Source organism: Pontibacter mucosus (assembly GCF_003054055.1).
Taxonomy (GTDB): domain Bacteria; phylum Bacteroidota; class Bacteroidia; order Cytophagales; family Hymenobacteraceae; genus Pontibacter; species Pontibacter mucosus.
Genome location: NZ_QBKI01000003.1, coordinates 115,343 through 230,685 on the forward strand (window position 1 = coordinate 115,343; position 115,343 = coordinate 230,685).

Below are 115,343 nucleotides of genomic sequence, written 5' to 3' on the forward strand. Positions count from 1 at the left end.
CTTTTTGATGTGCTCTCGGTCCACGGCCTTCTGCAGGAACCAGCCGCGCGCTGTTTCGGCGTTGGTGATGGTTTCCTTCGTAGTGAAGGTCTTGGAGGCGATGATGAACAACGTCGTTTCCGGGTCCAGTTTGCGCAGTACCTCAGCGGCGTCGGTGCCATCCACGTTGGAGATAAAGTATACTTCCAGGTCTGGCTTCTGGTATTTCTTCAGCGCCTCTACCACCATTTTGGGTCCTAAGTCAGAGCCGCCGATGCCGATGTTCACGATGCTCTGGATGCGCTTGCCGGTGTAGCCGGTCCACACGCCGGAGTGCAGCTTGTCGCAGAACGTACGCATCTGCTCCTGCACCTGGCGCACTTCCTCAAGGGCGTTCTCGCCCTCCACCTCCAGGCTTTCTTCGGAGAAATTGCGCAGGGCCGTGTGCAGCACGGCGCGGTTTTCAGTGGCGTTTATCTTTTCCCCGCTAAACATACTTTCTATCGCTCCGGGCACATCCATTTCCCCGGCCAGTTGCACCAGCAGCTGCAGCGTTTCCTCGGTTACGCGGTTTTTGGAGAGGTCGTAGATGGTATTGTTCAGGCGGAAAGTATACTTGTTGAAACGGTCCGGATCCTGGGCAAACAACTCGCGCAGGTGCAGGGGCTGCACGGCCTTAAAGTGTTCCTCCAGTTTTTTCCAGGCCTGGGTAGTGGTTGGTGCTTGGTTTTTCAGCATAGTTCTCAGCGTTGTGCGGTTTATACCCCGGCGGCACAGGCCAGGTTACAGTTGCTTTGGTTTGTAGGTTACGTATAAGTAGGGCAGGCAACATGCCTCCGTTCCAAAGTTAGAAAATCCTGCAGATAATACTTGCTTTTGCTATATAATGGTTGCCGGGGCGCTCAAATCAAAATGCCTGCCGCTGCGTAGGTATAACATTAGGTCTGCCATACTTTAAACAGAACTGACTATGGAAGAGAGAAGAAACAATATGCCGGAGAAAGCCGGCAAAAAGAAACCTATCCTGAATGAAGATGAGGGCAAGCGTACCCCGCCCGGGCCAACAGGCTATATAACCGGCGGAAAAACACAGGCTACCCGTCCTGAGCAGGGGCCAGACGTACCGCCGCAGGATCGCACCACGGGTATTCCGTAGGCTGAAAACACGATAGTATCCCCGCTGAACCGGCCCCGTCATGGTAATAGATCAGAAGTTTCCGTACCACAGCATCAGTGTGCAGCAAACGCTGGAAAAGATGCAGTCGGGGCAGGAAGGCCTGACGGAGGAGGAAGCCAGGAGCAGGCACAAGCAGTATGGAGCCAATGAACTGACGGACAAGGAAGGTATCAACCCGTTTATACTTTTCCTAAACCAATTCAAGGATTTCCTGATCCTGGTGCTGGTGCTGGCTGCTGCGGTGGCCTGGTATGCCGGGCACATGGTGGATGTGTACGTGATACTGGCTGTTATACTTTTCAACGCTATCCTGGGCTTTTTGCAGGGCTACAGAGCCGAGAAAGCGATACAGGCGCTGAAAAGTATGCTGAAGCAGGAGGCGAAGGTGCTGCGCGACGGAAAACCCCGGACTGTGGAGGCGCGCCAGCTTGTGCCAGGCGATGTTATTTTGCTGGAGGAGGGCGACAGCATTCCGGCCGATTCGCGCCTGCTGCGGGCCCGGAACCTGCAAACCATCGAGGCCTCCCTTACCGGCGAATCGCTGCCGATTGAGAAGCATACAAAGCCGCTGGAGGAAAAAGCAAACCTTGGCGACAGGGCAAACATGCTCTGGAAAGGCACCCACGTAGCTCGCGGCTCTGCCCATGCAATGGTCACCGCTATCGGCGCGGATACGGAACTGGGCAAAATCTCCCATTCACTTGGCTCCATCAAGGCCACCGCTACCAATTTCCGGAAGAAAACCGAACGGCTGGCCAAGCAGATGGCACTGATCGCAATTGCCACCTCCCTGTTAGTTTTTATACTTGGCTACTTCCTGCGCGGCTATGCCTTCGAAGAGGTCTTGCTGATTACCGTGGCCACGCTTGTCGCCTCTATACCGGAGGGCCTGCCAGCCGTTATTACCATAGTGCTGGCCATTGGGGCTAGCCGCATGGCCCGGCAGAATGCTATTACGCGCGAGTTCTCGGCCACCGAAATGCTCGGTTCCGTTTCCGTCATACTTACTGATAAGACCGGTACGATCACCAAAAGTATACTCACGGTAGGCAAAGTATACCTGGGAGACGGCTCGGAGCTGGAGGTTACCGGCAGCGGCTATTCGCCACAGGGGGAGCTGCTGCAACAGGGCCAACCTATAAATCCGGCGGAAAATGAAGTGCTGCGGAAACTGCTGCTCATCGCCAAAGTATGCAACAACGCCCACCTCGGAGAACCTGAGCAGCAGCAAGAGGGCCCATCGCCAGATCCCGAAGTGACCGGCGATCCGACCGAGGTGGCGCTGCTGGTGCTGGCCAGAAAAGCGGAGGCTGGGCTGCAGGGTGTGTTGCCGGAGGCGCATGTGATCGACGATTTGCCGTTTAACTCCGAGCATAAGTTTAGGGCTACGCTGGCTGAGGTGGAAGGGCAGCGGGAGCTGCTGGTGGTAGGAGCCCCCGAAAAGATCCTGAAGCTGAGCTCGCATATTCTTACGTCCGATGGTCCGCAGGAACTGACGCAGGAGCTGCGGCAACGTATCCAGGATAAAAACGACGAGTGGGCCGACAACGCCATGCGGGTGCTGGCCCTGGCTTACCGCGACGGGAGCTCCATAGGTGATAGCGCCAGATCAGAGGATGTGCGGGAGCTGACCTGGGTCGGCATCACCGGCATCATCGATCCGCCACGCAGCGGTGTGCAGGAGGCGGTGGCCGACTGTAAAAGCGCTGGTATCCGCGTGATGATGGTGACAGGCGACCATAAGAAAACAGGAGCCGCCATTGCCAAAGAAGTCGGTATCCTGGAGCCAGAAGCAGAGGAAACGGACTACCCCCTGGCGCTGCAGGAGGATGAACTGGAGTCGCCGGAGTATGTTTTTGAGGATCTGGTGGATAATGTATCGGTATTCACCCGCGTGAGCCCCAACACCAAGCTGCGCATTGCCGAGCACCTCCAGCACAAGGGGCACCTGATTGCCATGACGGGCGACGGGGTAAACGATGCCCCGGCACTCAAGCGCGCGGATGTGGGCATAGCCATGGGTATCCGGGGCACGGATGTGGCCAAGGATGCCTCCCAGATTGTGCTGTCGGACGATAATTTTGCAACCATCGTGCGGGCGGTGCGGGAGGGGCGCATCGTGTTCCAGAACGTCAGGCAGACGAGCTTTTTTCTGCTTACCACCAACTTTGCCTTCGTTTTTGTATTCATCGTCACCTTGCTGCTCGACTGGCCTTTTCCCCTCACGGCTACACAGATTCTGTGGGTCAACCTGGTCACAGACGGGGTCATGGAGCTGGGGCTCGCCACGGAGCGCGGCCACGGCGATATTATGAAGCGCAAGCCTGTTCCGCGCGACGCCAACATCCTGGACAAAAGCGTGGTGCCCTACATTCTGCTGATGAGTATCATCATGCTGGGACTGACTCTGGCGGTTTTTTCCTATTACCTGCCCATGGGGGAGGAAACGGCGCGCACGGCGGTGTTTCTTGTCATCTCCATGACGCAGGTGTTTAACACGTTTAACATGCGGTCGCTGGAGCACTCCATCTTCCGGATAGGAATGTTCAGCAACAGGTATGTCAACATTGCCTTTGTTGTGTCGGTGGCCCTGCAACTGCTGGTGATTTATACGCCGTTCCTCAGCGGTGTTTTCCGGTTCGAGAAGTTGCCTGTCCTTGATTTGCTGCTCATTTTCCTGCTTTCCAGCTCGGTTATCTGGGCAGCGGAGGCCTATAAATTGTTTGCACGCAAAAAGAGGCAACCGGAATTTATTCTCGTATAAATTAAGGCCTGGTCCGTTTAAGATGCGGTTGGCCCTTAGCAGCTTAATGCCAACGTATGGCTGCAGCGTGGTGCCAACTTATACAATTTAATGACCGTAGATGCAGAAACAATGAAGTCAGCTGCCTATATTTGGAGAGCTGAAGGGGGCTGATGCCTCGCACACCGGCAGCAATTTTATACTTTGGGAGCAAGTATAAACCAGGCTCTCAACCGGGGCACAAAGTACTGGAAACCTATCACAAACCTATACTTTATGAGTAATCTGAGTAATCTTATAAAAGAGAGAAATATAAAAGCGCTGATTCTGGACATGGATGGCGTGATTACGAACACAGCGGGGCTGCATGCCGAAGCATGGAAGAAGCTTTGTGATTCGTATCTGCGCCAGCGCAGTGAGCAGGACGGAAAAGACTACAAACCTTTTAACCTGAAGGATGATTACCAGACCTACGTGCACGATGTGCCCCGCCTGGACGCGATGCGCAACTTCATGGCCTCCCGCGGCATCGAACTGCCGGAGGGCAGCCCTTCGGACAGCGCCGGAACCAACACCCTCATCGGCCTGGGCGAGCGCAAGGACTACTACTTCCATGAGCTGCTCAAGCAAAATGGTGTGGTGGTGTTCGATGATGCCGTGAAATTCGTGCGGGAGCAGCAGAAAGCAGGCATGAAGACAGCCATCGTATCAGGAAGCCGCAGCTGCCTGACCATCCTTCGCCGCGCCGGTCTGGACAAGCTGTTTGAGGTACGGGTAGATAAGGTGGTAGCCAATGAGCTGAAAATGCGCAGCAAGCCCGCCCCGGATATTTATTTGGAGGCAGCCCGCCGCCTGGGGGCATCTCCCGCGGAAACAGCCGTTTTTGAGGACACTGTGGGTGGCATCGAAGGGGCAAAAGCCGGAGGTTTTGGCCTGGTGGTTGGCGTGGACCGCAGCTACGTTCAGGAGAGGCTGGAGGAAAAAGGAGCCGACATTGTTATCAAAAGCTTTGAGCCGGAACTGAAAGAAAAACCTGTTTCAACGTTTAACTAACGTTTTATACTTGCAGAATTAAGAAAGCGCCGCTGTCAGCCAGCCGGCGCTTTTTTCTTTTGTGCCATGCGCGGCCTGCCGTATCTGTAACAACTTAATGCAGCAAAACGCAGTATTCCTTTACTGGAACTTCCCGTAACGCATAACCTCTGCACCCGTCATGCCATACCCCAGCTTGTACCGGTTACTGGAGCGCAAACGTATAAAAGCGCTCATCTTCGACCTGGACGGCGTGATTACCCAAACGGCCTGGGTGCATGCCCAAGCCTGGAAACGCATGTTTGATGCCTACTTGCAGGAGAGAGGGCAGCGCGAGGGCAACGTATACGAACCGCTAAGTATAAAAACCGATTACCGCCGCCACATTGACGGAATGCCGCGCTACGATGGCGTACGCAATTTCCTTAGTTCAAGAGGTATTATCTTGTCTGAAGGGACGCCGGAAGATGAGCCCGGCACGGAAACAGTGGCAGGGCTGGGAAATCTCAAAAACGTATACTTTCAGGAGCTGCTGCAGGAGGGAGGGTTGGAAGTATACCCCGACACGGTTGCCTTTATAAGGCAGATGCGGCAGCAAGGTTACCGCACCGCTGTTATCTCGGCCAGCAAAAACTGCAAAGCCATACTGGAGGCGGCAGGTATAGCAAGCCTGTTCGAGGTGCGGGTGGATGGCCTGCTGTCGGTGGAGCTGGGGCTAAAGGGCAAGCCCGCCCCGGACATTTTTTTGGAGGCGGCCCGAAGGCTGGAGGTAAAGCCGGATCAGGCGGCCGTTTTTGAAGATGCCCTGGCAGGTGTGGAGGCCGGTAAAGCCGGTGGCTTTGCCCTGGTGGTGGGCATAGACCGCACGAACGAGGCAGACGAACTAAAAGCACATGGCGCCGATTTGGTGCTGCAAAGAATACCAATCCAACATCATACTATGAAGCACACAACTACAAACCAGCCTGCCAGACAGCAGGGCAACGCACTACCTTCCGCCCTGAACAAAACAAGCGAGCTGCTACAGGGCAAAACCCCGGCTGTTTTCCTGGACTACGACGGCTGCCTGACCCCGATTGTGAAGGACCCCGACAAAGCCATACTTTCGGAAAGTATGCGCAGTACCTTGCAGGAGCTGGCAGATGTTTGTCCGGTAGCCGTTGTAAGCGGCCGAGACCGCGCGAACGTGGCGAAGCTGGTGCAGCTGGATAACCTGTACTATGCGGGCTCCCACGGCTTTGACATCTCCGGCCCAAACAACATGCACACCGAGCCCGGAGGAGCTGCCGCCGCTGTCCCTGCCCTGGACAAGGCGCAGGAGGAGCTGAAGGAGCGCCTGCAGCAGGTGGAAGGGGTGCTGGTAGAGCGAAAGCGCTATGCCATCGCGGTACACTACCGCAACGTGCCCGAAGATCAGGTAGGCAAGGTGCTTGACGTGGCCAATGATGTCCTCTCCAAGTATAGCGAGCTAAAGCCGGGGCCGGGCAAAAAGGTGCTGGAGCTCAAGCCCAACCTCGACTGGCACAAGGGAAAAGCGGTTCACTGGCTGCTGGAGGAGCTGGGGCTTAACAAGTCGGGTATCATGCCTTTATATATTGGCGACGACCTGACGGATGAAGACGCCTTTGCGGCGCTGAAAGGGCAGGGCGTCAGCATACTGGTGGGCGAGCACGGGGAGGAAACCGCGGCAGACTACCGGCTCGAAGATGTGGAGGAAGTACAGGAGTTTTTAAAGGCGCTCACAAGGGAAGTAAAGGGATGAGCCCATGCAGGAATGGAAGTTAACGTATGAAACCTGGCAGCCGGAGCAGCAGATGCTTCGCGAGGCGCTCTGCACCCTGGGCAACGGTTACTTTGCCACGCGCGGCGCTTTCGAAGAGCTGCCTGCCGTGGACAACGAGTTTTACCCAGGCACTTACCTGGCCGGTGGCTTCAACCGCCTCACCTCCGAGGTTGCCGGTGAGAACATCGAAAATGAGGACCTGGTAAACTGGCCAGACTGGCTCCCGCTTACCTTCTGCCACCCCGACGGGGAGTGGCTCGATATCCGAAAGGTGGAGCTGCTCGATTTCCGGCAGGAGCTGGATATGAAGCAGGGGCTACTGCTGCGCCGGCTGCACTTCCGCGACAAGCAGGGCCGGGAAACCTCGCTGATGAGCCGGCGCCTGGTAAGTATGGCCAACAAGCATGTGGCAGCCCTGCAATGGGAACTGACGCCGCTGAACTGGTCTGGTGAGATTATCGTGAAGTCCTCCCTGGACGGGCGGGTAACCAATAGTGGCGTGGCCCGCTACAGGCAGCTGGCAAGCCAGCACCTGCAACCGCTGGGGCAGGGACAGCACGACCCTGAAACGGTGTACCTGGAGGTGCAAACCGTGCAGTCGCGGTTACTGATGGCGCAGGCGGCGCGGGTGCGGGTGTACCGGGAAGGGGTGCAGGAAAGTATAAATTTTGAGGTGCAGCAGGAGGAGGGCCATGTGGCACAACAGTTCAGGCTGCATTGCGAGCAAAACAAACCGGTGCAGCTAGAGAAAGTGGTGCAGCTCCATACTTCCCGCGACCAGGCCATCACAGAGCCGCTCCAGGAAGCCTGCAAAAACATCGTGCGCCAAGGCAATTTCGAGCACCTGCTCGGCAAGCACGTGCAGGCCTGGCTGCGCCTCTGGAACCGCTGTGATTTGGAGATCTCCTGTAACGCCAAAACCCAGGGCATCCTGCGCCTGCACATCTTCCACTTGCTGCAAACAGTATCGGCCAATACCGTGGGGCTGGACGTGGGCGTGCCGGCCAGGGGACTGCACGGGGAGGCCTATCGTGGGCATATTTTCTGGGATGAGCTTTTCATTTTTCCTTTCCTGAACCTGCGCCTGCCCGAGCTTACCCGTGAGCTGCTGTTCTACCGTTTCCGCCGCTTGCCTGAGGCACGCTTTGCGGCGGCACAGGCTGGTTACCGTGGCGCGATGTTTCCGTGGCAAAGCGGCAGCAACGGCCGCGAAGAAAGCCAGGTGATTCACCTCAATCCCCAGTCCGGCCGCTGGCTTCCGGATAACACCTTCCTGCAGCGCCATATCAGCGCGGCCATCGCCTACAACGTGTGGCAGTATTACCAGGCTACGGAGGACATGAGCTTTCTGACCTTTATGGGCGCCGAGCTGATTTTCGACATAGCCCTGTTCTGGTCCTCCATTGCCACCAACAACCCAAGCCTTGGCCGTTATGAGATCCGCAATGTGGTGGGACCCGACGAGTATCACACTGAGTACCCGGACTCCGTTGAGCCTGGGCTGAACAACAACGCCTATACCAATGTGATGGCGGTGTGGGTGATACAGACAGCTCTCAAGCTGTTCGATATCCTGGACGACTCCAGGGTGGAGGAGTTGAGCCAGAAGCTAGGTATGAGCCAGGAGGATGTGGCGCGCTGGCGCGAGATTGCGGTGAAAATGTACGTCCCGTTCATCGAAAACAGCCGCATCATTGCCCAGTTCGAGGGCTATGAGAAGCTGGCGGAATTTCCGTGGGAGACGTACCGGGCAAAGTATGGGGAGGCCATGCGCCTGGACCGCATTCTGGAGAGCGAGGGCGACAGCGTGAACAAGTATAAAGCGAGCAAGCAGGCGGATGTGCTCATGCTGTTTTACCTTTTCTCCACCACCGAGCTAATAGAAATTTTCAGCCAGCTGCAGTATGACTTCACCAAGGAAGACAAGGCTGCCAACATCAGCTATTACGAAGAGCGCACCTCACACGGCTCCACGCTGAGTAAAATTGTGCACTCCTGGGTGCTCGCCCGCTCCGACCGCAAACGCTCCTGGAGTAACTTCCAGGTAGCGCTGGTTAGCGATGTGGAGGACATACAGGGTGGCACCACAGCTGAAGGCATACACCTGGGGGCCATGGCAGGAACCGTGGACCTGGTGCAGCGCGGCTTTATGGGCCTGGAGATACGGGAGGATGTGCTTTGGCTGAACCCGGTGTTACCGGATGAGCTTGGCTGCCTGAATTTTAGCATCCGCTACCGAAACCACTGGATCACCATAAACCTCACGCAGGACACCATGCATATCTCCTTCGACAGAGGCTGGTCGAAGGAAGTGCAGATAGGGGTGAAGGGGCAGGTGTATACCTTCACGACAGGCGAGCAACGCAAGTTTGACATCACCCGGTAAGTTTCATGCTTTCAGTTTGTATCCATGAGCGACATCATCACCATAACCCTGAACCCGGCGCTGGACATGAGTACCCATGTGGCACAGGTGCTGCCTGAGCGCAAGCTGCGTTGCCAGCAACCGGTTTATGAACCCGGTGGAGGTGGCGTTAATGTGTCCAGGGCGCTGAAAAAGCTCGGCGGCGACTCTTGCGCCTGGCTACTGGCAGGCGGCCCTTCGGGAGAGCGTCTTTGCAGCCTGCTGAAGGAGGAGGGAGTCAGTGTCAAGCCGCTCATCATTAAAAACTGGACGCGGGAGAACCTGATGGTGGTGGAAGATAGCTCCGGAAACCAGTACCGCTTTGGTATGCCCGGCCCGGAAGTATACGAGGCTGAGTGGCGCCAGTGCCTGGAAGAACTGGAGCGGCTGCCCAAAGCTAAGCTTCCAAAGTATGTGGTGGCCAGTGGCAGCCTGCCGCCCGGCGTACCGGATGATTTCTATGCACAGCTGGCTGCTTTGGCCTGGCAGCGCCACTTCAGGCTGGTAGTGGATACGTCGGGGGCAGCACTGGCGAAAGCCGCCGGCAAGGGCGTATACTTGCTAAAACCCAACCTGGGCGAGCTGGCGGCACTGGCTGGCAAAGAGAACATCACGGTTTTAGAGCAGGAAGAGATTGCCCGGCAGGTGCTGGCCGAAGGAAAGTGTCAGGTGCTGGTGGTGTCGCTGGGAGCACGGGGAGCCATGTTAGCCACCCCGGAAAGTATAAAGTACGCTGTACCCCCCACGGTGCCCCAGAAAAGCACGGTAGGCGCCGGCGACAGTATGGTAGCCGGTATGGTGCTGCGGTTGATGCAGGGAGGAAGTATGGAGGAGATGCTGCACTACGGTGTGGCCGCAGGTACTGCCGCCACCATGACCGCTGGCTCCGGGCTTTGCCGCAAAGACGACACCGACCGGATTTATCAGTGGCTGCAGGCGCAGCAGTAAGTAAGCACAGGCTTAAAAGCAAAATGGCGAAGCACTTGCTTCGCCATTATACTTTATACTTTAGTTGCGGTTAATCGCGTTCAAATCCTCGAAAGCCTCTTTCAGACGGGCGATAAAGGTTTTCTCTCCCTCACGCAGCCATACACGCGGGTCGTAGTACTTCTTGTTCGGAGAGTCTGCACCTTCGGGGTTGCCCAGCTGTCCTTGCAGGTATGCCTTCTTGTCCTCGTAGTAGTTGCGCACACCATCCCAGAAAGCCCACTGCATGTCTGTGTCGATGTTCATTTTAATGGCGCCATACTCGATAGCCTCTGTGATCTTCGCCTTCTCGGAGCCGGAGCCACCATGGAACACGAAGTTAACCGGGTTAGGGCCTGTGCCGAACTTCTGCTGGATGTGGTTCTGAGAGTTTTTCAGAATTTCCGGGCGAAGCTCCACATTGCCTGGTTTGTATACGCCGTGCACGTTGCCAAAGGCGGCCGCAATGGTAAAGCGGGAGCTCACTTTGTTCAGTTCCTCGTAGGCATAGGCCACTTCGTCTGGCTGGGTATAGAGCCTGGAGCTGTCCACGTCCGAATTGTCCACGCCGTCTTCCTCGCCACCGGTTACGCCCAGCTCAATCTCCACGGTCATGCCCAGGCGGTCCATGCGCTTGAAGTAGCTGGCGCAGGTCTCAATGTTTTCTTTGATTTCTTCTTCAGACAGATCGAGCATGTGCGAACTGTAAAGCGGTTTGCCGTGCTGCTCGTAATATTTCTCACCCGCATCCAGCAGGCCGTCTATCCAGGGAAGAAGCTTTTTGGCGGCATGGTCGGTATGCAGCACCACCGGAACGCCGTAGGCCTCGGCCATCAGGTGCACGTGCTGGGCACCGGAAATAGCGCCGGCAATAGCGGCTTTCTGGGCATCATTGCTCAGGCCCTTGCCAGCATAAAACTGCGCACCGCCGTGCGAGAACTGGATGATCACAGGAGAGTTTACAGCCTTGGCCGTTTCCAGCACCGCATTGATGGAGTTGGTGCCGATCACGTTTACCGCTGGCAGCGCAAAGTTATTTTCGTTGGCATACTTAAACAGCTCTGTTACCTCGTCGCCGTAAAGCACCCCTGCTCTGAATCTTGTTTTTGTTTCGTTCACAGAATTATTCGTTATAAAATGATGAATTTACCTGGTATGAGAAAGTATAACTTCCCTATACTTTAACGTCCTGAATTTAGGAGGCTTTTGCTGTAAATCCAAACTCATAAAGGCTGTATCGCCAACTTAATCAAATATCAGCACTTTGTCTTTGTGCTTGCCGCGCATGTGGTTGCGTATAATTTGCTGCACATCCTTGTTGTCGTTATAGCGCTGTATGGCCCCCTTAAAATCCCCCAGACTGCTGGCCGAGAAGGTATCGTCCACAAAGCCTAGGCCCAGGTAAGTGCCGTGCTCCACCACCACCACGGAGCGTTCGCCCGGCTCGCGCCCTTTCCCAAGTATAACGAAGCTGTTATGCTCGTAGGTAAACGAGTCGATGGCCTCATCCACGCGCCTGTTATACTCCTCGGGGCTTTCCTTGCCGATGCAGGCGCCGCTGCACTGGTGCACCTGGTAATCGAAGCAGGCGCCGTTGGTCTTGTAGAGGTCGCAGAGCTTCTGGCACAGGTTATACTTGGCCACTTTATGAAACAGGAAGCCTTTGGCCTTGTAGTGGTTGGAGAGCGCAATGATGGGCGTCATGCTGATGTTCTCGGCCTTGTCTATAGTTCCGAAAGTCAGGCGCTTGTAGCCGTCGCTGTCGGTATAGGAGAAAATGCCGGTGTTAAACACGCTGCGGCGCTGCTGCCGGTTGTACTGCGGCTTCAGGCGTTTTATCTCTGCCGACTCGTACAGCAAAGCCGCCAGTTCGTTGCCCAACAGCTCGTAGGTGATATCGGCGATGCTGTTCTTGAAGTTAAGCGATTTGCGGCTCTTGTAGTCGATGTTGAAGTGCTGGATGATGCGCTTCCTGATGTTTATACTTTTGCCCACGTAAATTACCTCGCCCTGCTCGTTATGGAAGTAGTATACGCCCGGCACCATGGGCAGCGCGTCCACTTTTTCCTTCGTGATGGCTGGCGGCAGCAAGGAGGTCTTGATTTCCTGCTTCAGTACCTGGGTGGTATGCTCGGCGGCCATGTTCATGTTGCCGTCCACCACCGGGCGGTTAATTTTGATAAGCCTGTCGAAAAGTATGGCCGTGGCCTCGGCATCGCCGATGGCGCGGTGGCGCTGGCTGAGCGGGATGTCTATACTTTGGCAGAGCTTGCCTAAACTATAGGAGGGCAGGCCCGGCATCAGCGAGCGGCTCAGGCGCACGGTGCAGAGCGTTTTCCGCTGGAAAGTAAACCCGAGGTCGGCAAACTCCTTCTTGATAAAGGAATAGTCGAAGCGGACGTTGTGGGCCACAAACACCTTTCCCTCGGTAAACTCCACGATGTCTTTGGCCACCTCGTAGAACTTGGGCGCGTCCTGCACCATGTCGTCCTTTATACCGGTGAGCTGCGTGATGAAGAAGGGGATGGGACGCTCCGGGTTAATGAGCGTGTGGTACTTGTCTACTACTTTCTCCCCGTCGTGTATGAAAATGGCAATCTCGGTGATCTTGTCCTGGTGCGGCTGGCCACCGGTTGTCTCAATATCTACTATGGCGTACAAGTTGCTTTGGTTTAGGTCGTGTTCATCCGGACCTGAAGCGTTAGCCAAAGGTCCCTGTTCTAAACCAATATTTTTAGTAATCCGTTTCAAATGGCGCTCCGTCCTTTTTCGCTGCAAAAATAATTAGCACCTCTATTTGTTCGGGTTTTTCTTGCCGCGCACAATGCCGTTCACCAGCTCGTCGAGCCAGCCCCGCATGCGCCCCCGCCGTTTGGGCTTCACCTCGTCAATGTCAGCCAGCAGGAAACCGAAAGGCTGGAGCGGCTCATACACGTCGAAGATCACCTTCATCATGGCAATAATCGGGATGGAGAGAATCATGCCGGCCGCGCCCCATACCTCGCCGCCTACGAGCAGGGCAAGTATGGCCGCAAAGGGGTTCAGGCTTACCTTGGAGCCCACGACAAACGGCGTGATAAAATTGCCCTCCAGGAACTGCACAAACATAAACACGAGCACCACCAGCACCGCGTCCAGCAGCTCACCGGTAGTGGCCAGGGTAAACAGGGCCGGAATGGAGGCGCCGATAAGTATCCCGATATAAGGGATGATCGTCAGGATAGAGGCAAACACGCCGAAGAACACGGCATATTTCACGCCAAGTATAAGCAGGCCGGCCGAGTTCAGCAGCGCCACCACCACAATCACGATCATCAGCCCCGAGATATAGCTCTGCACCACATGCTGTATGTCGATGATCGTCTGTATAACCCCGCTGCGCCTATCCTTGGCCACAAACTTGAACATGAACTGCTCCAGGTGGTCGCGGTAGTAGAGCAGCAGGAACACAAAAATAGGCACCAGGGTAAGGATGGTCAGGGCGCCTGTGGTGATGGAAATGGTGCTCCCCAGGAAGGTGGTGGTCAGCTCCTGCAGCCCTCCAATGGTGTTCTGGATGAGCTGCGACTTATCAGGTGGCACGATGCCGAAGTTCTCATAAACAAAATCCTGCCCCTTGGTAATCAGCTTCTGCATGTTCTTGCTGATGGACTCCAGCTCCGAGGTAAGGCTGACCAGCTGCATCGACAGGAACCACACAATCAGGCCAAGTATGAGTATGACCATGGTGATGCTGGCAAGTATGGCCAGCGGCCTCGGGAAGCGCAGCTTGTTTTCCAGGTCGCGATTGAGGGGCAGCAGCAGCAGGGCGAAGAGCAGCCCGAAAGCCAGCGGCATGAGCACAGCCTTAAACTGCTGCAGGGTATAGATAAGCAGGGCCAGGCCCAGAAGTATAACCGTGTATTTAAAGTATCCGGGTAGTTTGATTTCCATTTAAAACTTCTCCAATTTCATTATAATTTCCCTTGCCAGCGTCTGCTCATGCCACACCAAAAATAAGCAATTGTTCGGCCATAAAGTATACAAATATAAATATATAACATTGCTAAAAAAATTGGCTATTACCAAGTATAAATTTATCTAATTTAGCTGAACTACACCTTGTTTTTTGCTGTTGAGATAAAGTGTGAGGCTTTTTGAGGACTTAGTATTAGCTAAGGTAATTAGCATCGCTCGGAAAAACTCCTTAATTTAGCGTGGGGTAGGAACTTATCAGTTGCGGCATGTCTTCTATATTTTCCTATCTTTCGCATCGATTTTACCAACCAACTACACTTACGCTTTCAGAATGGCAGAGTTAGAGCACAATTACGACGAAGACAGCATACGCTCCCTTGAACCCCGTGAGCACATCCGGCTGCGCCCTGGTATGTACATCGGCAAACTCGGCGACGGCTCCTCGGCAGACGACGGTATTTACATTTTGGTGAAGGAGGTTATCGACAACTCCATCGACGAGCACGTGATGGGATTCGGCAAGACCATTGAGGTGAAAATCTCCGACCACAAGGTGCAGGTACGCGACTACGGCCGTGGCATTCCGCTGGGCAAGGTGATCGACTGCGTGAGCAAGATCAATACCGGCGGTAAGTACGACAGCAAGGCCTTCCAGAAGTCAGTTGGTCTGAACGGTGTGGGTACCAAGGCGGTGAACGCCCTCTCCAGCTACTTCCGCATCCAGTCGGTGCGCGACGGTAAGATGAAGGCAGCGGAGTTTGAGCGCGGTGTGCTGGTAGAGGACCTGGAAGTGCAGGAGACCACGCAGCGCAACGGCACGCTCACCACATTTACCCCGGACGACACTATTTTCAAGAACTTCCAGTTCAACCCTGACTACCTGGAGAACCAGATCTGGAACTATGTATACCTGAACGCGGGGTTAACCATCAACTTCAACGGCAAGAAATTCTACTCCGAGAACGGTTTGCTGGACCTGCTCCGCAACAAGGCCGATGAGGAGAGCATGCGCTACCCGATCATCCACCTGAAAGGAGAGGACATCGAACTGGCCATGACCCACGGCAACGAGTATGGCGAGGAGTACTACTCTTTTGTGAACGGCCAGTACACCACCATGGGCGGTACGCACCTGGCGGCTTTCCGAGAGGCGGTGGTGCGCACGGTGCGCGATTTCTACAAGAAAGACTATGATGCGACCGATATCCGCGGTTCCATCATCGGGGCCATCTCGATACGGGTGCAGGAGCCGGTGTTTGAGTCGCAGACCAAGACAAAGCTGGGCTCTATCGAAATGGGGCCTGACGGACCTGCCGTGCGTGCTTATATCAATGATTTTGTAAAGGAGCACCTCGACAACTACCTGCACAAAAACCCTGAGACAGCCGAGGCGCTGCGCAAGCGCATCGAGCAGAGCGAGCGCGAGCGCAAGGACATGGCCGGCGTGAAAAAACTTGCTAACCAGCGCGCCAAAAAAGCCAACCTGCACAACCGCAAACTACGCGACTGCCGCCTGCACTTCAACGAGGACAAGCATGAGAATGCCGCTGTTTCCACCCTGTTCATCACGGAGGGTGACTCGGCCAGCGGTTCCATCACCAAGTCGCGCAATGTGGATACGGAGGCCGTTTTCAGTTTGCGTGGTAAGCCGCTCAACTGCTTTGGCCTGAAAAAGAAAGTGGTGTATGAAAATGAGGAGTTTAACCTGCTGCAGCACGCCCTGAATATAGAGGAAGGGCTGGAAGGCCTGCGCTACAACCGCGTTGTCATAGCGACTGACGCCGACGTGGACGGCATGCACATCCGCCTGCTGATGCTGACCTTCTTTCTGCAGTTCTTCCCGGACCTGGTACGGAATGGCCACGTGTACATTCTGGAAACGCCGCTTTTCCGGGTGCGCAACAAGAAGGAGACCATCTATTGCTATAACGAAACCGAGAAGCAGGAAGCGATACAGAAACTGGGCAGAAACCCTGAAATTACCCGCTTCAAAGGCCTGGGTGAGATTTCCCCTGACGAGTTTGGCAAGTTTATTGGCGAGAATATCAAGCTCAAGCCGGTCATCCTGCAAAAGGACACCACCATACAGAAGATGCTGAGCTACTACATGGGCAAGAACACGCCCGACCGTCAGCAGTTCATCATCGATAACCTGAAGATAGAAAAAGATATAGTAGAGGAAGTTTATGCATAACGACGAGTTGAACAACGAAGAGCTGAACGAAAACGAAGCACTGGAGGTAGAGTTTACAGACGGAGGGGACGAGATTATCCATAACGTAACCCCTGTGTCCGGCCTCTATGAAAACTGGTTCCTCGACTATGCTTCTTATGTAATTCTGGAGCGTGCGGTGCCAGCCATTGAGGACGGCCTCAAGCCGGTACAGCGCCGCATCCTGCATGCCATGCGCGAGATGGACGACGGCCGCTTTAACAAAGTAGCCAATGTTATCGGGCAGACCATGCAGTACCACCCGCACGGCGATGCCTCTATCGGCGACGCCATCGTGAACCTGGGCCAGAAAGACCTGCTGATAGAGACGCAGGGTAACTGGGGCGATGTGCGCACGGGCGACAGCGCGGCGGCGGCACGATACATTGAGGCGCGCCTCTCCAAGTTTGCGCTGGATGTGGTGTTTAACCCGCAGACGACGCAGTGGCAGCTGAGCTACGACGGCCGTAAAAATGAGCCGGTAACTTTGCCGGTGAAGTTCCCGCTGCTGCTGGCGCAGGGTGTGGAAGGTATTGCCGTAGGTTTGTCCACGAAGATAATGCCGCACAACTTCAAGGAGCTCATTAAAGGCTCTATTGATGTGCTGAAGGGGCGCAGCACCACGCTGTTGCCAGACTTCCCGACCGGCGGGCAGGTGGACGTGACCAACTACAACGGCGGCCAGCGCGGCGGAAGAATCCGTGTGCGCGCCACCATCGAGAAGGTTGACAAGACGATGCTCATCATCCGCGACGTGCCGTATGGCACTACGACCACCGGGCTGATGGAGTCGATCGTGAAGGCAAGCGAGAACAACAAGATCAAGATAAAGAAGGTGGTGGACAACACCGCCGCCGAGGTGGAGATACAGGTGCACCTGCCAACAGGGGTTTCGCCGGACCTGACGATGGATGCCCTCTACGCCTTTACCGACTGTGAGGTGTCTATCTCTCCGAATGCCTGCGTGATCATCGATGATAAACCGCACTTCCTGGATGTAAACGAGCTGCTGCGCATTTCTACCTTTAAAACAGTAGACCTGCTGAAGCGTGAGCTGGAGATACGCAAAGGGGAGCTGGAGGACAAGTGGCACTACTCTTCGCTGGAGAAGATTTTCATTGAGAACCGCATTTACCGCGACATTGAGGAGTGCGAGACCTGGGAGGCAGTGCTGAATGCCATTGATACCGGACTCGATCCGTTTAAGCACCTGTTGCGACGCGAGGTATCGGAAGAGGACATTATCCGCCTGACCGAGATCAAGATCAAGCGTATCTCCAAGTATGACTCCTTCAAAGCAGATGAGTACATCAGGAAGCTGGAGGAGGAGATGGCTGAGGTGGATGATAACCTGGCGAACCTGATCCGCTACGCTATTTCATACTTTGAAGGGCTGCTGAAAAAGTATGGCCAGGGCAAAGATCGCCGTACGCAGGTAAAAACCTTCGATGTGATCAATGCCCAGAACGTGGCCATTGCCAACCAGAAGCTGTACATGAACGCCAAGGACGGCTTTATCGGAACAGGCCTGCGCAAGGACGAGTTCGTGTGCGACTGCTCCGACATGGATGACATCATCGTGTTCCGCAAGGATGGTAAGTTTACGGTGACCAGGGTGGCTGAGAAAACCTTCGTGGGCAAGGACATTATATTTGCCGGGGTGTACAACAAGAACGACGAGCACATGGTGTATAATATGATTTACCTCGATGGTAAGTCGGGCGTGTCTTATGCCAAGCGTTTCTCCGTGAAGTCTGTAACACGCGACAAAGAGTATGACCTCACCAAAGGTAACAAGGGCTCTAAAGTACATTACCTCACTGCCAACCCTAACTCAGAGTCGGAGGTGGTAACCGTTACCTTGTCTCCGAGCGCCACAGCCCGCAACAAGGTGTTCGACTTTGACTTTGCGGAGCTGATGATTAAAGGCAAGGGCTCGAACGGCAATATCGTGACGAAGTACCCGGTGAAGAAGGTGGTGCAGAAGAGCCTGGGCGAATCTACCCTGGGTGGACGCGAGATATACTACGATGAGGTAATCGGGCGTTTAAACACCGAAGGGCGCGGACGCTACCTGGGCTCATTCAATACCGACGATTCTATACTTGCTGTATATGAAGATGGCACGTATGAGCTGACCTCCTTTGACCTGGCCAACCACTACACGGTGGAGAAGCTGAAGGTGCTGCAGAAGTTTGATCCGGAGCTGGTTATTTCAACCATTTATTACGAGGGCGAGAACAAAATCTATTACGTGAAGCGTTTCAAGATTGAGACCACCACGATAGGTAAGCGCTTTGCCTTTATTCCGGAGACGAAAAATACCAGGCTGGAGGCTGTGTCCACGCATCCGCAGCCACTGGCTACGATTAAGTTCAAGCGATCCATCCGTGGCGAGCGCGAAACCGAGAAGCTGCTGCTGAACGAGTTTATTGATGTGAAGGGCTGGAAAGCGCTTGGCAATAAGCTCAACTACTACAAGATTTTTGAGGTAGAGGTGCCCAAGATGCAGGAGGTAGAGCAGCCGGACGAGGATAAGCCAAAAGCCAAAAAGGCAGCCAGAAAGGAGCCGGTAACGTTGCCGGCTGAGCTTAAAGAACTGGCGGCAGAAGCTGCGAAGGTGAGCGGTGCTCAACCTCTGGAATCTGAAACCGTAGAAATCGATATAGAGGCCAACGAAGCGAAAAAGGCACTGAAGGAGAAAAAGCAGCTGGATCTTTTCTAGATTTTCTCTCCCAGGCCTTGCTTAAGTCGCTCGTGCTTGGTAGTTTACAGGAGAGAAATTGCTTTATGAAGATTGTTTTAAAGGCTGTTATACTTTGTTGCGCACTGGGAGTCGCCTGTTCTGAGCCCGTTTGGGCTGAGGGAGGTGCATCCGGCAACAACGAGCTTTTGAAGAAGGCGGAGCAGCTTTTAAGCGATTATAAAGAGTCCGAGGCACTGCAGATTTACGAGCAGGTGTTGGCAGAGTCTCCCGACAATGTGGAGGTTCTGTGCAAGGCCAGTGTGTTGCATAGCCGCATCGGCGAGCGGTTTCTGGACGAGACGCATAAGCAGGAGCACTTTCTGAAGGCAAAGCAGTATGCCCTAAAGGCTTACGAACTTCAGCCGGAGGACGCTGAGCCGAACTACGCGATGGCTTTGGCCATAGGATCGAAGGCTATGGCTTCAGGCCCGAAGGAGCGCCTGCAAAACTTTCATCAGATGAAGTCGTTCGTGGATGCCGCGCTGGCTGACAACAGCCAGCATGCCGGATCCTGGCATTTGCTGGGCCGCTGGTACTTCAAAATGGCGAACCTTAACTTTGCCGAGAAAACCGCTTCGAAGGTGTTTTTCGGAGGCGTGTGCGGCGAGGCGACGAATGAATTAGCGGCTGATGCCATCGAGAAGGCGATTACGTACGACCCGGACAACATAGCGTATTACTATGATCTGGCCAATATTTACAAAGAGATGAAAAACACAACTTCCTGCATCAACACCTTGCAACGCGCCCTTACGCTCACCCTCGCCACGAAGGAGGAGCTGGAGCTTAGCAGGCGGTGCAGTATGTTGTTACAGGAGCAGCAGCAAAAGCAGAAGCTGTAAAGTATAAAGACACACAAAAAGCCTGCACCTATCCGGTAGCAGGCTTTTTGTTTTACGGCAACACCTTTGCTTCCTGCGTTAGTTGTGTTTCTATTTAGGTAAAATGTCTTAATTTAGCGCAGGCAAAGTATAAGGGCGCTTTTGCCAGATTTAACGTTAGCCGGTAATAGATGCGGATTTGGAGTTTGGTGCTAGTAGTGCTGTCGGTTGGCCTGGCCTCCTGTGCTACAGAAGAAGGTAGCCGGGAGCGGATGGTGGATCTGCAGCAGGTAAAGGACGACCCGGAAGCGCAGCTTCAAAACCTGAACATAGCCATAGAGAACTCCAGGCGCGACGGAAGCTTGTATGCCCGCCGCGCGGTGGTGTTGTTGCAGAAAGGGGAGCTGGAGAAAGCGCTTGAGGATGCGGAAGAGGCCGTAAGGCTAACTAAAAACGAGCCGGCCAGCCTGTTTGTGAAAGCGCAGGTGCTGCGTGCCATGGGCAAACCGCAAGAGGCCCTGCCGCTGGCTTTAACGGCGGAACGCAACTCGTACCAAAGCGCCTCCCTGTATGTGCTGCTCAGTGAGTTATACTTGCAGCGCAAAGAGTATGATAAGGCTATGGAGTATATCCTGAAGGCCCAGGAACTCTCGCCTGTGGATGAGTTCGTCTTTTATTACAAAGGCCGTGTGCAGGAAGCGTCCGGAGACTCTGCCGAAGCGGTGCGCAACTACAAACTTGCCCTGGAGCAGGCGCCGGGCTTTATGCAGCCGCAGCGGGAATTGGCAGCGATCCTGATTGACAAAGGAGCGTATGCTGAGGCCAAGCCGTACTTGATGCACGCACTCTCCTCGGCTCCTGGCGATGCCAAGCTCTGGTATAACCGCGGGCTAGTTTACCAGCAGGAGCAGCGACAGGACAGTGCCGTGCTTGCTTACAACAAGGCCGTAAGTATAAACGATACCTTATCGGCGGCCCATTACCGACTGGGTGTTCACCAACTGGCCCAGGGGTATGATTTTGAGGCGATGGAGCACCTGGAGAAGGTGTACAAAGTATACCGCAACAACCCGGAGTACCTGGTAAAACTGGCTACTGCCTTTGAGCGCAACGGCCTGTACACCAAGGCTCTTTCGATGTACCAGCGGCTGCTGCGGGTAGACCCCAAGGCAACGTATGCCAACCGGTCCATCGCCAGATTAAAGTATAGAATTGCAAGACCAATGCCTGATAGTGCAGCTGTACGCCTACAGGAACAGATAGAAAGATAAACCACTATGATCAACATCACACTGCCGGATGGTTCGGTGCGCCAGTTTGAAAGCGGCGTAACCAGCCTTGAGATCGCACAGAGCATTAGCGAAGGCTTGGCTCGTAACGTGCTTGCTGCCAAAGTAAACGGAGCTGTCTGGGATGCCACGCGCCCCATCAGCGAGGATGCGACGGTGCAGCTGCTCACCTGGAACGATGACGAAGGCAAAAACACCTTCTGGCACTCCTCTGCCCACTTGCTGGCCGAGGCTTTGGAGGACATGTACCCGGACGTTAAATTCGGTATCGGTCCTCCGGTAGAGAATGGCTTTTATTATGACGTGGACCTGGGCGAGCACCACCTGTCGCCGGAGGATATTACCAGGCTGGAGCAGAAGATGCTGGAACTGGCCCGTCAGAAAAATGAGTACAAGCGCAGCGAAGTATCCAAGGCGGACGCAATTGAATATTTCACTAAGAAGGGCGACGAGTATAAGCTGGATCTGATAAAGGACCTGGAGGACGGAAGCATCACCTTTTATGAGCAGGGCAACTTCGTTGACCTTTGCCGTGGACCGCACATCCCGAATACCGGTTTTATTAAAGCGGCCAAGGTGATGAACATTGCCGGCGCGTACTGGCGCGGGGATGAGAAGAACAAGCAGCTGACCCGCATCTACGGCGTAACTTTCCCGAAGCAGAAGGAGCTGACCGAGTACCTGGAGCGATTGGAAGAGGCCAAAAAGCGTGACCACCGCAAGCTGGGCAAGGAACTGGAGCTGTTCGCCTTCTCCGAGAAGGTGGGCATGGGCTTGCCACTGTGGTTGCCGAAAGGCACGTTGCTGCGCGAGCGCCTGGAGCAGTTCATGCGCAAGGCGCAGGTAAAAGCCGGTTATCAGCCGGTAGTTACCCCGCACATCGGCAGCAAAGAACTCTATGTGACGTCCGGGCACTACGAGAAGTATGGCGCCGACTCGTTCCAGCCCATCAAGACGCCCAACGAGAACGAGGAGTTCCTGCTGAAGCCGATGAACTGCCCGCACCACTGCGAGATCTATAAAACACGTCCGCGCTCTTACAAAGAACTGCCGGTGCGTCTGGCGGAGTTTGGTACCGTATACCGTTATGAACAAAGCGGCGAGTTGCACGGTTTAACCCGTGTAAGAGGCTTTACGCAGGACGATGCCCACATCTTCTGCCGCCCGGACCAGGTGAAGGAGGAGTTTATCAAGGTAATTGACCTGGTGCTTTACGTGTTCAAGGCCCTCGGCTTCGATGACTATACGGCTCAGATTTCGCTGCGCGATCCGGAGAACAAAGCAAAGTACATCGGTACCGACGAAGTATGGGAGAAGGCCGAAAGCGCCATCATAGAGGCCGCTGCCGAGAAAGGGCTGCGCACTGTAACCGAACTGGGGGAGGCTGCGTTCTACGGACCTAAACTCGACTTTATGGTGAAGGATGCCCTTGGCCGTAAGTGGCAGCTGGGAACTATTCAGGTGGATTATAACTTACCAGAAAGGTTCCAGCTGGAGTACATCGGTGCTGATAACCAGAAACATCGCCCGGTAATGATCCACCGTGCACCATTTGGTTCGCTGGAGCGCTTCGTGGCCGTGCTGATAGAGCACTGTGGGGGTAATTTCCCGCTGTGGCTGAGCCCGGAGCAGATTGCCATACTTCCAATTTCGGAGAAGTACCACGAGTATGCCCAGCAGGTGTACGACCAGCTGCAGCAGGACGACATCAGAGGTTACGTGGACAACCGCGACGAGAAGATTGGCCGCAAAATTCGCGATGCCGAGGTGCGCAAGGTGCCGTACATGCTGATAGTAGGGGAGAAGGAGCAGGAGAACGGCGCCGTCTCTGTCAGAAGGCACGGCGAAGGCGATTTGGGCTCCATGTCAGTGGAGGAGTTCGGCACGCTGTTTCAGCGTAAAATCGCTGAAATGCTGAACAATTAAGAAAAGTATTTTCATTTTGATAGATAATTTGCGATATTCGCAACCTAATTGTAGAATTTAAATTAAGGAGGTACAACTATAGCTACTACGCAGAACAGGCGCAACATCCCACGCGGGAAGGTGGAGGAGCCATACAAAGTCAATGAAAGAATAACTGCCAGAGAAATAAGACTGGTGGGCGACAATGTTGAGCAAGGAGTATACTCGGTGAGAGATGCTCAAAGAATGGCCAATGAGCAGAATCTTGACCTGGTTGAGATTTCGCCGACCGCCAACCCACCCGTATGCCGCATCATCGATTATTCTAAGTTCAAGTACGAACAGAAGAAGAAAACGAGGGAGATGAAGGCCAAGCAGCAGAAGGTGGTGATCAAGGAGATCCGTTTTGGTCCGAACACCGATGAGCACGACTTCGAGTTCAAGCTCAAGCATGCGAAAGGCTTCCTGGAGAGTGGCTATAAAATCAAGTCCTACGTGCACTTTGTGGGTAGAACCATCGTGTTTAAGGAGCGTGGTGAGATTCTGCTTCTGAAGTTTGCGCAGGCCCTGGAGGATTTAGCGAAAGTTGAGCAGTTGCCGAAACTGGAAGGGAAGCGTATGTTCCTGATTCTGGCACCGAAGAATGCTCCTGCGAAAAAGTAATTTTTTCAATTAATTATACACTCATGCCAAAAGTAAAAACCAAATCTGGTGCAAAGAAGCGTTTTTCTTTGACAGGTACTGGCAAAATTAAGCGTAAGCACGCTTACAAGAGCCACATCCTGACGAAGAAGACGACGAAGCAGAAGCGTAATTTGACGCACATCGGCCTTGTTAGCAAAGCCGACGAAGCAAACGTTAAATTCATGCTGAAAATCTAATTCTGCGACAGAATTAGGAAACGGTTAATTATTAGTACGAACCCGGTATCTGGTCCTAAGAAAGATTTAAGTATAAATCACCAGCCGCCAAAACTTTAAACAAAATGCCAAGATCGGTAAACGTCGTAGCAGCACGACACAGAAGAAAAAAAATAATGAAAATGGCCAAAGGTTACTTTGGCCGTCGCAAGAACGTTTGGACAGTTGCGAAAAACGCGGTAGAAAAAGGTTTGCTGTATGCTTACCGCGATAGAAAAGCGAAGAAGAGAGACTTCAGAGCGCTTTGGATCCAGCGTATCAACGCCGGTGCCCGTGAGCATGGCTTGTCTTACTCTACGCTGATGGGAGGCCTGAAGAAGGCTAACATCGACCTGAACCGCAAAGTACTTGCTGACCTGGCGATGAACCATCCGGAGGCTTTCAAAGCTATCGTTGACAAAGTAAAGTAATTTACTTTCAGATATATTACAGAAGGGCTTAGCTGCATGCTAAGCCCTTTTTGTTTTTATACTTTGCTGGATGGGGCTATGGTGAAAGTATAGAGATAGTATGCACAGGCCCAAGTATAGCACCTGTACGATTTGAATAAGCAAGTATAATTTGGCCTTATTTTTTCTTTATGCGGTGGCGCAAGTAGATGCTTGTAGCTTTTCCCTTGCTTTCCGGTAGGTCGTTTGTATAGCTGTTAATACCTGTTCCTGCAAGTATAAGCACCAGGCATTTATAGCAGTGGCGAGCTTCTGCATGCCAGGTCAAACCACCCCTGCCCCTCCTTATCCAAGGAGGGGAGTTCTTTAGTTACTGCTGCTGAAGTATAAATTCCATAAGCAGCAGCTCTTGTGCGGACATAGCGCGACCTGTCCCTACATTGTATAAACCCACCCCCTCCCAAGAGGGGAATTGTCCGCTGGTGATTATCATCCCCCAACCTCCTTCGAAGGAGGACTTGACTGAAGCTCCGTGGCCAGTAGCTATCGAGCTTGTTCCCAGTTTTTCCGGTGCCCGGAGGGCATTGCGACGTAGGAGCAAAGGAAGCGAAAGCAGCGCGATACCCGAAGGCGAGGCCTCCCGGCCTGAGAGGGCACCAAAGTATAGATGGAACTATAGGTATGTTAGTCTAGAGGATAAGCGGCAGCTAGTAAGGATAGCTTGGTTCAAATAGAAGGAAGCAGGGGCTAGGGAAGTGTAAATTAGCAGTATAGAAGAATGGCTGACAAGTATAATAGTACAGCCAAAGTATAAAGTATGACTTATGACTTTTCTAGCCAGTCAAGTTGCAAACTTGACATCATGGTAAGACACAAGTCTGAAGACTTGCGCCAGAAAGAGCAAGTACAAAAGTATGGCTTACGCGGATTTGGAAATCCGGACCAGCAATGGTTCCGGACAAGAATGTCCGGTACAGCTCAAGTCCGAAGCAGCTATTGAAAGTATAAATCCCCTGGCGCATAGGACAACCTCTATTCCAGGGGATTTATACTTTATACTTATACTTTGCGGGTTATACTTACCTTGTCCTGTTTCTTCTCCAGTTTGACGTGTGGGTTTCTGAAGTTGCTGTAGCAGGGGAAGCAGGCTTTTGCCTTTGCAGCAACACGGCGGCCAGGGCTGCGGCTATTTCATCGACACCTTCGTCTGGTTTTCTCTCCAATACATCCGGGTTGAAGTAACGCTCAATGAATTTCGTGTCGAAGTTGCCGCTCACAAATGCCTCGTGCTGCAGGACATAGGTGCCGAAGGGAAGTGTTGTTTCAATTCCAGTAATCTGATACTCCTCGATGGCACGCAGCATCTTGGCAATGGCTTCCTGGCGGTCCTTCCCGAAGGTAACAAGCTTGGCAATCATCGGGTCATAATAGATCGGTATCTCCATACCCTGCTCAAAACCATCATCCACCCGCACACCCAGGCCTTGTGGCCTTCTATAGGTTTCCAGCCTGCCGATATCGGGCAGGAAATTATTGGCCGGATCCTCGGCGTACACCCGTAGCTCGAGCGAGTGCCCGTTTATTTGCAGATCTTCCTGACGAAAGCTTAACGGGTTGCCTTCCGCAATCATGATTTGCTCCTTCACCAGGTCCAGCCCGGTTATCTGCTCGGTTACCGGGTGCTCTACCTGCAGGCGGGTGTTCATCTCCAGGAAGTAGAAGTTCATGTTCTCATCCAGCAAAAACTCCACGGTACCGGCGCCAACATAATCACAGGCCTTTGCCACATTTACGGCACTGCGGCCCATTTCCTCGCGCAAGGCAGGAGTGAGGATAGCTGAAGGTGCTTCTTCAATAACTTTCTGGTGGCGGCGCTGGATAGAGCACTCCCGCTCGAACAAATGCACGATGTTGCCGTGCGTATCGCCCAGCACCTGAATTTCGATGTGACGCGGGGAGCCAATATACTTCTCTATAAATACAGAACCGTCTCCGAAGGCAGAAGTGGCCTCACTAACAGCCAGCTGCATCTGCTCCTCAAACACCTCAGCGCTATCCACCACGCGCATGCCCTTGCCACCGCCGCCTGCGCTCGCCTTGATCAGGATGGGAAAGCCAACCTGGCGGGCAATTTCCTTGGCCTCCTCTACATCCGTGATGGCGTGCTCCGTGCCGGGCACCATGGGGATGTTATACTTTGCCACAGCTGCCTTGGCCGCCAGCTTGCTGCCCATCAACTCAATCGCCTCCGGAGTAGGGCCGATGAAAGTGATGCCGGCTTCCTGCACCGCCTTGGCAAAAGCCGCATTCTCTGATAAGAAACCATAACCCGGATGAACAGCGTCAACACCAAGGTCTTTGCAAACCTGAATGATAACGTCGCCGCGCAGGTAAGATTCGCTGGATTTGGGACCTCCCACGCATACAGCCTCATCGGCAAAGCGCACGTGCAGGGCATTGCGGTCGGCCTCGCTGTAGACGGCTACGGTTTTAATTCCCATCTCTTTGGCCGTACGCATCACGCGCAGCGCTATTTCACCCCGGTTGGCAACCAGTATCTTGTTGATTTTTCTCATGCAGACGTTATGGTTTATTCTACTTCAAAGAAACAGCTTTGAAGTCAAAGTTAAAAATGGCGAATTAAAATTGACGGTGGTAGTATAGGGTAATAATTGTATATGAGCCGAATAAAGCATAACTTTGCGCTGCGTTATACTTCATTAATTAATGTAAGGAGTAATAGCATTTGGTACAGAATTTATCCCAATAACCTAATTATTACACAAGTGGATTTATTTGAAAAGTTGTTGACCAACCGAGGTCCGTTAGGCAGCCACTCACATTACGCACATGGCTATTTTACATTCCCTAAACTGGAGGGCGAGATTGCCCCGAGGATGAAGTTCAGGGGGAAAGATGTGCTGACGTGGAGCCTGAACAACTACCTAGGTTTGGCTAACCACCCTGAGGTGCGCAAGGCTGATGCCGAGGCAGCTGCAGAGTGGGGCATGGCGACACCTATGGGTGCCCGTATTATGTCTGGCAATACAAACCTGCACGAGCAGTTGGAGGCGGAGCTTGCTGACTTTGTGAAGAAGGAGGATGCGATGCTGCTGAACTTCGGCTACCAGGGTGTGCTGTCTATCATCGACGCGCTGGTTGACCGCCACGACGTGATTGTATACGACGCTGAATCCCACGCTTGTATAATCGACGGGGTGCGCCTGCACCAGGGCAAACGCTTTGTGTATTCACACAACGACATGGAGAGCCTGGAGAAGCAACTGGTACGTGCCACGAAGTGGGCCGAGAATACCGGCGGTGCTATCCTGGTGATCACGGAGGGTGTGTTCGGCATGTCCGGCAACCTGGGCAAGCTGGCTGAAGTTGTGGCGCTGAAGGAGAAATTCAACTTCCGCCTGTTTGTAGACGATGCACACGGTTTCGGTACCATGGGTGCCACCGGTGCCGGTACAGGAGAGCACCTGGGCGTGCAGGATGGTATCGACGTATACTTCTCTACCTTCGCCAAGTCCATGGCCAGCATCGGCGCCTTCGTGGCTTCTAACGAGCAGGTGATCGAGTACCTGCGCTATAACATGCGTTCTCAGATCTTCGCTAAGTCGTTGCCAATGCCGTTGGTAGTTGGTGCCATTAAGCGCCTGGAGCTGCTGCGCACCAAGCCTGAGCTGAAGGATAAACTGTGGGAGGTGGTACACGCCCTGCAGAGCGGCCTGCGTGAGAAAGGCTTCAACATCGGCACAACAGAGTCACCGGTAACGCCGGTGTTCCTGAACGGCCAGATTCCGGATGCGACACAATTGACGCTTGACCTGCGCGAGAACTACAGCATTTTCTGCTCTATCGTAGTATATCCGGTGGTGCCTAAAGATGTTATCATGCTTCGCCTTATCCCGACTGCCGCGCACACGCTGGCCGATGTGGAGGAGACGATTGCTGCATTTGAGAAAATTGCACAAAAGCTAGATAAGGGACTTTACTCTACGCCTGCAGTTACGGCCTAAGAGCTCCCAGAGGCTTATATTAAAATTCCCTAATCTTTGCTTGTTTGTAACAAATGTGTATATTAGAGCTATAAAATTAAATGTTTCACTATAACAATTGCTCTAATGAACAACAACTTTAGCAAACTGAAGGACTTGGTAATGTCTCTGGAAGGTGACTTCGAAAAGTTCTACGATAAGGGAAATGCTGCCGCTGGTACTCGTGTACGTAAAGGTATGCAGGATCTGAAAAACATGGCTCAGGACATCCGTAAGGAAGTTCAGGACATTAAGAACAGCACAGCTGAGAAGAAATAAGCTTCCAACAGACTGGATAAAATAAAAAGGTGACCTGCAAAGGCCACCTTTTTATTTTATTATACTTCTGATTATCAGTTAGTTAACCGAAATCAGGTAGTAGTTCTTCTTACCCTTCTGCACCACCAGGTATTTGCCCTGCAGCAACTCGAAGTTAACACTGTCTTCGGCACTCTGAACCTTCTGGCGGTTTACACTTACGCCTCCGTTCTTAATCATGCGCTTTGCCTCACCTTTCGACTCGAAAACCTGTCCGCCTGTCACCTCCGAAAGCAGGTCGGTTACAGTGGCGGCATTGGCATAGTCAGCCTGGCTAACTTCTATCTGTGGCACCCCTTCGAAAACAGAGAGCAAAACATCCTCTTTTAGGCCCTTCAACGTCTCCAAATCGCCTTTTCCAAATAAAATTTCTGAAGCATCTACAGCGGCATTGTAGTCTTCTTCGGAATGAACGCGAATTGTAACATCCTTAGCAAGGGCTTTCTGCAGCAAGCGTAGGTGAGGGGCCTGTTTGTGCTCCTCTGTAATCTGTGCAATCTCTTCTTGTGGAATCAATGTATAAACCTTGATTAGCTTCTCAGCCTCCTCATCCGACAGGTTGAGCCAGAACTGGTAGAACTTGTAAGGAGTCGTCAGGTTCGGGTCGAGCCAAACGTTGCCGCCCTCCGACTTGCCGAATTTAGTGCCGTCAGACTTGGTAACCAGCTTGCCCACCATGGCATAAGCCTTACCGCCGTCCATACGACGGATCAGCTCGGTGCCTGTGGTGATGTTACCCCACTGGTCGGAGGCGCCCATCTGTATCTTTACTCCTTTGGTTTTGTAGAGATGGTAGAAGTCATAACCTTGGATGAGCTGGTACGCAAACTCAGTGTAGGAGAGGCCCTCCACACGGTCGCCTTCCTCGGCGGTAATGCGTTTCTTCACCGAGTCCTTGGCCATCATATAGTTCACGGTGATATGTTTGCCCACGTCGCGCAGGAAGCCCAGGAAACTGAATTCCTTAAACCAGTCGTAGTTGTTAACGATTTCGGCGGAGTTGGCGCCGCAGTCAAAGTCCAGAAACTTCTCCAGCTGCTTGCGGATGCCTTCCTGGTTTTCGCGCAGCGTCGTTTCGTCCAGCAGGTTACGCTCAGCTGATTTTCCCGATGGGTCGCCGATCATGCCGGTAGCGCCGCCAACAAGGGCAAGCGGCTTATGGCCGGCGCGCTGCAGGTGCACCAGCAGCATAATGGTGGCCAGGTTGCCGATGTGCAGCGACTTGGCCGTAGGGTCGAAGCCAATGTAGCCGGAGGTCATCTCGGAGGCCAGTTGTTCTTCGGTGCCCGGCATGAAATCATGGAGCATGCCTCTCCAGCGCAGTTCTTCAATAAGATTCATCTATACCTTCATTCGTCTGTTCCCGGCAAAGATAAAAAAGAGTTAGCAGATTGGGGTGGGGTAGAAGGAATGATTAAGTTTATACTATATTGTTTAGAGAATAGGACACCCTGTTTTGGGGGGTGATTATGATTTATATATAGTACAGATAAACGTATGTTCACGTTTATACATTAGTTGGAGGAAATTGAAATTACGCAAATAAACTTATTCGCAATTCTCACACTCCTGGTGCTGGTTAGTTGTGACAATGTAGATACAAAACGAAAAGAAGTAATTTCTGAAAAAGCTGAAGATAGAAATGCTCAGTTAAAACTAACAGGAGAATTAAATGTCTCGGAAATTAAGAACCTAATTATAAGTAGTGATAGCATTCATCTACTAATTGGAGAAACAAGACCACATAAAACACCACTACATATCAAAGAAAGGTTGACTAAAAAGGATGATATTAAGCGTTTAGCCGCTTTCATACCTAATGATACAACGACAACATTAATTATTTATCCAACGGACACAGCGAAAGGAGAGCTTCCACCGCCTCCGCCGCCACGTTTTGGTAGACCGATTGGAGCTATTAAAATATATAATGGAGCAACTGTTACAAAATACATTGACTTTGATATAGATTCAGTAAACACCTTTATTTACATGAAAGATGGCAGAAGGCAAATGGCTTTTACTAAAGAAGGCCATACATACCTGAGAAGAATGTATAATGAATACAAATCCCTCCAACAAGACCTATAAATTAGCTACGCCACTTTATAGGCAAGTCCGTTAGGCTAAGCATTTTAAGTTATAAGCTCATCAAACCTGAAAGCAAATACTAAAAAACCGATGGGAGCGCATAAGGTATGCTTAAATGGCGGAAAGTCGTAGGAGATAAAATACTAAACACCACTTACCTGTATGCTCTCTGTACACTCCTGAAGTATAAAGTATAGGAAGCATAACTCTTTCTGACACCAATAGCTATGGAAAACGTCGTCATACTTGAATTTCCCTCCAACCTGGGCCTGCGGGAGCCGATTCCGGGGCAGGAGCCTGGTGTTAAGAAGTTGCCAAACTGGTTGCGGCGGCACGGCTTTCACCAATTGATAGCCCCGGCAGACATCTTGTCGCTTGAAGCGCCGCCTTATCGCATGGAGCGTGACGAGGAATCGAACGTCCTGAATGCAGACGTGATTATTCAGTACGCGAAAGAGCAAGCTTCCGTGCTGAGGCGTGTTTTATCAGAAAGGCAATTTGCCCTTATACTTGGAGGTGACTGCAGTATACAGCTTGGGGCTGCTCTGGCTTTGAAAAGCCGCGGTAACTATGCCTTGTTCTACCTGGATGGGCATACAGACTTTATGGGCCCCGAGCTTTCCGAGACAGGAGGTTTGGGAGGTATGGCGGCGGCAGTCGCTGCCGGAATTGGCCACGAGAAACTGGTCAACATCAACGGACAGAAGCCATATTTACAGGAAAAGTATGTGTGGTGCGTTGGCAACCGGGAGTATGATGAGGCGTATGAGCGTGCTATTATAGACTCAGAGGCAAAGTATGTTAGCCTTGCCTTGCTCCGGAAAGAAGGAATCAGCAGCTGCGTGAATTCTTTTCTTGAAATGGTTGAAGCAGAAAACCTGGACGGATTCTGGCTCCATGTGGATGTAGATGTTTTAGACGATGCTGTTATGCCTGCTGTGGATAGCAGGACACCCGGCGGTCTGCATTATGAGGAGTTCAATCAACTAGTGACCATGCTCTTGGCCAGCCCTAAGGCAGCGGGAGCTGAAATCACCATCCTGGACCCGGACTTAGACCCTTCAGGAAAGTATACAGCTGCATTCGTGCAGAACTTTACCCAAAGCTTTAAAGAGGCGAGGAAGAGGCTGCATGCTAGCGGCAGTTGATACTATCTACAATCTCCCTAGTTCCTCCGCTATCTTCTTATTCCATCTCTCCTGCGCCGCCTGGTCCAGCCCGTGGCGGGTTTCGGCGTCATATTGGTCCTGTAGCTGGTTCATCTCCCTATACGACTCAATAAAATGGTATTGGATGATGCTGTTATAGTCCACCACCGATAGTATCTCCGGCGTTATTTTTTTCTTAAAGCGCTCAGCCACCAGTTTTACCAGGTCAAAGTGTCTTTGTTCGTGGTTCAGGCTGTAGTCGTTGCGCGCGTCGGGCTTTACCCAGGAGGAGCTTTGCAGCACGTATACTTTCAAGTCGAGGTATAGCTGCAGCTCCCCGTTTACAACCTCGCTGCGGCCTTCGTAGGCAAAGCTGGGGAAAACGGCGGCTGCAAATTTGCTCGGTTTGGAGGGGCTGCCGGTAAAGTCGCTCCAGTTAAGCGGGCGACTGGGGGAATAAAAGACCGTATCAGAGGGAGTGCTGGCCGCGTAATCCGAAAAAATAACTTTTATACTTGTGGCAAGCCGGGGATTAGAGCTGGCATTTTCGTCCATCCACTTGTTAAAGTATGCCAGCGCTCCCGTCAGTGATTGGCGAAGGGCAGGTTCTATGGCCTCCTCCTGGCTGGCCGGTCTGTTGTAGCGCACGCCTCCTTTATACTCTGTTAAGGGGATAATTTCGCCATCGCCCTGCATCTCAAACTTCATGGCCGTGACCGCCTGTCCCTGCACACGACCGTTTTCGGCTGGCGACTCCTTTAGCTCGAACTCTTTGAGGGTTATGATGATGGGGCGCAGCTTTTTATTAGCCGGAATGCCTTTGCCTATGAACTGCTGCACTCCCTGTAAGCCGCCACCCTGCAGGTCTACCGGTACAGCGGCGGTAGCTATTGCCTTGCCCGGGGCAGGCGCAGGTATGATATGGGCCACAGCAGCCTTATTTGGGCGCTCATCCACCACACGGGCCACATAAAACTCCTTTGGCGTAAATCCCAGCGCTTCTGTCTTCAGCACAATAGGGCTAATACCGGTATTCGTTGGCGAAATGGCAGAAATCATACTAACCAGCAGCAGCACGAAAAGACCCCAAAGGGCCATCTGCTTTACAAACCTGTAGCTGCGGTGCGCCTTGCGGCCATTTTTATTAAAGAAAGTCATGGAAGTACAAACTAAACCAGCCAATGGCTACACTTTAAAAACGGTTGGCCCGGCTGTGTGGTATAAAACACCCCTGAAGGCAATAGAGTTCTGCTTTTCTGCTACCATAATGACAGGTTTATACTTTATGTTTAAGACAGAGGCCTTAAATTTGTAGAAGCGGCCCTGCAAGTTTAAATTGCCTGTTTACCCGCTATACTTACACGACCATGTCCCATACACCCGAAGGCATTATAGAGCAGCTCAAGCAACGGCAGTTTGCCCCTGTATACTTTCTGCAGGGCGAAGAGGCGTATTACATCGATACCATTGCCGCTTACATTGAGGCACATGCCTTGCAGGAGCACGAGAAGGGCTTTAACCAGGTGGTGCTTTACGGTAAGGACGTAGACGTGTCGCAGGTGCTGTTGCAGGCCAAGCGCTTCCCGATGATGTCGGAGCGGTCGGTGGTGATTGTAAAAGAGGCCCAAAGTATACTTGATATTGAGAAAGAGGAGGGGATGAAGCAGCTGGAAGCTTACCTGCAAAACCCGCTGCCCTCTACCATACTGGTGTTCTGCTACAAGCATAAGTCGCTGGACGGGCGTAAGTCGCTGGCAAAGGCGGTGCAGAAGCACGCCGTGCTGCTTACCACCAAAAAGCTCTACGAAAACCAGGTGCCCGCCTGGATCAACAGCTACCTCCGGAGCAAGGGCATGAAGGCCACGCAGCAGGCCGTACAGCTTCTGGCCGAGTATATCGGATCTGACCTGTCCAGGCTGGCGAATGAAATCGACAAACTGCTGATAAACCTCAGGCCGGGCGCCACCGTGGATGAAGGCTTGGTGCAGGAGAACGTAGGTATCAGCAAGGAATACAACATCTTCGAGCTGCAGGCGGCCCTCATCGCGCGCGATGCGCTCAAGGCCAACCGCATCATCCATTATTTTGAGGCCAACCCGAAGAACAACCCGCTCATCCCAAACCTGACGATGCTGTTTAACTTCTTCACCAAAATTCTGGTGCTGCATGCCCAGGCCGATAAGTCGGAGGGAGGCTTGAAGAAAAGCCTGGGCAACCAGGCCTGGAAGGTGAAGGACTACATGCAGGCCATGCGGGTGTATCCCCTGCCACGCTGCGTGGATATCATCCACTTTATCCGGGTGGCCGACCTGCAGGTGAAGGGTATAACCGGGGGCGATGTGAGCGAGGCCGATATCCTGCGCGAGCTGGTTTTCAAGATCCTGCACCCGGTTCCGCGGGCGATGGCCTCCTAGAGGTTATTTTTCCACAAATACAATAAAAGGTACATGCCTGCCATTCTTAAAGAGATCTGGCTAATCCTGAGCGGTTATACTTTTAAAAAATACAAAGGCCGTTGTGGCTTTCTAAAAATTACTAACTTTGAGTGAGGTAGTATGGGCGGCGGCAATCCATCGCTTTTTTATACTTTCTTTTCAATCAGACATTAACGAGCTGCCCTTCGGGGCGAATGAGCAAAAATGAAGATAGGTTACAAAATAGCACTTGCATCGGTACTGGCTGGCGGTTCCCATGTGGTGGTGGCGCAGCACACGCAGGCCTTCACCTCCGAGGAGCGGTTCTTTCATGAAGGCGTAGAACTTTTTGACAGGGCCAAGTATGGCGCGGCACAGGAGGCGTTTAAAAAGTATATCGAGCTGATTGGGGATGATGCCAAATCGGCCGATGCGCAGTATTACTACGCCTTGAGTGGTCTGTACCTGTTGCACCCTGACGCCGAGCAGCTGGTGCTAAATTTTGTACGCAAGTACCCGACCCACCCGAAAACAGCGTTGGCCAACTACGAGCTGGGCCTGTACTACTTTGAGCAGAAAAACTATAAGCAGGCCGTGGAGCTGCTGAAGGATGCGCCTCTGCACCTGCTCAGCATCAAGCAGACTAAAGAGCTAGAGTTTAAGCTGGGTTATTCCTACTTCGCCACCAAAGACTTCGACAACGCCAAGATCTGGTTCGACAAGAACAAGACAACCGGTTTCCGGGAGGACGAGCACCGCTTTGCCTTTGCGTCCAACTACTATGCCGGCTACATCTCGTACCGCAAAGGCGACTATGCCGCGGCCAAAGAGGACCTGAAGATTGCCGAGAAGAACGAGGCCTATGCCCGCATCGTCCCTTACATGATCACCGAGATCCTCTACAAGGAGAATGATGTGTACGAGGTGATACGCTATGGCGAGGCGGCACTGGCTCAAAAGCCGGAAGTGCAGCAGCGCGATGAGATTGCCCTGTTGGTGGGGGATGCTTACTACCAGCGCGCCGAGTATAAAACAGCGGAAAAGTACTTCAGCGAGTATGCCAAGGGCAAGCGTTCCCTGGACCCGGTGATACAGTATAAAATCGCCTATACCGACTACAAAAACAATAACTACAAAAACGCCATTGCCAACTTCAAAACAGTGGCGCTTAAGAAAGACTCGCTGGGGCAGAACGCAGCCTACTACCTGGGCCTGAGCTACCTGCGCGACAACAACAAGCAGTTTGCCCTTACCGCTTTTGACCAGGCCCGCAAAAACGACCAGGATAAGGCGGTTACGGAGGCAGCCACACTCAAATATGCACAGGTAAACTTCGATCTGGGTAATTTCCGTGAGGTAATCAACTCACTTTCTGATTTTTCTGCCAAGTATCCTAAGTCGGAAGAGGCCGAGGAAGCCGACCGACTGCTGAGCGAATCATACTTTGGTTCCAACGATTACGCCGCCGCCATCCGCCACATCGAGGCGATGGACAAGAAGAGCTGGCGCATACTACAGACCTACCAGCGCGTGACGTACTATCACGGCGTTAACCTGTTCAACGACAGCAAATTCCCGCAGGCGGTAGCCATGCTCGATAAGTCGCTCCAGTATCCGTATGACAAGGAGGTAACTGCGGCCAGCCATTTTGTGAAGGGCGAGGCCTTTTCCATCGGGCAGCGCTACAACGATGCTATCAACAGCTATGCCGCCGTATTCCGCACAGCCCCCAACGCTAAAGAGGATTATTACATAAAGTCCCGCTACGGTATAGGCTATGCCTACTTTAACACGAAGGAGTATGATAAGGCCCTGACGCATTTTAAGGCCTTCCTGGATAATGTGCAGCCAAGCAACCCGAACTACAACGACGCGACGGTGCGCCTGGCCGACACCTACTATGTAAACAAGAATTACAACGAGGCGCTGCGCCTGTACGAGCGCGTTATCTCCAGCAGCTCCCCTGATCGTGACTATGCCCTCTTCCAGAAAGGCGTGGTGCTCAGCATCCAGAACCAGAACGGGCGTGCCAAGGACGCGTTGCTGGAGCTGATGAACTCCTACAAGACTTCACGCTACCGCGACGATGCCATGTATCAGTACGCCATCATCGACTTTGAGTCGGGCAACTACCAGGCAGCAGTGCAGGGCTTTTCAAGAGTGATAAACGAGATGCCGGACAGCAGACTGGTACCAAACGCCCTGCAGAAGCGTGGCCTTGCCTACTCTAACCTGCGCCGCAACGACCTGGCCATTGCCGACCAGCAGCGCGTACTGGACGAGTTCCCGGATTCGAGGGTAGCCAGTGGAGCGCTTTATAGTTTGCAGGAAGTGCTGGGGCAGGAGAACCGCAGCAGCGAGTTCGACAAGTATGTGGAGCGCTATAAGTCTGCTAACCCGGAAAGCAATGCGCTGGAAAGTATAGAATTTGAGGCTGCTAAGACGTTATACTTCAACCAGAACTATAAGGAAGCCGCTGCCAAATTAGAGAACTACATCAACACATATCCGAAGAGCAGCTTTATACCGGACGCACGTTATTACCTGGCCGATTCCTACCTGCGCAGCGAGAGAAAGCAGGAGGGTGTGAAGGTGATGAAGCAGGTGGTGCAGGAGAACCGCTCCGAGTTCACGAACCGCGCCATCCAGCGCGTGGCTGACATGGAGTTTGAGGTAGGCAACTATCCGGAGGCTATCAAATACTATAGCCGCCTGCGCGATGTGGCCACCAACCGCCGCGAGCAGCAGACCGCTCTTCTTGGCCTGATGCAGAGCTACTACAATACGAAGGACTTTGCTGCAACCAAGCGTGTGGCCGGTGAGCTGATCAGCCAGGGCAATGCCTCGCTGAACGCCTACAACTCGGCGTTGCTGCACCGGGCGAAAGCCACGTTGGCACAAGGCAACATGAGCCAGGCCCTCACAGAGCTGCGCGAAACGACTGCTTCGGCTACTGACATACACGGCGCGGAGGCACATTACCTCATCTCGGAGACCATGTACAAGCAGAAGCAGTATCAGCCAGCCCTGGATCATGCTTTTGAGTTCAGCAACAAGTTTGGCAACTACGACTTCTGGCTGGGCAAGACCTTCCTGCTGATTGCCGACATTTACACGGTTCAGAAGGAGATGTTCCAGGCGCGTGCCACGCTCAACTCTATCATTGAGAATGCACCAAACCAGGAAATTGTGGCAGAGGCGAAGCAGAAGCTAGCCAAGCTTGAAGGCAACGGCAGCCAGGGCGTGCAGCCGCAGAATCTGCAGCAAAATAAAAAGGACACTATTATCCTGGAGCCGGTAGATACGAGCAGCGAACCAGTAGACACGACCGGTTGGCAGAACTAAGCAGCGTTTTATTTAGAAGAGAAAGATCACCATGAGAAATAAATTAAGATTAGCATCACTTGCCATTGTGCTGAGCGTAGGGTACAGCTACCTGAACACAGCGCAGGCGCAGAACCAGCAAGGATGGTCGGAGGGAGGCAAGCTTCAGGACGCCGAAGTGGTTGTGGAGAAGGACCGCGTGATTGAACTGCCCCAGGCTGCCCGTAATTACGAGAAGTTCCGCATTAACCCGCCACAGGTTGGCGAGCGCAATGTGCGCTACCGCTTTTCCGATTACCGCCTGCCAGACCAGAATGTTGATCTGCAGATGAAGGTGCTGACCATTAAACAGGATGAGCTAAACAAGCTGTATGGCAACTACCTGAAGGCTGGTATCGGAAATTACGGTACCCTTTACCTGAAAGGTTACTTCCACAACAAACGCAGCAAGGACGCCAGCATCGGAGCAAATTTCAGCCACGTAGCTTCAGCAAAAGGTCCGGTGGATAAGTCTAACTCTGCTGCCAGTCAGTCGGATATCAGTCTGCACGGGGAGCGCTACCTGCAGGGGCTTACCATTGGGGGCGACCTGAAGTATGGCCGCGAGAAGCGCCATTTCTACGGCTACGAGCCGGTGGAAGGCGTGGAGGTGGACAAAGATACCATCAAACAGGTGTTTAACCGCATCCATGCGCAGGGCTTCTTCCACAACCAGAATTCTAACGCACCTTTCCTTTACAGAACCAACGCCCGCTTCCGCTACATCAACGACAGGTATGACATGAGCGAGAGCAATTTTGCCGTTGACTTCAGAAGCGAGTATGGCATTGACGATGTGTCGGCCTTTAAGGTGGATGCAGATCTGTCCCTGCTCTCGCACAAGGATTCGACGGACGTGAGCCGTGGCTTGTTTAAGCTGAACGCGGCTTATGAGCGCCAGTTTGATGTGGTGCGCCTGACCATTGGCGCCAAGGTGGCCTACACCGGCGACGAGGTGAACGATGCGCGTCAGTTTAATGTGTATCCAATGGTGCGCGTTGGCCTGGAGCCGATAAAGGGTAACTTGTTGTTATATGCGGGGATAGGGGGCGACCTTGAAAGAACTACTTTATATGACCTGACGCAGGAAAACCCGTTCCTGGCTCCGAACGTGCAGGTGGCCGACGTGAACAAAGGGCTGGAGATTTATGGTGGTTTGCAGGCCAACATTGCCAACTATGTGCATATTAATGGCCGCGTAGCCTACCAGAACTACCGCAACCTATACTTCTACAACAACTCTGCGGTAGACCCGTCTAAGTTTGAACTGGTGTATGACGACGGCGTGACAAATGTTTTGAATATTTTTGCAGAGGCTTCCTTTAATTATTCGGATGAAGTTAGGCTTGGATTAAAAGCTGATTATAATAGCTATAACACAGCCAGCCTGGAGCAACCCTTCCACCGTCCGGAGCTGATAACAAGTGTTTACGGCACCTACAACTTCTACGACAAGATTCTCTTTAATACAGAACTTTATTATATTGGTGATTCGTTTGGCCGTATCACCCGTGCGGACGGGACTACTGAATTGAGAAAATCGGACTCGATCGTGGACCTGAACCTGAAGGGTGACTACAAGTTTACCAATAACTTCACGGTGTTCCTGATGGCCAACAATTTGTTTGGGAAAAAGTATGAGCGCTTTGTAAATTACCCGAACAAAAGTATAAACCTGATAGGAGGCATTACATACTCATTCTAAACATAGCGTATGGTTGAGAAGCACATCAAGTCACTGCTCTATGAGCACGACTGCGTCATCATTCCGGATTTTGGCGGACTGATTACCCGGTACGTGCCTGCCCGAATTAATTCGACAAAGCACACGCTCTCACCGCCTTCTAAAAAAATAGCCTTCAACGAGAAGCTTGTGCTCAACGATGGCTTGCTCATCAGCACCATTGCGTACCACAACCGGATCTCCAAGGAGGAGGCGCAGCAGCGTGTGGCTGCTTTTGTGCATCAGGCCAAAGATAACCTGCAAGCCCAAAACAGATTTGAGCTCAGCGATATCGGGATTTTCCGATATAACCCGGAGCGCCGGCTGGTTTTTGAGCACACGGAGACTGATAACATGCTGGAGGACAGCTTTGGTTTGCCGGAGATCTCCGCCAGGCCTGTTAGAAAGTCAGAAGAGCCTGCCGTGCTTCGCACTTTAATTAAAGAGCGCCAAAAGGAACTCGAAGAGGAGAAACAACCGTTACGCAGACGCATCAAGCGGGCTTATAATGTTGCAGCGGGACTGGCGCTGGTGGGGCTGTGTGCCTCTGCCGTATACTTCCTCTCGCTGCAGGCCGACTACAATCTGAGCAGCCTAAATCCGGTCTCCTTCTTAAAATCGACGGAGCACACGGCCCGTGAGATCGATGAACAGGAATTCTTCGCTGCCGAAATGGCCGGTGCAGAAGCCGAACAATCGACGCAGGAAGCGCCTGAAACTGTATCTGCTGATGCCGAAAGTATGGCTTTAAGCAATGAGTCAGAAGGTGTTGTAGCTGAGCCTGTTGATGAAGTTATAGAGGAGCCAGCAGTGGAGGCAGAAGAGGCGGCCCCGGCACATATAATTTATACAACAGACGGACGTTCTTATATCATCTCCGGGGGCTATGCCCGTCTGGAGAATGCAGAGCAATACCGTAATACGCTGCTGCAGCAAGGGCATGAGGAGGTGTTTATACTTCTGCCTCAGCCTGGCAGCAGGCTTTTCCGTGTGTCGCTGGCAGACTTTGACACGGCGGATGAGGCACAGAATGCACTGAATACTTACAGAAAACAATTCGGAGAAACACTTTGGGTACTTAACAATTAACATGACATCACTCTTATTACAAATCACGACCACGGCTGATGCCGACACTACAGTAGCACTGGCAGAGGGGGCTGAAGCTGCTGCAGAAACATCCGTTTCTCTACTGGATTTGGCAATGAACGGCGGATGGGCCATGATCCCGCTCGCGCTCCTGTCTCTGGCAGGCATTTACATTTTTGTGGAGCGTTATCTGACGCTTAAGAAGGCCGCCAAAAACCCGGAAGGCTTTAACGATCGCATTAAAAGTATGGTGTTGGCCGGCGACATCAATGGCGCAAAAATGCTGTGTGCCCAGACCAACACCCCTGTTTCCAGAATGATCTCCAAGGGAATTACCCGTATCGGGCATCCGCTGAAAAACATCGAGACATCAATCGAAAACCAGGGAAAGATTGAAATCAGTCTCCTGGAGAAAAACCTGGCCGCCTTGGCGACAGTAGCTGGTGCTGCTCCTATGCTGGGCTTCCTGGGCACGGTAACCGGTATGATCGGTGCCTTTATCGCTATCGCACAGGCAGAAGGCTCCGTTAGCCCAAAGCTGCTCTCCAGCGGTATCTATGAGGCCATGGTAACGACAGCAACTGGCTTGATTATTGGTCTGCCAGCCTATGTGGGGTATAACTACCTGGTGTCTAAGATCGACAGCATTGTTCACTCCATGGAATACTCCTCCATCGAGTTCCTTGATCTATTACAAGAACCACAGCTTTAAGAATGAATATACGTTCTAAAAACAGGATAAATGCCGAGTTCAGCATGTCGTCTATGACCGACATCATCTTCCTGTTGCTGATTTTTTTCATGCTGACATCTAACTTCGTGACACCTTCGGGCTTGCCGGTTAGCTTACCAAGCAGCAAGACTTCCGATATTGTGATGCAGAAAATCAGCATTACCATCTCTGAGGACCTGAGATACTACCTGAACGACAAAGAGATTTCGCCGGAAGAGGTAGAGCCCCAGCTGACGGCCTTGTTGCGGGATGCAGGAACAGACCAGGGAGCTGTGGTGTTGCACGTAGACAAGAGCGTACCGGTGGAGCACCTGGCAAGGGTGGCTGGTATCGCTAAAAACCTTAATGCAAGTGTAACGCTGGCCACTGTGCCAAACGAATAAGGAACCAGACTATGTCAATTGCCCTTTCGAAGGAAGAAGAAAAGAATAAGCGCATTGCAGCCGGTGTCAGCATCGGGGTGCATGTGCTTATCCTGCTTTTTCTGATTTACATGCTGGCCTGGCGTGCGCCAGACCCACCCGCCCCGGAGCATGGCATTGAGCTGAACTTTGGTACGGATGCAGTGGGCAGCGGCGACATCCAGACCAAGGCCACTCCAAATGAGTCGAAGAATGTGGAGGACAGCAAGCCTGCCCCAACGCAGCCTGATCCGGAGCCAGAGCCACAACCGGAGCCTGTATCGAAGCCTACACCTCCGGCAGCGCCCGTAGAAACCCCGAAGGTAGTAACCACGACGGCACCGGAGCCGGTTGCTGTGAAGGAAGAGGCAAAGCCAGTTCCTAAGCCGCAGCCTAAAAAGGAGGAGGTGAAAAAGCCGGATCCGAAGCCCGAGCAGCCGAAGGAGGAGCCCAAGAAAGAACCAGAAAAGCCACGTTCCCTTTATCCGGGACAGCCAACCACAAGCACTGGCACCGGTAAAAGCGGTAGTTCCGATGCTGCCACCGGCAACAACAACGGCGATGACACCGGAAAAGTGGGCGACAAAGGTAGCCCGGATGGCGATGTAAACGCGAAGGCGCTTTACGGCAAGGCCGGAGGCGGCGCAGGTGGATCCCTGGATATGCCTGGCTGGCGCTACGACATAGAGCCCAAGCGCGACCCATACAGCAACGAAACCGGTATTATCCGTTTCAGAATCAAAATTGATGCTGACGGAAACCTGGTGAACGTGGAGCGTGTTGAAAGTACGGTTTCGCCGCAGGTAGAGCGTTGGTACCGGGATCAGCTATACAAGACCACCTTTAGCCGAACCGGTTCGGGCGTTGCCACATCGGGAGCAACCGGCATTGTAACCTTCAGAATTACAGCGCGCTAATTTTATACTTTGTTATTGATGACGTATCAAGAGTGTCTTGATTATCTATACCAGCAATTGCCGATGTACCAACGCATCGGCAATGCTGCTTTTAAGAAGAGCCTCGACAATATCATTGCCCTGTGCGAGGCGATGGGGCAGCCGCAGCACCAGTTTAAAAGTATCCACGTGGCCGGCACCAACGGCAAGGGCAGCAGCTCGCACATGCTGGCTGCGGTGCTGCAAGAGGCCGGCTACAAGATCGGGCTTTATACTTCGCCGCATCTGAAATCCTTTACCGAGCGCGTACGCGTCAACGGGCAGGAACTTCCGCAGGCTTACCTCATCAGTTTTGTAGAACAGCACAAGGCGCTTTTTGAAAGTATAAAACCTTCGTTTTTTGAGATGACGGTGGCTCTGGCATTTAAATACTTTGCTGAGGAGCAGGTGGAGGTGGCCGTGATTGAGGTGGGCTTAGGCGGCCGCTTGGACTCCACCAACATCATCACCCCGGAAGTATCGCTTATCACCAACATCAGTTTTGACCACCAAAGTATGCTGGGTTATACCATTGGCGCCATTGCCGCTGAGAAAGCCGGTATCATCAAACCCCAGGTGCCTGCCGTGATAAGCATGCGACAGCCGGAGGCGGAAGAGGTCTTTATAGCCAAAGCCGCTGAGGTGGGGGCTCCCTTATACTTTGCCCAAGACCAGTATACTTTGGAAGTGACGGAAGGCACGCTGCAGCGGCAGGTGTTCCAGGTGTTCCGCCATGGCAGTTTATACTTGCAAAACCTGGAGCTGGACCTGGCCGGAGGCTATCAGAAGTATAACCTGCCGGGGGTATTACAGGTGCTGGAGGTGCTGCGGGAGCAGAAAGGTTATACCATATCGGAGACTGCCATACGCAATGGCCTTGCCCATGCCAAAAGTATAACCGGCCTGAAAGGGCGCTGGCAGGTGCTGCAGCAATCCCCACTCACCATCTGCGACACGGGCCACAACGAAGACGGTATCCGGCAGATACTGCTGGGGCTGGAGCAACTGCTGCCAAAGCAGGTGCACCTGGTTTTCGGGGCTGTGAACGATAAAGATGTGACGAAGATCCTGCAAATGCTGCCTCCAAAGTATAACTACTACTTTTGCCAGGCCAACATCCCGCGCGCCTTACCGGTGCAGGAGCTCGTGCAAAAGGCTGAAACAGTGGGTTTAACAGGGGAGGCTTACCAGACAGTGGCCGAGGCCATTGCGGCAGCAAAGGCAAATGCGGCGCCGGATGAGGTTATTTTTATCGGAGGTAGTACCTTTGTGGTCGCTGAAATTGACGAACTATAGGAATGGGAAGATCTAAACTGGCAAAATTTGCCGCTATTGCTGAGCGTGAGAATGTTATTGAACCGGGAGATGAACGCTATGGGCAACTGATCGGGAAGTGGCGTGAGCAGCATTTTGAGAATGAAAATCCGCTTGTGCTGGAGATTGGCTGCGGTCGCGGAGAATACACGGTAGGGATGGCGCGCCTGTTCCCGGAGAAAAACTTTATCGGCTTAGATATAAAAGGAGCCCGCCTCTGGAAAGGCAGTACCCTGGCTGAAGAGGAGGAACTGGAAAACGTGACCTTCCTACGTACTTTCATTGAGAATTTAGCGGATAACTTTGAGGAGAATGAGGTAGACGAAGTATGGATTACCTTCCCCGACCCGCGTCCCCGCGACCGAGACGAGAAGAAACGCCTTACCTCGCCCCGTTTCCTGGACCTGTATGAGCGTATCATCATGCCAGGCGGCATTATCCACCTCAAAACAGATAACCTGGGCCTGTACGAGTATACGTTGGAGGTACTGCAGGAACGCAAAGTAAAGGATCTGATTCATACTTCAGATCTCTACAATTCAGACCTGCAGGAGCATACCATGGGCATCTACACCACCTACGAGAAACGCTACCTGGCTGACGGCATTCCTATCAAATACCTGCAGTATAAGGTGAGGTAAGAGTTGGGGAGTTGGGGAATTAGAGAGTTTAGGAGTTAGAGAGTTTGGGAGTTTGGGAGTTAGAGGGTTAAATACTCTTGAAAGTATAAATCAGCTAAGTCAAAAGTTTGGCTGGCTCCTTTGAATATAAACCGAAACGGCCTGACGAATTTATACTTCGTCAGGCCGTTTCGGCTTATCTGTCCTGAAGGGAAAGAAAGTATAATAATCTCTAACTCTTTAACTCCTCAACTCCCAAACTCCCCCTACGCTTCCTCTATTTCCTCGAAGATCTCAGCTAGTTCGTCATAGTCTTTCAAGCCGGGCTTGATCTCGTGGCCGCCGATAAGGACGATGCCTGTTGGTTTGATGATTTTCAATACCTGATGAACGTTGGACTTGTCTACTCCAAACCCAAGGTAGATCTTGAACTTCTTGGCAAGCGACGCCAGAAAACGCGTGTTTGTCTCGTCAATCGCTTCAAAGTCGTCGGAGCAGATGATGAAGGAGTGCACGTAGGGGCTGTAAAGTTCCATCGTCTCATGCAGCTCGCTCTCCACGGTATCTTTATTGATAACCACCTTCTGTATCACCGGGCGGTTGATTTCCTCTATCTCATCGATAAGGTAAGGCAGGTTTAGCTGTATCAGGTCCAGGTTAAACTCATCGGCCAGCTCGTTTATCACGTCCGGTCTGGCGCGGAGGAATTCCCCGGCGGTCTGCACACCGGCCACCCAACCCATGATCTCCTTCAGCGTTTGCGGCTGCACTTGGTTCGGGTCGTCGAGTTTAAGGTTGAAGCCGATAATATCTACACCCATGCCAGCGCAGTATCTTGCGTCGCTTAGGTTGTTTACGCCGTTCACTATCACAGAAGTACGTAGGGCCATGGTAATTTTGCTTTAAGTTATATATTCAGTTTATGCACAAATATCTGTAGCCCAAAGTAAATCCGATTTTCCTTTACAGCCAACCTTTTTCCAGTATTTATACTTATTGCCCCGGCTGCCCCTAGAAAATAGAACCTGAAACTTTATAACTGTGTTGTTGTTGCTATATTTGTATCAAAATGCTAAATTTTAAATCGAAAGTTACTAAATAAATGAGTACAAAAGGAAGGGTTCTTGTGGCCATGAGCGGCGGCATCGATAGTTCGGTGGCCGCTGTTATGCTGCATGAGCAAGGCTATGAGGTGGTGGGGATGACCATGAAGACCTGGGATTATGCCTCCAGCGGAGCCAGCAAGAAAGAAACTGGCTGCTGCTCGCTCGACTCCATCAACGATGCCCGAAATATTGCCGTTCAACTTGGTTTTCCGCACTATATCATCGATATCCGCGAAGAGTTTGGCGACTATGTGATCAATCATTTTACGGATGAGTACCTGGCCGGGCGAACGCCAAACCCGTGCGTGCTTTGCAATACGCACATTAAATGGGATGCCCTGCTGCGCCGTGCTGACCAACTGGGTTGTGATTTTATAGCTACTGGCCACTACGCCAACCTGCGTCAGGAGAATGGCCGCTACATCATCTCCAAAGGCCTGGACGAAAGCAAAGACCAGTCGTATGCCTTGTGGGGTATCTCGCAGGAGAGCCTGAGCCGCACGATTTTCCCGCTGGGAAACCTGCATAAAACCGAGATCCGGGAGATGGCCCGTGAGCGCGGTTTCACTGAGCTGGTGAACAAGCCGGAGTCTTATGAGATCTGCTTTATCCCGGATAACGACTACCGTGGCTTCCTGAAGCGCCGCGTAGAGGGGCTGGAGGAGCGCGTGGCCGGTGGTGAGTTTGTGCTCGAAGACGGTACGGTTGTTGGCAAGCACGAGGGCTATCCGTTCTATACGATTGGGCAGCGCAAGGGCTTAGGCATTGCTTTAGGTTTCCCGGCCTATGTAACTCGCATCGAGAAAGATACGAACCGCGTAGTGTTGGGTAATTATGAGGAGCTGGCTAAAAATGCCATGACGGTTGGCAAGCTGAACATGCTCAAGTATGAAAACCTGATCGGGCAACCAATTCCAACCGTTACGAAAGTGCGTTACAACGACCCGGGTACAGAGGCCATTATCGAGCAGGAGGGGGATAAGATGAAAGTACACTTCCTGCACGGGGTACACGCCATAGCGCCGGGGCAGGCTGCCGTTTTCTACGAAGGCAATGACGTAGTGGGCGGCGGCTGGATTGAGACGAATTACAACTCAGCATATAACCTGAACGTGTTGCAATAATGAGAAGAGCCCTGCTGCTTTTGGTGGTTGCTGTAGCTGGCCTGGTGGCCGCCTGCGAGGACAAGTACAAGGATCCCGATCCGAAGGTGATGGGCTATGACTATTATCCGCTGGAAGTGGGGCAGTACCGTGTCTATGACGTCATGGATATCCGTTTTATGAGCGATGTGGGGGACACCAGCCGTTTCCAGCTTCGTGAACGAATAGACACCACTTTTGTAGACCAAACCGGCAAGCTCAACTATAAGATCATCCGTTCTGTTCGTGCAAACGAAAACATGAACTGGATAGATGATTCTGTGATGGTGGTAACTAAGTCTGACGCTATGGTTATGCTGACTAAGAACAACACCAAGTTTGTAAAGATGGTGTTTCCGGTAAAGGAAGGGCAGACCTGGCTGGGAGATGCTTATAACAACAATACAGGCGAAGACTATAAACCTGATCCAAATACCAACAAAAGAGCCGAGTATTACCTGACGAAGGAGGATTACACCTTTGAGAACGTAGGTAAGCCTTACACAGTGAATGGTAACACTTTTAACAACACAGCAACCGTTATTCAGGGTACACCTATCGAAACCTGGATTGGACTCAACGACCGAAAAGAAGTTTATGCCGAAGGGGTGGGGATGGTGTACAGGCTGTTCACGAGGATTGTTTACTGTAACAGAGACGATGTTAGCGAATGTGACTACGGCGTTGGCTATAGACTCCACGGCCATGAGCGGCACGAGAAACTAATCGACTACGGAAAGGAATAAGGTATGCGTTTGCTGCTCCTCTTTACCTGCCTGCTGCTGTACCTGCCTGTAATGGCGCAGGACACGGGCAACGCAGCCAAAGAGGAGCAGAAACGTTTAATATACTTCGCCGACAAGGCAAACACCCCCTTTACTACTTCAGAACCACTGCAATTCCTGTCACCAAAAGCAGTGGAGCGGCGCAAGCGCCAAAAAATCTCTGTCACGCCACGCGATCTTCCTGTAAACCCTGCCTATGTAGCGGCGCTTCAAGAGGCAGGCGCTACTGTATGGTATACTTCCCGGTGGTTTAACGCGGCTGTGGTGCAGTGCACTGACGAGCAGTTGCAGGCATTGGAAGAGCTCCCGTTTGTGCTCCGTACACAATCCCTGAACCGTGTGGCGTCTCCGGCCGGTTCATTAACCCAAAGCACCGCACTTCAAAGTATAGCAGCGGCAAGCGCTACCTCTAACTTTGCTTACTGGCCCGCCCTTAACCCGGCAGACTATGGCCCTGCATTCCATCAGGCTGATATGCTTGGTGCTGACGAGCTGCATGCCGATGGCTACACAGGGGCCGGAATGACCATTGCCGTGCTGGATGCCGGTTTCCCGGGAGTGCCAACGATAGCGGCTTTTGCCCATCTTTTTGAGCGGAACCAGCTGGCAGGGACTTTTGACTTTGTGAGGAAGCAGGAGGATGTGTTTACTGCCGATGCACATGGCACTTCTGTACTCTCTACGATGGCTGCTTATGCCCCTGGAAGTATGGTGGGCACAGCCTATGGCGCTAATTACCTTTTGCTTCGCACCGAAGATGCCGCTACAGAGCATAACATAGAGGAAATCAACTGGCTGCTGGCCGCAGAATTTGCAGACAGTGCCGGGGCTGATATTATTAACTCTTCGCTAGGTTATACTTTGTTTGATGCCCCTTCCCAAAGCTATACGTACCAGGACATGGACGGCAACACTTCCCTTATTAGCAGGGCAGCTGACTTTGCTGCCGCTACGGGGATGCTGGTAGTGACAAGCGCTGGCAATGAAGGAAACAAAAGCTGGCAGTATGTTTCCGCACCCGCCGATGCCGATTCGGTGCTGGCTGTGGGCGCTGTAGATTCGCTGGGCGTAAAGGCCTCTTTTAGCTCCTTCGGGCCAACGGCGGATGGCCGCACAAAACCGGATGTGGCGGCCATGGGGCAGGCAGTGTATTTTATACTTCCCAACGGATCGCTTGCGCGTGGCAACGGCACTTCTTTTTCAGGCCCTATTGTGGCTGGCTTTGCCGCGACGTTGTGGCAAGCTAACCCTTTCAGAACCAACATGGAGCTGATTGAGCTGCTAAGGCAGAGCGGGAGCAATGCTACTAACCCGGACAACAGCATCGGCTATGGCATCCCGAATTACAGGCGCACCCTTACCGCCTCTCCCGGAGCAGCTACAGGAGGGGAGTTATACATCACAAACCCGGTACGACAGGAGCCGGTTATACTTTACCTGGGCCAGGATTGGCTGCAGCAAACCATAGAAGTGCAGGTGTTGGATGCCACTGGGAAGCAGGTATTCCGCCAAAGTATAATGCTGGCGCAGAAGGAGCAGCCTCTGAAACTAGAGCCGCAGCGCCTGGGAAACGGGCTGTACCTGTGCCGCATCCGGTCGGGTAATAAAGTAGCCACGCTGAGGTTTGTGAAACTGTAGAAGACCTGATGCCAACTCAAAACCCAACTATGAGAGCAAGCGCTACCCACTTCACCCTTGTCCTAGGATTTATACTTTTTACCACCGTACCAGGCCTTTGCCAGGTCAAGCCCTATCTCACCGCCCGGGTTGATACTACGAAACAGGAGGTAAAGGCCGTGTACGAACTCATCGGGAATTACATGAACGCACAACCTGACAGCCTCTACCACAACCCCTATTGGAACAAGGAAGAAGTAGACTTTTACTACAGCCAACATCAGGAACATTTTGATCAGGCTGCTCCCTACCTGTTCTTTGGCCTGGATAGCAAACAACTTCTCAGCTACTTTAAGCCTACTGTTTTAAGTATAGAGCCTGTGGGGGAGAAGTATGTTGCCAGGATCCTGCTGGCGGCCGACAAGCTGGAACCGTGGATGGTAGCGAATAAAATGAACCCGCCTTTTATACTTCGCTACTATGCGGCTAAAGATGAATCAGGGGATTGGAAACTGGAGAACACCTGGGCTAACGAGCTAAAGAAGTGGAAACAGCAACAAACGAAATGGATCACCTTCCATTTTCCACCGACTTTTGAGTTTAATAAGGAGCGGGCTGAGAAGGCAAATGCGTTTGTGGAGTCTTTTGTCAGGACACTGAACATTCCCGACGCCAAGCCATTTGATTTTTATGTGATGAACTCGGAAGAGGAGCTAGGCAGGCTTTTCAACCTGGAATATTGGCTGGCATACCAAACAGGCTTTGCCAGAGCAAAGTATAACCGCATCTTTTCCACTCATGGAGCCGAGGACAACCTGCATGAGTTCGTACATATCCTGTATCACCCCGTTAAAAACCACTTTCTGGGAGAGGGCATCGCCACATTCTTCGGAGGGGTTGACGGACATACCCCTTACCAGGAAACATTAAGAGAAGTATCCAGGGATATCTACATGAACCATCCGGAGGTCACTTTCAGGAACCTTTATGACGGCAGCTTCCGATATACTGGCAACCAGAATCCGCGCTATGTTGCCGGTGCCGTAGTTTACCAGTTGGTGCACGAAAAAAAAGGAGTAAAAGGCTTCAAAGAAGTAGAGGAGAGCGACAACACCTACGAGTCGCTTATCAAAACTTTAGCGAAGGTGATGCGGATGAAAGAATCCAAAGTGGAACCGTATTTAACGGATTACATCCGGACGTATCATCTGAAGGAAGCCTCTGCGCTTTAACATCATGCTTCGGTGAACGTATGCACTTGCTGCGACTGATCCACAATAAGAATGAAGTAAAAAAGGAGGCCGCGGCCGGCGAAGATTTGCGTAAGTACCGGCGATGCTCCCAAATGTCAATTATAAATTTACCTTTGCAGGTATGAGACCACTAATTGCCCCTTCTGTACTAGCCTCTGATTTTGCCAACCTGCAGTCGGAGGTGGAGATGCTCAATAACAGCCAGGCCGATTGGCTGCACATCGACATCATGGACGGCCGTTTTGTGCCCAATATATCCTTTGGTTTTCCGGTTTTAGAGGCCATCAAACGCTATGCGCAGAAACCGCTGGATGTGCACCTGATGATTGTGGAGCCGGAGCAGTATATTGAGCGCTTCCGGGAGGCTGGCGCGGACACTATTTCGGTGCACGTAGAGGCCTCTACACACCTGCATCGCACCCTGCAGCAGATTAAAGCCACCGGGGCAAAGGCAGGTATCGCCGTGAACCCCCATACTTCCGTGCACTTGCTGGAAGATGTTATAGCCGATGCCGACCTGGTGTGTCTGATGTCGGTGAACCCGGGCTTTGGTGGGCAGAAGTTTATTGAAAACACGTACCGGAAAATCGAAGCGCTCAAAAACCTGATCATCCAGCGTAACTCGCAGGCATTGATTGAGATTGACGGTGGCGTGAACCAGCACAATGCGCCGCTGTTGCTGGAGAAGGGGGCCGATGTACTGGTGGCCGGTAGCTTTGTCTTCTCTGCCGACGACCCTGCCCAAACCATCGCCGATCTGAAATCATCTAAATAATAAACCGCTGCAGATGCTAAAATATCTACTGGGATGGTTGTGTATACTTTTGCCCTTTGGTGTTTTGGCGCAGCAGGCTACCTTGTCCGGCAGGGTGCTGAACCAGCAGCAGGAGCCGCTGGAGTCGGCTACGGTAGCGCTGAAAGGAACAGCAACCGGCACCCGGACGGATGCCGCAGGAGCGTTTAAGCTGACAGTGCCGGCAGGATCAGAGTGGACGCTTGTTGTGCGCCACCTGGGGTATAAAGCGCTGGAACAAAAGCTTATACTTGAGCCTGGTGAAAGTCGTGATGTATACTTCATACTGGAGCCAGATCCGCAGCAGTTGCAAACGGTGGATGTGCACGGCAAAACCGACGAGAGCCGCGAGCAGGTGAGCGTCATTACCCTGGACCCGCGCGATGTGGAGCACCTGCCGTCCGCCTTCGGTGACTTCAGCAAAGTACTGGTCACGCTGCCGGGCGTGTCGAGCAACAACGAGCTTTCCAGCACCTATTCGGTACGCGGGGGCAACTACGACGAGAATCTGGTCTACGTCAATAACATCGAGATTTACAGGCCCTTTCTCATTTCCTCGGCGCAGCAGGAGGGACTCTCCTTTGTAAACCCTGACCTGGTAGACAACATCGAGTTTTCCTCGGGTGGCTGGCAACCAAAGTATGGCGACAAGCTTTCTTCTGTGCTGAATATCAAGTATAAACAGCCCTCAGAATTTGGTGCTACGGTTAGCGGTGGCCTTACCGGCGGGGCGCTGCACCTGGAGTCGGCTTCCAGGAATAAAAAAGTTTCCTACCTGTTTGGCGCCCGCCACAAGAACGGGCAATACATTCTGAAGGGGTTGCAGACAGAGGGAAAGTATAACCCCATCTTTACAGACGCCCAGGCCTATGTGCACCTCGACCTGACCAAGGACACGCTAAACCGTGGTCGCACTACCCTGGGTATACTTACCAGCTACGCCAACAACGACTTCCGGGTAGAGCCCGAAACGCAGGTAACTACTTTTGGCACCCGAAACACGCCGCTGCGCCTGCTCATTGCCTTCGACGGGCAGGAGCGGATGGAGTACGCCACCTACCAGGCCGGCCTGAACCTGACGCACCGGTTCACAGCGTTTTATACTTCGGAGCTTATACTTTCGGGGGTGCACTCACGGGAGAGGGAGTTCCGGGATGTGGAGGCCGGCTACCGCCTGTGCGACGTGGACACTAACGGCGACGGCATAGGCGACTGCCTGCAGGAGCGCGGGGTAGGGAGCTCCTTCAACCATGCGCGCAACACCCTGCTGGCCCGAATACTGGCTGCGGAACTTCGTAATACCTGGCAGGCCAGTCCGCGCAGCAATGTGCAGTTCGGCCTCAAGCTAGGAGCTGAGAACATAGAGGACCAGCTGCAGGAGTATGGCTTCACAGATTCTGCCGATTACGTGACCCAGGATTATTACCTGCGTTCCCAACTGGACCTAAACACCCTGCGCTATAGCGGCTACCTGCAGCATACCCTCGCCCTGGACTCACTGAGGACGTTTACGTATGGAATGCGCGCCACGTACTGGGATTTCACAGGGGAGTTAAATATCTCCCCACGGGTGCAGTATTCCTTTATTACCCGCCGCAACCCCAACCTTTCTTTTAAAACAGCGCTGGGATTATACTATCAGCCACCGTTTTACCGCGAGGTGCGTGACTTTAGCGGAGTCATAAACCCGGATTTAAAGGCACAGCGATCGGTACACGCCATTGTGGGCAGCGATTACCTTTTCCAGGCCTGGGGGCGCGACTTTAAACTTGCCACAGAGGCATATTACAAGTGGATGACGAACGTCATTCCGTATGACCTGGATAACGTGCGGCTGCGCTACTATGCCCGCAACAACGCCAAGGCCTATGCCGCCGGCCTCGACGTGCGGGTGAACGGGGAGTTTATACCGGGGGCTGAGTCGTGGCTGAGCCTGGGGCTGCTGACAACGAAGGAGAACGTGGAGGGTGACTCTATTTCGGTTTATAATGCGCAGGGCGAGAAAATAGGCATGCGGGAGCAGGGCTTCCTCCGCCGTCCCACCGATCAGTTAGTGAACTTCTCCTTGTTTTTCCAGGACCACCTGCCCGACAACCCCACGGTGCGCATGTACCTGAACCTGGTTTACGGCAGTGGCTTGCCATTTGGCCCGCCGCGCCAACCAGAGTATAGGAATGCCTTTGATGGCCGCTCTTATAAGCGCATCGACATTGGCTTTTCGAAAGTACTCGTGGTAGAAGGCGATGTGGTGAAGCGGAAGAAATTGGGGCTGGAGAGCCTCTGGATAGGTTTCGAGGTGCTAAATCTAATTGATGCCAAAAACTGGATGTCGTACAACTACGTGAGCGATGTGAACAACATAACATATGCTGTGCCTAACTACCTCACCGGTCGCCGCCTGAACATCAGGTTTGTGGCTAAGCTCTAAGTATAAAAAGTGAGGGGAGACTAATTTTTAGTCTCCCCTCACTTTTCAAAGTATAAATTTCTAGCGTCTTTTCTTCCACTCGCTGTACGCGGTTTCTATTTGCTTGGCGTACGTCTGGTAGCTCTCCGGTTCTGCCCCTCCAAGTTCCATCGCCTTAGCCGAGAGCGTGGCCGCCATCTGATACTCGTTGTTATAAGCATAGAGCTTTGCCTTGATCCAGTTGTTGTAGAAGTTCTCCTTAATCGCAATGGACTTGTTAATCCACTCCAGGGCCTTTTGATGATGCTCTTTGCGTGGCAGCATGTACTCTGCACATTGCGCCCAGGTATACCAGTCGTCGCTGGCGGCGGTGGCAAGGGCGTAATTAATGTTTTCCAGCGCCTTTTTCTCTACATCTGTCTCTATGCTCAGGCTGATTTTGGTGTTCTCCCAGGCCAGGTTCAGCTTCGCTTTGTTGGTGTTGATGTCGGAGAAGGAGAAGTGCATGGTCTCCACAAACTCACTGGTTTTGGACGGCTTCACCTCTAAGTATGCCACATCATCCAGCTCATTATAGCCTTCCAGACCCCACAGCGTGGTATCACGGTTTAGTACCACGTGCCATACAGAGTCGTTTTGCGGGATGATGAAGAAGGAGTAGGTGCCTGCCGGTACGCGCTCGTTGTTCAGGAACAGCTCATCCTCAAAGCTTATCAAGGTAGCCTCATTGGCACCGGCCCGCCACATTTGCCCATAAGGTACAAGTCCTCCAAACACCTGCCTGCCCCGCACGCTCGGCGCATGGTAGCTCACCGTAACATCGGTTAGCCCGATTGTCTGGCGCAGATAGGCTGCAGGGCTGGCCTGAGGCAGTTTTACCTGCGCAAAGGCGCTGCTCTCTGCAAGCAGGAAAGCTATCGTTAAGAAGAAAAAGTAGAGTATGGGTCTCTTCATGGTAGTCTAAGAATGAGTTGCACGTATTTCCCTTAACCGAAAAAACTATGCCAATACAGTCGGCCTGTACCTATAAATTCGGATGCAAAGCTAGTAAAGTTTACAGGATCAGCTTCTACTTTTTGCTTCTAACACGAAGTACGGCCCCTTGCCCAAAGCGGATACCTATTTTCAATGATGTTATAACTTTATAAAGTTAAAAATAATGTTCGATAAAGGCAACTTTATTTAGATTACAAATGTATAGGATTGTGGGTTATTGAGTTCAGTTATATGAAAACTATAAAAGATTCAATATCCTCCTCGCATAGCAAAGGCCTTAGCAAATAAACTTATAAGTAATAGCATTTCTGAACACGCTCATACGAATAAGGAGCATGCAGGCAAATTTGCATACTAGGTAGAAACCTAACAACCCTTTATATGAATCTGAAACCTTTACACCTGTACTTTTTTATGGGGCAAAGTATGATGAGGCGCATGTTCCTGATCATGTCGCTCCTTTTTCTGGCGCTGTCACCCTTATTGGCGCAGACGGTAACCTCTGATAAGGATGATTATGCACCTGGCGAGGTCGCAATCATTACCGGTTCAGGATGGATAAATGATGAATATGTAGATGTTCATTTTGAAGAAGAACCTGAATATGATCATTCCCATGAACATCATGGGACATCAGTGGATGCAGATGGGAATTGGAAAATAGAATTTGAGATATTAGAAAGACACCTAGGTGTAACTTTTAATGTAATTGCAGTCGGTCAACAGAGCGGGGCGAGGGCTGAAACGTCCTTTACAGATGCGCAGCCTACGCAAGTTGTTTTATCTTCGAGTAATAACCCTTCTTTAGCCGGTGAGAATGTTAACATCACAGCTATTGTTAGAAGAGCTCCGGATGGTAATAACAATGTCTCCGGGCAGTTACAATTTTACTTAAACGGAATTGCACATGGAGATGCGCTAGCAATCTCGAATAACAATAATATTAAATCTTTAACTTTTAATGCTCTATCTGCAGGTGAGCATCAGATCAGGGCAGAGTTTAAAGGTACAAATAATGACAGGCCCAATGGTTATATGAATAGTGAATCAACCATTTCCCAAACTGTCAATAAAAGATCTGCTACCATAAAACTGCAAGATTTAGAATACATTTACAACGGCCAGCCAAAAGCTGCATCCGCAACGACAAATCCGGCGAATCTTTACGGGCTGAGTATTAGTTATAAACCTGTGGGAACTAGCTCAGACGCTTATACAGCTGCTGCTCCTGTTAACGCTGGCAGCTATGATGTGAGAGCAATCCTGGAGAATGCTAATTATGAGGCAACAGAGGTAACAGGTTTACTCGTTATAAACAAAGCGAATCAAGTTATTAGCTGGACAAACCCTCAGGGCATCGTCTATGGCACAGCCTTGTCAGCAACACAGCTTAATGCAGCCCTAACTGCCGGAGAAGGAAGTCTAACTTATAGCCCGGTTTCAGGAAGTATACTAGGGTATGGCTCCCATACTTTGACAGTAAAAGCAGCCGAAACTACAAACTACAATGCTGCCGAAGCTACTGTTATACTTCAGGTAGAAAAGGCCACGCCTACGCTCACCTTAGCTATAGGAGAACCACATACCTATGACGGAACGCCGAAACATATCGCTGGCGTAGAACTGGAGGGTGTGCTGGAAAATGATGACTTGGGAGCTGCCACCGTTACATATAGTAAAGATGGTGCCACGGTAGCTTCTCCGGTTGATGCTGGTGCGTATATAATTACAGCTTCCTTTGCGGGGAATGATAACTACCTTCCAGGTCAGGCCACTGGCACCCTCACCATCACTCCTCGTCCTGTTACGGTGGCTGCCAATGCCCTCTCGAAAGTATATGGCGAGGCTGATCCTAACCTTACTTACACTGTTAATGTTGGCTCTGTCGTGAATGGCGACAGTTTCTCAGGAAGCCTTGAAAGGGAGCCAGGTGAAAATGTACGCGGGTATGCGATTAACAAAGGAACACTTAGCCTTGGCAACAACTATAACTTGTCATTCGAAGGTGCTCAGTTCACGATTAATCCCAAACAGGTTACAGCCCGGATCTTAGCAGAAGACAAAGTATACGACGGTTCAGAACAGGCCACTGCGAGCGGCTTCATTGCAGCAAACGAACTAGTTGGAAGCGACCAGGTGGAAGTTACGGTCCGAAACGCCGCTTTCTCCGACAAAAACGTGGGCACTGCAAAACCGGTAACGGCTGATGTTTCTATCACGCATGGCAATTATACACTCAGCAGCGCCACCGCTTCCACTACGGCCAAAATCACGTCCAAACCCATTGTGGGTACCTTTACAGCTGCTAGCAAAGTATACGACGGCACTACAGCGGCAACTGTAACTGACCTGGCACTGGTAGGCATTATAGCAGGAGATGATATCCAACTAACCGGGGGAGAGGCGAGATTTGCGGATAAAAACGCAAACACAGGCAAGACTGTAACGCTAGTAGGTGCGGCTCTTTCTGGTAAAGATAAGGATAACTATACTTTGGCAAGTGTTGAGCAAGCCTTGGCAGATATTACGCAGCGGCCGGCTTCAGTAACACCAAAAGCCGTTACGAAAGTGTATGGTACGCCAGATCCGGATTTGACCGGTACACTGGAAGGCTTCGTTGCTGAGGATGAGATCACGGCAGATTTTCTTCGTCCATTGGGCGAGTGGGTAGGTAAGTATGACATTACATCTATTCTGCTGCCTAAAGAAGCACTGCGCAACTATGAAATTACCTATAACGAAGCAGTTCTGGAAATTACCCCAGCCGAGCTGGTTGTGACTGCCCATCACGCCAGCAGAAAGTATGGTGATGCCAATCCTGAGTTCACAGGCAGCGTGTCCGGCATTGTGAAAAATGATGAGATTGAGATAAGCTATACTTCGAAGGCAACACCGGAAAGCGTTGTCGGTACTTATGCGATAACTCCTGAGTTGTCTGGTGATGCGCTCGCGAACTATACCATAATAGCTACTGAAGGCATTCTGACCATTGAAAAAGCTGCCTTAAGCCTACAGGTACATGACAAGACAAGAAAATATGGCGAGGCTAACCCTGCGTTTGACGGAACGCTTACCGGTCTGAAGAACAGTGATCCCATCACACCAAGCTACAGAACAGAAGCCGACGAAAGCACAAACGTAGGCGAGTATGCGATCACGGGTTCGCTTTTGGATCCTAATAAAAAGCTCGGGAACTACGAAGTAAGTATAACCGATGGTGTTTTATTCATCCAGCCCGCTTCGGCACAGATTCACCTGTCCGGCTTGTCTAAAGTATATAACGGACAAGCGCAGGGAGTAGAAGTATCCACGGTGCCGGAAGGACTGGCTGTGAACATTACTTACAACTCAGCCGCCGTTGCTCCTACAAAAGCCGACTCCTATAGCGTTGTGGCAACCTTGGCCAACAGCAACTATACTGCACCGGATGCCACGGGCACGCTCGTCATCGCTCAGAAGGAGCTCACAGCTGATTTGAGCAACGCCGGCAAAGTATACGATGGCACCACAGCCGCTCCGGGCACTACGGCCACACTTACCGGTGTTGTAACTGGTGATGAAGTAACTGCCCATGTATCCGAAGCTATCTTTAGCAGTGCTAATGCGGGTGAGAGAACCGTAAGCGCTACCGTTACCCTGCAGGGTTCCGATGCAGCCAACTATGTGCTGAAACAGGTAAACGCAACCACTTCCACCATCAGCAGAGCGCCACTGAGCATCACTGCCCCAAGCATGAGCAAGTACTGTGGCCAGGCCGATCCGCTGACAGGTTATACTTGCACGGTGACAGGCGCCGTGAATCAGGAGCAAATCCTGACAAGCTATACAATAGCGGGTACCGAGGTAATCCCTGCCTCAGCTGATGTCAAACTGGTGAACTATGACGTAACGTTTGTTAAGGGTACTTTAACCATCAACGGCCTCACGCTCGACGCCAGCGCTGCCAGCACACCACGCAGTGTGAACGAGGATGTTATCATAAACATCTCTGTAAAGGACGGCGAAACAGCAATAGATGGAGTAAATGTTGAGCTTGTTGTGGAGGCTGGCGGGGAAGTCCGTAGATTCACACAAAGCAGTGTAAACGGCATTGCGACCTTTAACCTGGGCAAACAGTTGGCTAAAGTATACTCCGTTCAGGCCGTGGCAGGCGGAAGCGCATGTGCTGCCTCTCAGGTAGTATACCTGCCCATCTACGATCCCGATGGTGGTTTTGTAACCGGCGGTGGCTGGATAAACTCTCCTAAAGACGCGCTCGCCGCTGATCTGAATGCTACTGGCAAAGCGAACTTTGGCTTTGTGGCCAAGTATAAAAAGGGCAAAAACGAAGTGGATGGCAACACCGAGTTCCAGTTCCAGAACGGCAACCTCAACTTTAAGAGTTCCTCCCATACAGCGGCCACACTCGTCATTTCCGGCGCCAAGGCCACATACAAGGGCAAAGGCTTCATCAACGGCGGCGGCATGGAGTATGACTTCATGGTGGTGGCCACGGATGGCGACATTAACGGTGGCGGAGGCTACGACAAGTTCCGCATCAAAATCTGGAACGGAGGCGATGTGGTGTATGATAACGCCCGTGGCGCGGCAGACAACGCGGAACTGGGTGATGCGGCCAGACTCGGCGGCGGCTCCATCGTGATTCATGAGAACAAGTCGCTCAATGGAGGCTCAGGTACTAAGAAACTGGCAACCGTTGTCACACCGGAGCAGCTTTCGGCCAGCTTCCTCAACTACCCGAACCCCTACACCGACAGAACGACCATCACCTTCTCCGTGGAGAAAGACGAGCAGTTTGCCCTGGAGGTGTACGATGTAAAAGGTGCGCGGGTGCGCAAGACCGAGGAAGGCATGGCAGAGGCCGGAAAAGTATACGAGTTCGAGTTCTCTGCAAACTCACTGCCGGAAGGCGTATACTTTGCCAGGCTCACGACAGCATCAGGCGTAAAAACGATTAAAATGGTGCTGAAAAAGTAATACCTCTTAAGTATTATCTATTCCAAGTGTAGCCGGCTGCTTCTTGTAGCCGGCTATACTTTTTTAAAGTATAGGATGGGGCTGAGTAGAACATGAGGGTGCCACTTGGTCTATACTTGGATACCTAAATCTGGGGTGGGCAGAAAAAAAATAAGCCTGATTTATACTTCAAGCATCACTTTACCTGCTTCCTTATCTGGTTGAATGTGATACTTCTAAGTCCTGACGCTTTAAGAAGTATAAATCTATATAGAAAAGGAGTATGCTTTCCGTTCACTAAAAACCTGCAACCAATTATTTTAATGAAGGTATAGTATGCATGTCGCCATTCTGAGGGGAAGTGGCGAGGGTATTTAGCCAAAGTACTGAAGTAAAATTTACTATGATTATTTGTAGGTTTATTTTGCAAAAGCTTATCAGGTTAATTGCAGAGTAGGGGACGAAGCATTGCCTGAGAGTCTAAACAACAGCACAACAACATTTCCGGCACGTTATAAAATTAGCCGGGACTTCTTTTTTAATTTCAGACAAAATAGCTTTACTTTGTGCTGAAACATGAGCATGGTATATACATATAGCACCACTTCTACCTGGACAACGCCCGTTGCCCCGGCTGCTAATGTACATTTCCACCATTTCCATCATTCCTCGTAAGAGGAATCCATACTACCATATTGCCCCCGACGGGCGTTGCCCGTATTATACTTTGCCAGCAGCAGGGTATATAGCCTTTTTTTCTACCTCATACCTTTGATACCATAATGCTACGAATAGCAATCCAAAAGTCGGGCAGGCTGAGCGAGGAGTCGCTGAACCTCATCCGCGAGTGCGGTATTTCCTTTATCTACAGCTCCCTCAAACTCAAAACAGAGTGTACCAACTTTCCATTGGAGATTCTTTTCCTCCGCGACGACGATATACCCGGCTATGTGGCCGACGGTGTAGCCGATATCGGCATTGTAGGGGAGAATGTGCTGGTAGAAGAAGGAAAAGCAGACCTGACCGTAGAGCGGCTAGGCTTTTCCAGATGCCGCCTTTCCCTGGCGGTGCCCAGGGGGTCTGATTACGAGTCGGTGCAGGACCTGAACGGCAAAAACATCGCCACTTCTTACCCCAACCTGTTGCAGGCCTTCCTGGAGGCCCGGGGCGTGCAGGCGCATATCCATACTATCAGCGGCTCCGTGGAAATAGCACCAAGCATAGGCTTGGCCGATGCCATTTGCGATATTGTGAGCTCGGGTAGCACCCTGATTAGCAACGGACTCAGAGAAGTGGAGCGCGTGTTTAAGTCGGAAGCTGTGCTGATTGCCAACCCGGAGCTGCCGCAGGAAAAGCAGCAGATACTCGAGAAGCTTCTGTTCCGGATTCATGCCGTGCAACGCGCCAGCCGCGCCAAGTACATCCTGCTCAACTCCCCCAACGATAAGATTGCCGAGATAAGCCGGCTGCTGCCAAGTATAAAAGCACCTACGGTGCTGCCGTTGGCGGAAGAGGGATGGAGTTCGCTGCACTCGGTGGTGAACGAGGATGATTTCTGGGAGATTATCGAGAAGATAAAGGCTGCCGGGGCGCAGGGGATTCTGGTTGTTCCGATTGAAAAAATGATAGTATAAAGCGATGCGCAAATTCATTAACCCAAGCCCGGACGTATGGGCACAGCTGGTAAAGCGCCCGACCAAGAACCTGGAAGAACTGGAACCCGGCATCCTGCAGACGTTTCAACTGGTACAGGAGCAGGGTGACGCGGCTTTGCTACAACTGGCCCACAAGTATGACGGGGTGCAACTGCAAAGCCTGCTGGCCACCGAGGTGGAAATCGCAGCGGCAGAAGTTAAAGTGCCACAGGAACTGAAAGAGGCTATCCTGCAGGCCTACAGCAATATTCAGCTCTTTCATACGCAGCAGGCAGAGCCCGTGCGGCAGGTAGAAACCATGAATGGCGTGAACTGCTGGCGCAAGAGCGTAGCCATCGATAAGGTTGGTTTGTACATTCCCGGAGGCACCGCACCGCTTTTTTCTACTTTGCTGATGCTGGGGGTGCCGGCCCGCATTGCCGGATGCCGGGAAATTATACTTTGCACGCCGCCTGCCAAAGACGGCAGCATCCACCCGGCTATACTTTACACGGCCTCTTTGCTGGGCATCAGCCACATTGTAAAAGCCGGCGGGGCACAGGCCGTCGCTGCTATGGCCTTTGGCACGCAGAGTGTGCCTGCAGTGTATAAAATCTTTGGCCCAGGTAACCAGTATGTCACGGTGGCCAAGCAATTAGTCAGCAAAACCGGGGTTGCCATTGACCTGCCAGCCGGACCTTCGGAAGTGCTGGTGATGGCCGATGAGAGCGCCAACCCGGCTTTCGTGGCTGCCGACCTGCTCTCGCAGGCCGAGCACGGGGCCGACTCGCAGGTAGTGCTGCTGACAACTTCCGAAGAGATACTGCAACAGGTGGAGCAGGAGCTGGATGCACAGCTGAATGTGCTGCCGCGCCGGGAGTTTGCCACAAAAGCGCTAGAGAACAGCCTGGGCGTGGTGCTTGACAGCCGGCAGGAGATGCTGGACTTCTCAAATCTTTACGCGCCGGAGCACCTTATACTTTCCGTGGCTGATTTTGAGGAGCTGATGGATGGTATTACGAATGCTGGCTCAGTGTTTTTAGGCCACTATAGCCCGGAATCTGCCGGTGACTATGCCTCCGGCACCAACCATACTTTGCCGACCAACGGCTATGCCCGCGCTTATAGCGGCGTGTCGCTCGATAGCTTCGTGAAAAAAATCACCTTCCAGTACATTACCCGCGAGGGCTTGCAAATCATCGGCAAAACCATCGAAACCATGGCCGAGGCCGAAGGGCTGGAGGCGCACAAGAATGCCGTAAGTATCCGACTTAAAGAACTAGACCGTGTTTAACCTGAACGATATCATTCGCCCGAATGTGCTGAAGATGAAAGCTTATTCTTCGGCCCGCGACGAATTTAAAGGCAGCGCCAGCATTTTTCTGGACGCCAACGAAAATAACCTCGGCAGCCTGGCCGGCGAAAAGTATAACCGCTATCCTGACCCGCACCAAAAGAAGCTGAAGGCGCGCATTGCCGAAATAAAAGGCGTGCAGCCGGAGCAGATTTTCCTGGGCAATGGCTCTGACGAGGCCATCGACCTGCTTTTCCGGATGGTGTGCCGCCCCGGGCAGGACAGCATGCTGCACCTGCCGCCCACCTACGGCATGTACGAAGTATCGGCTAACCTGAACGAGGTGGCTCTGCAGGCCGTGCAACTGACCGGGGAATACCAGATTCCGGTGGAGGAGGTGCTGCTAAATGTAAAGCCTACGACCAAAATCATATTCATCTGCTCGCCCAACAACCCCACCGGCAACCTGATAGAAACTGAAAGTATAGAGGACATCCTGCGCGCCTTCAACGGGTTGGTGGTAGTAGACGAAGCCTACATTGATTTTGCCGACGCCCGCAGCTGGACTTCCCGCCTGCAGGAGTTTCCGAACCTGGTGGTGCTGCAGACGTTCTCCAAAGCCTGGGGCATGGCCGGGCTACGGTTAGGCCTTGCTTTCGCCTCTAAGGATATTATCTCTGTTTTGGATAAAATCAAGCCGCCATACAACATCAATGAAGCCACGCAGGAGCTGGCACTGCAGGCGCTGGAACGCGGGGAAGCGCTGAAGGACATGATCGAAGAGATTGTGCAGGAGCGCGAGCTGCTGCTGGAAGCTTTGCCCGATCTGCCCGCAGTGGAGCATGTTTACGCCTCCGATGCTAATTTTATACTTGTTAAAGTAACAGATCCAAACGGGATGTATAACTATCTTCTGGATAAAGGTATAGTGGTACGTAACCGTTCCTCTCTGCCTGGCTGTGAAGGCTGCCTGCGCATCTCCGTCGGCACCCTGGAAGAAAACCAGCGCCTGCTGCAGGCTATTGCAGAATTCAAATAAAAGCGTTGCCCGTATCTCGTATCACGTACTAAGACTTACACTAAGTCAATCTCCCAAAGTCGTGATACCTGATACGTGTTACTTGATACGTAATCAAAGAAATGAAAAAAGCACTTTTTATAGATCGCGACGGCACCATACTGGTTGAGCCGCCAACAGATTACCAGGTGGATTCTTTGGAGAAATTTGCCTTTATCCCGAAGTCCATCACCAACCTGGCCCGCATTTACCGGGAAATGGACTATGAGTTTGTGATGGTGACGAACCAGGATGGCCTGGGCACTGACTCTTATCCGGAGCATACGTTCTGGCCCTATCAGAACAAGATGCTCGAAATCCTGGAGAGCGAAGGCATTACGTTTGATGAAATCCTCATTGACCGCAGCTTTGAGCACGAGGGGCTGGAGACACGCAAGCCCGGCATCGGGATGATGAAAAACTACCTGGCCGGGGAGTATGACCTGGCCAACAGCTACGTCATCGGCGACAGGCTAACGGACGTGAAGCTGGCGCAAAACCTGGGGGCGCAAGCCATCTTCATCGGGGAATCTTCAGCCGACGGAGCAGCGCTGAGCACCACCAATTGGGATGAGATTTATACTTTCCTGAAGCAGCAGCGCACCGGCCGCACAGCCCGCGTCCGCCGCAGTACCTCCGAAACAGATATCCAAGTGGATCTGAATTTGGATGGTTCCGGCAAGTCAAGCATCCAGACAGGCATCGGTTTCTTTGATCATATGCTGGAGCAGGTGGCCAGGCACGGCAAAGTGGATTTAAGCATACAGGTAAAAGGCGACCTGCACATCGACGAGCACCACACCATCGAGGATACGGGGCTTGCCTTGGGCGAGGCTTTTCTGCAGGCGCTCGGCGATAAGCGGGGCATCAGCCGCTATGGTTTTTTTATACTTCCCATGGACGAGGCCCTGGCGCAGGTAGCCATCGATTTTAGTGGTCGCCCCTGGGCGGTATGGAAGGCGGACTTTAAACGCGAGAAAGTAGGGGGGATGCCCACGGAGATGTTCTTCCACTTCTTCAAGTCCTTCTCCGATACGGCCAAGGCGAACCTGAACATCAAGGTAGAAGGAGACAACGAGCACCATAAGATAGAGGCCATCTTCAAAGGATTTGCCCGCGCCATACGCATGGCCGTGGAGCGCAACCTGCACGATACTTCTATCCCCAGCACCAAGGGTACTCTCTAATAGGAAAGTATAAAACAGCAAGCGGCGCTACAATTCGTAGCGCCGCTTGCTGTTTTATACTTTGTCGTGTTTATAAATGCGAGCGGAGCCAGTCTTTGGCGGGCTCAATGTCCTCGAAAGCCTGTATGTAACTGGGATAGTCAGCAAGCTTCACGGTTTTATCCGCCGAAAGGCGACTAAGCACACTGGGTGAGTAGACCCAGGCGAACAGTTTCAGGCCCTGTTTCTCCATTTCCGGAAACCATTCCTCGGCCAGCCACCGCAAGGCGGCAGACCACTGGCCCTCCACGTGGGTATTGTCGTTCAGGATACGGTAACAGGCAGTATCTTTCATAAATCTCAATATTCTCTCACAGCCAGTTACTACCGAGTCATAGTTCTGATAGCCTCTCCAGTTGACATAAAGCCACTCTTCCATCTGATTAAACTCGATGGCGATGGTATTATCTCTATACAGAAGTTGGGTGCGGGTTCGTCTCATAAAATTGCCAGCTTTACGGAAGGGCTACAAAGTAAACACTGTAAAGGCAGGAATTCAAGTAAAAGTATACTTCCTTTCTTCAGCCGGGGAGGGCTGATGGCACGTAAATTACAAATAGTAAGCTACCAATAAAAAACGTGCATGTTCCGCGTATAGCGCCACCTGATTTTGCAAATGTAGAAGATAATCAATAATTTAGAATTTTAGCTTTTCTACAAGCGGATTATTTTTCTCATTAAGCATGCCCGCGCCTGGTAAGCTACTGTTACCATTGCGCCCGAGCCATCATGAAGTACTTTGTTTTCTTTCTTTCCTTTTTATTCTCTTTTAATGCCTATTCCGGGGCGGATAGCACTTCCGTAAAGACTCGTTATGCAGTGGCAGAAAAATTGGCTACTGCCATTCGCTTTAAAACGATTTCTGCCTTAGAGCCCGAAGATTTCCAGTACGGGGAGTTTAGCAAGCTCCACGCCTACCTGGCCGATGCCTTTCCGCTGGCCCATGATCGGCTGCAAGTGGAGGTGATAAACGACTACAGTCTGTTATTTACCTGGCAGGGGCAAAACCCGAGTTTAAAGCCGGTGCTGTTCATGGCGCACATGGATGTGGTGCCAGTGGAGGCCGCCTCGGAGGAAGATTGGCTGGAGGATCCTTTTGCCGGCGTGGTGAAGGACGGTTTTGTGTGGGGCCGCGGCACCATGGACGACAAGTATAGGGTAGTGACGATGCTGGAAGCGGTAGAGCGGCTTCTGGAGCAGGGCTATGAGCCGGAGCGCACCTTATACCTGGCTTTCGGGCACGATGAAGAAATCGGTGGCGACGAGGGCGCGGGAAAAATAAGCGAGCACCTGCAGCAACTGGGGGTGCAACTGGAGGCGGTTTTTGATGAGGGGCTGGCTGTGGCCGAGGACGTTATCCCTGGCATAAAGGAGCCCCTGGCCCTGGTAGGCACTGCTGCCAAAGGCAGTCTGAACCTGCTGCTTACCGTGAAAGGAGAGGGCGGGCATTCCTCCGCGCCACCTTCCGAAACGCCCATCGGCATTCTGAGCCGCGCCATCAGCCGCCTGCAGCAGAATCCCTTCAAGCCAAGGCTTACCTCCACTACCCGCGAGTCGATGGAAATCCTGACTGAGCGCATGGGCGGCAAGTATAAATTTGCGATGCGGCACTATGGGCTGTTCAAGAAAAAGATACTCAAGAAACTGTCAGAAGACCAGGCCACGGATGTACTGATTCGCACGAAGCTGGTGCCCACCATTATTGCCGGGGGCGAGAAAAACAACGTGCTGCCCCGGCAGGCAACCGCTGTACTCAATGTGCGCATCCTCAATGGGGAGACCGACCAGACTGTGATAGACTATGTGCGCAAGGTGATAAAGGACGACCGGGTGGAAATCTCCCAGTATGGTGTGTACACGCCCCCTTCGCCCGAAACGCCAACAGACACTTGGGTATATGATGCCTTGAAAACCACCATTCTGCAAACTTTTCCGGATGCGCTGGTGGTGCCTGCACTTTTCCCCGGTGCCACAGACGCACGGCACTACAGCAACCTAACCACCAATATTTTCAGGTTTGCGCCACAGGTCGTGAACCGGGAGTCTGCCCAGTTGGTCCATAACGTGAACGAGCGGATAGGAGTGGAGGTGCTGGAGAAAAGTATAAGCTTTTATGTAGCCCTTGTTCTAAATACCTGTGGCAGTGCCGAAATAGAGCAGTTGGCTGACCTGGAAGAGGCCTTCTACGGGATAATTTCGGAGTGAGCCCGGAAAATTAATTTAAGGGAAGGTTTGTTTTATCCGCTTTAGCTTCTACATTTGCAAGTGTAGGGGATGATAAACACAGTCTCCATACTATCAGAAAAAGACACAATGATTCAGAATCTTCATACAGCATGGTGGTGGCACGTTACGGAAAGTATCGTGGACAGCCATTCTATGCCAAATATGAAGTAACATATAAAGCATTAATCCAAGGGTATAAAAGGCCTGCTGTTCACGAGAATGGCAGGCCTTTTTGTTTTTCATCACCTCAAAGCAACATGAGTAAGTATAAACTAACCACCACGTACAAGCAACTTCTGGCCGACACACTGACGCCGGTGAGCGTGTACCTGAAGCTGCGCGACAAGTTCCCGAACAGCATCCTGCTCGAAAGCTCCGATTACCACGGCGCCGAAAACAGCTTCTCCTACATCTGCTGCAACCCCATGGCCAGTATAAAAGCCGAGCAGGAGGTGCTGACCGAAACCTTCCCGGACGGAACGGTGAGAACCACAGCCATCACCAAAGAAACCGATGTGCCGGGCCTGCTGGCCGGATTCTCGAAGAGCTTTGAGGTGGAGGAGAACAAGCAGTTTAACTTCATCCACAACGGCCTGTTTGGCTACATGAGCTATGATGCCGTTCGCTACTACGAGGACATAGCCATCACGAAAAAAGAAGGCCGCGCCAGTATTCCGGATTTATACTATGCCGTGTACCGCCACATCATCGCCATCAACCACTTCACCAACCAGGCCTATATTTTTGCGCACAACTACAACCAGGGTGATGATGACGGCATTGCGCAGCTGGAGGCAATTCTCAATAGCCGCAACATCCCGAGCTTTACCTTTAAAACCACCGGTCAGGAGGAGCATAATATTTCGGGTCAGGAGTTTCTGCAGAACATTGCCAAGGCAAAGGAGCACTGCTTCCGGGGCGATGTGTTTCAGTTGGTATTGTCGCGCCGCTTTGCCCAGGGCTTTCAGGGGGATGAGTTTAACGTGTACCGCGCCCTGCGCTCCATCAACCCTTCGCCGTACTTGTTTTACTTCGATTATGGCAGCTTTAAAATCTTCGGTTCTTCGCCGGAGGCGCAGCTGGTGATAAAAGACCAGAAAGCAAGCATTTACCCGATTGCCGGCACGTTCCGCAGAACCGGTGATGACGCGGCCGATGCAGCTTTGGCCGAAAAACTGCTGGCCGACCCCAAGGAAAACGCAGAGCACGTGATGCTGGTGGACCTGGCCCGCAACGATTTGAGTCGCAACGGCCACAGTGTGGAAGTCGAGACCTTCCGCGAAATTCAGTTCTACTCGCACGTGATTCACCTGGTGTCCAAAGTAACGGGCACGCTGCACAGCCAGGAAGATGCACTGAGGATGGTGGCCAGCACCTTCCCGGCCGGTACGCTCTCCGGGGCACCCAAGCACAAGGCTATGCAGCTCATCGACAAGTATGAAACCACCAACCGCAACTTCTACGGCGGCTGCATCGGCTTCCTCGACTTCAACGGCAACTTCAACAGCGCTATCATGATTCGCTCGTTTCTGAGCAAAGACTACAGGTTATACTTCCAGGCCGGTGCCGGCATTGTGGCGGCCTCTGACCCGGAGAGCGAGCTGCAGGAGGTAGACAATAAACTGATGGCGCTGCGCCGCGCCCTGGAACTGGCCCAAAACATCAATTAACATGCAAGTACTCGTCATCGACAACTACGACTCGTTTACCTATAACCTGGTGCACCTGCTGCAGGAACTGGGCGCCACGGTAACCGTGCGCCGCAACGACAAAACCACACTCGAAGAGGTAGGCCAGTATGATAAGATTATGCTCTCGCCAGGGCCCGGCATTCCGGAAGAGGCGGGGCTTCTGAAAGAGATTATCCGCACTTATGGCGCCAGCAAAGATTTGTTTGGCGTATGCCTCGGTCATCAAGCGATAGGAGAAGTATACGGCGGCAAACTGTTTAACAGCAATGAAGTATGGCACGGGGTAGCCACACCGGTGCAGGTGGTTTGTGAAGAGGAACCGCTCTTTGAGGGGCTGCCTAAGGAGTTTGAAACCGGCCGCTATCACTCCTGGCTGGTAGAAGAGGATTTGCCCGAGTGCCTGGTAGCCACGGCCGTGGATGAGCAAGGCCGTATCATGGCGCTGCGCCACAAGGAGCACAACGTGCGCGGCGTGCAGTTCCACCCTGAGTCGGTGCTGACCAAGCATGGCCGGGAGATGATCAAGAACTGGTTATTTAGTTAAGAGTTGAGAGTTAAAAGTTAAGAGTCGTGTTACGTGTGTCGTTATACTTGATATGCTGAAAAAACCATGAAAGAAATACTAAACCACTTATTCGAACATAAAACGCTGACCAAGGAGCAGGCGCGGGAGGTGCTGGCCGATATTACCAAAGGCAAGTATAACCAGAGTCAGGTGTCCTGCTTCCTGACCGTGTTTATGATGCGCAGCATTACGGTGGAGGAATTGGAAGGCTTCCGCGACGCGCTGTTGGAGCTCTGTCACCGCGTGGACCTGGAGGCCTACAACCCGATTGACCTGTGCGGTACGGGCGGCGATGGAAAGGATACCTTTAATATCTCTACGCTATCTTCCTTTGTTGTAGCGGCGAATGGCGTGGCGGTGGCCAAGCACGGTAACTATGGCGTGTCTTCGTCCTGCGGTTCTTCTAACGTGCTGGAGGCGCTGGGCATTAAGTTTACCACCGATACAGATGCCCTCGAGCGCAGCATCGAAAAGTATAACATCTGCTTTTTGCATGCCCCGCTGTTCCACCCGGCGATGAAAGGTGTGGGCGCCATCCGGAAAGATTTGGGGGTAAAGACCTTCTTTAACATCCTGGGCCCGATGGTGAACCCGGCTTTCCCGAAGCGCCAATTGGTAGGCGTGTATAGCCTGGAACTGGCCCGCATGTACAGCTACCTGTATCAGCAAACCGATACCCGCTATACCATTCTACACAGCCTGGACGGTTACGACGAAGTTTCGCTGACCAGTCCCTTCAAAGTAATCTCCGACAACAAAGAGGCCTTGCTGGACCCGGCTGCGCTTGGCTTGCCTACCCTGAAACAAGAGCAAATTAGAGGGGGTGGAAGTATCGCATCGGCTGCCGACATCTTCCTGAAGGTGCTGAAAGGAGAGGGCACCGTAGCCCAGACTGCCGTGGTATCGGCTAATGCTGCCATGGCACTGCAGTGCGCGCGCCCGGAACTGGCGCTGCAGGAGGCAGTAAGTATAGCTAAAGAAACACTTGAATCCGGGAAGGCTTACCAATTATTTAGCAGCCTGGTAAATGACCAGAAACTAGTGGAGGCGTAAGACCTCCCCCTGCCCCCTCCTAAAAACAGGAGGGGGTAAACAAGAGTTACAACTCATACTTAAAGTTGATTTGAGTAGTGCTGGCTCTTTCAAGTAAATTAGACAAGTCGCTTTCTCAACACTCCCGCCTGTTTTTAGGAGGGGGGTAAGGGGGAGGTAAATAAAAAACAACATGAACATACTCGAACAAATCATCGCCACCAAGTATAAAGAAGTAGCTGAACGCAAGGAGCTCTACCCGGTAAAGCTGCTGGAGAAGAGTTTATACTTCGAGACGCCCTGCATTTCGCTGGAGCGTTACCTGCTGCGCCCCGACAAGAGCGGTATCATTGCCGAAATCAAGCGCAAGTCTCCTTCCAAAGGCGATATCAACCCTTATGTGTCGGTGGAGCGCACATCAGTTAGCTACATGCAGGCGGGTGCCTCAGCGCTGTCGGTGTTGACGGATGGGCCATACTTTGGTGGCAAGAATGAGGACCTGATGACGGCCCGCAAGTTTAACTATTGCCCCATTCTACGCAAGGATTTCACGGTGGATGAATATCAGATTGTGGAGGCCAAATCGATTGGGGCTGATGCCATACTTTTAATTGCTGCTGCGCTGGAGCCTTTTCGGCTGAAGCAACTGGCAGCTTTTGCCCGCTCCCTGGGACTGGAAGTGCTGCTCGAAGTACATAACCTGGAAGAGCTGCAGCAAACGCTTTGCGATGAGGTAACCGTAGTGGGTGTGAATAACCGTAACCTGAAGGACTTTGTGACGGACATAAATACCTCTCTGGAGCTGGCTAACCATATTCCGAGTGGCATCACCAAAGTGTCCGAGAGCGGCATCAGCAAGCCTGAAATCCTGGTTACACTTCGAGCGGCAGGCTACAACGGTTTCCTAATCGGAGAGACCTTCATGCAGAACAGCCGTCCGGGCCAATCCGCCGCCGCCTTCATCAAAGAGTTTAAGCAGCTGCTGGCGCAACCTGCTGTAGTGTAGAGTTAAGAGTTAAAAGTTAAGAGTTGTGAAAATCAAAATATGCGGCCTGCGCGACCCGGATAACATCCGGCAGGTGGCGGCGCTCGGGCCCGACTACATGGGCTTTATCTTCTACGAGGGCTCCAAACGCTATGCGGAAGGTCATATAACGCCGGAGTTGCTGGTAGAGCTGCCGCAAAGTATAAAAAAGACGGGTGTGTTCGTGAATGCTCCATTCGAAAGTATAAAAGCGACCGTGGAGAAGTATAAGCTCGATGCTGTGCAGCTGCACGGAAAGGAGTCGCCAAGAGGATGCGCCGATGTAAAAGAATTGGGTGTGGAGGTAATTAAGGTTTTTTCGGTGGATGACCGCTTTGTTTTCGAGAACACGCTGCTCTACGAGTCCAGCGCCGACTACTTTCTATTCGACACCAAAGGGCAGGAGTATGGCGGCAACGGCATTCCTTTCGATTGGGAACTGCTCACCGGTTACCTATCGCCAAAGCCATACTTCCTGAGCGGTGGCCTGAACCTGGAGAACGTCAAGCACCTGGACAAGGTCCGCCCGCAGCCTTATGCCATCGATGTGAACAGCGGTTTTGAGGAGGAGCCGGGGTTGAAGAAGGTGGAGAAGCTGAAGGAACTGTTTCAGTTAGTAAGAAAAGTATAAAAAAGTATAAACCCACCACAACCCCTCCGAGGAGGGGAATCAAGGTTACTGAATATTCCCCTCTTGGGAGGGGCAGGGGTGGGTTGCTTATAAAGTATAAAACATGACTGTGCTGAGTGAAAGAGCTAAAGTGTGATGTTTTAAAACTCATAACTATTAACTCTCAACTCTTAACTAAAATAAAATGAGCTATCACGTTAACGAAAAAGGATTTTACGGCAAGTTCGGAGGGGCCTACATCCCCGAGATGCTGTACCCGAATGTGGAGGAGCTGCGGCAGAATTACCTGCGCATCATACAGGAGCCGGACTTTCAGCAGGAGCTGCAGGCGCTGCTAAAGGATTATGTAGGCCGCCCTTCGCCTTTATACTTTGCGCCGCGCCTTTCCGAAAAGTATAACACCAGAGTATACCTCAAGCGCGAGGACCTCAACCATACCGGTGCCCACAAAATCAACAACACCATCGGGCAGGTTTTGCTTGCCAAGCGATTAGGCAAAAAGCGCATCATCGCTGAAACCGGAGCCGGTCAGCACGGCGTGGCAACAGCGACTGTTTGCGCGCTGATGGGATTGGAGTGCATCGTGTATATGGGCGAAGTGGACATTGAACGCCAGGCGCCAAACGTGGCCCGCATGAAGATGCTGGGCGCGCAGGTAGTAGCGGCCACCAGTGGAAGCAAGACTTTAAAAGATGCCACCAACGAGGCTATCCGTGACTGGATTAACAACCCGGAAGACACTTACTACATCATTGGTTCTGTGGTGGGGCCGCACCCGTACCCGGACATGGTGGCCCGTTTTCAGGCGGTGATTTCCGAGGAGATTAGGGCACAGTTGCTGGAGAAGGAAGGCACCGAGTTGCCAACCTATGTCGTGGCCTGCGTGGGCGGCGGCAGCAATGCGGCGGGTGCTTTTTACCATTACCTGGATGAGTCGGAAGTACAGCTGGTGGCCGTAGAGGCAGCAGGCAAAGGTATCCATTCCGGTGAGTCGGCGGCTACTTCTATACTTGGTAAGGATGGTATCATCCACGGCAGCCGCACCTTGCTCATGCAAACCGAGGACGGGCAGATTACCGAGCCATACTCTATTTCGGCTGGTTTGGATTACCCGGGCGTGGGGCCGCTGCACGCGCATTTGTTCGAGAGCGGCCGTGCCCGCTTTGAGAATGCCACCGACGAGGAAGCCCTGCAGGCAGTGCTGGAGCTAACCCGATTGGAGGGAATTATCCCGGCGCTGGAGAGTGCGCACGCGCTGGCAGTGCTGGAGCGCCTGCAGGCCAAGCCCGATGATATTGTGGTAATTAACCTCTCCGGCCGCGGTGACAAAGACTTATCTACCTACCTAAAGCATTTTCATTTCGATGAGCAATAGAATCAAGCGCCTGTTTGCGCAGAAGCCGAAGGGTATACTTTCGGTATACTTTACAGCAGGCTTCCCGAACCTGAACGATACTGAAACTATCATCCTGGAGCTGGAGAAAAACGGCGTGGACCTGCTGGAGATTGGCATGCCTTTCTCCGACCCATTGGCTGATGGGCCCACCATCCAAGCCAGTAGCACCGTCGCCTTAAAGAATGGCATGACCATTCCGAAATTGTTTGAGCAGCTGCAGGATATCCGCCAGAAAACCCAGATTCCGCTGGTGCTGATGGGCTACCTGAACCCGGTGATGCAGTATGGCGTGGAGCGTTTCTGCCAGAAAGCCGCAGAGGTTGGCATTGACGGCATTATTCTGCCGGACCTGCCCCTGCAGCAATATGTGGAGGAGTTTAAGGAGCTGTTCGAGAAGTATAACCTGAGCAAGGTTTTCCTTATCACGCCACAAACACCGGAGGCCCGTATCCGGGAAATCGACAGCCTCAGCAACGGCTTTATTTACATGGTGTCGTCGGCCTCCACGACGGGTAAAACGGTGGGTTTGGCCGAGCAAAGCCAGGCATACTTTCAGCGGGTGGCCGGCATGCAGTTGCAGAATCCCGGCGTGATTGGCTTCGGCATCCACGACAAGGATACTTTTGAGGCTGCCTGTACGCATGCCAGCGGCGCCATTATCGGCAGTGCTTTTGTGAAGGCGCTGCAGCGGGAGGGAAGCCTCTCGGAGAACATCAAATCATTCATCCAAAGTATCAAAAACTAACATGATCATACAACTGCAGCAAGGGATTCCGGCGGAGCTGAAGGAAAACATTCTGAAGCAGGTACAGGAAATCGGCTACAAAGCCAATGAAGTCGTTACGCAGCAGGCGCACTACCTGGTGGCCATCGGAAAAAAGGAGTTCGACATTCGCCAGATTGGGCAGCTGCCGGGCGTGGCCGACATTCACCGGGTGTCTGAAGAGTATAAACTTATCTCCCGCAGGTGGCGCGTGGAGCCGACCCGCATCGACTTGGGTGACGGGGTAATGGTAGGCGAAGGCAACTTTAGCATCATGGCTGGCCCGTGCTCTATTGAGGGCGAAGAACAGGTGGAGCGTGTGGTGGCGCACCTGGTGGAGAACAACGTGAAAATTATGCGGGGCGGGGTGTTCAAGCCGCGCAGTTCGCCTTACGCCTTCCGGGGCCTGGGGATAGATGGCCTGAAAATGTTCCACCGCATCTGCCGCGAAAACGGCATTAAGATTATTACGGAGGTGATGCAGGTGTCGCAGATAGAGGAAATGGTGGATTATGTGGATGTGTTTCAGGTGGGGGCGCGCAACAGCCAGAACTTTAATCTGTTGGATGCCCTGGGTGAGGCGCAGAAGCCGGTACTGCTGAAGCGCGGTATCTCGGGTACGCTGGAAGAACTGCTGCAGGCGGCCGAGTACATCTTCTCCAACGGTAACGAGAAAATTATGCTTTGTGAGCGCGGTATCCGCGGCTACGAAAAAGCCTACCGCAATATTCTCGACCTGAACGCGGTGCCGGTACTGAAAGAGAAAACGCACCTGCCCGTAATTGTGGACCCATCGCACGGCATTGGCTTGCGCGACTATGTGGCAAGTATGGCCTTGGCTTCGGTGATGGCGGGAGCAGATGGTGTGATTTACGAAACGCACTATACGCCGGAAAAGGCTTTCTCAGACGGGCAGCAAACGTTGAATTTCCAGGAGTCGGAGCGCTTAATTAAGCGTATGCGACAGGCGTACGAGCTGCGGGAGAGCTTTTAGTTATTCGTTATTGGTTAATCGTTGTTCAAATAGGAACATACCGCAAGTTTGCAACTTGTGGTTACTATGAGGTAAGTTTTCAACTTGCGCCAGTTACAAACTGGCTACAAATGCAGCTACAAGTTACCGCTCCGCTCAAACTTGCGGCATATATGATTTTATATGGCGCGAGCGTCATCGCTCGTGACTAACTATAGCTTGGGCCTCTGGCCCAGTTGAATTATAGACTCTACATTATAGTATGACATGGATAGCAAATCCGTGCCAGTAAAATAGGTTATCTTCAGAAGTAAAAAGCCCGGTACATCATCTGCACCGGGCTTTTATACTTTAGTTTACTTCTTTGTTGAGCGTCTCGTCTAACCAGTTGAAGAACTCACGCTGCCACACAATCGCATTTTGCGGCTGCAGTACCCAGTGGTTCTCGTCCGGCAAGTATACCAGGCGGCTCTTGATGCCCTTCAGTTGCGCCAGTTGGTAGGCCTGTAGGCCTTGCTCAATCGGCACGCGGTAGTCCCGGCCACCCTGGAAGATCAGGATTGGCGTGTCCCACTTATTGGCGTATTCGCTTGGGTTGAAGTCCTTGTAGCTCTGTGGCGACTTGGTGTCCCAGTATGGTCCTTTCAGCTCGTTGTTGGCAAAGAACATTTCCTCTGTAGTGCCATACCAGCTGCGCATGTCGAACAGACCGTTGTGGGAGATGAAGGTCTTGAAGCGTCCTTCATGCACGCCTGCCAGCATGAACACCGAGTAGCCACCGTAGCTGGCGCCAATCGCACCCAATCTGTCTTTGTCAACATAAGGCTCTTTTGCCACATCATCAATGGCAGACAGGTAATCGCGAATAGGCTGTCCACCCCAATCGCCGCTGATTTGGCGGTTCCACTCTTCGCCGTGGCCCGGCATGCCGCGACGGTTAGGCGCTACCACAATGTAGCCCTGCGCAGCGATCAGTTGCAGGTTCCAGCGGTAAGAATAGAACTGCGTAAGGGCCGACTGCGGGCCGCCCTGGCAGTACAACAGGGTAGGGTATTTCTTATTCGGGTCGAAATCCGGCGGATACACCACCCACGAGAAGAGGTCTTTGCCGTCGCTGGCCTTTGTTACGCGCGGCTCTACTTTGCTCTTGGCCAGTTTCGAGAATACTTCGTCGTTTACCTTTGTGAGCTGCGTCAGCTTACCCGACTTTGGCTCCAGGCGATACAGTTCCGGGGCATGGTTCATGTCGTTGCGCGACACGATAAGCTCCTTGCCAGCCTGGCCCACAATGCTGTTTACGTCGAACTGTCCTTTGGTAACCTGTCGTATACTTTTGGCGGAGAACTTGTCCAGGTTCTTCGGAAGGGCAATCTCGTATACTTGTATCGTGCCTTTGGTAGGGGCAACAAACCAGATCTTGCTGCCGTCGTTGCTCCACTCAAATGAGTTTATCGTCTCATCCCAGTCTTTGGTCAGGCTATACTTTTTGCCGGATTTGGTGTCGAGCACGATCAGCTCATTCTGGTCAGCTTCGTTGCCTTCCTCATCCATCTGTAACCAGGCCAGTTTAGAACCATCCGCGCTAAAGACAGGGTGCGTGTCGTAGCCCTTGTTATCCTCGGTCAGGTTTGTGGTTTTGCCGCTGGCGATGTCGTAGCGGTAGATATCGGTGTTGGTGCTCACGGCATACTCCTTGCCATACTTTTTCTTGCTCACGTAAAGTATAGCTTTGCTGTCCGGGCTCCAGATAACGTCTTCCTTGCCGCCGAATGGCATTTGCGGGGTGTCGTACGCTTCCCCCTCCATGATATCTACCGGTGTGCCCAGCTGGCCATTGTTGTAGCTGGCGAAGAAGATGTGCTGAAACTTACCGTCTTCCCAGGTATCCCAATGGCGGTAATTCAGGTCGTCGTACACGTACGCATTCGCCTTTTTGAGGTCCGGGTGCTTATCCGAGCTGTGCATTTCTTTGATAAGGACTTCGCGGGAGAAGAGCAGGTGCTTGCCATCAGGGGAGAAGCGCACGTTGCTCAGGCCGCCTTCCACGTTGGTCAGTTGCTTCGGTTCGCCCTTTCCGCCTGCCAATTGCCACAGCTGCCCTTTGTGCAGGTACACGATGTCGCCTGTTTTCTTATCAATGTGCACTACGCTCTCGCCGCCTTTGGAAGAAGTCAGCTGTGTGGGTTGCCCGCCGGTAACAGGAATCGCGTAGAGGTTGCGCTCACTGCTGTTTTCTTCCACATTGGGGTAACCTACGCCATAAATCACGGACTTTCCGTCGAGGGTTATAGTCTCAGCAGAAACCCGGCCCAGTTTCCAGAGCAGTTCGGGCGTCATGCGCTGCTGTGCCTGCGCAAAGCTTACGGCAAACACACCAGCCAGTAAAAGTGTCTTTTTCATACTTCAAATTTAAGCCAAAAGCCGGTATTCTGAAATGAAGTATAAAGGATGTGGCAAGAAGAAATAGCGATTATTTGGTGGATTTATACTTTGCAGCCCTTATATTTGTGTCAATGAAAGGCACAATGGCTCATATGCACCATCATCATGCACGAAGCAACAGTTTCGGAGCCAATAGCCTATGGATTTGCTAAACGTATATTAACCTATACATCCAAAAGCCTGACTCCGTAAAGAGTCAGGCTTTTTTGTTTTAGATCAGGATTTTCAGGATTAAAGGATTGGCAGGATTTATACTTTAACGGCCTGAAGTGTCTCGGCTTTGCTTTCATAAAGAAGTATAAATGCGTATTTGATAATCGCGTTTGGTGTAAGGTAAAAACTGATTCCACGGTAGTGCTTTTTAACTCTTAACTCAAAACTCTTAACTCATAACTAACTAAATGAACCTGGTTATAGTTGATTACAAGGCCGGTAATGTGCAGTCGGTGCAGTTTGCACTGGAGCGGCTGGGCGTGCAGGCCACACTGAGCTCGGATGCCGATACCATCAAGGCGGCCGACAAAGTGATTTTCCCGGGGGTAGGGCAGGCGGCCTCGGCCATGGCCCAGCTCAGGGCCCGCAACCTGGACAAGCTGCTGCCCACGCTGGAGCAGCCGTTTTTTGGCGTTTGCCTGGGCATGCAGCTGCTCTGCCAGCACTCCGAAGAGGGTAACACCGACCTGCTCAACATCATTCCGCTGCCGGTAAAGCATTTCGAAACCGATCTGAAAGTGCCGCACATGGGCTGGAACCAGCTAGAAAACCTAAAGTCGCCGTTGTTTGAAGGGCTGGCGGAGCAAGAGTACGTCTACTATGTGCACAGTTATTACGTGCCGGTGAGCGAGTATACGATTGCCCAAACCTCGTACCCGGAGCCTTTTTCGGCTGCCTTACAGTATAAAAACTTCTACGCCGCGCAGTTTCACCCCGAGAAGAGCGGGGCTGCCGGTTCACAGATACTTAAAAACTTCCTTGCCTTATGATGGAAATTATCCCTGCCATAGACATAATCGGCGGCCAGTGCGTGCGTCTGACCGAGGGCGACTTCGCGCAGCAAACCACCTACGACAGCAACCCGCTGGAGGTAGCCAAGCGTTTTGAAGCCAGTGGCATCAAGCGCCTGCACCTGGTAGACCTGGACGGCGCCCGCGCCAAAAAGCCCGTTAACCTGGCCGTGCTGGAAAGTATAGCCGCCAACACCAACCTGACGATAGATTTTGGCGGCGGCCTGCAGTCGGATGAGGCGGTGAAACAGGCCTTTAACGCAGGAGCTGCGCAAATCACGGCCGGAAGTATCGCCGTGCGCGAGCCGGAAACGGTGAAATGCTGGCTATTAAAGTATGGGGCTGAGAAAATCATCATCGGGGCGGATTTTAAAGGCACCAACATTGCCATTTCCGCCTGGACCGAGGAGAGTAAATACCCCTTGCAGGACTTCATTTCCGGCTACGTGCAGACAGGTGCGAAGCTGTTTATCTGTACCGACGTGAGCAAGGACGGTAAACTTCAGGGCCCGTCCCTCAACACCTATCGTCACCTGAAGCTCACCTTGCCGGAAGCCGGGATTATTGCCAGCGGCGGCGTAACAACCATAGAAGACCTGGAGCAGCTGCAGGAAATCGGCGTAAAAGGAGCCATTATTGGCAAAGCCATTTACGAGGGCACCATTCAATTAAAAGACTTAGTGCGATTCTTATGTTAACCAAACGGATCATTCCCTGCCTGGATATTAAGGACGGCCGCACCGTAAAAGGGGTGCAGTTCGAGAACATCCGCGACGCTGGCGACCCGGTGGAGCTGGCCAAATGGTATGCCGAGCAAGGTGCCGACGAACTCGTATTCCTCGACATCACTGCCACCAACGAAGGGCGTAAAACCTTTGCCCAACTTGTGCGCGAGATTGCCCGACACATCGACATTCCGTTTACCGTGGGTGGTGGCATTAGTTCGGTAGCCGATGTAGAGGTGCTGCTGCAGAACGGAGCCGACAAGGTTTCCGTGAACTCCTCGGCCATTAAAAATCCGCAGTTGGTGGAAGAGCTTGCCAGGCACTTCGGCAGCCAATGCGTTACCGTGGCCATCGACACCAAGTATAAAGAGGAGACCGGTTGGAAAGTATACACCCGCGCCGGAACCATTGAAACCGAGTATAAAACGGTGGCCTGGGCAAAGCAGGTAGTGGAATTAGGAGCCGGCGAGCTATTACTGACAAGTATGAACAACGACGGCACCAAAGCGGGCTTTGCCTTGGATATTACCAGAGAGGTGGCCCAGGCCGTTTCCGTTCCGGTAATCGCTTCGGGTGGTGCCGGAAGTATTGATCACTTTGCCGATGCCTTTCTGAAAGCCCATGCCGATGCTGCGCTGGCTGCCAGTCTGTTTCACTTCCGCGAGCTGGCCATCCCTGACCTGAAGCAATACCTGAAAGCCCAAGGCGTGGCGGTGCGGGTATAATTTTGAATGAGTGGATGAGTGCATGAGTGAATTAATGCACCTACCACTGACTCCGGAATTTTTCTGGTGACTACGGGTGTGGGTGAGTCTCCAGACTCGCTTGTATAAGTTTAAAAGCGAGTCTGGAGACTCGCACGCACGAAGCGTCACCGGCTGGATGCCGGCGCCAGGTATTTATACTTTCTACCTCTCAACTCTTAACTCATAACTTTTAACTCTAAACTTTCACGAAGTGAACTTAGATTTCGATAAAGCCGGTGGACTGGTGCCCGCCGTGATACAGGATAATACAACCGGCCAGGTGCTGATGCTGGGCTACATGAACCAGGAAGCGCTGGATCAAACCAAGCAGGAGGGGGTGGTAACGTTTTTCTCCCGCTCCAAAAACCGCCTCTGGACTAAAGGCGAAACATCCGGAAATACCTTACAGGTAATAAGTATAGCCCAGGACTGTGACGCTGATTCGCTGCTCATTAAAGTAAAGCCAAACGGCCCCACCTGCCATACCGGTAGCACCAGCTGCTTCGGGGAGGAGGAAGCAGCTAATCGAACGAAGGCGATTCAGTTTATCGCGCAGCTGGAGCAGGTGATTCAGGAGCGTAAGGCCAATCCAGTGGAAGGCTCTTATACGAACTTCCTGTTTGATAAGGGCGTGAACAAAATCGCCCAGAAAGTAGGGGAGGAAGCCGTGGAAACGGTGATTGATGCAGTGGCTGGTAAACTGGATACAATGAAAGGCGAAGCGGCTGATCTGATTTACCACCTGCTCGTTTTGCTGGCAGCCACCGGTCTGGAGCTGAAAGATGTGGTAGCTGTGCTGCAGGAGCGCCACCAGAAGTAGCAGATTAGCCGATAAGGCAACCCTGTCAGCTGTTCTATACTTTTTGGCAGAGCTATACTTTATGTTGCCGTAACAAAATCCCGGACGGCATCTGCTACTTCGCCGCCGCGCTCCTCCTGCACAAGATGGCCAGCCTTATACCTGATGGTTTTGGCTTCCGGGAACTCCTGCTGCCATTTGTCCAGGAAATGGACAGGCAGTAGTTTGTCTTTCTCGCCCCACAGGAAAAGCTTATTTATACTTTTCAACTTGTCGCGCTGCTGCCACAGCTCGCTAAAGTATGGGTTTGATTCGTGCAGGGCTCTGGCAAAGACCCAGGTTCCCATGCGGCGGGAAGCAGAGGAGAGGGGCTTTTGGTAGTGCAGCTTGATGTCTTTGGTCAGGTGTTTGCCCTCGTGGTAGCCCTGCGGCAGCAAGACATTAGCCGAGAAGCCTAGCTGCAAGTATAAAAACCGGCCAATACCACCGGCCATAAACCGGCTTATCTTCATAATCTTTGCTTCCTCCTCCAGGCTCCACATCCAGGTGTTCAGGATAACGAGGTTTTTTACATTCTCCGGGTGGCGCAATGCATAGCGTAAACCTATCGGTCCTCCAAAGTCATGCACTACCAGCGTGATGTTCTTCAACTGCAAGTGTTCTATGAGCTGCTCCAGGTTATCGGCGTGTGCCTCAGGAGTATAAGAAAAGTCAGCCGGCTTTTCAGAAAGTCCAAAGCCCAGATGGTCCGGGGCGATGCAACGGAAGTTCCGGCTTAAGGCCTTAATCTGCTGTCGCCACAAAAACGACCAGGTGGGCGTGCCGTGCACAAACACGATGGGCGCTCCTGTCCCTTCATCCACGTAGTGCATCGTACCGCCGCTAACTTCATAAGTATGGGGTGCGAAAGGATAGAGCAAACGGTCGAGCCACTTCGGAGATTTCATAGTTCTGCTTTTCGGTGGATGGGCAATGAAGTATAAATATAGACGAAACTTGCTATACGATCACAAACGGTAGCCGGCGGACCAGCAAAATTATACCTGGGTTTATACTTTGGCCAAGGAGTATACAAAGCGCTCCGGTAAAAATTCACGTATGGTAGTCTAAACCATACTTCCGCATGTACGACATCCGCACCGAAAAATCTCCCAAGGTACATAAATGGCTTAAAGTGGCCGCCTGGGTAACAGGAGCAGCGCTTATACTTTTCGTAGGATTATTCTTTTTCACCATCTGGCTGGAACAGAAGGTAGAGCGCCTGGTGACTGAACAGTCTAAGGGAGTCTATAAACTGCAACTGCATGGGCTGAAGTTATCCCCCTTTCTGGGAAATTTAGCCGCGGACAGTGTGCACTTGCAACCTGATTATACTAAATGGAAGGAGTTGAGCCAACAGGGACAGGAGGTTCCCCGTGTACTGCTCGACCTGCGCACCGGACCGGTAAACCTCCGTGACCTAAGTCATATAAAGGCCCTGTTTGAGCGGCAGGTGCAGCTGGCGGAGCTGGAAGTGCAGAAGCCCATTTTGCTGCTGTCGGTGATGCGGCCTGATACCACTACCTCACATCTGGCTCTGCACGAAACGGCCAAAGGCTTTTTAAAGGGGCTGACCATCGGAAACATCAAAGTACAGCAGGCGAGTATGTTCTACCGCCGTGGAGCAACAAACGACACCCTTTCCTCGGTGCGCGACTTTCAGCTTGCTGTTGATGACTTCAGGCTGGATAGCGCTTCTTTTGCGGCAAAAGACAGGGCCTACTATGCGAAAATGCATAAACTAGCGGCTGCCAGTACACACCTGCTGCTCCCCGACGAACTTTACAAACTTAGCACAGATTCACTCCACATCGATACACAATCCGGAGAGGTGCTGCTGCAACAGCTTAAGATTACGCCGCTGGCTGAACCGGCAGCTATGGCACGCGCCAAAGGGGAGGCCGTCACACACCAGGAAGCTGCGGCGGAACTTATAGCGCTAAGGGGAGTGGATTTTGGGGAACACTCCCGCACAAACGAAGTACATATCAAGCACGTGCTGCTGCAAACGCCTACTCTGAATGCCTTTAAGGACAAGCAGAACTTCCGGGACAAGGGTACCAAAAAACTGCCGCATGAGATGGCGCAAAGTATAAAGACCCCATTCCGGCTAGACTCTGTGGAACTGAAAAGCGGGTACATCCGCTACGCCGAACTGGCGCCGGAGGCTGAGGAGCGGGGGCACATTGCCTTTCACCATATCAACGCGCTGATTACCAATCTGTCTAACATGCCGGAGCAGGTAACAATCAAGAAGCCTGCGGTTATTCAGGCTAAAACCAGGGTAATGGACCGGGCGGATCTGGATGTAACCATTCGTTTGCCGTTGCTGCACGATGCGGGTTACCACACCATTGAGGGCACTATTGGAGAGACAAATCTGCAGCTCCTGAATCCGATCCTGATCCCCACGTCGTTTGTGAAGCTGGAAAGCGGGCAGGTGCGGAGCGGTAAATTCAGGGCAGAACTTAACCAAGCTGCAGCTAACGGAAGCATGACGCTGCACTACCATAACTTAAAGGTGGAGCTGTTAAGTAAAGATGCAGATAAAGACCAGAGCCTCGGGAAGAAAGTGCTCTCAAAACTGGCCAACAAAGTGGCTATAAAGGAAAGCAACCCAAGCAAAGGGGAAGAGCCGCGCGTCGGGGAAATTTCTGTTTCCCGCGACCCGCAGAAGTCGATTTTTAACTATTGGAAAGAGTGCCTGAGCAGCGGGTTCTTGTCGAGTATGGGTTTGGATGGTATGGCTGAGAAATAGCTTTAAGTATAGAAGTATATTACTCTATCACGCAGCGGGGTATATTCAGCGGCAGGCGCGTGAGTAACTCATAGTTCAGCTGCGTGCTAAGCTCCCCAAATGAGGCCACGGTTATACTTTCCTCGCCCTGTTTGCCCAGCAACACCACTTCGTCGTCTTTCCCCACATCCGGTATGTCCGTTACGTCTACCATCATCACGTTCATGTTCACGGTGCCTACCACGGCCGCGCGTGTACCCCTTACCAATACCTGCCCCTGGTTACTAAGGGAACGGCTGTAGCCCCAGGCATACCCCACGGGCACGATGGCTAAAACCATATCGCGCGGCGCCTGAAACGAGGTGCCGTAGCCAATGTACTCACCTTTCGGCACGCTTTTAAGGCTCATGATGCGGCTTTTCCAGTTAACGAGGCGCTGCAGCGGGTCTTTTTTCTCCTCCTGCTGGCTGATGTACCGGCTATAAGTTTCGGGGCTGGGCCAAAGACCATACTGCATGATGCCCACGCGCACCATGTCCATGCGGGTATCGGGGTAGGAGATCATGGCGGCAGAGCAAGCCGTGTGGCGTTGTCTGGGCAGGTGCCCGGCCTGTTGCAAACGTGCTACCTGCCGGTTATACTTTTGCAGCTGGCGCAGCACCCGCTCATGGTTCTGCATGCTCTCTGCGCCGGCAAAGTGGGTGCAGATGCCTTGTAATTCCAGCTCGGTTCGGTGGCTGGCGAGGAGTGTCTCTGCGCGAGCCAGCGCGGCTTTGTCGAAACCTGTGCGGTACATACCGGTCTCCAGCTCGAGGTGTATTTTGGCGCGCTTCCCCAATTTTCTGGCCATGGCCGAGGCTTCCTGCAGCCTATCCAGCTCAAACACAAAAAACTCCATGTCGTGCCGGATGGCCCATTCCAATTCTGGGTTGTCCAGGTAGCCCATGATCAGGATAGTGGAGGGCCGGGGGATGGATTTGAGCAGGCGGTCGGCTTCATCAGCACTAAAGACTGAGAAATGATTGATACCACAGGCCTGCGCCAGCGGGGTAAATTGCTCGATGCCATGACCGTAGGCGTTCCCTTTCACCACTGATGAAAGCAGAACGTCAGGGCCGATTTCGCTTCGGATGAAATCGATGTTGTTTTGAAGTGCTGATTTACTTATTTCGATGTAAGAGCTATGCAGCATAGGTTTTTATGGATGAAGCAGCTGCCTAGTAATTTGGTGGAACACGTTGGCTCCAGTCGATATCAGTTCATCCGGGAAGTTATAGTTGGCATGGTGCAGTTGCGGCAGCGTTGTCCCTGCCCCGAGTCCGAAAAGGGCCCCTTTATACTTCCCTGTAAAATGCCCGAAGTCCTCCGACCACCTGAAGGGCTGTGCCGCTTCCTGCACATCTAAGCCCAGGGTTTCAGCAGCCTGCCGCACCAGTTCCACAGCCGCTCCATCATTTACGGTAGCCGGAAACTCCTCTACAAAGCTGATTTTATACTTCAGGTTATACTTCTGAGCGATGTGATGCACGTGTTCCTCCGTCAGTGTTTTCAGCTTTTGCAGATCAGCACTTAGGTAGGAGCGGAGGGTGGCCAGTACCGTGCCGTAGCCGGGGTTGGTGCCGAAGGCTACTTCCCCCAGGCGCGCGTGTACTACTGTTAGGAGCGTGAGGTCTTCAAAATGCGTTTTCTGGCGGATGAGCTCGTTAAAGGCAAGTATAATTTCGGCCATGGCCTCCCCGGGGTTTAATCCGTTCTCCGGCTCAGCTGCGTGGGAGGGGTAGCCCTGCAGTTCCACAATCATCCCTGTGGAGGCCGCAGCAAACACCTGCTCCCGCACTACTACCTGGTGCAGCGGCCAGCCAGGTAGGTTGTGCAAGGCAAACACGTAATCGGGCTGCAAGGCCAGCAGCCGTTCGTCCTGCAGCATCTCCCAAGCACCGGCGCCTGTTTCCTCGGCCGGCTGAAAGAGCAGCAACACGCGCCCTCTGGCTGGTTTATACTTGTGCAGCAGGCTGGCTAGCCCTAAAAGTATGGCCATGTGCCCATCGTGCCCGCAGAGGTGCGCCACACCGGCAACCGCCGAAGTATAAGCCAGGTCCGGATTGTCTTCCGTGATGGGCAAGGCGTCCAGTTCAGACCTGAAAAGTATGGTTGGCCCGTTCTCCGGTGCATCGCCCTGAAAAACTGCTACGAGTCCCTTGCCGCCCACCTGTGTAAGTATGCTGGCAGGCTCATACTGCTGCAACTGTGCTACGATTCGTGCTGCGGTGGCTTCCTCCGCGCCGGATAGTTCGGGGAATCGGTGTACTTCCCGGCGAAGTTCAATCAGTGTTTCCAGGTCGGGCAGGGGAGATATTTCCATGTCGGTATCGTATCAGGGTAAGGAAGTTAGTAAAAGTTTGCCACACTTAGTCTTCCTGTGCCTGAAAATTTCAAAGTCGTTGGTTACTGGCTCGACGGCTTTGAAATCAACCCAAGTATAACTATCTATTTGCAGCGCAGGCGACGTGTTTTAAGTCACCTCCGAAAGCTATACTTCCGCCAGCGAATCCTGCAGCTGAAGCAGCACCCGTTCCAGGATACCAGCCAGGTGGTCAACATCTGCCTTAACGGCCTCCAGGTTCTCCTGCTTTTTTGCGTTGTCCTCTATCCGGCGCACCACTTCCTTCGCGCTTTCTATTCGCAGTGTGTCGATGGTAGATTTTACCTTATGTGCCGCAGCGCTAACCCCCTGCCAATCAGCTCTGTCCCGGCATTGGAGCATTTCCTGCAGGGTAACGGGCACTGTCTCGATAAACAGCAGCTTGGTGCGTTTGATAAAGGCTTTGTTGCCGCGCGCTATTTTCTCCAGCACCGCCAGGTCGTAGAGCTGTGCGGGATTTATACTTTCCATAGCCTCTGGAGTTTCAGGCAACGGGGTAGCCGCTGGTTTGCTGTTTCGAAGCAGGGCCTCTATCTTCCGGAACAGCCTGGCCTCCTCGAAAGGCTTCGAAATGTAATCGTCCATCCCTGAGGCAAGGTACTTCTCCGCGTCTCCTTTAATGGCGTTAGCCGTCATGGCCATAATCGGGGTACTGGCCTTGGCCAGATCCTTCAGTTTTCGAATGGCTTCTGTGGCGTCTGTTCCGCTCAGTTCCGGCATCTGGATGTCCATCAGGATAATATCGTACTGGTTCTTTTCCACCAGTTCCAGCGCGTCCATTCCGTTGTAAGCGACGGTCACCTCAGCACCCCATCCTTCCAGGATAGACCTGGCCAGGAAGACGTTTACCTCATTATCCTCGGCCAGCAACACCTTTATAGGCCCTAAGCTCTTGTAATCGATTCTGTCTTCGTGTACTTCCTGGTATGCTTCTTTGGATTTAGGATAAGTTAGCACAAATTTAAAGGTGCTTCCTTTGCCTTCTCTACTCTCCACCCAGATGCGGCCGTTCTGCATCTCGATGAGCGTTTTGGAGATACTCAGGCCGAGGCCGGTTCCCCCATACTTTCTGGTGGTGCTGGAGTAGGCCTGGCTGAAGCCCTCGAAGATGTATTCCATCTTAGAAGGCGGTATGCCGATGCCGGTATCCTCCACGGCAAACTCTACCGTAATATGGTCTTTGGTTTCATCGAGCACTTGGCAGGAGAGGGTCACGCTGCCTTCCTGGGTAAACTTAATGGCGTTGCTCAGCAGGTTCAGGAGCACCTGGTTCAGGCGATACGGATCTCCTATTACAATAGGAGGGTGCTGGTCGTCAGGTTTATACGCATAGGCAATTTCTTTCTCCTCTGCTTTGTAGATGAAGTTCTTGTAGGCCATTTGCACAGTTTCGCACAGGTTAAACGGAATCTGCTCCAGCTCCATCTTGCCGGACTCTATCTTGGCAATGTCCAGGATGTCGTTGATGATAACCAGCAGGTTGTCTGCCGACTGTGTGATAATATCCAGGTAGTTTTGCTGCTCGCCTGTTAGCCGCGTTTTCTTCAGCAAGCCAGCCATACCCAGTATGCCGTTCATGGGGGTGCGGATCTCATGGCTCATATTGGCCAGGAAGTTCTCTTTCACCCGCGCCGACTCCTCTGCCGCCTCCTTGGCCTTCTTCAGCTCCCGCTCCGTGCGCAGGCGGTCCGTGATGTCCTGCGCGATTCCGATAACGTAGGGGGGCTGGTTAGGCTCCTCTACTTTATAGTTTTTGTAGTACAGGTGGCGGGTTTCTTTTTCCTTGTTCAGGATAGGGAGGATGCCATCCACCAGTTTGGCCTGGCAAATGGCTTTCAGATAATCCTGCAAGACCTTGCTGTTGTCCTTGGAAATGAACTCGGCCAAATTATGCCCTACCATCTCCTCAGAGGTGTAGCCCAGCATTTGCAGCAAGTATGGGTTGACCGACTGTATGTTACCGCCCAGATCGTGGGTGCAGATAAAAGCCGGGCTGTAGTTAATCAGGTCGCGGTATCGTTTCTCGCTGCTCCTCAGAGCCTCATTGGCTGCGCGGCGCTGCATTATATTGCGCACCGATGACTGTAGCCTTACCGGTTGCCCCCCTTCATCCAGGATAGGGCGTACGTTGCTCTCGACCCATATATCGGTACCGTCGTGGCGCAGGAGGCGGTGCTGCAGCGTGATGTATTGCTTGTGTTTCAGGGCCTCATAGCAGACCTGCTCTTTCAGGTATTCCAGGTCTTCCGGGTGGACCACCTCATGCAGCTGCAGCTGCAGCATCTCCTGCTGGGTGTACCCCAGAATCTCCTCTACTGCCTTGGAAACGTAAATGTAGCTGCCATCCAGGTGGTGCAGACTTACCATGTCTTTCGAGTTCTCGGAAAGGAGGCGGTGCAGTTCCTCACTTTCCTGCAGGCGTCTGTCTGCCAGGCGCTGCTCGGTTACGTTGTTGGAAACGCCCAGCATGTTTACGCTTCCGTCGCTGGTGATAAGGGGCTTTTTTACGGTGTTAAACCACTGCGGCTCCCCATCCGGCTGGCTATAGCACTCCTGTAGCCTTACCTCTTTCAGCTCCTGAATAACACGTAGGTCTGATTCCAGGTAGAGGCTGGCCTCTTCAAGGTATGGATGAAAGTCAGTTACTTTCTTCCCGATAAGCTCTTCCAGTGGCTTATGAAACAGCCTGGCATATTCCCGGTTGGCCATTACAAGCCTTCCTTCCGCATCTTTTACATAAATGAGGCTGGAGCTTGTGTTAAATACCTGCCGGATCAACTCGTTTTTCTCCTTAATTTCCAGTGCCGCCTTCTTCTCCTCGGTCAGCTCGCGCACAATCGTGAGCACCTCGTTGTCATTATACTTCAGGATTCGACCTTCGTAATAGTGCAGCCCGTCCGGAAACGCCAGCTCATACTCTATACTTTGATGATGGCCGGTTTCGATCACCTTCTGAACAAGCGATACATACCTTTCAGCCAACGCTTTTGGCAAAAGCTCCGAAACGAGCCTGCCAATCACCTTGTGTTTTGGAAATAGCAAACGTTCCTGCCGCTCGTTCTGCATCCCCTGGTAGCGGCCATCTTTGTCGATAATGAGTATCAGGTCGGGGATAGCGGCAAGTATGGCGCTGTTTTTTTTCTCGCTGGCCAGCCTTTGTTCCTGGGCCAGGCGCAGCTCCGTGATGTTCATGCCGTGTCCGATGATCAGATCCACCTCGCCCTGCTGATTCAGGACAGGGTTTAGCTTGCGGATGTGGTAGGATTCGCCCCCTTCCCTGGTCTGTAATTTTTCCTCAAACTCCACGTATTGCTTCTGCTCGAGCACGCTGCGGAGGGCTTCTGAACGCCGTTGCATGCGTTCGGCAGGTATGTTGCGCTGGCGGCTGTAATCCTCGTTCGTCTTGCCGATAAGCCATTGCCGCATGCCCTCGTCCAGCACGGCCGCCGGGTTCACAAAGAGGTACTCCAGCCGGTTGTTGTAGACGGCTATGTCGGAGGGGATGTGGTTGAGGATAGCCTCGTAAAAATCTTTTTGGCGTTGCAACGCATGGCTTTGCTGCCGTATTAGCGTGACATCCTCTGCTGAGCCAATGATTAGCTTTACCTGCCCGTTTTCTTTGCGCTTGTACACACTCTCGCGACAGCAAAGGTTTCTGACGCTCCTGTCCTTCTTATGCACCAGGTATTCTACTTCCAGCACCTCGCCATCATGGGCGCCCAGCATTCGCTGTGTATGCTCCTGTATCTTGTGCTGGTGCTCAGGAACGACTATATGTGTGAATATCTGCCCCTCCATCTCGGCTATATCCATGACGTTATAGCCAAGTACCGACATGATCTGCTCGTTTATGTAGATGCAGCTATTTCCCTCAATCTGATAGAGGTAAACGATGTTAGGAATTGTATGGGCGATGTTCCGGAGCAGGCTCTGGCTTTCAAGCAGGGCTGATTCTGCCTTGCGCCTCTCCGTGAAATCGGTCATGTACAGGTTAAAGTATCCTCTTCTGTTAACCGGGTAGAAAAGTACATGGTAATAGCGGCCGGCGATGGAGATGTCAAAAGAAGCAGGCCTGTTGCCGTGCTTCCTTTCCACCCGCCGGATATGCATGAGCAGTAAACGCCGGAGGCCGTGCAGCCGCTGCCTGATCACGCCGTACATAAAATCCTGCGCAGCCAGGTTAGCCGAAAGAATTTCCCCTGAAAAGCTCAGGCGCAATACCGGGCTGGGATACTCGTCCTGCACCTCGGCATGCAGTTTCTGCCAATCGGGCTCCTGCGTGGCCGCCTGGTTTGGGTAAAGAATATGGTCACAGTCCGTAGGGGCCAATTGCTGCTTTAGCTGCGCAATCTCCGCCTGTTGGCTTTGCACAAGCGCTTCAGCAGCCTCCCGGGCTTTTTTTTCCTTCTCTAACTGCCTCAGCAGTTCCTCGTGTTGTGCCATATTCATGGGATGCTCGCTTTCCAGTGACGCCCGACGTACTAAAATGCCTGGCGAACTATATCTGTACTACTATTTTTGTGGCAATATTAGCAGTACTCGATAGAATAAAGTATGACAAAGCGCAGATTTTATACTTTGCTCACTTAGAAACCAACTCCTTGTTCTGGAGCATCCGGTAGATGGTGGATTTGCCAACGTCGAGTTTCTCGGCCACCAGCAGCACATTATGGTCATACTTGTTCAGGAAACGCTGGATGATATCGGTGGTATACTCGCGCAGCGTTCGCTCCTTGGCCAGGAAATCAACCTCTCGGTTGCTGACAGTCAGGTTAATATCATGCGGCATGATGACGTTGTCGTCGGCCATCACCACAGCCAGTTCTACCAGAGCCTTCAGCTCACGCACGTTCCCGGGGTAAGCGTGGGAGAGGAGCTTTTCCTGCGCCTCCGTGGAGAGTGTCATTTTGCCGAGGCCGTTCTCTTTGGCAAAGGCATCCATAAAGTGCTTTGCCAGCACCAGTATGTCGGGACCGCGCTCCCGAAGAGGAGGGAGGTGAATGGGCAGGCCCAGCAAACGGTAATAAAGGTCTTCGCGGAAGTTGCCTTTCCGTACTTCCTCTGCCAGGTCTTTGTGGGTGGCTACAATGATGCGGGCGTTAACGGGCACCACACTGTTTCCGCCCACGCGCGTGATTTCTTTTTCCTGCAGCACCCGCAGCAGCTTGGCCTGCAGGCTGATATCCAGCTCGCCAATCTCATCGAGGAAGATGGTGCCTTTGTTGGCTTCCTCAAACTTGCCCAGCCTGCGTGCTATTGCCCCGGTAAAGGCGCCTTTCTCATGCCCGAAAAGCTCGCTCTCGATTAGCTCGCGTGGGATGGCGGCCACGTTCACAGCCACATAGGGCGACTTCTTCTTCGCGCTGTTATAGTGTATGGCTTTGGCCACGAGCTCTTTGCCGGTGCCGGTCTCGCCGCTGATAGACACGGTGATGTTGGTTTTGGCCGCTTTGCCCATCATCGTGAACACCCGCTTCATGGCATCGCTGTTGCCGATGATGAAGTTGCCGAAATCATACTTCTGCCCGATCTCCTCCCGCAACTGGTCAATCTCCTGGCGCAGCGATACGTTCTCACGGATTTTGTTGATCGTGTTCCAGAGGCGCTCCGGGGTGTCCTCGTCCTTTACAATATAATCGTAGGCCCCTTTTTTAAGCAGGTCTACTGCGGTGGCTACGTCGTTTTGCCCGGAGATGATGATGACCTGTGTATCGGGGCTCTGCTCTTTTATCTTGCTCAACACCTCCGCACCGTTCTTGTCGGGCAACGAGTAGTCGAGGGTTAAAACATTGGGGCGCTCGTAAAGGCTGCTAAGGCAATCTTTAGCGGAATGAAATTTCTTGAGTTCGTAATCAGGGTTTAGGGATAGATGATATTCCAGCAGTTCGCTGTACCACACATCATCATCAAGTATAAAAATCTTAAAAGAGCTGTTTTTCATGTAGCAATCAGGTAGTAGCAGGGTGCCCGTTTATAAAGATAGCGTGTTGTAATTAGGTTGAAATAATACAACAGGTTCCTAATCTTTGGTGCGGTTAAATTTTGCGCTAAGTAATTGAAATTAACGCGCTTTTGCAAAACGCTGAGCTCTTTTTTAAGGGTGATACCGGGCCGCAGCCAGGCTTTATACTTTTAAGAATGGTTATATTTTAAAACACGGTTATGTTCACCTCCTGATGGGTGTAAAACACGAGCGCCTTCTTTGGTATTGAACATACTGAAGAAGGCGCTCGTGCAAGGGGCATCTGTGCTTAAGCCCTGATGGGTTGATACTTAGCTCTCAGGAACATAAACACGCCGTAAAGGATGAGTCCAAGGGCCACGGCACCAAGTATAAAAGAGCCGTAGGAAGAGTTCTCGAGCAGCGCGAAGGCTTCGCTGTTGCCACCCGCCTCTGAGGCCCTTGCCTTGAGGGCGGCTTGCAGAAAGAGGTAGCCAATGAGGAGCCATACTATGCCACGGGCCATGTAGCCCAGCTTGCCTGCCCGGATGAGCAGGTGCTCTGCCTCGTGCTGCACCCGGCTGGTGTGTACTTCCTTTTTATACTTTTCAGAGAAGCCGTAATAGATTTGGTAAATGCCCGCTGCTATGGTTCCCACGGCCACAATCCCCACCAGCCACTGGCCAAAAGGCTGCTCCAAAAGACTGGCAGTCAGGGTTTCCCGGGAGTCTGTGCCCCCGCCACCACTGTCGCCGATCACCATGCGCGCCGCCAGAAAGGCAAAACCGCCATATACCAAACCGCTGAAAGCATAGCGCAGGCGCCTGGCTATGCCTTTGGCATCAGATCCTTTGTCCTCAGTGTCCTTGATGGCCTGCATAAAGCGCCAGATGGCATAGCACAGCAGGCCGATGGCCGTAAGCCCCAACAGCACGTTGCCGGCAGGCAGGTCTTGTATGGTTTTCAGCACCCCTGTGCGTTTGGTATCATCAGTCGATTGCCCACCGATTTCGAAAGCGGCCATAAAGGCCAGAAGCCCTATCAGGCTATATACTACCCCTTTGGCAGCCAGGCCAAAACGGGCGAAGTTCTCCACCCACTGCGGCGGTGGGCTGGGAACATAAGAAGTAAGGTCAGTCATAAGTTTTGTTCATAGTTTATACTTCCGTACACGGATTTGGACTGTTCATGGTTGCTGGCCGGGGACGTTCCGAACCAAAGTCATATCACTGTAGTATGTGGTACAATGCATCATGGCCGCCTGAGTCAATCATACATGTATACTTTTTATTATATTTGTACACGTTCCAAGGCTCTGGCTTCCGGGTAATCTGTAGCCAGTTTTTTTATACTTTAAATTCTATGAAAAACCTCCTTTCATCTGTACTTGTCTGCCTGTTTATACTTGGTGCTACAACGCTATCCTCCTGTGTTACAACTTCCGCCTCGCTGGGAGCTAAAGCTATCAAAGCGCCTTATGCATCCAGTCTGCGTACTGCCAAAACCTATGCCTGGTACCAGCCAAGCCCCGCCGCCCAACCGGAGTACCTGAAAGGCTATAAACCAGCACTGCATGCGCATTTGGTGGAGGCAGTGGAGAAGGAACTGCAGGAGCGCGGCTATTCCAAGGTGGAGAAAAATCCGGATGTCCTGGTGGCCTACGACGTCAGCGTGTCGGTGCCGGAAGAGAAGGATAGGTCCGAGAACTTTGCAACGGGCTTTGGCTATGGTTACGCCTACATGAGCGGGTTGCGCTACACGTATGGCCATGCCGATATGCCCGGCTACCGTAGCGTGGATCTTTTTAAGGAAGGAACCCTGATCATTGATTTGATTAACCCCAGATCGAACATGCTGCTATGGCGCGGATGGGCAGAGGGTGCCATCAACTTTAAGGCCGGAGCAGGAGCCGTGGGCAAAAAGGTGGAGGAGGTACTGGAGCAGTTATAAAGTATACTTCAAGTCTAAATTAGGCTTTGAGAGCAGCCGTATTACCGCTCTCCGTCCCATTCAGCGAAAAATTGACTGAGAAAATCCTCCATGTACTGATGCCGTTGCGCGGCCATTTGCCTGGCAGTTCCGGTGTGCATCCGGTCTTTGAGTAGCAGCAGTTTCTCGTAGAAATGGTTGATGGTGGGGGCGGTGCTGCTTTTATACGCCTCGAAGCTCTCGTGCAGTACAGGTTTTATATTGGGGTTATACATCTCCCTGTTTTTATGGCCTCCGTAGGCAAAAGCACGTGCAATACCCATGGCCCCGATGGCATCCAGGCGGTCAGCGTCCTGCACTACTTTGCCTTCCAGCGTGGGCATGGCCGAAGAGGTGCCGGCTCCCTTGAAGGAAAGATCCCTGATAATGCTGCACACGTGCTCGATGGTTTTTTCCTCTACCTGCTGCTGCTCCAGCCACTCCCGTGCCAGGCGTGGCCCCACGGTTTCGTCCCCGTTGTGAAATTTATGGTCGCCGATGTCGTGCAGCAGCGCAGCCAAATCCACCACAAATAAATCAGCGTTTTCCTTCTGAGCAATTGTTCTGGCGTTGTTCCATACTCTAAGCACATGCCACCAGTCGTGCCCCGAGCCTTCCCCGGATAATTTCTTTTGTACGTACTCGCGTGTTGCTTCTACGATGGAACCAGAATGCATGCCCTTTTATACTTTGCCCGCCGCAAAGCTAAGAAAAATCTTTGTGGGAGCGTTAATGCAATATTAAGCCAAGGCAGGTTCAGGGGTTCTACCAGACAAAGTATAAACCGGCAACTGCTCCTCCAGCACATCAGCCCATGTGGTTAAGTATAGGACCACGTCATCGCGCAGGTTATGCTTCAGGTGCCTGCGGTGTTGTGGCAAACGTGCTGTTACCAGCGGGTGGGAGAGCGCCTCCAGGTGCGCCAATTCTTCCCGCGTAAAGCCTACCTCCAGCATCTGATCTATGATTTCATCCATCGGGAGGCCGCTATGCGGGCAGTAGTCCCGGAGCTGTTCCCGCCAGTCGCCGTAGCGCCACATCGCAGCGCCGTGAATCTGGCCTTTTGTATACTGGGTGATGGTTTGGGCCAGGTGACCGCAGTTGCAGCTTCCCATGTGCCCCCATTCATACGTTGCGCCATTTGCCAGCCTCGCAGCAGTCTCACGCAAAGCCATCATCAGTTTATAGGAGTCCCTTGCCATAATTCAGATAGTTAAAAAGTATAAAAAGGATTTTCAGGAACACGGCTTTTATAAGCGGTTCTGTCTTTGTTCCTTTGTAATATATCCGTCAGAATTTGCTAAATGTTTGCCCTGCAGCAGAAATTAGAGCTCAAAATTACCGTGTCGATACCTTCCGTTAAAGTGATTTGCCTTGTGTTTGCCATGGTATGTGCCCTCTTGTGCCTATCCCCCAAGGGAGCCTCGGCTCAGATTCTAAACATTGAACGTGCCCGTGTGGAGCGCGATTCTGCGGGTTATTTTACGGGGAAGGGTGGTCTGAGCTTTTCGATGTTCAACCGGAACGCTGGCAAGGATAACCCCAACAACTATCTGCAGCTCACCTTCAACGGCGATGTGGCCTACATTTCACAGAAGCATAGTTACCTGTTGCTTAACTACTATAATTATCTGCTGGTTAACTATGATTCGGAGGAGCTTCGCAATACAGTTGCCAGCACTGGTTACTCCCATTTCAGGGTAAACTTCTTGCGCAGGAAGCGCCTCTCTTACGAGGCTTTTACCCAGGTGCAGGCGGATAAGGCAAGGGGACTGGAGCTGCGGACACTGGCCGGTGGGGGCATCCGCTACCGCTTGCTTTCCGGGGATGACGGCAGCGTATACGTTGGCACGGGCCTGATGCATGAACACGAGGAATGGGAGAATCCGGACATGGAGCAGCAACTCATTGTTTCCGACTTGTTTAAATCGACCAACTACCTCAGTGGAAAGGTCAAGCTTAGTGAGCAGGTAAGCACAGAAGGCATTGCTTACTATCAGGTGGGCCATGATAAAAGTATAGACAGGTTCAGAAACAGGATAAGCGGGGATATTACCCTGCAGGTGAAGCTCACGAATGTGTTTTCGTTTAAGACAAATTTCAACTGCGTGTATGAAGATAAACCTATAGTACCTGTTACCAGGTTCGTTTATACTATTTCCAATGGCATTCAGGTGCAGTTCTAAGTGGAAACGATAAATATAAATGGACAAAAAACTGCAAGCGGAAACAATAATTTCATAATTTTACCATTTCAGACATTACTATACCTAGAGAATAAATAGCCTTTTGGCTTACTTACGAAGTGAGGAATCATAATCCAATGCGCAAAACCCTTATCGCATGGTGGTTCGTTGTAGGATTGGCCTTTTTTGCCTCCTGCGTTCCACAAAAAAAGCTCCTGCTGCTGCAAGAGAACCCTGAAGTGAAAGACCAGGGCAAGGCAGACGAGCTGCTGAAAACATTTGATCTTAAGAAGCCTGTTTATACCCTTCGGACAGGTGATGTCCTTTCCCTAAGGGTGCAGTCAACCACTCCTCAAGAGTATGACTTTCTTAGCGCTGGTACCACCACTTTTGGCGCAACCGATCCGGTTTTAGACGGCTATACGATTGACGAGGCAGGGGACATCCTGCTACCCGTTGTGGGAAAAATCCGTTTGGGCGGCCTCACCATGCCGGAAGCCAGAGGGGTGGTAACCGAGGCTCTTAAACCCTACCTGGCCAACCCAACCGTGAATTTGCGCCTGCTCACTTTCCGCTATACTATCGTGGGTGAAGTAGGAAGGCAAGGGCAGTTCACTACCTACCAGGATAATATCAACGTGGTGGAGGCCATCGCTAATGCCGGCGGCTTGAGCAGCTATGCAAACCGCGGCAAGATTAAACTCATTCGCTACGAAGAAGGCCAGGCAAAAGTATATGCTTTCAGCTTACTGGATGAAAACACCCTGGCAATGAACAACTTTTACCTGAGGCCTGATGATATGATTGTGGTAGATCCGCTGCCTGCCAAGTTCTTCCGGGAGAATGTATTGGGTACCTTCTCGCTTGGCTTCGGTTTGATTGCCTCCGTTGTCCTATTATATACCAGATTATCAAGATAACCTACATAAGTTGGAATCGACATTCAATCCCGAAGAAAACAGCTTCATAGATTTTAAGGCACTTTTAAACTCGGCCATTTCCAAATGGTATCTGTTTGTTATTGGTGCTGTTATCGCCCTTTCTGCGGCATGGCTGGTGAACCGCTACACAGTTCCCCAGTATGAGGTGTCTTCTTCTGTCATGTTTTCCGGGGACCCTACCAAAGGTGCCTCCGCAGCAGCGCTACTCTATGGAACCGAGCTTTTTAAGGGCGCTCAGGGACTTACCAATGAGTCGATACTGTTGAAGACAAAGTCACTGGCTCGTCAGACATTAGATAAGCTGGACTTCCGTGTCAGCTATTATGTAAAAGGTAATGTGCTGATGTTGGAGGCTTATAAGGGGGATGCTCCCATTCAGGTAACCTTCGACACGACTGCAGCGGCTATTCCCTATAATGTCACGTTTAAGGTTAGCCCGCAGGATGACCAGAATTATAGCTTATCAACTGAAAACCTGAAGTGGAACGACAAGGTAGCAGATAAGTCCTTCAAGTTTGGACAGTCCTACCTCATCGATGATTTTGCGTTTTCCATTGACTTACTGAAGCCGGAGGCCTTTAATGGGAATGAGGTTATGTTTTCCATCAACAACCTGGATGACTTGGCCCGCAGGTATGCGTCTAACCTTGCTGTAAAGCCTTACGGTGGCGATGCCTCGGCACTCGTTCTAACCGTAGCTGGTTCGACACCCAAGAAGGATATTGATTACCTGAATGCTCACATGGAGACCTACAGGCAGAATAACCTGGATATAAAAAACTCCAAGGCTGTAGGTACTCTTAATTTTATTGACCTTCAACTACAGCAGATTAGTGATTCGTTATACTTTATCGAATCCCGACTGGAGGACTTTAAACGACGTACGGCGGCGATGAACTTAAGTGCTGCTGGTGCTAGAGTTGCAGGCGAGCTCGAGTCGCTTGAGCAGCGGAAAGCGGAACTGCTGTTAACAGCCCGCTATTATGATTACCTTTCCACATATCTGGGCAAAGAAAACCCTGAAGAGGTTATTCAGGCGCCTGCAACATTAGGCGTTAGTGATCCGGTATTGAATGCATTGGTTTCGCAATTGGTTTCTCTTCAAACAGAACTAAGTGTGGCTTCTACGGGGCAAGGGCAGGATAATCCGGGCATCAAGCTGAAGCGACAGCAGCTAAATGAGGTAAGATCCTCCTTGCTGGAGAACCTCAACAGCCTGAAGGATGCAAACCAGATTGCCTTGAGAAATCTGGACCAGCGTATAAATACTGCGGCAGCTGAGTTGCAAAAACTGCCTTCTTCTGAAAGACAGCTGATCAACATCCAAAGGCTTTATAGCCTGAGTGAAAACCTGTACGTGTTCCTGATGGAGAAACGTGCGGAGGCCGGTATTGCCAAGGCTGCCAACACCTCCGATGTAACCATTCTCCGGGAGGCCACTATCAGTAACCAAACTGCGCCACTCCCGCTCCGGAACTACGGTATCGCCCTGGCCATTGGGCTTGGTTTGCCATTTGCCCTTATTTTTGTGAAGGAGCTGATGAACAACAAGATCCATACTGTGGAGGATATTGGCAAGTATACAGAACTACCTCTGCTTGGTCTTGTGGGGCATAACAAAAAGGAGGAGAATTTATTGGCCAATCTTAGCCCGAAGTCCGCGCTGGCAGAGGCGTTCCGGACGGTCAGGTCTAATTTGCGGTACATGACCGGCGTTAGTGACGCTACAGCCGATGGTGGAAAAATTATTGTCATCACCTCCTCTATCAGCGGCGAGGGAAAAACCTTCTCTGCCAAAAACCTGGCCTACATTATTTCCATATCAGGGGAGAGGACTCTGCTGGTGAACGCGGATATGCGCAAGCCTAACAATAATACGGACTTAGGGGTAACTAATAGCCTTGGCCTCAGTAACTACCTGGCCGGACACGCCACGCTGGATGATGTGATCAATACTACGATTCAGGAGCACCTGCATGTGCTGCCTTCGGGCGATATACCGCCTAACCCGTCGGAGCTATTGCTAAGCAGCCGGATGACTGATCTGGTGGCAGAACTGAAGCGCCGCTACGACTATATCATTATGGACACGCCGCCAGTTGGTATACTTTCCGATGGCCTGGAACTGATGCAGATTGCTGATGCCAATGTGTTCATGGTACGGCAGGATTATACTATCCGGGACTTCCTGAAGAATGTGCAGCTACAGTATGAGTCCGGTAAAATTCGTAACACAGCCATCCTGTTCAATGACGTCAATTACAAGAAGTTGAACTATGGGTATGGCTACGGTTATGGGTATGGCTATGGGTATTATGCCGAGGATAACGAAACAAAGTCCTGGTGGAAACGAATAAGGGGGTAATCCCCTTTTTTCGTTTTTAACTTTCGTGTAATTCTTTATGCATAAAGACTCTAAAATTTATGTGGCAGGCCATAGAGGAATGGTTGGCTCTGCCATTGTCCGCACCCTTCAAAAAGAAGGCTTTACCAATATCATCACCCGTACCTCTCAGGAACTAGATCTCAGAAACCAAGCTGCCGTGGAGCACTTCTTTGAGGAAGAAGGGCCGGAGTATGTATTTCTGGCGGCTGCCAAGGTGGGCGGCATTCAGGCCAACAATACCTACCGCGCCGACTTTTTGTACGACAACCTGATGATAGAGGCCAACATCATACATGCCGCTTATAAACATGAGGTGCAGAAGCTAATGTTCCTGGGGTCCTCCTGCATTTACCCTAAAATGGCCCCTCAACCCCTGAAGGAGGAGTTCCTGCTGACTGGGCCGCTGGAACCAACCAACGAGCCCTATGCCATCGCTAAAATTACCGGCATCAAGCTTTGCGAGTCGTACCGTGATCAGTACGGTTGCAATTTTATCAGCGTGATGCCTACTAATTTGTATGGTTATAACGATAACTACGACCTGAATAACTCCCACGTGCTCCCAGCCTTAATCCGAAAGTTCCATGAAGCCAAGGAATCTGGAGCTCCTACCGTAACGGTATGGGGGACTGGTAGCCCGCGTCGTGAGTTTCTTTTCGCCGATGACCTGGCGGAGGCCTGCCTGTTCCTGATGGAGCGTTACGACGGCCGTGAATTGGTGAACATTGGCACCGGAGAGGATATCACCATCAAGGAACTGGCGCTGCTGGTAAAAAAGGTAACAGGGTATGAAGGGGAAATTGTGTTTGACACTTCCAAACCGGACGGCACCCCGCGAAAACTCATGGATGTATCCAAATTGCATTCGCTTGGTTTTAAGTACTCTACAGACCTGGAGGAAGGAATTGCATGGGCATACGCAGATTTTAAAAACAAATTTGTAGAAGTATAGTATATATACCCGTTTACAGAAATCTATACTTATTACAAACCCTTTACAGATGAAAACTGCCCTTATTACCGGAGTAACCGGCCAGGACGGAGCGTACCTGGCAGAGTTACTTCTCAGCAAAGGATATAAAGTGCACGGTATCAAGCGCCGTAGCTCCAGCTTCAATACAGACAGGATCGACCACCTATACCAGGACCCGCACGAAAAGAACATCAACTTTAAGCTGCACTACGGCGACCTGACTGACTCCACTAACCTGATCCGCATTATTCAGGAAACGCAGCCGGACGAGATCTACAACCTGGCAGCTATGAGCCACGTGAAGGTAAGTTTCGACACGCCTGAGTATACAGCCAACGCTGACGGCTTAGGCACACTGCGCATCCTGGAGGCTATCCGTATACTTGGCCTTACCAAAAAGACGAAAGTATACCAGGCTTCTACCTCCGAACTTTATGGCCTGGTACAGGCTGTGCCGCAGTCTGAGACAACGCCATTTTACCCGCGTTCACCGTATGCAGTGGCAAAGCTTTATGGCTATTGGATTACGGTGAACTACCGTGAGGCCTACGGCATGTTTGCCTGCAACGGTATCTTGTTTAACCACGAGTCGCCACTTAGAGGCGAAACTTTTGTGACAAGAAAAATCACCCGCGCAGCTGCCCGTATTGGACTGAATCTACAGGAAAAGTTATACTTAGGTAACCTAGATGCCAAGCGCGACTGGGGTCATGCTAAGGATTATGTAGAGGCTATGTGGCGCATTCTGCAGCAGGACGAGCCGGAAGACTACGTTATTGCGACAGGTGTAACTACCACCGTGCGCGACTTCGTGAAAATGGCTTTTGGAGAGCTTGGAATACAAATTGAGTTCAGTGGCGAAGGAGTGGAGGAGAGAGGCTACGTAGCCGCCTGCAACAACCCGGATTATCAGGTGGAAGTTGGCAAAGAGGTAGTATGCGTGGATCCGAACTACTTCCGTCCAACAGAGGTGGACCTGTTGATAGGAGACGCCACCAAGGCCAAAGAGAAACTGGGCTGGACACCGAAGTACGACTTGCCGGCTTTGGTAAAGGATATGATGGGGTCGGATATTGAGTTGTTCAAACGCGACAGCTACCTGGTAGAAGGAGGGCACAAGGTATACAACTACCACGAGCTTCAATAACAAAAGTATAACGTATACATTTATAGTCTAGAAAAAGCCGGTTGCAAACAGCAACCGGCTTTTTCTATGGCATAGGGTATAGGCACAAAAAAAGAGCTTATACCTGAAGTATAAGCTCTTTAAGAAGAGCGGTCTGGACGGGACTCGAACCCGCGACCTCCGCCGTGACAGGGCGGCATTCTAACCAACTGAACTACCAGACCAAAATTTTGAAAGATGAGCCTTCTGCTCTTTTTATAAAACCGCAGTTATTAATTCTGCGGTCTGGACGGGACTCGAACCCGCGACCTCCGCCGTGACAGGGCGGCATTCTAACCAACTGAACTACCAGACCTAATGTTTTTGATGATGCAGCGCCTCTTGCTGCTGCTTTGCGTCTACCGCAGTTATTAAGCTGCGGTCTGGACGGGACTCGAACCCGCGACCTCCGCCGTGACAGGGCGGCATTCTAACCAACTGAACTACCAGACCTAATGTTTTCCTTAACCGTGACTGTTAAAGTGATGCAAAGGTATGTTCTCGGATTCAATTGTGCAAATGCTCAGCATCATTTTAGGCCTATATTTTAACCCCGTTTCTAGAACAGCTTCATTTACAGCCAAATTATTTTAAAGGACAAGTATAAATTTACGGTTCTACTGCGTTCATTGGCAGAAAATCTTAAATTTGTAGCGCTAAACACAGCTACGAAACTATGCTTTTAGATTTTGAACAGCCTATAGCTGCACTGGAGGGCAAACTGCAGGAGATGAAAAAACTGGCCGAGGAGAGTCAGGTGGATGTGTCCGAGGCGGTTAAGGCGCTCGAAGAGAAAATCAAGACACTTAAGAAAGAGACTTACGCTAACCTTACACGCTGGCAGCGTGTTCAGCTTTCCCGCCATCCCGACAGACCTTATACGTTAGATTACATTCACGGTATCACCGAGAAGTTTGTAGAACTGCACGGCGACCGCACTGTGAGCGACGACAAGGCCATGGTAGGTGGTTTTGGAGAACTGGATGGCCGTAGCGTGATGTTCATCGGTCAACAGAAGGGCCGTAACACCAAGCAGCGCCAGATGCGCAATTTCGGGATGGCCAACCCGGAAGGGTACCGAAAGGCCCTGCGCCTGATGAAGATGGCCGAGAAGTTTAACAAGCCTATCGTTACCTTCATCGACACTCCGGGTGCTTTTCCTGGTCTTGAGGCAGAGGAGCGCGGACAGGGGGAGGCGATTGCCCGGAACCTGAAGGAGATGTTCATGCTGAAAGTACCGGTTATCTGTATCATCATTGGCGAGGGAGCCTCAGGCGGTGCGCTGGGCATTGCTATCGGCGACCGTGTGATGATGCTGGAAAATACCTGGTACTCGGTTATCTCCCCGGAGTCCTGCTCGTCTATTCTTTGGCGCAGCTGGAACTACAAAGAGCAGGCGGCTGAGGCGCTTAAGTTAACGGCTTCGGACATGCTCAAGCACAAGCTTATTGATGGCATCATCAAAGAGCCGCTCGGGGGCGCACACCTGGACCCTAATAAGATGATGACAACCCTTAAAAAGGAAGTTATCAGATTACTGGACGAGCTCGGAACCATGGACCCGGAGGAACGTATCATGGAGCGTATCGAGAAGTTCTCTAATATGGGCGTGGTGCTGGAGGCGTAAATTCAGCACAAATACCTATACTTATAAAAATGAATTAGAGGCGGGAGCAGCAGTTCTTCACTCTAATTCATTTTTATTTATAGCCTGTCAGAAGTATAAACCCTAACCCAATCACACAGCAAAATGAAACTACACGTTATCGACACAGGATTTTTTAAACTGGACGGCGGCGCCATGTTCGGCGTGGTTCCCAAAACACTCTGGCAACGTACCAATCCTGCCGATGAGAATAACCTGTGCACGTGGGCTATGCGCTGTTTATTGATTGAGGACGGTGATAAGCTGATTCTGATTGACAACGGGATAGGGGATAAGCAGGACGCGAGGTTCTTCAGCCACTATTACCTGCATGGGGAGGCATCGCTTCTGGGCTCCCTTAAGGCAGCGGGTTTCTCCCCGGAGGACGTGACAGACATGTTCCTGACGCACCTGCACTTCGACCATTGCGGTGGCGGGGTAAAGTATAAAAACAGCAGCGGCGGGCTTGAACTCGTTTTTCCCAATGCTACCTACTGGTCTAACGCCGACCACTGGAAATGGGCCACAGAGCCGAACCCACGGGAGAAGGCATCCTTTCTGAGAGAAAATATACTTCCCATGCAGGAGAGTGGCCAGCTGAAATTTGTCGACCCTGCTGCGCCTTCGCCTTTTCCGCAGTTCGATATCTTTTTTGCCGACGGCCATACCGATAAGATGATGGTGCCCATCCTGAAGTATAAGGGCCGGAAACTGGCCTATATGGCCGACTTACTGCCGTCCGTGGGGCATATTCCGCTGCCTTATGTGATGGGGTACGATACCCGGCCGCTGCTTACCCTGGATGAAAAGGCACGCTTCCTGAACCAGGCGGCCGACGAGGAGATGGTGCTGTTTTTGGAGCATGATGCGGTAAACGAGTGCTGCACTGTGCAACATACCGAGAAGGGCGTGCGCCTGGGAGAGACATTTAGTCTTTCAGAAGTATAAGATGCGGGTAGGGCTCGCGTTATCCGGGGGCGGGGCGAGAGGCATCGCACACCTGGGTGTTTTAAAAGCGCTGGATGAGCAGGGGGTGAAGGTCAGTATGATTTCCGGAGTAAGCTCTGGTGCGATTGCAGGCGTATTGTACGCCTACGGTTATACGCCTGACGAAATCCTGAAGCTGATTAAAGAGCTGAGCGTATTCCATGTGATGCGGCCGGTGTTCGGGAAACGGGGCTTGCTGCACCTGGAGGAGGTTGAGAAGCTGTTTAACAAGTATCTGGGGCCGCAACTCCGGTTTGAGGACCTGAAGATTCCGGTGGTGGTAAGTGCGACAGAGATGAATGAGGGCGTGACAGCTTATTTTTCTTCCGGGAGTGTAATCAAACCCTTGCTGGCTTCTTCTGCTGTGCCTATACTTTATCAGCCCGTTCTGTATGAGGGTAAAACCTTGAATGACGGGGGACTGCTCAACAACCTGCCTATCGAGCCGCTGCATAATAACTGCGACGTGAAGATAGCCGTACACGTAAACCCTGTGAATCACCAGGCACAGATTACTACCCTGACAGGCATGATAGAGCGCACTGTCATGCTGGCCATCAATAACAATGTGAAACTCCGGTTGAATAAATGCGATTTGTTTCTGGAGCCGAAGGAGCTGAAATCCTACCGTTTAACGAGTTTCCGCAAGGCTGATGAGATATTTGATGTGGGCTACCGGTACGCCATGCACATGGAGCGGTACATCAGGCAGCATGTCAATAAATAATCTAAGCATTTTAATAAATAAATATTAAATATCGTATATTTTTTTGTCTTTGTAACGTAGAATTGTGCTGAAGGAATGGGCAAAATAAACATGAATACACTCAGGCTTATACTTTTTTTGATGTTGTTTCCGTTGGCTGTAATGGCGCAGGAGAACAAGAGCTTTATGTGGAAGGCGAAAGTAAAGCATGGCTCCATATTAATAGGCGGCAACGCGGATGCCTCCATCCAGAAAACCACGCGCGAACTGAACCTACCCCTGGGGCCGGAAGAGGGAACCAATATACTGGCCAACCTCAACTTTAAGGGCGGGTATTTCCCGCTGCACGATTTTGCTATAGGAGTAGACATAGGGCTGAGCCACGACAGTTACATCGTGTCAGTGGAAGGAGCCAAGCAGAGCTTCAGGCAGACCTACCTGCTGGCAGGGCCCTTTACGCGCTACTATCTGGATAATGGCGTGTTTGGGGAATTGAATCTGAAAGGCGGCCTGCTGTCGCTATCCTCAGGGGGCAGCAAAACAAACATTGCCCAAGGGGCATTAGGAGTCGGATATGCCCTGTTTGTGAACGAGAAAATTGCTGTGGAGCCGATGCTCTCATTCAGGTACACCCGCGAGTGGAGAGGCGACAATGCTAACGTATCCTTCGGGCCGGTGCTGGGGGTAGGGGTGCAGGCCTATTTGTGGCGCAAAACTTCGCATACTATCAAAGAGTCTTTGTAAAAAAGCGCAGAAGTGCGTATCTATACATTCTATTTAACCTATAAAGTAGGCTGGTTTATACCTAGCCTACTTTTTTACTTTACACCCTTAACAATTCATGGTCGGAAAGTTTATTTCGAAGCTGATTTTTAAAGTAGCGGGATGGAGATTAGAAGGCAATCTTACGCCTGAGAACCGGCGCTGCGTGATGGTAGCGGCCCCACACACCAGCAATTGGGACTTTATCTACGCCCGCGCCGCCTTTTACCTGATGGGCGCCCCCATCAAGTATACCATTAAGAAGGAGTTCATGAAATTCCCCTTTGGGCCGCTTCTGAAGGCAATGGGGGCCATACCCATTGATAGGTCCAAGAACACACGCATGGTAGATGCCATGATTAAAATCTTTGAGGAAAATCCGGGGGACATTTGTGTAATGGTGACGCCGGAGGGAACCCGGAAATACCAGCCGCGTTGGCGCAGAGGCTTTTACTATGTTGCGCTGGGGGCTAAGGTGCCCATTGTGCTCGGATACCTGGATTACGCTAAAAAAGAGGCTGGTATTGGGCCTACGATTATTCCTACGGGTGACATAGAGGCTGACATGGAAAAAATCCTGGCTTTCTACCGCACCAAGACGGGCAAGTTCCCGGAGCAGGGAGTAAGGTAAATCTTATAGAACACTATTTGTACTTTTGCCATTAACAAGGAGAGCCGCTATAATATAGCGGCTCTCCTTGTTTTTATACTTGTGTTCTTGTGTTACGCTATCTGGCGTAAATCCACTGGGATAACTCTGGAGATGCCTGCCTCAATCATGGTGATACCGTACATCACGTCGGTAGAGGACATAGTGCGCTTGTTGTGCGTTACCACAATAAACTGCGACTCGTCTGAGAACTTGCGGATGATGTTGTTGAACTTGTCGATGTTGGCATCGTCCAGCGGCGCATCCACCTCATCGAAGATACAGAACGGAGCCGGCTTTAGCAGGTAGATGGCAAAGAGCAGCGAGATGGCAGTCAACGTTTTCTCCCCACCCGAAAGTTGGTTGATCGTGAGCGGGCGCTTGCCTTTTGGCTGAGCCATGATCTCGATTTTTGCCTCCAGCGGGTTTTTGGGATCGGAGATCACCAGGTCGCAGTTGTCCTCCTCGGTGAACAGGCTGCGGAATACATGTTTAAAGTTGTCCTTGATCTGGTTGAACGAGTCCATGAACTTCTCCTTGGCCACCGTGTCAATCTCGTTGATGGTGTCGATCAGGGCGTTTTTGGCGTTTACCAGGTCGTTGCGCTGCTCCGTAATGAACTTCTCCCGCTCTTCAATTTCGGCATAGGCTTCGGCGGCCATGGCATTTACCGGGCCCATCTTGTCGAGTTGCGATTTGACGCTGGCAATGTGCTGGCTCAGTTCGTCGTTCGATAGTGGGATTAGCAGATCTTCCTCCGGCAGTGGACTGGCAAAGTCCTCGTCTGAGATGTTGAATTCAGCGGCCAGGCGCTCTTTAATCGCCACCAGCTTCAGCTGTGTATCGTTTTTGGCCTGTTGCATGCGCATCAGCAGCTCATCAGAGTTCTGGCGCTTGCGCTGCATCTCGCGTATACTTTTCTCCTTCTCATCCAGGTCGCCGCGCAGGGTGAAGTATTCCTTCTCTATCTCTTCCAACTCCTCGGCATAGGCCTGGCGGGCTTCGTTCATACTTTCCACCACCTGCTGATTCTCCAGTATAAACTCTTCTGCCTCTGAGATTTCCTGTTCCGATTTAACCAGCTCCTGCTTTAGCCCTTCAATACGCTCCAGGTTCGTTTCCACTGACTTCTGCTTGTAGCTGATTTCCTGCTGCAAACTGGCAAAGCGGTTCTTAAGCTGGTGGAACTGGATGTTTTCCTGGTTATACCGGCCCGAGATAACGGTAATCTGCTCTTGCTGGCGCTCCAGGTTGGCCGTATGCACGGCAATTTCCTCCTCCAAGCGCTGCAGCTCCCGCTGGTCTGCCTCGGCCTGCGGCGATACTTCCATACTTTGCTCGCGCAGTTCCAGCAGGCGCTCATGCAGCTCATCACGCTTCTGATCGAAGTTGCGGATGTTCTGCTGGTGCTGCTCATGCCGGATGCGAACTGTCAGCAAATCCTGCTGCAGCTTGCTAACTTCTTTGTCCAGCGCTTTTATCGTATCCCGCTCAGACTCATTTCGGTAGTTCTGCAGGATTTGGTTCTGCGTGTTGATGCGGCCTTGCAACACCTCTACCTGTTCCTGCAACTCAGCCACCTCTTCGGCCAGCTTTTCCAGGTTCTGCTTACGGCCCAGGCGGTTCCCGTCAAACACGCCCACCGAGCCGCCTGTCAGGCTTAATGGCTTGCGGATGGCGCTGCCGTCTTTGAGGATGATGGTCTTATACTCGTGCCCGTACAGTTCCTCCTCCGCGTCATCGGTGATGTAGACGTTGCGGAGCATGTACTTGAGCAGGGTGCTATACTTTTTGTCTGCAGATACCAGTTCGTAGGCGGCTTGCAGGTTGCCCTCGCTGAAGGTAGCCGTTGGCTCCAGATCTTCAATCTCAGAAAGTATAATAAAGTTGGCGCGGCCCTTGTTTTCGGCCTTCAAAAGGGCAACCGCGTCCACCGCGTCCTGCAGTTCATCCACCACAAAGTAGTTCATGTACTGCTCCAGGTAACTCTCGATAAGACCTTTATACTCAGGCTTACAAACAAGAATGTCAGATAGGAGCGGAGCAGGCTTGCTCCAGCTCTCGGACTTGCTCAGGAACTTAATCGCCTCCGGAAAGCCCTCCATGTTCTCCACCAGCGACTTGGTCAGGTTGTACTGGTTTTGCTTGGAGTCGAGGGTACGGTTCAGCTCTACGAGTTCGCTTTTTAGCTCTTCAATGTTAGCCTCGGTGGCTTCTATACTTTGCTGCAGCGTTTCCTCTTTGGCCTGCAGGCGCACCAGCTCAGATGTGCGTTCCTCCAGCACCTGCTGTGCTTCCTGCAGCTGCTCCTGCAGCACACGGCCGTCCTCATCGGCGGTTAATTGTTGCTGTTGCAGGCGCTCGAGCTCCTGGTTGATGTTCTGTATCTGTACCTGGCTTATCTCCAAGGATTTGCTCAGTTGGTATACTTCGTTCTGCTTGGCTTTCTGCTGCTGCACCAGCTCCTGGTAAGCTTCCTGCATACTCGCTTTCTGCTCGTTGGCCTCCTGCAACTGCTCTTTCATGGCGGCTACCTGCTCTTCGGCCTCGGCAAAGTTGTCCTGCACGGCCGTCAGCTCGTCGTGCAGCTCCAGTATACTTTCCTGGGTATGCTCCACGTTGGCCGTATCCTGGCTGATTTGCTGGCGCAGCTGCTGCATGCGCTCTTTCAGGTAGGTGCTGCGCTCGGATTTGAGTTTGATGTCGTTCTCGAGCTGGCGTAACTTGGCTGTCTGTACCTGCATGGTGCGCTGCATCTCGGCCAGTCTTTCCTGCGTCTCGTTCAGCTCTTCCTTCTGTCCGGCGATGGCCTCTTCGGCCTCTGTTACGATGGCAATATAGTTTTCTTTCAGCGAGGCTTCCTGCTGCACATCCTGCTCCAGGCGCTCCAGTGTCTGCTGGTACTGGGCGATGTTGCGGCGGGCAAACTCCAAGCTGTGCTTCTTGTAGTCGTCCTTTAAATTAAAGTACTTCACGGCCTGCTTTGCCTGCCGTTCCAGCGTTTTCATATTCTTGCCGATCTCGTGCAGCAGGTCCTCCACGCGCTCCAGGTCAGCATCAGTCTCCTCGAGTTTCTTCAGCGTTTGCTTTTTGCGCACCCGGAACTTGGAAATGCCGGCAGCCTCCTCAAACAGCAGGCGGCGGGAGTTTTCCTTGTCGTTCAGGATCTCGTCCACCATCTTCAGTTCGATGATGGCGTAGCTGTCGGAACCGATACCCGTGTCGAGGAAGAGTTCGTTGATGTCTTTGAGGCGGCAGGTTACGCCGTTGAGCATATATTCGCTCTCGCCGGTGCGGTAGTACTTGCGCGTCACCGTTACCTGCGAGTACTCTGTCGGAAGGATGCCTTTGTTGTTGTCGAATGTGATGGACACCTCGGCCATTTGCACGGGCTTGCGGGTTTTGGAGCCGTTGAAAATCACGTTCTCCATCTTATCGGAGCGGAGGTTACGTGTTCTCTGCTCGCCCAGCACCCAGCGTATGGCATCCACAATGTTGGACTTGCCGCAGCCGTTGGGCCCCACAATGCCGGTAATCCCGTTGTCGAAGTTAATGACGACGCGGTCGCCAAAACTCTTGAACCCTTTGATTTCTAATCTTGAAACTTGCATTCGCGTATTGCGGAAACTCTATGATCTTATCTTCAAAAATAAGACGAATTTTCAATAGAACATCTCTTGCAAAGGTATAATTAATGGTTATATGGAGTGAAGGCACCCATTTATTTTGCTATATTTGGATAAGAACCGGTGACTATGGAAGATCTTCAGATAATCATTTATATACTGGCAGCCGTGGCCTACTTTATCATCACGCAATGGCGCAAGGCATTTAGCGGCGGGGATGAGGACGTGGACGTGGAGCCCAGAAGGGCGCGGCCGCAGCAACCGCCCAAGCCCGTGACCTCGTTTGAGGACATCCTCCGGGAGTTGCAGCCAAAGTTAGACCAGGCAAACCGGCAGGGGCAGGAGGTGGTGCGGCAGACAAAAGAGCGCGCCCGTGAGATAGTACAGCCTGCGCCTGCCATGGTACCTGCCGAAGCCCCAGCCAGAAAGTATAAAAACTATGACGAGGTGGCTCCTAAAGCGCTATCCTGGGAGAAGCGGGCAGAGGCGATTGAAGCGGCCAAACAATCTAAGCTGCGGGAGCAGAAAACTACAAGGGATGCAGAGCCTGTTCGTGTTACACGTACCAATCGCTACAAAGAGATGCTCCGAAACCCCGCCACAGCGCGTGATGCCGTTATACTTTCAGAGATCTTCAACAGAAGGTATAGTTAAGAATGAATTTGGGATGAGTGATTATATTTCACTATTTGCAGAAGGGTAATCTGGGCTTTAAAGAATAACTAATTTTATCGAAAGAATTCTATCAAACTAAAGTATAACTGGGTAAGGTATTATACTTTAGCATACTTCAGTTATACTAAAACATTAGCCTTTAGCATTTTCAACCTATTCCTGCGTTAGCGCGAAAGTAAGAATGTTAGCCCCCATGCGTAAAGCCTGCTGCCGGATGGGCTCCGGGTCGTTGTGTACTTCCTGGTCTTCCCAGCCGTTCCCAAGGTCGGTCTCATACGTGTAGAAGCAAACCAGGCGCCCCTCGTAAATAATGCCGAAACCCTGCGGCGGCTTGTTGTCATGCTCGTGAACTTTCGGTAACCCTCTCGGGAAGTTATACTTTTGCCTGTAGATAGCGTGCTCAAACGGAAGCTCCACAAACTCCAGTTCCGGAAACACTTTCTTCATCTCTTTCCGAATATACTGGTCAAGGCCGTAGTTATCGTCGATATGCAGAAATCCGCCGCCAATTAAGTAGTTGCGTAGGTTACGGGCCTCAGCCTCCGAGAAAACCACGTTGCCGTGCCCGGTCATGTGCACGAAAGGGTAGGAGAAAAGCTCAGGGCTCCCTACTTCCACCACATCCTCCTGTGCCGCAATGTTCATGTTCAGGTTCTGGTTGCAGTAGCGGATCAGGTTGGGGAGCGAGGTTTTGTTGGCATACCAGTCGCCGCCGCCATTATACTTGAGCTTGGCAATCTTAAAGCCGTAGGTTTGCGCAAAGGCTGTCGGCAGGGCTGTAGCAAGTATAAAAAGCAGGAGCAGGAGGCGTGTCATAGGCGGATGTAGTGGTTTATACTTTTATAACGGTGCGAAAATATCGTGTAGTACGCTCAGCGTATGACAGGCAACCAGGGCGGCCGTTTCGGTGCGCAACCTGCTCTGGCCCAAGGTTACGGGCTTTATACCCGCCGCATAGGCTGCCTTAATTTCCTCTGTAGAGAAATCGCCCTCCGGTCCGATCATGATGCAGTGCGGCAATCCATGCTTGTAGTAATCCTTTATACTCTTAGTGGCATCATTCTCTAAGTGAGCGATAAAAGTGTTCCCAGGCACAGTTTTCTGTATGAATCGGTCAAAGGGAGTCAGGTCATGCAGCAGCGGCAGGTAGCCTTTCTTTGATTGCTTCATCGCACTCACGGCAATTTTTTCCAGCCGGTCCAGGCGCAGGCTGCGGCGCTCGGAGTGCTCACAAAGCAGAAACGTTATCTCACTAATGCCAATCTCCACTGCTTTCTCTACGAACCACTCCATCCGGTCGAGGTTTTTGGTAGGGGCCACGGCTATGTGCGACACGTACGGCAGTTTGCCATACTCCATTTGCTTGTCAATGATCTGGAGTTGGCAGCGCTTCTGGTGGGAATCCTGAATGATGGCGGTATACATTCCACCCAAGCCGTCCACCAAGTATACGGTATCGCCGTGGCTCAGGCGCAGCACCCGCGTGCAGTGTTTCGACTCTTCCTCGTTTAACGTATAAATTTCGCCTTCGATGTCTGGGGTGTAGAACAGGTGCACGGTTTTAAATTGTAGCGGTAGATGGTTATTATTGTATAAACTATACAAATATATGCTTCCTCTGGGTAAAAAGTTTTCTCCTTTTCTTTTTATAGTCGCGCTGCTTTCCGCCACACTTCTTATTCTGAGTTTAAGAAATTTTGGAATTGGCTTGTCTAACGACTCTATAGCCTATTGGGCTGCCGCAGAGAGCTTTTACGAAACTGGAAGCTTTTTCCTTTCTTACCGAGATACTTACTTCACAGATTGGCCTCCGTTGTTTAGTATATTTCTCTCTTCAGCTTACTTTTTAGGCATAGGGGATAAACTGTATTTTTATGGGCTTTTAGTTGTAGTTGTTTATGTAGTTGTTTTGTATATATTCGGAGTTCTTGCATTTCAATTAACAAAATCTAAGCTGCTCACAAGTGTTGCTTTGATTCTGTTTGTTACAGCTCCTCCTACCTATTTTACTTTTTCCTATTTATGGACTGAGACCTTCTTTATCCTGTTTACTATTATTTTCCTTGTAGGATTAGAAAGATATTTAAATAACGAGAAGCAAAGCTTTCTTTTCCTTTGTGCTTCAGTGGCAGGGTTAAGTGTATTATTAAGATATGGTGGAGTTATTAATATAGCAACGGGTTGTCTATTTCTATTCCTCTACCAGAATGTGGGTTTTTACGATAGGGTTAAAAGAACTCTTCGGTTTGGAATTATATCCTCTATTCCACTCTTATTTTGGCTCGTCCGCAACTATTATCTTAGTTCTACATTAACCGGTGAGGGAAGAACGGTTGCATTTGCACACTTCAAGTACACCTTAGTGATGACTGCTAAAGCATTCTGGCAATGGTTTATGCCCTATCCTGAGCATGCTCACGCCGGCATTCTTGTGATACTCATGGTTGGCATATTATTTATCGGTATAGGTTATTTTATTTATTTTAACTTTAAATACAATAGAAGAAATAAATTATTATTACTGATTCTAGCAGTTAGTTGCTTTTTATATTTTCTATTAGCTTTCAGCACATCTTTGTTTCAATCAAGTGATTTCCCAGATGCCCGATTAACTTCACCCGCATTTTTTTCTTTCTTGCTGATACTGATTAGTATAGCCAGTCTACTACTGTCTTTTAAAAATAAGTTTGCAGCATACTTCTTTTTATCTGTTTTAGGGGTAGTTTGTTTATATAATGCAAATCGATATTGCTATTATTATACGAAATCCCTTAAGGTGGGAGTTAGTGGTCATACTGATATTGTGTCAAGAAACTCAGCTATAATCAAATCTCTTCAAAATGCGGATTGGCTCAATGAATATACATTAACTAAAACGGCATTTACTAACTTTCCAGAAAAACTATACTTTAATGGGGTAAATGGAGTCTTAAAAATCACTAAGGGTTTCAGAAATGATCTTAGTGAGCAATTTCTGGAGAAGAGCTCGGAAAAATTAGTTATTTGGGTCGGGGAAGAAGAAGAGCTATTGCATTTAATAGAGATGAGATTAATCGATTATAATGTTACTAAAGCCGAGCAGTTCCCAGATGGTGTCATCCTATGGCTCACCTTAAATCAAGCGGCCCCTCTGCAGGAAGCAGAGGGGCCGCTACAAAATAAAAACTTACACTTGCTTAAGCCGTTACCTCCACGTTCGGAGCGCCGGCCATGATCTCATCACTGGCAAAATCAGCGAATTTCTGGAAGTTCTTCACGAATTTAGAGGCAAGATCGGTTGCCTTGGCATCGTACTCTTCCTTGTTTGCCCAGGTGTTGCGCGGGTTTAGTACTTCCTCCGGAACATTAGGGCAGGAGACAGGCATTTCAACGCCAAACACAGGATGCTTCGTGTATTCTACTTGGTTGAGGTCGCCGTTCAGGGCAGCCGTGATCATGGCGCGGGTGTAGGCAAGCTTCATACGGGAGCCTACTCCGTAAGGACCGCCTGTCCAGCCGGTGTTTACCAGCCACACGTTCACGTTGTTCTCCTCCATTTTCTTGCCCAGCATTTCGGCATACTTGGTGGGGTGCAGTGGCAGGAAAGCGGCTCCAAAGCAGGCCGAGAAGGTTGTTTGCGGCTCCGTGATACCCACTTCAGTACCGGCAACCTTGGCGGTATAACCCGAGATGAAATGGTACATGGCCTGGCTGGCGTTCAGCTTGGAGATAGGAGGCAGCACCCCAAAAGCATCGGCGGTCAGGAAGAAGATATTCTTTGGAATATCAGCCCTTGATGGCTCCACGGCGTTATCGATGAAGTTGATAGGGTAGGCCGTGCGGGTATTCTCTGTGACACTTTTGTTCGTGTAATCTACGGTGCGGGTGCCGGGGTAGAAGCGGGTATTCTCCACAATAGACCCGAACCGGATAGCATCCCAAATCTGCGGTTCTTTCTCGCGGGTCAGGTCAATAACCTTGGCGTAGCAGCCCCCCTCGAAGTTAAACACACTGTCCTCTGTCCAGCCGTGCTCGTCGTCACCAATAAGGCCGCGGTTCGGATCGGCCGAGAGGGTCGTCTTACCCGTACCGGAAAGACCGAAGAAAATGGCTGTGTCACCATCTGCGCCAACGTTTGCGGAGCAGTGCATGGACAGCGTGTTTTTCTCGTGAGGAAGGATGTAGTTAAGCACTCCGAAAATGCCTTTCTTCATTTCGCCGGCGTAGCCCGTGCCTCCCAGCAGGATCATGTTTTTGGTAAAGTTGATGATCGCAAAGTTGCTTTGGCGGGTACCGTCTTCAGTCGGGTCAGCCTCAAACTCAGGGGCACAGATGATGGTGAAGTCCGGAGAGTGGTTTTCAAGCTCTTCTTTAGTTAAGCGCAGGAACATGTTGTTGCAGAAGAGATTGTGCCAGGCCTGGGTGTTAACGATGCGTAGGTTGAGGCGGTAGTCCGGGTGAGCGCCGGCGTAGGCATCGCGCACATACAGCTTCTTGTCTTTCAGGAAGTCCACCATCTTGGCATGAAGCTTGTCGAACTTCTCCGGGTCGAATGGTATGTTGATGTCGCCCCACCAAACAGAGTCCTCTGTTTTGGCGTCTTTTACAATAAAGCGGTCTTTGGGCGAGCGGCCGGTAAACTTGCCGGTGTCGCACATCAAGGCGCCATTGTCAGTAAGCACACCTTCGCCATTTTTGATGGCCTCCTCCACCAACTCAGCAGGGGGTAGGTTCCAGAGCACTTCCCTGGCCTCCTTA

At 51.8% G+C, this 115,343-nt stretch carries 88 protein-coding genes, 3 tRNA genes and 1 pseudogene (2 of these 92 running past the window's edge); 66 read left to right on the forward strand and 26 right to left on the reverse strand.

The window, feature by feature from the left end:
- A protein-coding gene (pgi, locus tag C8N40_RS06915) for a glucose-6-phosphate isomerase (protein WP_108211064.1) crosses the window boundary here: on the reverse strand, window positions 1-717 show its beginning. It extends 930 nt beyond the left edge of the window; 717 of the gene's 1,647 nt are visible here — the first part of the coding sequence; it begins with the start codon at window positions 715-717; the stop codon falls past the left edge of the window.
- Window positions 718-949: 232 nt separating this feature from the next.
- Between pgi and C8N40_RS06920 the strand changes: the two genes are divergently transcribed.
- The 6 genes from C8N40_RS06920 (at window position 950) to C8N40_RS06940 (ending at window position 10,066) form a co-directional block, all read left to right on the forward strand.
- Window positions 950-1,135 carry a hypothetical protein gene (locus C8N40_RS06920; protein ID WP_108211065.1) on the forward strand — a complete coding sequence of 62 codons (186 nt, stop codon included), beginning with the start codon at window positions 950-952 and terminating at the stop codon, window positions 1,133-1,135.
- Between the two features lie 40 nt (window positions 1,136-1,175).
- Complete coding sequence (locus tag C8N40_RS06925; protein WP_108211066.1) at window positions 1,176-3,920, forward strand: cation-translocating P-type ATPase; 2,745 nt, start codon at window positions 1,176-1,178, stop codon at window positions 3,918-3,920.
- A gap of 255 nt (window positions 3,921-4,175) precedes the next feature.
- Window positions 4,176-4,952: an HAD family hydrolase gene (locus tag C8N40_RS06930; protein ID WP_108211067.1), complete on the forward strand. Its 777-nt coding sequence runs from the start codon at window positions 4,176-4,178 to the stop codon at window positions 4,950-4,952.
- Window positions 4,953-5,112: 160 nt separating this feature from the next.
- Complete coding sequence (gene otsB, locus C8N40_RS23080) at window positions 5,113-6,693, forward strand: trehalose-phosphatase (protein WP_170114033.1); 1,581 nt, start codon at window positions 5,113-5,115, stop codon at window positions 6,691-6,693.
- A gap of 4 nt (window positions 6,694-6,697) precedes the next feature.
- On the forward strand, window positions 6,698-9,100 hold the full coding sequence (locus tag C8N40_RS22610) for a glycoside hydrolase family 65 protein (RefSeq protein WP_170114034.1): 2,403 nt from the start codon (window positions 6,698-6,700) through the stop codon (window positions 9,098-9,100).
- A 24-nt stretch (window positions 9,101-9,124) separates the two neighbouring features.
- Window positions 9,125-10,066: a 1-phosphofructokinase family hexose kinase gene (locus C8N40_RS06940; RefSeq protein WP_108211068.1), complete on the forward strand. Its 942-nt coding sequence runs from the start codon at window positions 9,125-9,127 to the stop codon at window positions 10,064-10,066.
- A 60-nt stretch (window positions 10,067-10,126) separates the two neighbouring features.
- Here C8N40_RS06940 and fbaA read toward each other — a convergent pair whose 3' ends face one another.
- The 3 genes from fbaA to C8N40_RS06955 form a co-directional block, all read right to left on the reverse strand.
- Window positions 10,127-11,203: a class II fructose-bisphosphate aldolase gene (gene fbaA / locus C8N40_RS06945; RefSeq protein ID WP_108211069.1), complete on the reverse strand. Its 1,077-nt coding sequence runs from the start codon at window positions 11,201-11,203 to the stop codon at window positions 10,127-10,129.
- Between the two features lie 126 nt (window positions 11,204-11,329).
- Window positions 11,330-12,745, reverse strand: a complete 1,416-nt coding sequence (locus C8N40_RS06950; RefSeq protein WP_108211391.1) for an exonuclease domain-containing protein — start codon at window positions 12,743-12,745, stop codon at window positions 11,330-11,332.
- A 132-nt stretch (window positions 12,746-12,877) separates the two neighbouring features.
- Window positions 12,878-14,017 (reverse strand): AI-2E family transporter, encoded by a 1,140-nt coding sequence (locus tag C8N40_RS06955; protein ID WP_108211070.1) that lies wholly within the window; start codon window positions 14,015-14,017, stop codon window positions 12,878-12,880.
- Between the two features lie 355 nt (window positions 14,018-14,372).
- Between C8N40_RS06955 and C8N40_RS06960 the strand changes: the two genes are divergently transcribed.
- The 8 genes from C8N40_RS06960 to rplT all read left to right on the forward strand — a co-directional run bounded on the left by C8N40_RS06960 (window position 14,373) and on the right by rplT (window position 24,344).
- The gene (locus C8N40_RS06960) at window positions 14,373-16,235 is read left to right on the forward strand and encodes a DNA topoisomerase IV subunit B (protein WP_092105573.1); all 1,863 of its coding nucleotides are present in this window, start codon (window positions 14,373-14,375) and stop codon (window positions 16,233-16,235) included.
- Window positions 16,228-18,978 (forward strand): DNA gyrase/topoisomerase IV subunit A, encoded by a 2,751-nt coding sequence (locus C8N40_RS06965; RefSeq protein ID WP_108211071.1) that lies wholly within the window; start codon window positions 16,228-16,230, stop codon window positions 18,976-18,978. The genes C8N40_RS06960 and C8N40_RS06965 overlap by 8 nt, the downstream gene beginning before the upstream one ends.
- Before the next feature lie 65 nt (window positions 18,979-19,043).
- Window positions 19,044-19,841: a tetratricopeptide repeat protein gene (locus C8N40_RS06970; RefSeq protein ID WP_108211072.1), complete on the forward strand. Its 798-nt coding sequence runs from the start codon at window positions 19,044-19,046 to the stop codon at window positions 19,839-19,841.
- Window positions 19,842-20,029: 188 nt separating this feature from the next.
- Entirely contained in the window at window positions 20,030-21,091 is a 1,062-nt protein-coding gene (locus tag C8N40_RS06975) for a tetratricopeptide repeat protein (RefSeq protein ID WP_245905050.1), read from the forward strand.
- A gap of 6 nt (window positions 21,092-21,097) precedes the next feature.
- Complete coding sequence (thrS, locus tag C8N40_RS06980; protein ID WP_108211074.1) at window positions 21,098-23,035, forward strand: threonine--tRNA ligase; 1,938 nt, start codon at window positions 21,098-21,100, stop codon at window positions 23,033-23,035.
- 120 nt (window positions 23,036-23,155) lie between these two features.
- Window positions 23,156-23,677: a translation initiation factor IF-3 gene (gene infC / locus C8N40_RS06985; protein ID WP_092105584.1), complete on the forward strand. Its 522-nt coding sequence runs from the start codon at window positions 23,156-23,158 to the stop codon at window positions 23,675-23,677.
- A gap of 23 nt (window positions 23,678-23,700) precedes the next feature.
- Complete coding sequence (gene rpmI / locus C8N40_RS06990; RefSeq protein WP_025605954.1) at window positions 23,701-23,895, forward strand: 50S ribosomal protein L35; 195 nt, start codon at window positions 23,701-23,703, stop codon at window positions 23,893-23,895.
- A 104-nt stretch (window positions 23,896-23,999) separates the two neighbouring features.
- A complete protein-coding gene (rplT, locus tag C8N40_RS06995; protein WP_108211075.1) occupies window positions 24,000-24,344 on the forward strand; it encodes a 50S ribosomal protein L20 in 345 nt (114 codons plus the stop codon).
- Between the two features lie 1,058 nt (window positions 24,345-25,402).
- On the opposite strand, the gene accC is transcribed toward rplT, so the two are convergent.
- Window positions 25,403-26,899, reverse strand: a complete 1,497-nt coding sequence (gene accC, locus C8N40_RS07000) for an acetyl-CoA carboxylase biotin carboxylase subunit (protein ID WP_108211076.1) — start codon at window positions 26,897-26,899, stop codon at window positions 25,403-25,405.
- Window positions 26,900-27,109: 210 nt separating this feature from the next.
- On the opposite strand from accC, the gene C8N40_RS07005 reads away from it, so the two are divergent.
- Both C8N40_RS07005 and C8N40_RS07010 read left to right on the forward strand, forming a co-directional pair.
- Entirely contained in the window at window positions 27,110-28,348 is a 1,239-nt protein-coding gene (locus C8N40_RS07005) for an aminotransferase class I/II-fold pyridoxal phosphate-dependent enzyme (RefSeq protein WP_092105590.1), read from the forward strand.
- 105 nt (window positions 28,349-28,453) lie between these two features.
- A complete protein-coding gene (locus tag C8N40_RS07010) occupies window positions 28,454-28,645 on the forward strand; it encodes a histone H1 (RefSeq protein WP_092105592.1) in 192 nt (63 codons plus the stop codon).
- 78 nt (window positions 28,646-28,723) lie between these two features.
- Here C8N40_RS07010 and tyrS read toward each other — a convergent pair whose 3' ends face one another.
- Window positions 28,724-30,025, reverse strand: coding sequence for a tyrosine--tRNA ligase (tyrS, locus tag C8N40_RS07015; protein ID WP_108211077.1), 1,302 nt, complete (start codon window positions 30,023-30,025; stop codon window positions 28,724-28,726).
- Window positions 30,026-30,202: 177 nt separating this feature from the next.
- Here tyrS and C8N40_RS07020 point away from each other — a divergent pair, with 177 nt between their 5' ends.
- Window positions 30,203-30,775, forward strand: a complete 573-nt coding sequence (locus C8N40_RS07020) for a hypothetical protein (RefSeq protein ID WP_108211078.1) — start codon at window positions 30,203-30,205, stop codon at window positions 30,773-30,775.
- A 227-nt stretch (window positions 30,776-31,002) separates the two neighbouring features.
- Window positions 31,003-31,923 (forward strand): arginase family protein, encoded by a 921-nt coding sequence (locus tag C8N40_RS07025; RefSeq protein WP_108211079.1) that lies wholly within the window; start codon window positions 31,003-31,005, stop codon window positions 31,921-31,923.
- Window positions 31,924-31,929: 6 nt separating this feature from the next.
- Here the strand turns inward: C8N40_RS07025 and C8N40_RS07030 are convergent, their stop codons facing one another.
- A complete protein-coding gene (locus C8N40_RS07030; protein ID WP_245905033.1) occupies window positions 31,930-33,081 on the reverse strand; it encodes a hypothetical protein in 1,152 nt (383 codons plus the stop codon).
- Between the two features lie 209 nt (window positions 33,082-33,290).
- Between C8N40_RS07030 and holA the strand changes: the two genes are divergently transcribed.
- From holA to trmB, 9 genes are all read left to right on the forward strand, one after another.
- Entirely contained in the window at window positions 33,291-34,337 is a 1,047-nt protein-coding gene (gene holA / locus C8N40_RS07035; protein WP_108211080.1) for a DNA polymerase III subunit delta, read from the forward strand.
- Between the two features lie 225 nt (window positions 34,338-34,562).
- The gene (locus C8N40_RS07040; RefSeq protein ID WP_108211081.1) at window positions 34,563-37,682 is read left to right on the forward strand and encodes a tetratricopeptide repeat protein; all 3,120 of its coding nucleotides are present in this window, start codon (window positions 34,563-34,565) and stop codon (window positions 37,680-37,682) included.
- A gap of 31 nt (window positions 37,683-37,713) precedes the next feature.
- Window positions 37,714-39,405 (forward strand): TonB-dependent receptor, encoded by a 1,692-nt coding sequence (locus tag C8N40_RS07045; protein WP_108211082.1) that lies wholly within the window; start codon window positions 37,714-37,716, stop codon window positions 39,403-39,405.
- 9 nt (window positions 39,406-39,414) lie between these two features.
- Window positions 39,415-40,512 (forward strand): HU domain-containing protein, encoded by a 1,098-nt coding sequence (locus C8N40_RS07050; protein WP_108211083.1) that lies wholly within the window; start codon window positions 39,415-39,417, stop codon window positions 40,510-40,512.
- Window position 40,513: 1 nt separating this feature from the next.
- The gene (locus C8N40_RS07055; protein ID WP_170114036.1) at window positions 40,514-41,224 is read left to right on the forward strand and encodes a MotA/TolQ/ExbB proton channel family protein; all 711 of its coding nucleotides are present in this window, start codon (window positions 40,514-40,516) and stop codon (window positions 41,222-41,224) included.
- Between the two features lie 2 nt (window positions 41,225-41,226).
- Window positions 41,227-41,628 carry an ExbD/TolR family protein gene (locus C8N40_RS07060; RefSeq protein WP_108211085.1) on the forward strand — a complete coding sequence of 134 codons (402 nt, stop codon included), beginning with the start codon at window positions 41,227-41,229 and terminating at the stop codon, window positions 41,626-41,628.
- Window positions 41,629-41,639: 11 nt separating this feature from the next.
- Window positions 41,640-42,563, forward strand: a complete 924-nt coding sequence (locus C8N40_RS07065) for a hypothetical protein (RefSeq protein WP_108211086.1) — start codon at window positions 41,640-41,642, stop codon at window positions 42,561-42,563.
- A gap of 18 nt (window positions 42,564-42,581) precedes the next feature.
- Entirely contained in the window at window positions 42,582-43,877 is a 1,296-nt protein-coding gene (locus tag C8N40_RS07070; RefSeq protein ID WP_108211087.1) for a bifunctional folylpolyglutamate synthase/dihydrofolate synthase, read from the forward strand.
- Window positions 43,878-43,879: 2 nt separating this feature from the next.
- Window positions 43,880-44,536, forward strand: a complete 657-nt coding sequence (gene trmB, locus C8N40_RS07075) for a tRNA (guanosine(46)-N7)-methyltransferase TrmB (protein ID WP_108211088.1) — start codon at window positions 43,880-43,882, stop codon at window positions 44,534-44,536.
- A gap of 245 nt (window positions 44,537-44,781) precedes the next feature.
- On the opposite strand, the gene trpF is transcribed toward trmB, so the two are convergent.
- Window positions 44,782-45,405: a phosphoribosylanthranilate isomerase gene (gene trpF, locus C8N40_RS07080; RefSeq protein ID WP_108211089.1), complete on the reverse strand. Its 624-nt coding sequence runs from the start codon at window positions 45,403-45,405 to the stop codon at window positions 44,782-44,784.
- Between the two features lie 212 nt (window positions 45,406-45,617).
- Here trpF and mnmA point away from each other — a divergent pair, with 212 nt between their 5' ends.
- From mnmA to C8N40_RS07115, 6 genes are all read left to right on the forward strand, one after another.
- Window positions 45,618-46,745 (forward strand): tRNA 2-thiouridine(34) synthase MnmA, encoded by a 1,128-nt coding sequence (mnmA, locus tag C8N40_RS07085; protein WP_108211090.1) that lies wholly within the window; start codon window positions 45,618-45,620, stop codon window positions 46,743-46,745.
- Window positions 46,745-47,509: a hypothetical protein gene (locus tag C8N40_RS07090; RefSeq protein WP_108211091.1), complete on the forward strand. Its 765-nt coding sequence runs from the start codon at window positions 46,745-46,747 to the stop codon at window positions 47,507-47,509. The genes mnmA and C8N40_RS07090 overlap by 1 nt, the downstream gene beginning before the upstream one ends.
- 3 nt (window positions 47,510-47,512) lie before the next feature.
- Window positions 47,513-49,186: a S8 family serine peptidase gene (locus C8N40_RS07095; protein WP_108211092.1), complete on the forward strand. Its 1,674-nt coding sequence runs from the start codon at window positions 47,513-47,515 to the stop codon at window positions 49,184-49,186.
- Window positions 49,187-49,215: 29 nt separating this feature from the next.
- Window positions 49,216-50,397, forward strand: a complete 1,182-nt coding sequence (locus C8N40_RS07105; protein WP_146173529.1) for a hypothetical protein — start codon at window positions 49,216-49,218, stop codon at window positions 50,395-50,397.
- Between the two features lie 142 nt (window positions 50,398-50,539).
- Window positions 50,540-51,193 (forward strand): ribulose-phosphate 3-epimerase, encoded by a 654-nt coding sequence (gene rpe, locus C8N40_RS07110; protein ID WP_108211095.1) that lies wholly within the window; start codon window positions 50,540-50,542, stop codon window positions 51,191-51,193.
- 13 nt (window positions 51,194-51,206) lie between these two features.
- Window positions 51,207-53,639 carry a TonB-dependent receptor gene (locus C8N40_RS07115; protein ID WP_245905034.1) on the forward strand — a complete coding sequence of 811 codons (2,433 nt, stop codon included), beginning with the start codon at window positions 51,207-51,209 and terminating at the stop codon, window positions 53,637-53,639.
- 60 nt (window positions 53,640-53,699) lie between these two features.
- Here the strand turns inward: C8N40_RS07115 and C8N40_RS07120 are convergent, their stop codons facing one another.
- Window positions 53,700-54,572: a DUF2911 domain-containing protein gene (locus tag C8N40_RS07120; RefSeq protein ID WP_108211096.1), complete on the reverse strand. Its 873-nt coding sequence runs from the start codon at window positions 54,570-54,572 to the stop codon at window positions 53,700-53,702.
- Between the two features lie 492 nt (window positions 54,573-55,064).
- Between C8N40_RS07120 and C8N40_RS23415 the strand changes: the two are divergent.
- The 6 genes and pseudogenes from C8N40_RS23415 to hisB all read left to right on the forward strand — a co-directional run.
- Window positions 55,065-55,928 (forward strand): annotated as a pseudogene (locus tag C8N40_RS23415) (MBG domain-containing protein); the annotation flags it as partial.
- 159 nt (window positions 55,929-56,087) lie between these two features.
- On the forward strand, window positions 56,088-59,591 hold the full coding sequence (locus C8N40_RS07125; protein ID WP_245905035.1) for an MBG domain-containing protein: 3,504 nt from the start codon (window positions 56,088-56,090) through the stop codon (window positions 59,589-59,591).
- 761 nt (window positions 59,592-60,352) lie between these two features.
- On the forward strand, window positions 60,353-61,204 hold the full coding sequence (hisG, locus tag C8N40_RS07130; protein ID WP_108211098.1) for an ATP phosphoribosyltransferase: 852 nt from the start codon (window positions 60,353-60,355) through the stop codon (window positions 61,202-61,204).
- A 4-nt stretch (window positions 61,205-61,208) separates the two neighbouring features.
- On the forward strand, window positions 61,209-62,498 hold the full coding sequence (gene hisD / locus C8N40_RS07135) for a histidinol dehydrogenase (RefSeq protein WP_108211099.1): 1,290 nt from the start codon (window positions 61,209-61,211) through the stop codon (window positions 62,496-62,498).
- Complete coding sequence (hisC, locus tag C8N40_RS07140) at window positions 62,491-63,537, forward strand: histidinol-phosphate transaminase (RefSeq protein ID WP_108211100.1); 1,047 nt, start codon at window positions 62,491-62,493, stop codon at window positions 63,535-63,537. The genes hisD and hisC overlap by 8 nt, the downstream gene beginning before the upstream one ends.
- 101 nt (window positions 63,538-63,638) lie before the next feature.
- Window positions 63,639-64,742 carry a bifunctional histidinol-phosphatase/imidazoleglycerol-phosphate dehydratase HisB gene (gene hisB, locus C8N40_RS07145; RefSeq protein WP_108211101.1) on the forward strand — a complete coding sequence of 368 codons (1,104 nt, stop codon included), beginning with the start codon at window positions 63,639-63,641 and terminating at the stop codon, window positions 64,740-64,742.
- A 70-nt stretch (window positions 64,743-64,812) separates the two neighbouring features.
- Here hisB and C8N40_RS07150 read toward each other — a convergent pair whose 3' ends face one another.
- Window positions 64,813-65,223, reverse strand: coding sequence for a hypothetical protein (locus C8N40_RS07150; RefSeq protein ID WP_108211102.1), 411 nt, complete (start codon window positions 65,221-65,223; stop codon window positions 64,813-64,815).
- Window positions 65,224-65,600: 377 nt separating this feature from the next.
- Between C8N40_RS07150 and C8N40_RS07155 the strand changes: the two genes are divergently transcribed.
- The 9 genes from C8N40_RS07155 to C8N40_RS07195 all read left to right on the forward strand — a co-directional run bounded on the left by C8N40_RS07155 (window position 65,601) and on the right by C8N40_RS07195 (window position 75,103).
- The gene (locus C8N40_RS07155; RefSeq protein WP_170114037.1) at window positions 65,601-66,986 is read left to right on the forward strand and encodes a M20/M25/M40 family metallo-hydrolase; all 1,386 of its coding nucleotides are present in this window, start codon (window positions 65,601-65,603) and stop codon (window positions 66,984-66,986) included.
- A 278-nt stretch (window positions 66,987-67,264) separates the two neighbouring features.
- Window positions 67,265-68,677: an anthranilate synthase component I family protein gene (locus C8N40_RS07160; protein ID WP_108211104.1), complete on the forward strand. Its 1,413-nt coding sequence runs from the start codon at window positions 67,265-67,267 to the stop codon at window positions 68,675-68,677.
- Window position 68,678: 1 nt separating this feature from the next.
- Window positions 68,679-69,242 (forward strand): anthranilate synthase component II, encoded by a 564-nt coding sequence (locus tag C8N40_RS07165; RefSeq protein ID WP_108211105.1) that lies wholly within the window; start codon window positions 68,679-68,681, stop codon window positions 69,240-69,242.
- A gap of 66 nt (window positions 69,243-69,308) precedes the next feature.
- Window positions 69,309-70,316, forward strand: coding sequence for an anthranilate phosphoribosyltransferase (gene trpD / locus C8N40_RS07170; protein ID WP_108211106.1), 1,008 nt, complete (start codon window positions 69,309-69,311; stop codon window positions 70,314-70,316).
- Between the two features lie 172 nt (window positions 70,317-70,488).
- The gene (gene trpC / locus C8N40_RS07175) at window positions 70,489-71,301 is read left to right on the forward strand and encodes an indole-3-glycerol phosphate synthase TrpC (protein ID WP_108211107.1); all 813 of its coding nucleotides are present in this window, start codon (window positions 70,489-70,491) and stop codon (window positions 71,299-71,301) included.
- Window positions 71,302-71,326: 25 nt separating this feature from the next.
- Window positions 71,327-71,950 carry a phosphoribosylanthranilate isomerase gene (locus C8N40_RS07180; protein ID WP_108211108.1) on the forward strand — a complete coding sequence of 208 codons (624 nt, stop codon included), beginning with the start codon at window positions 71,327-71,329 and terminating at the stop codon, window positions 71,948-71,950.
- 184 nt (window positions 71,951-72,134) lie between these two features.
- Window positions 72,135-73,325: a tryptophan synthase subunit beta gene (gene trpB / locus C8N40_RS07185; RefSeq protein ID WP_108211109.1), complete on the forward strand. Its 1,191-nt coding sequence runs from the start codon at window positions 72,135-72,137 to the stop codon at window positions 73,323-73,325.
- Window positions 73,315-74,091, forward strand: a complete 777-nt coding sequence (trpA, locus tag C8N40_RS07190) for a tryptophan synthase subunit alpha (protein ID WP_108211110.1) — start codon at window positions 73,315-73,317, stop codon at window positions 74,089-74,091. Before trpB ends, trpA begins: the two co-directional genes overlap by 11 nt.
- A gap of 1 nt (window position 74,092) precedes the next feature.
- Window positions 74,093-75,103 carry a bifunctional 3-deoxy-7-phosphoheptulonate synthase/chorismate mutase gene (locus C8N40_RS07195; RefSeq protein ID WP_108211111.1) on the forward strand — a complete coding sequence of 337 codons (1,011 nt, stop codon included), beginning with the start codon at window positions 74,093-74,095 and terminating at the stop codon, window positions 75,101-75,103.
- A gap of 330 nt (window positions 75,104-75,433) precedes the next feature.
- Here the strand turns inward: C8N40_RS07195 and C8N40_RS07200 are convergent, their stop codons facing one another.
- Window positions 75,434-77,482 (reverse strand): S9 family peptidase, encoded by a 2,049-nt coding sequence (locus C8N40_RS07200; protein ID WP_108211112.1) that lies wholly within the window; start codon window positions 77,480-77,482, stop codon window positions 75,434-75,436.
- Window positions 77,483-77,925: 443 nt separating this feature from the next.
- On the opposite strand from C8N40_RS07200, the gene hisH reads away from it, so the two are divergent.
- The 4 genes from hisH to hisIE all read left to right on the forward strand — a co-directional run bounded on the left by hisH (window position 77,926) and on the right by hisIE (window position 80,819).
- On the forward strand, window positions 77,926-78,507 hold the full coding sequence (gene hisH, locus C8N40_RS07205) for an imidazole glycerol phosphate synthase subunit HisH (RefSeq protein WP_108211113.1): 582 nt from the start codon (window positions 77,926-77,928) through the stop codon (window positions 78,505-78,507).
- On the forward strand, window positions 78,504-79,226 hold the full coding sequence (hisA, locus tag C8N40_RS07210; protein WP_108211114.1) for a 1-(5-phosphoribosyl)-5-[(5-phosphoribosylamino)methylideneamino]imidazole-4-carboxamide isomerase: 723 nt from the start codon (window positions 78,504-78,506) through the stop codon (window positions 79,224-79,226). Before hisH ends, hisA begins: the two co-directional genes overlap by 4 nt.
- Window positions 79,220-79,978 (forward strand): imidazole glycerol phosphate synthase subunit HisF, encoded by a 759-nt coding sequence (gene hisF / locus C8N40_RS07215; RefSeq protein WP_108211115.1) that lies wholly within the window; start codon window positions 79,220-79,222, stop codon window positions 79,976-79,978. Before hisA ends, hisF begins: the two co-directional genes overlap by 7 nt.
- A gap of 232 nt (window positions 79,979-80,210) precedes the next feature.
- Entirely contained in the window at window positions 80,211-80,819 is a 609-nt protein-coding gene (gene hisIE, locus C8N40_RS07220) for a bifunctional phosphoribosyl-AMP cyclohydrolase/phosphoribosyl-ATP diphosphatase HisIE (RefSeq protein ID WP_108211116.1), read from the forward strand.
- Window positions 80,820-80,878: 59 nt separating this feature from the next.
- Here the strand turns inward: hisIE and C8N40_RS07225 are convergent, their stop codons facing one another.
- Window positions 80,879-81,745, reverse strand: coding sequence for an alpha/beta fold hydrolase (locus C8N40_RS07225; protein ID WP_108211117.1), 867 nt, complete (start codon window positions 81,743-81,745; stop codon window positions 80,879-80,881).
- Between the two features lie 176 nt (window positions 81,746-81,921).
- On the opposite strand from C8N40_RS07225, the gene C8N40_RS07230 reads away from it, so the two are divergent.
- On the forward strand, window positions 81,922-83,595 hold the full coding sequence (locus tag C8N40_RS07230; protein ID WP_108211118.1) for a DUF748 domain-containing protein: 1,674 nt from the start codon (window positions 81,922-81,924) through the stop codon (window positions 83,593-83,595).
- A gap of 19 nt (window positions 83,596-83,614) precedes the next feature.
- Here C8N40_RS07230 and alr read toward each other — a convergent pair whose 3' ends face one another.
- The 5 genes from alr to C8N40_RS07255 all read right to left on the reverse strand — a co-directional run bounded on the left by alr (window position 83,615) and on the right by C8N40_RS07255 (window position 93,078).
- On the reverse strand, window positions 83,615-84,766 hold the full coding sequence (gene alr, locus C8N40_RS07235; RefSeq protein ID WP_108211119.1) for an alanine racemase: 1,152 nt from the start codon (window positions 84,764-84,766) through the stop codon (window positions 83,615-83,617).
- Between the two features lie 6 nt (window positions 84,767-84,772).
- Window positions 84,773-85,936 carry an amidohydrolase gene (locus tag C8N40_RS07240; RefSeq protein ID WP_108211120.1) on the reverse strand — a complete coding sequence of 388 codons (1,164 nt, stop codon included), beginning with the start codon at window positions 85,934-85,936 and terminating at the stop codon, window positions 84,773-84,775.
- A gap of 168 nt (window positions 85,937-86,104) precedes the next feature.
- A complete protein-coding gene (locus C8N40_RS07245; RefSeq protein WP_108211121.1) occupies window positions 86,105-90,445 on the reverse strand; it encodes a PAS domain-containing hybrid sensor histidine kinase/response regulator in 4,341 nt (1,446 codons plus the stop codon).
- A gap of 133 nt (window positions 90,446-90,578) precedes the next feature.
- Window positions 90,579-91,937, reverse strand: a complete 1,359-nt coding sequence (locus C8N40_RS07250) for a sigma-54-dependent transcriptional regulator (RefSeq protein ID WP_108211122.1) — start codon at window positions 91,935-91,937, stop codon at window positions 90,579-90,581.
- A gap of 310 nt (window positions 91,938-92,247) precedes the next feature.
- A complete protein-coding gene (locus C8N40_RS07255; RefSeq protein ID WP_170114038.1) occupies window positions 92,248-93,078 on the reverse strand; it encodes a DUF1206 domain-containing protein in 831 nt (276 codons plus the stop codon).
- A 221-nt stretch (window positions 93,079-93,299) separates the two neighbouring features.
- Here C8N40_RS07255 and C8N40_RS07260 point away from each other — a divergent pair, with 221 nt between their 5' ends.
- A complete protein-coding gene (locus tag C8N40_RS07260; RefSeq protein ID WP_170114039.1) occupies window positions 93,300-93,887 on the forward strand; it encodes a DUF4136 domain-containing protein in 588 nt (195 codons plus the stop codon).
- Window positions 93,888-93,928: 41 nt separating this feature from the next.
- On the opposite strand, the gene C8N40_RS07265 is transcribed toward C8N40_RS07260, so the two are convergent.
- Both C8N40_RS07265 and C8N40_RS07270 read right to left on the reverse strand, forming a co-directional pair.
- Complete coding sequence (locus tag C8N40_RS07265) at window positions 93,929-94,582, reverse strand: HD domain-containing protein (RefSeq protein ID WP_108211124.1); 654 nt, start codon at window positions 94,580-94,582, stop codon at window positions 93,929-93,931.
- Between the two features lie 63 nt (window positions 94,583-94,645).
- Window positions 94,646-95,107, reverse strand: coding sequence for a hypothetical protein (locus C8N40_RS07270; RefSeq protein WP_170114040.1), 462 nt, complete (start codon window positions 95,105-95,107; stop codon window positions 94,646-94,648).
- A 102-nt stretch (window positions 95,108-95,209) separates the two neighbouring features.
- On the opposite strand from C8N40_RS07270, the gene C8N40_RS07275 reads away from it, so the two are divergent.
- The 5 genes from C8N40_RS07275 to gmd all read left to right on the forward strand — a co-directional run bounded on the left by C8N40_RS07275 (window position 95,210) and on the right by gmd (window position 101,538).
- Complete coding sequence (locus C8N40_RS07275; protein WP_108211125.1) at window positions 95,210-96,091, forward strand: DUF481 domain-containing protein; 882 nt, start codon at window positions 95,210-95,212, stop codon at window positions 96,089-96,091.
- 137 nt (window positions 96,092-96,228) lie between these two features.
- Window positions 96,229-97,011, forward strand: coding sequence for a polysaccharide biosynthesis/export family protein (locus C8N40_RS07280; protein WP_108211126.1), 783 nt, complete (start codon window positions 96,229-96,231; stop codon window positions 97,009-97,011).
- 10 nt (window positions 97,012-97,021) lie between these two features.
- Entirely contained in the window at window positions 97,022-99,397 is a 2,376-nt protein-coding gene (locus C8N40_RS07285) for a GumC family protein (RefSeq protein WP_108211127.1), read from the forward strand.
- Between the two features lie 37 nt (window positions 99,398-99,434).
- Window positions 99,435-100,370 carry a GDP-L-fucose synthase gene (fcl, locus tag C8N40_RS07290; protein WP_108211128.1) on the forward strand — a complete coding sequence of 312 codons (936 nt, stop codon included), beginning with the start codon at window positions 99,435-99,437 and terminating at the stop codon, window positions 100,368-100,370.
- Between the two features lie 49 nt (window positions 100,371-100,419).
- Window positions 100,420-101,538: a GDP-mannose 4,6-dehydratase gene (gene gmd, locus C8N40_RS07295; protein ID WP_108211129.1), complete on the forward strand. Its 1,119-nt coding sequence runs from the start codon at window positions 100,420-100,422 to the stop codon at window positions 101,536-101,538.
- Window positions 101,539-101,667: 129 nt separating this feature from the next.
- Here gmd and C8N40_RS07300 read toward each other — a convergent pair.
- The 3 genes from C8N40_RS07300 to C8N40_RS07310 form a co-directional block, all read right to left on the reverse strand.
- Window positions 101,668-101,741 (reverse strand) — tRNA-Asp (locus C8N40_RS07300).
- Window positions 101,742-101,798: 57 nt separating this feature from the next.
- Window positions 101,799-101,872, reverse strand: a tRNA-Asp gene (locus tag C8N40_RS07305).
- Between the two features lie 63 nt (window positions 101,873-101,935).
- Window positions 101,936-102,009: transfer RNA gene (locus C8N40_RS07310), tRNA-Asp, on the reverse strand.
- A gap of 223 nt (window positions 102,010-102,232) precedes the next feature.
- Between C8N40_RS07310 and C8N40_RS07315 the strand changes: the two genes are divergently transcribed.
- The 5 genes from C8N40_RS07315 (at window position 102,233) to C8N40_RS07335 (ending at window position 106,287) form a co-directional block, all read left to right on the forward strand.
- The gene (locus tag C8N40_RS07315) at window positions 102,233-103,183 is read left to right on the forward strand and encodes an acetyl-CoA carboxylase carboxyltransferase subunit alpha (protein ID WP_108211130.1); all 951 of its coding nucleotides are present in this window, start codon (window positions 102,233-102,235) and stop codon (window positions 103,181-103,183) included.
- A 123-nt stretch (window positions 103,184-103,306) separates the two neighbouring features.
- The gene (locus C8N40_RS07320; protein ID WP_108211131.1) at window positions 103,307-104,149 is read left to right on the forward strand and encodes an MBL fold metallo-hydrolase; all 843 of its coding nucleotides are present in this window, start codon (window positions 103,307-103,309) and stop codon (window positions 104,147-104,149) included.
- Between the two features lies 1 nt (window position 104,150).
- On the forward strand, window positions 104,151-104,915 hold the full coding sequence (locus C8N40_RS07325) for a patatin-like phospholipase family protein (protein WP_108211132.1): 765 nt from the start codon (window positions 104,151-104,153) through the stop codon (window positions 104,913-104,915).
- 90 nt (window positions 104,916-105,005) lie between these two features.
- Window positions 105,006-105,638, forward strand: coding sequence for a hypothetical protein (locus C8N40_RS07330; RefSeq protein WP_146173530.1), 633 nt, complete (start codon window positions 105,006-105,008; stop codon window positions 105,636-105,638).
- 97 nt (window positions 105,639-105,735) lie between these two features.
- A complete protein-coding gene (locus C8N40_RS07335; RefSeq protein ID WP_108211134.1) occupies window positions 105,736-106,287 on the forward strand; it encodes a 1-acyl-sn-glycerol-3-phosphate acyltransferase in 552 nt (183 codons plus the stop codon).
- A gap of 92 nt (window positions 106,288-106,379) precedes the next feature.
- Here the strand turns inward: C8N40_RS07335 and smc are convergent, their stop codons facing one another.
- Window positions 106,380-109,916: a chromosome segregation protein SMC gene (gene smc / locus C8N40_RS07340; protein ID WP_108211135.1), complete on the reverse strand. Its 3,537-nt coding sequence runs from the start codon at window positions 109,914-109,916 to the stop codon at window positions 106,380-106,382.
- A gap of 144 nt (window positions 109,917-110,060) precedes the next feature.
- Here smc and C8N40_RS07345 point away from each other — a divergent pair, with 144 nt between their 5' ends.
- On the forward strand, window positions 110,061-110,585 hold the full coding sequence (locus tag C8N40_RS07345) for a hypothetical protein (RefSeq protein ID WP_108211136.1): 525 nt from the start codon (window positions 110,061-110,063) through the stop codon (window positions 110,583-110,585).
- Between the two features lie 174 nt (window positions 110,586-110,759).
- Here C8N40_RS07345 and C8N40_RS07350 read toward each other — a convergent pair whose 3' ends face one another.
- Together C8N40_RS07350 and C8N40_RS07355 are read right to left on the reverse strand one after the other, a co-directional pair.
- Entirely contained in the window at window positions 110,760-111,422 is a 663-nt protein-coding gene (locus C8N40_RS07350) for a DUF4159 domain-containing protein (protein WP_108211137.1), read from the reverse strand.
- Window positions 111,423-111,446: 24 nt separating this feature from the next.
- A complete protein-coding gene (locus C8N40_RS07355) occupies window positions 111,447-112,163 on the reverse strand; it encodes a 16S rRNA (uracil(1498)-N(3))-methyltransferase (protein ID WP_108211138.1) in 717 nt (238 codons plus the stop codon).
- A 52-nt stretch (window positions 112,164-112,215) separates the two neighbouring features.
- Between C8N40_RS07355 and C8N40_RS07360 the strand changes: the two genes are divergently transcribed.
- Window positions 112,216-113,820: a hypothetical protein gene (locus tag C8N40_RS07360; RefSeq protein ID WP_108211139.1), complete on the forward strand. Its 1,605-nt coding sequence runs from the start codon at window positions 112,216-112,218 to the stop codon at window positions 113,818-113,820.
- Here the strand turns inward: C8N40_RS07360 and pckA are convergent.
- Window positions 113,783-115,343, reverse strand: the 3' portion of a protein-coding gene (gene pckA / locus C8N40_RS07365) for a phosphoenolpyruvate carboxykinase (ATP) (RefSeq protein ID WP_108211140.1). The gene runs 53 nt beyond the window's last position; 1,561 of the gene's 1,614 nt are visible here — the last part of the coding sequence; the start codon falls outside the window, past its right edge — the gene reads right to left on this strand; it ends in the stop codon at window positions 113,783-113,785. The two genes, C8N40_RS07360 and pckA, sit on opposite strands and share 38 nt — an antisense overlap.

Coding starts and splice junctions, on each gene's coding strand:
- C8N40_RS06920 (WP_108211065.1), top strand. CDS start 950: ATGGAAGAGAGAAGAAACAATATGCCGGAGAAAGCCGGCAAAAAGAAA.
- C8N40_RS06925 (WP_108211066.1), top strand. CDS start 1,176: ATGGTAATAGATCAGAAGTTTCCGTACCACAGCATCAGTGTGCAGCAA.
- C8N40_RS06930 (WP_108211067.1), top strand. CDS start 4,176: ATGAGTAATCTGAGTAATCTTATAAAAGAGAGAAATATAAAAGCGCTG.
- otsB (WP_170114033.1), top strand. CDS start 5,113: ATGCCATACCCCAGCTTGTACCGGTTACTGGAGCGCAAACGTATAAAA.
- C8N40_RS22610 (WP_170114034.1), top strand. CDS start 6,698: ATGCAGGAATGGAAGTTAACGTATGAAACCTGGCAGCCGGAGCAGCAG.
- C8N40_RS06940 (WP_108211068.1), top strand. CDS start 9,125: ATGAGCGACATCATCACCATAACCCTGAACCCGGCGCTGGACATGAGT.
- C8N40_RS06955 (WP_108211070.1), bottom strand. CDS start 14,017: ATGGAAATCAAACTACCCGGATACTTTAAATACACGGTTATACTTCTG.
- C8N40_RS06960 (WP_092105573.1), top strand. CDS start 14,373: ATGGCAGAGTTAGAGCACAATTACGACGAAGACAGCATACGCTCCCTT.
- C8N40_RS06965 (WP_108211071.1), top strand. CDS start 16,228: ATGCATAACGACGAGTTGAACAACGAAGAGCTGAACGAAAACGAAGCA.
- C8N40_RS06970 (WP_108211072.1), top strand. CDS start 19,044: ATGAAGATTGTTTTAAAGGCTGTTATACTTTGTTGCGCACTGGGAGTC.
- thrS (WP_108211074.1), top strand. CDS start 21,098: ATGATCAACATCACACTGCCGGATGGTTCGGTGCGCCAGTTTGAAAGC.
- rpmI (WP_025605954.1), top strand. CDS start 23,701: ATGCCAAAAGTAAAAACCAAATCTGGTGCAAAGAAGCGTTTTTCTTTG.
- rplT (WP_108211075.1), top strand. CDS start 24,000: ATGCCAAGATCGGTAAACGTCGTAGCAGCACGACACAGAAGAAAAAAA.
- accC (WP_108211076.1), bottom strand. CDS start 26,899: ATGAGAAAAATCAACAAGATACTGGTTGCCAACCGGGGTGAAATAGCG.
- C8N40_RS07010 (WP_092105592.1), top strand. CDS start 28,454: ATGAACAACAACTTTAGCAAACTGAAGGACTTGGTAATGTCTCTGGAA.
- tyrS (WP_108211077.1), bottom strand. CDS start 30,025: ATGAATCTTATTGAAGAACTGCGCTGGAGAGGCATGCTCCATGATTTC.
- C8N40_RS07025 (WP_108211079.1), top strand. CDS start 31,003: ATGGAAAACGTCGTCATACTTGAATTTCCCTCCAACCTGGGCCTGCGG.
- C8N40_RS07030 (WP_245905033.1), bottom strand. CDS start 33,081: ATGACTTTCTTTAATAAAAATGGCCGCAAGGCGCACCGCAGCTACAGG.
- holA (WP_108211080.1), top strand. CDS start 33,291: ATGTCCCATACACCCGAAGGCATTATAGAGCAGCTCAAGCAACGGCAG.
- C8N40_RS07040 (WP_108211081.1), top strand. CDS start 34,563: ATGAAGATAGGTTACAAAATAGCACTTGCATCGGTACTGGCTGGCGGT.
- C8N40_RS07045 (WP_108211082.1), top strand. CDS start 37,714: ATGAGAAATAAATTAAGATTAGCATCACTTGCCATTGTGCTGAGCGTA.
- C8N40_RS07050 (WP_108211083.1), top strand. CDS start 39,415: ATGGTTGAGAAGCACATCAAGTCACTGCTCTATGAGCACGACTGCGTC.
- C8N40_RS07055 (WP_170114036.1), top strand. CDS start 40,514: ATGACATCACTCTTATTACAAATCACGACCACGGCTGATGCCGACACT.
- C8N40_RS07060 (WP_108211085.1), top strand. CDS start 41,227: ATGAATATACGTTCTAAAAACAGGATAAATGCCGAGTTCAGCATGTCG.
- C8N40_RS07065 (WP_108211086.1), top strand. CDS start 41,640: ATGTCAATTGCCCTTTCGAAGGAAGAAGAAAAGAATAAGCGCATTGCA.
- C8N40_RS07070 (WP_108211087.1), top strand. CDS start 42,582: ATGACGTATCAAGAGTGTCTTGATTATCTATACCAGCAATTGCCGATG.
- trmB (WP_108211088.1), top strand. CDS start 43,880: ATGGGAAGATCTAAACTGGCAAAATTTGCCGCTATTGCTGAGCGTGAG.
- trpF (WP_108211089.1), bottom strand. CDS start 45,405: ATGGCCCTACGTACTTCTGTGATAGTGAACGGCGTAAACAACCTAAGC.
- mnmA (WP_108211090.1), top strand. CDS start 45,618: ATGAGTACAAAAGGAAGGGTTCTTGTGGCCATGAGCGGCGGCATCGAT.
- C8N40_RS07090 (WP_108211091.1), top strand. CDS start 46,745: ATGAGAAGAGCCCTGCTGCTTTTGGTGGTTGCTGTAGCTGGCCTGGTG.
- C8N40_RS07095 (WP_108211092.1), top strand. CDS start 47,513: ATGCGTTTGCTGCTCCTCTTTACCTGCCTGCTGCTGTACCTGCCTGTA.
- C8N40_RS07105 (WP_146173529.1), top strand. CDS start 49,216: ATGAGAGCAAGCGCTACCCACTTCACCCTTGTCCTAGGATTTATACTT.
- rpe (WP_108211095.1), top strand. CDS start 50,540: ATGAGACCACTAATTGCCCCTTCTGTACTAGCCTCTGATTTTGCCAAC.
- C8N40_RS07115 (WP_245905034.1), top strand. CDS start 51,207: ATGCTAAAATATCTACTGGGATGGTTGTGTATACTTTTGCCCTTTGGT.
- C8N40_RS07120 (WP_108211096.1), bottom strand. CDS start 54,572: ATGAAGAGACCCATACTCTACTTTTTCTTCTTAACGATAGCTTTCCTG.
- hisG (WP_108211098.1), top strand. CDS start 60,353: ATGCTACGAATAGCAATCCAAAAGTCGGGCAGGCTGAGCGAGGAGTCG.
- hisD (WP_108211099.1), top strand. CDS start 61,209: ATGCGCAAATTCATTAACCCAAGCCCGGACGTATGGGCACAGCTGGTA.
- hisB (WP_108211101.1), top strand. CDS start 63,639: ATGAAAAAAGCACTTTTTATAGATCGCGACGGCACCATACTGGTTGAG.
- C8N40_RS07150 (WP_108211102.1), bottom strand. CDS start 65,223: ATGAGACGAACCCGCACCCAACTTCTGTATAGAGATAATACCATCGCC.
- C8N40_RS07160 (WP_108211104.1), top strand. CDS start 67,265: ATGAGTAAGTATAAACTAACCACCACGTACAAGCAACTTCTGGCCGAC.
- C8N40_RS07165 (WP_108211105.1), top strand. CDS start 68,679: ATGCAAGTACTCGTCATCGACAACTACGACTCGTTTACCTATAACCTG.
- trpD (WP_108211106.1), top strand. CDS start 69,309: ATGAAAGAAATACTAAACCACTTATTCGAACATAAAACGCTGACCAAG.
- trpC (WP_108211107.1), top strand. CDS start 70,489: ATGAACATACTCGAACAAATCATCGCCACCAAGTATAAAGAAGTAGCT.
- trpB (WP_108211109.1), top strand. CDS start 72,135: ATGAGCTATCACGTTAACGAAAAAGGATTTTACGGCAAGTTCGGAGGG.
- trpA (WP_108211110.1), top strand. CDS start 73,315: ATGAGCAATAGAATCAAGCGCCTGTTTGCGCAGAAGCCGAAGGGTATA.
- C8N40_RS07195 (WP_108211111.1), top strand. CDS start 74,093: ATGATCATACAACTGCAGCAAGGGATTCCGGCGGAGCTGAAGGAAAAC.
- C8N40_RS07200 (WP_108211112.1), bottom strand. CDS start 77,482: ATGAAAAAGACACTTTTACTGGCTGGTGTGTTTGCCGTAAGCTTTGCG.
- hisH (WP_108211113.1), top strand. CDS start 77,926: ATGAACCTGGTTATAGTTGATTACAAGGCCGGTAATGTGCAGTCGGTG.
- hisA (WP_108211114.1), top strand. CDS start 78,504: ATGATGGAAATTATCCCTGCCATAGACATAATCGGCGGCCAGTGCGTG.
- hisF (WP_108211115.1), top strand. CDS start 79,220: ATGTTAACCAAACGGATCATTCCCTGCCTGGATATTAAGGACGGCCGC.
- C8N40_RS07225 (WP_108211117.1), bottom strand. CDS start 81,745: ATGAAATCTCCGAAGTGGCTCGACCGTTTGCTCTATCCTTTCGCACCC.
- C8N40_RS07230 (WP_108211118.1), top strand. CDS start 81,922: ATGTACGACATCCGCACCGAAAAATCTCCCAAGGTACATAAATGGCTT.
- alr (WP_108211119.1), bottom strand. CDS start 84,766: ATGCTGCATAGCTCTTACATCGAAATAAGTAAATCAGCACTTCAAAAC.
- C8N40_RS07240 (WP_108211120.1), bottom strand. CDS start 85,936: ATGGAAATATCTCCCCTGCCCGACCTGGAAACACTGATTGAACTTCGC.
- C8N40_RS07245 (WP_108211121.1), bottom strand. CDS start 90,445: ATGAATATGGCACAACACGAGGAACTGCTGAGGCAGTTAGAGAAGGAA.
- C8N40_RS07250 (WP_108211122.1), bottom strand. CDS start 91,937: ATGAAAAACAGCTCTTTTAAGATTTTTATACTTGATGATGATGTGTGG.
- C8N40_RS07255 (WP_170114038.1), bottom strand. CDS start 93,078: ATGACTGACCTTACTTCTTATGTTCCCAGCCCACCGCCGCAGTGGGTG.
- C8N40_RS07260 (WP_170114039.1), top strand. CDS start 93,300: ATGAAAAACCTCCTTTCATCTGTACTTGTCTGCCTGTTTATACTTGGT.
- C8N40_RS07265 (WP_108211124.1), bottom strand. CDS start 94,582: ATGCATTCTGGTTCCATCGTAGAAGCAACACGCGAGTACGTACAAAAG.
- C8N40_RS07270 (WP_170114040.1), bottom strand. CDS start 95,107: ATGGCAAGGGACTCCTATAAACTGATGATGGCTTTGCGTGAGACTGCT.
- C8N40_RS07275 (WP_108211125.1), top strand. CDS start 95,210: ATGTTTGCCCTGCAGCAGAAATTAGAGCTCAAAATTACCGTGTCGATA.
- C8N40_RS07280 (WP_108211126.1), top strand. CDS start 96,229: ATGCGCAAAACCCTTATCGCATGGTGGTTCGTTGTAGGATTGGCCTTT.
- fcl (WP_108211128.1), top strand. CDS start 99,435: ATGCATAAAGACTCTAAAATTTATGTGGCAGGCCATAGAGGAATGGTT.
- gmd (WP_108211129.1), top strand. CDS start 100,420: ATGAAAACTGCCCTTATTACCGGAGTAACCGGCCAGGACGGAGCGTAC.
- C8N40_RS07315 (WP_108211130.1), top strand. CDS start 102,233: ATGCTTTTAGATTTTGAACAGCCTATAGCTGCACTGGAGGGCAAACTG.
- C8N40_RS07320 (WP_108211131.1), top strand. CDS start 103,307: ATGAAACTACACGTTATCGACACAGGATTTTTTAAACTGGACGGCGGC.
- C8N40_RS07325 (WP_108211132.1), top strand. CDS start 104,151: ATGCGGGTAGGGCTCGCGTTATCCGGGGGCGGGGCGAGAGGCATCGCA.
- C8N40_RS07330 (WP_146173530.1), top strand. CDS start 105,006: ATGAATACACTCAGGCTTATACTTTTTTTGATGTTGTTTCCGTTGGCT.
- C8N40_RS07335 (WP_108211134.1), top strand. CDS start 105,736: ATGGTCGGAAAGTTTATTTCGAAGCTGATTTTTAAAGTAGCGGGATGG.
- smc (WP_108211135.1), bottom strand. CDS start 109,916: ATGCAAGTTTCAAGATTAGAAATCAAAGGGTTCAAGAGTTTTGGCGAC.
- C8N40_RS07345 (WP_108211136.1), top strand. CDS start 110,061: ATGGAAGATCTTCAGATAATCATTTATATACTGGCAGCCGTGGCCTAC.
- C8N40_RS07350 (WP_108211137.1), bottom strand. CDS start 111,422: ATGACACGCCTCCTGCTCCTGCTTTTTATACTTGCTACAGCCCTGCCG.
- C8N40_RS07360 (WP_108211139.1), top strand. CDS start 112,216: ATGCTTCCTCTGGGTAAAAAGTTTTCTCCTTTTCTTTTTATAGTCGCG.